The organism is Dysgonomonas sp. BGC7 (assembly GCF_001261735.1).
GTDB lineage: Bacteria > Bacteroidota > Bacteroidia > Bacteroidales > Dysgonomonadaceae > Dysgonomonas.
In genome coordinates, this window is record NZ_CVRP01000003.1 from 1 (window position 1) to 115,343 (window position 115,343).

Genomic DNA, 115,343 nt, shown 5'->3' on the forward strand with positions numbered 1-115,343 from the left:
GCTGGGTACTTAGCCTACATTGTTTCGACCCGTGTCCGCACCGATGGTTCGATAATCAGCGACAGCAAAAATTACGAACGTAGCAGAAAGATTACAGACCTTTTGGAGCAAGAATACGGTCTGCACTCCAAAGAGAAAAATCAAGGCGAGACATGGCAACTTAACCCAATAGACGTTAGCCAGGGGAACTTAAAGAAACAGGTGGCAAACGTCATAAAATCGCTCTCGGAGATGTATTGTTTTCAGACTTTGGGAGAATATCGTGCTTTACTCTCCTTATACAATATAGGAGTAGAGGAAATCAAAGGAGAAAACAAGGGTAAAGCATATCGGGGATTGGTCTATTCGGCATTGGACGGTGAGGGTAAGCGTGTTGGTACACCTTTAAAATCCTCTCTGTTTGGTAAGGATCACGGTTTAGGTAGATTAGAAAAACGATTTGACAAGTCAAAAGAAACAATCAAAGCCACAGGCATAGCCAAACAAACCCGTACTAATGTTTCTGCGTCCTTTGCAAATACCCGTACAGAGAATGAGTTCCGAGCGGATTTGCGGGAAAGAGGTATTGACCTTGTATTACGTCGTAACGATGAAGGACGCATCTATGGGGCTACGTTTATCGACCATAACCAACGGGTGGTTTTTAATGGTTCTCGTTTAGGTAAAGAATTTTCTGCAAATGTTCTCAACGAACGCTTTGCGGATAATTCACCTCATGAATATATACAAGCTCCAGTACCGAAACGTTCCGATAATCAGCAAACAACCTCCAATCAGCAACCACAATCAACACACTCCGAGACGAATGATCCGGTAGGGAGTTTATTCTCTGTCTTTACACCCGAAGTTGCGGGAACAGACAACAAACAGCCGACCTTAAAGCGTAAGAAAAAGAAGAAACGCAGGTACGGAAGGCAACAGTAAATTTAGAATTCTAACAATTAAAAAATAACAATTATGCAAAATGAGGATGATTTGAGAGGACTTGCCAAAGTCATGGAGTTTATGAGAGCCATAAGTATTTTATTCGTTCTGATGAATATTTATTGGTTCTGCTATCAGACAATACACGAGTGGGGAATCAATATAGGAGTGGTAGATAAAATTCTAATGAATTTTAATCGTACCGCAGGATTATTCAATTCAATCCTGTGGACGAAAATATTTTCTGTGATTTTTCTTGCTCTGTCCTGTCTGGGAACAAAGGGTGTAAAGGAAGAAAAAATCACATGGAATCATATCTACGTGTGTCTTGTATTGGGATTTGTGTTTTTCTTTTTGAACTGGTGGCTTCTTTATTTGCCACTTCCTAAAATAGCTAATGCAAGTTTTTACATTTTTACTATTTCGGTTGGCTATATTTTATTATTGATGGCGGGTACATGGCTGAGCCGTTTACTAAAAAACAACCTGATGGATGATCCGTTCAATTACGAAAACGAATCCTTTATGCAAGAAACCAAGCTGATGGTAAATGATTATTCGATAAATCTGCCAACGAAATTTTGGTACAAAAAGAAGCAATGGAAAGGATGGATAAATGTAGTGAATCCGTTTCGGGCAGCTATTGTGTTGGGTACTCCGGGTTCAGGTAAGAGTTATGCCGTTGTTAACCAATTCATCAAACAACAGATTGAGAAAGGTTATACAGGTTATATTTACGATTTTAAGTTTCCTGACCTTTCTACTATTGCCTATAACCATCTGTTAAACAATAGAGAAGGTTACGAGAAAGTGCCTACTTTTTATGTGATAAATTTTGATGATCCTTCCCGTTCGCATCGTTGCAATCCGATTAACCCTTCTTTTATGGATGACATCTCGGATGCTTATGAGAGTGCATACACGATAATGTTAAATTTGAACCGAACGTGGGTGCAAAAACAAGGAGACTTCTTTGTGGAATCTCCAATTATCTTATTCGCTGCAATTATCTGGTACTTGCGAATTTATAAGGATGGAAAGTATTGTACTTTTCCTCATGCCATAGAATTTTTGAACAAGAGCTATGAAGATATTTTCCCGATTTTGACTTCGTATCCAGACCTAGAAAATTACCTTTCGCCCTTTATGGATGCGTGGAAATCCGGAGCTGCCGATCAACTTCAGGGGCAGATTGCAAGTGCTAAAATACCGCTTTCTCGTATGATTAGTCCGCAATTATATTGGGTAATGTCGGGTGATGAATTTACATTGGATATTAACAACCCTGACGATCCTAAAATATTGGTAGTGGGTAACAATCCCGACCGTCAGAATATTTATGGAGCGGCATTGGGATTATATAACTCCCGAATCGTCAAATTGATTAATAAGAAGGGGCAACTCAAAAGTAGCGTTATAATTGATGAGCTACCGACAATCTATTTCAAAGGGCTTGACAACTTGATAGCTACTGCCCGAAGTAACAAAGTTGCAGTTCTACTTGGTTTTCAAGATTTTTCTCAGCTAAAGAGAGATTATGGTGATAAAGAAGCTGCTGTAGTAATGAATACCGTCGGTAATATCTTTTCGGGACAAGTGGTTGGCGACACAGCAAAAACTTTGTCTGAACGTTTTGGAAAAGTGTTGCAGAAACGCCAGTCTATGACCATAAACAGAAATGATAAATCAACTTCCATTTCTACGCAATTGGATAGTTTGATTCCTGCGTCGAAAATAAGTAACTTAACACAAGGGATGTTCGTGGGAGCGATAGCAGATAACTTCGATGAGCGAATAGAACAAAAGATTTTTCATAGTGAAATCGTTGTCGATAATGAGCGGGTAGCCACTGAAACGAAAGTGTACAAGAGAATACCTGTTATCACCAACTTTGTGGATGAGTACGGTGTAGATCGCATGAAGGAAATGATTAAGGAGAACTACGACCGTATCAAAGCTGAAGCCAAACAGATAGTCGTTGAAGAGTTACAACGTATAAAGGACGATCCGGAGCTTTGCCATTTGTTGCCGAAAGAGGAGTAAATGGTTAGAGCCGCATTTAATCTGCGGCTCTAACTATTATCTACGCCATTTTTTACGATATATTTTGACTGGATAGATAGACCTCTTTTTTCTATAATATATTGGTCGCTGCATATTTCGTTGTCTTTGTTTTTGCGTTTCTATATATTCTTGTTCCATTTCATCCATAAATGCAGTAACTCGCTCGCTCCACTTCCCATTTAGAACAGTCTTAACGAAGGCCCCTCGCGGTATTTCCGCATATACAGCATTATATTCGTCATGGCTAGGAAATAGGCAATAAAGGTTTCTACGAATAGGATCGGCACTGGCGACATTGTCGAGGCCTAGAAAGTCGAACACTACTGGAACCGAACTTTTCAGCCAGTTGCTAGGAAAAAACTCATATCCAAATTCGGCTTTTCTTATACCCGGTTTCAATTCTATTGAACCAAATTTTCCACCCTTAACAAAGCGTGGAAAGTCCCGTGATAGTCGTGTCCCATCGACAACCCACACCATCTTTTTATAGAATTCCTCTCGTGAAATACGTTCCTCCGGATTGATAAAGGAATGTTGAAACTCTATAACCAGTCCGTGTTCGGTTCGTACATCCGCTATATGTTTCTCTCCAGTTTGTTCATCGGGCAAGAAAATTTCCTGCCATTCTGCGGGAAATTTATTCTTCCATGTACGATGCCATTCGGTTTCAGTCTCCCACCAGCTATCGCACATTCTCATATTTTTATGCGCCCAATGATGTGTTTTTTGAATACCGCATTTTGCAATAACCGAAGCACCACATCCAGGACACACCGCATCCATAAGATCGGGCATAGCTTCCGTAGGTTTATCGTTTATCAGTGCAAAACGCATATAAATATCAATAATTATTAAAAATATCTTTTATCGGTCACTTTTTATCCATTTAAAGCAGTGCATATTACCTAAATCAATTCGCATAATATATTCGTCTTCGCCCATAAACTCATCTAAAAACCTTTCGGTAAATCCACAACCTCCAGAAGCCTTTGCTTTTTCTAAAACATTCACAAGGGGATAAAAAGAATACCTATACTGACCGGGACTTCTATGTTCGTCAATTTTTAGATTCTCTTTTGTATCACAGATTATTAAAGAGCCTTTTCCATCACTAAACCTTCTTGCACATTCCAATCGTCCTGTAAAACTTGCTATTTTACCATTCTTACTAAGTCTTTCGCACGCCCTAAATAAAAATGGTCGTGTTGTGGGCAAATAATTCTTTAACACAATATCCCACACGTCAAATAAGGCTTTTCCTTTTCCGGAAGCATCGGTACAACACCACTCAATAATAAACCCTCTGGTCAGTCCAATTATCTCCGAACCTTTCTGCAAAATATCAATTAGATTTTGGGCTATTTCATCTTTCTGATTTTTTGACAATCTATATTGGAATTTATCATTCATCTGTACTGACCTTTTTTATTTTACTCAAATCATTAATTGTAGCTTTTAATACCTGCCATGATATTTTAGCAGTATCTATGTCTGGATTGAATTGGCTACTCATTTGCTGGTAAGGATGAATATAATTTCTAAAATCTCTCAAAGAATGGCTAAATTTTTTCACATCCAATCCAAGAAATCCAATATTATGAGCAACATCTATAAGGTTGTTTAAAGTCCAATTCTGAAATTGCAAGACCTTTCCAGTTTCCTTATCCCTTGGACTTGAAGGCGATTGATTAAATTCTTTCATATTTTTCAATGCAACACCTAATAATAATCCTTCTAATACACTACCACACATGATTATAACAGAAAGAGAAGCTCCTGTCTTTATACTCTTTTCTATCTCAATTAATCTTTGATTTAGAACATCAAGTACTAAAGTATCTATGCTCAATTTTTCTAACGATATATTTTGATATTCTTTTTTCAAAAAATCTTTCTCGGCATCCACTGAATCTGCATCTACCGTTTTATCGGGCACTCCCCTCAAACGATTGGCTATTCTTAAGCAATCATTAAATAAAATAGCATCCGTTTTAGAATATTCTACTCCCTTGATTTTTTGGTGTGCTTTTCGATAAGCAAGTAATTCATTAATTAAAGTTCCAACGGCTTTATCCGATTCCAAATGCCAAAACGCTCTTAAACGATTCGCTTTAGAATCTCCGAACATTTCATATTTTGATGTATAAATATCAACATGACAAACATCAAAAATAAACTGTTGAAAAGACGGGTTTGAGAAATTCAACACATAACCACTACTCATTTCAAACAATGTTTCTAACATTAATTTTTCTGGTTGTTTTATGCTTGCCATTTTTTATCTTTATTAATTACTATATTCTCCCTCTTTTTTTTGCCAAATATGCGGATAAGGAGAGAGATAAACCAACCAACAACTCTACCTCATCAAAGTCAGGATCACCACCTTCTCTTAAATGCCGACCTTGCTCTGACGAAAATCCCCATATTTTTTCAATGACTATATCCAATGGCGAAGGCACAATAGCCCTGTTTTGCTTAATTAATTCACCCAATGTTTGCTTCCTATTCCCTACGATTTCCCTTGCAATACACTCTAAACAAGCTAATGAATGCTGAATAGCTCCTGTTTTATCTGGACTTGGTTTTTTTGATAGATCACTGATGGCTTCTGATATCTCATGCTTCGCAGTATCAAAGCCATTCTTGATTACTATTTCTTTTGATTCTTTCAATTTTTGTTCAAATTGATTATCGCCTCTAAAGACTATCTTTCCATCTTCAAGTTTCCATCCGATACCTCTTTCAAGGAAAAAGTCGTTTATTTCTGAATCAAAATCAGTTTGTTGAGATTGAAATTTTCGTGATAGTGCTTCAATAACATCATAAACTTTCCACCAATCACAGTTTGAAATCAGTTCTCTTATTTCCATATCAATATTGGGAAATTCACTCCAATTACCGTCGTCTGGAGAAACTCGTAAAACTTGACAAATAATAGGTCTTATTTGTTTGGGCGTAAACCCTAATGCGTATAAGGTTTGTATAACATAACTGCGAAGGGCATCAGGAGCATCTTCTCTAATTATAATTTCTACTTCTTTCCCAGAATATCCTTCTCTTTTTGAAAAACTGTTCATCTATTTTTAATAATTTATTTCTAAATCAAGTGGTGTATGCTTTTGCAATATCCTTAATTATTGCACTTTACAAAAGTAATAAATAATAAAATATCATATGAATCCTTCTGTTTTTGTTTTCTTTAATCTTGCAAATCAATCTGACTCTTCGCTTTCTCCTATCTTCATTTCAAGCAACTTTTTGTATAATGCTTTTTTTTCAATAGGGTCTTTCACATCCTTAGATAGATATTCCGCCATAAAACCATCAAAATATTTATTAAATCTTTTTACATAGTTTTCTGATCTTTGAGTTAACTCTGGATCGGTGTTATTTATTATTGTTCGTAATGCTAAATATATTCTATATAGCAAGTTAAAATTATTTTCCTCGAATGCTTTTTCGTAAAGCCATTCTATTTCGTTTGGCATTTGAAAAAAGCATTTTTGAATTGATTGTACAAAAGGTTCAATTACACCTTCGTGTCCACTAATTATAGAACCAACCCCATCTAAATCGAAGCTTTCCAATGCTTTTATGTTGTTTAACGATCTAACATCTGCTCTGCGAAGTAACTCTTTGCTTGAACCTACTTCATATAAGAGATGTAAATGAAAAGCATATATAGAGTATTCTTTATTATCAACTAACCCCAGTGGATATGCAGCTAGTTGAGATAGAATTACATAAGGTAAAAAATCAGCAATAAAACCTCCTTCGTTTATATCATCATCAAAGTTCATTTGAATATGTCCGACACCTTCTACATACATTAAAGTTTTTGTTCCTTTTTCAATCTTCTCTAATAGTGGCGGCATTTTTAATAATTCTTGAACTAAGTTGGAAAATAATTCAACTTCATTGGCTTTTGCTATTTCCAATAAAACTCCATTTGCAACAATATCGCAATAAGGGATTGATATAGTTGTATCAAGAAGTAATTTGCATAATTCAGTTGTCGATTTCTCCTTTTCTTGTATCATCATTTTAGTAATTAGAGATATTGAATGCACTGCGATTAATTCTTGAATCTTAGGGTAAATAATAGTCATTCCATTTCGGATTTCACGAAAAACAGCAATAGATGATTTTATTAAATCATTAAAATCATCTGGAAATTTTTTTTTGAAAATATCAGTTGTTATTGCTCCACTACCTGAAGCCATTATACTTAGATCAATGTCTTTTTTTCTCAACTCACTTTCTATAAAAAAGCAATACGTAATTTTTCTATATAAATCATGAATTTGTTTTGTATAGGTTTTGTTAGATGTGATCGCTTTTAGTAGATTCAAGTTTGGAACAGCATCAATTTTTGTAAATTGACCGTCTTTAATCCCTCCATGATAAAGAGAAACTAAATGTCGTAGAATACGAGGTTCACGATATTCTGGTGTATAGTGCCCTCCATGCTCAATTAACACCTTATACTTATCAAAAATTGAACTGTTTGTTATATCATATTCTTCATCGTTAAGTTCATCTAATTGGATTAATTTACTTTGGTCTCCAATAATTGTTTTATATTGTCTATTCTCAACAAAAGCAATTCTTTTATAATTAAACTCGTCTATGCTATATAATGTGTGATGATTTACTCCTTTAAAAATATCTATTAACTCTATAATTTCGCTCTTAATGGATTCAGGAATATCGTTGTTGAAATTATCTAATAGTAAGTAAAACTTACCATCAGGCAAATGAATTAATGAATTAATTAGCCATTCTCTGATTTTATCTTTTGTAATCAAAACTTTAGTGTTTTCGGTAAAGTGATTCGCCAATTGCTGAAAGATTGAATAATTATGGTCATTGCAATCTAAATAAAGTAAGAAGTTTTTTTCAGATTTTGTTTTGTTAAAAAACTGATACAATAAATTTGTTTTTCCAGTGAAAGCTGAACCAACAATCCCTATTAAAGCTGCCCCGTCGGTAAAAAGAGTTTGTATTTGTTTTAAACATTGTCTTTCAATTTGAAAGTCAATGCAAATCGGTTTTGTAAAGTCATTAACCGTTCCCAATAATCTTTCAAATTTCACTTCCGTTATTTGGTTAATTATTTTAGAGAATAGATCGGGTTCTTTATTTAGTAAAACACTAATTGCATCTTTAAAGTCATTTATTGCAAGTTGAAAAGAGTTATCAATTAGGTTCTGTATATACTCCAGATCAACATTCGTTTTGCTAATATTTTCTTTAGTGTATGTGTTGTAGAATAGATTGTCTTCGCCATTTGATATCAATGTTAGTGGAGGCATTGGATGAATCAACCTTGCATAAGATATACCCTGTGAAATATCTTCATCGGTAAGAGTTAATCCTTCTCTTTTTAATTCTAGAAGGATCGTATTTTTATCATCAACAGTTAAAAGAACATCAAAAATAGCTCTTGCTGGATTAACAGAAGGTTCTTTTAAATTAACAACAACATTGTGATGTCCAAATTTTATGCTGAATGACTTTTGATATTGAACATTAACCATTCTAAAGGTCGGAAAAACAGAGGTCAAGACTCCGTCAATTCTAGCTTCTAATGTTGCCTCATTTTTTGCCATTTGTTACTATTATTTTATTTAATGATGATGTGTAATGTATCCTTCGCTACTGAATTTCTCATTAATTTACCGTTCTCTACAGATTTTATAACAATATACAGACTTTTTCTTTTGCTCATTATCACGATCATATAAATTTCACAAAAAACAGATCTTTCCCGATAGAACAGTAAAGCGGGAAGTAAAAACACCCCAAATCTAAAACCCTCCCTAGACAACTCCAGACACAAGCTGCCATTCGTTTAAAACCTTGCAATCAGTCCATTACTTCGTTTTATATTCGCTCTGCATTAATAGTAATGCAGAATAAAACATCATTTATTATGGATCAAAACAAAGTAAAATCCGAAGAGCCTAAAGTCTTACTGACCCAAGGCGAAGATGGCAAACTAAAAGTCATCACAGGGGAGCAGGACGGTAAACTCAAAACCGTTGAACCCACCAAAGAAAATTCCGACCAGTTTTTGAAGGTTGACACCAACAGCAACTTTCTGGAAAACTTCTTCAAAAAGATGTCGGCACAGTTCAATCATCCCTCACATACCGGTGTTTATGCCGTCGGGATGTCAGCCGTAGATAAAATAGCGGCTTTCTTAGACAAACTTATTCGCATCGACCACACCGACAAAGCCCTCGATCCGTATCGCCTTAAATTTGATGGTAAGGTAAAGATACATATTGAGCTAACGGGCAAGTTCCAACCTTTGGATCTCAATAAGATCGATTGGAAAGAAAGTGAAAAGCTGGGACTCTCCGGTGAGAAATTACAGGATGCCCTCAAAGCGATGGTTTATGGACACAAGTCACCCGGTCTGGTGGATATCAAACCTACTATTGATGGAAATGAGTTTCCGATGCAAGCTCGTTTGTCATTAGAACCACAGAAAGATGGCAGTATCAAGTTAGTGACACACCCCAAGCAGGAACAACCCGATTTTGAGAAACCTTTTATGGGTGTGGTCTTTTCCGAACAGGATAAAGAACAACTCCAAAAGACAGGGCATGGGGCACGTGTATTTGAGCTTGAGATCAACGGAGAGAAAATACCTTCAGTTATCTCTCTCGATAAACTGACGAACCGCCTTGAAGCTGTACCACTCTCCGAAATCAATATTCCGCAGACGTTGAAGAATGCCCCTCTTTCTCCCGAACAACAACAGGGCTTGAAAGAAGGCAAAGCCGTATGGGTTGAAGGAATGGATAAAAAGGTGAAGTCGGGAGAAGAACCCCAGAAGATTGACCGCTTCGTACAATTCAATGCAGTCAACAAAAACTTCGATTTTAAGTTCAGTGACGAACAACGTCAGCAGCATAATCAGCAGCGACAAGCCAAACAAGGAGAAGGGCAAGAAAAACCACTTCCCAAAGCCCGCAAGATGGATGAGGTCTGGGTTTATTCCAAACAAGGAGGTGTACAACTTAGTAAAGAAGAATTTACCAAGCTATGTAACAAGGAACCGATTTTTGTAGAGGGTATGCAATCCCGTCCCAAACAACCACAACCCGATGCTTCGGGAGCACAAAAAGTAGAAGCTACCGATCAGAAAGGGCAAAAATACAATGCATGGGTATGGATTGATGAAGACAAGGGCAAAGTCCGCCATACCTCTAAACATCCCAACCAGATACGAGCCATCGAAGCAAAACAAGCGGCAAAAGATTCTCAGAAAGTGACTCCTGCTACCGAGAGTAAAACACAGGTGGCTGTCAATAACGAAGGCAAGACCAACGAAGCGACCAAACATTCTAAGGAGCCGCTAAAGCAAGGTCAGACACAACCTACCGCCAAACAAGTAGAGAAGAAAGAGCAGAAACAACAGGAACAAAAACAATCTCCTGCTGCTCCTAAAAAAAGCAAAGGACGTAAGATGTAGGAATATAAAATAATAAAAGGGTCTGAGACTCCACCACTAAAAAATCAACGTTAAAATGAAAATAATAATAGCAGAAAAACCATCTGTGGCTAAGAGTATAGCAGCCATAATTGGAGCGAATAATAAGAAAGACGGCTATATGGAAGGTAACGGATATGCCGTTACGTGGGCATTCGGGCATCTGGTAGGACTTGCCATGCCGGAGCATTACGGTATTGCAGGATTTCAGAAAGAGAACCTGCCGATACTTCCCCAAGAGTTTAAACTATTGCCCCGACAAGTCAAAGAGGGCAAAGAATATAAGAACGATCCCGGTGTGATGAAACAACTCAAAGTAATCAAGGAGTTGTTTTCTCAGGCTGATGGAGTTATTAATTGTGCTGATGCCGGACGTGAAGGGGAACTCATATTCCGCTATATATACCAATATATAGGATGCACCCTTCCGTTCGAAAGACTTTGGATCAGCTCTCTTACCGACAGAGCCATCAAAGATGGTTTCAAAACCCTTCGTCCCGGAGCAGATTATGACAATCTGTATGCTTCTGCAAAAGCCCGAAGTCAGGCAGACTGGCTCGTAGGGATTAATAGCAGTCAGGCACTCTCGATCTCCGCAGGTTATGGTGTTTGGTCACTAGGCAGGGTACAGACCCCAACACTGGCGATAATTTGTAGTAGATATTTAGAAAACAAAGATTTCAAGCCACAAACTTATTTTCGTTTGAAACTCCATACTGCTAAGGAATCTACAACATTTGCTGTTCATTCGACAGATAAATACGACAGTCGAACCCACGCACAAGAAGTTACGGCTAAGGTCAAAGCAGCGAGAACGATACTTGTTACAGCCGTGGAACGTAAGAAAGTCAAACAAGAACCACCATTATTGTATGACCTGACCACGCTTCAAAAGGAAGCCAATAGCAAACATGGTTTTTCAGCAGATAAAACTCTGACGATAGCTCAAAGTCTGTATGAAGCTAAGAAAATTTCCTATCCACGAACAGGTAGCCGTTATATTTCCGAAGATGTACTGGAGGAAATACCACACCTGATTGCTACACTTCGCTCGCATGCTTATTTTAGAGATTACATCGATGGACGATTTGATACCAAACTCAATACCCGTTCGGTCAATGATGCAAAAGTTACCGATCATCATGCTCTCATTATCACAGATGAGTCTGCAAGCAATCTATCCAAAGACGAACAACTTATCTACGATATGGTTGCCGGACGTATGTTGGAAGCCTTTGGCGAACCATGCATGAAAGAGAACACCACCGTATCATTTGATGCCGATGGTGTACACTTTTCATGCAAAGGAAGCGTTACACTCGTCCCCGGCTGGAGAGCGGTATTTGAAGCTAAAGACGAGTCAAACGATGAAGAGGATTCTATTGCTTTACCTGTTCTTTTGGAAGGAGATAAGCTTTCTGTTCGTGATTGCGAGATTCAGGAAAAGCAAACCAAACCTCGCCCACTACATACTGAAGCTAGCTTATTGAATTCGATGGAGTCAGCGGGCAAAGAAGTAGAAGATGAGCAACAGCGTGAAGCGATGAAAGAATGTGGAATAGGTACACCTGCTACCCGTGCATCCATTATTGAAACGCTCTTCTCCCGTGAGTATATTGTCCGAGAGAAAAAGTCTCTAGTTCCTACCAATAAAGGATTGGTGGTTTATCTGGCGGTCAAGGATAAGAAAATTGCCGATGTCGCTATGACAGGGCAATGGGAAGAAGCCCTCAATAAAATTGCTTTGGGTAAGATGGATGCCGCTACATTCCATAAAGGAATAAAAGTTTATGCTTCACAGATCACTACTGAGCTACTTTCTACTGCTATCGAACGCACGGATAACCGTAATACCTGTTCCTGCCCCAAATGTAAGAACGGGCAGATGGTATTTTACCCGAAGGTCGTAAAATGCAAAGATGAAAGTTGTGGACTGACCGTATTCCGTAGCATTGCTAAAAAAGAACTGACAGACGGACAACTGACTGACCTTTTAATGAATGGCAAAACCTCATTGATAAAAGGGTTCGTAAGTTCCAAGACTGGAAATACGTTCGATGCAGTTATTAAATTCGATGCGGATTACAAAACAGTTTTTGAGTTCCCGCCACGCAAAGGTGACAGCAAGAAGAAGCGATCGAAGTAGAACTATAGATCCAATTTCATATTGTAATTGTAATAACAGCCCTTCTTCAGTTGAATTTCACCTTCATCCAATTTTTGGAATCCTAATCGGGTATAAAAAGTGACGTTTTCCGGAAGTTGGGTTGTTAAACCAACAGTATGGCATATTCGATTTATAGATCTTAATTTTTGCAAGCAATTGTCGATCATATAAGAACCAATCCCTGAACCCTGATAGTTCGCTTTTACGGCAACCATTGACAAATAATAATATTCATTGGCTCCGATGGCATTGGTTAGAAGCTGTTTATTGAGAGCATCCATCTTAAGCATTGTGCGTAAAGCCGAGAATCCAAAACTCATAATAAATCGAGGTATTCCGATTTTGAGATAATCGCGAAATTCCGATTTTATTCCATTGGGAGGTAATAAGCTGAATACTCCTATTATTTCCATTGAGTTTTTCATTCTAACGACTTTTGTCACAGACTGTCTTCTGTTTATTAGAAATAGATTGGTCTTGAATAACCAGAACAACCCATCTCGCAATCTATCCTTGTTTACGAAGATTGAAGCATAAGCAAGATTCGATTCAAAAGCATCTACTAAAATAGTAGCGGCTTCATCATATTCAGATTCTTTCAAGTTATCTATTCGGACATCAGGTAATGACATGGCAATTGCTGTTTGATATTACGATTCAATGAATCATGCAAATTTAGATATAAGTGATCGGATACGCAATGACACCAAGCAAGAAGCGACCATTGAAATAATAATTTCACTATCTTTACCACTGAAAGGTCTTTGTTTTACGATTCGGAATAGTCGTTTAACATTGATTTTTTAGTGGTGGCATCCGGGGCTAAGCTCCGGATGCTTTTTTCTTTTCCGATTGTAAGCTTCATCCTTACAAAAGCAATAACAAAAGGGTCTTCGACCTCCACTAAAAAATCAATGATATGGCAACAAAACCAAATACGTCAGCCGTAAAATTCTCTTATTTTCGGCTATCCCTATTATCTTACCTACGAGATACCCACCCCGATAAAACTTCCGACTTCGATTTTATAGCTGTACGTGGCGATGCTGCGGCAGAGGCGTATAGCCAAGCTATAAAATCAGGTCATACCCACGACCAAGCAGAAGTAATCTCTTCACAAGTCCTGTATGAAGGTTTGCACTTCTCTACCTACCGAACCCTTGTGACTATTCTCTGGGAAGAATTTTCCGAAGAAGTAAATCCGGCACAAGCCGAAGGCATAGCAATAGAACTATTGTCTCGACTTATGGGTACAATTCAAAAATACACCTTGTCTGATGATTTTGCCGATACCCCGGAGTATAATCAGTTTTACACGGAACTGACTGGCGAAATACAAATCCTGCTCGAAAATGGCTTATAATAAGAAAGCCCATCTTCGGGACAATATCGAAGCGATCCGCATTGCATTTGCTCTCGATAGAGAAAAAAGACAGGCTACTGATGCAGAAAAAGAAAAGCTGGCAGCCTATTCTGGTTTTGGTGGGATAAAAGCCGTGTTGAATCCCGCCGCCAAACAGGAAGATATAGCCCATTGGAAAGCTTCAGAGCATGATCTGTTCCCTCTGGTAACTGAATTACATGAAGTGTTACGGGAGGCAGCTAAAGACGATGCCGAATATAAACGTTATGTCAGTTCGCTGAAAAATTCGGTGCTGACTGCTTTTTATACTCCAAAGCCTGTTGTAAATGCTTTGTCACTGGCTCTGAACAACAGTGGAATTAAACCTCTTCATTTTCTTGAACCTAGTGCCGGAGCCGGAGTATTTATGTCCTCATTCAAAGAAACCGTACCGGATGCTGAAGTTACAGCCTTTGAAAAAGACTTGTTGACAGGTAAAATTCTCTCACACCTGCATCCACAAGATAAAATACGGATTGAGGGTTACGAGAAAATGGAAGGACGATACGCACAACATTATGATGTGATAGCCTCTAACATTCCTTTCGGGGATGTCGCTGTATTTGACCCTTTGCTCTCCAAGCATGAGATACCCGCAGTTAGCCAATCGACAAAGGCAATCCACAATTACTTTTTTACCAAAAGCGTGATGGCTGCACGCGAGGGTGGATTAATAGCCTTTATCACTTCGCAGGGTGTTCTCAACTCGGAACAAAACAAACCAATTCGTGAACACCTGATGAATAGTTGCAATATCGTATCAGCTATCCGTTTACCTAACAATCTGTTTACAGAAGAAGCAGGAACGGAGGTCGGTAGTGATTTGATTATCCTGCAACGCAAGAATTTAACGATCTTGCCGACCCAAAGGCAGCAGGATTTTATCGAATCCCGCAAACTATCCAATGGCATATTCGTAAACAATCTCTTCAAAGACTTCGACAGGGTGGTACAAACGGATGTAAAAGTAGGTACAGACCCTTACGGTAAACCTGCAATGGAATTTACCCATTCCGGAGGAACGGAAGCTATTGCAGCTACACTGTATCGGATGCTGAATGAAGATTTTTCCAAACATCTCGATCTGGAGCATTACTTATCTCATGCTCCCCAAATACAAGAACAGCAGCCTATTGTAACTCCGATAGAGAAAATCTCTGTTTCGGATATGGTGGAGCAAAGTCCTAAGTCGGCTTATGAACCTACACTCGAAGATTTAGTCCATTTCTATCCTTTTGGAGAAGCCAGAAACCGAAAGGTATGGGCGGAACTGTCCGAGCAGGACAAGAAAGCTGTTGTGGAGCCACGTATTAACTCTCCAAAAGAAGAAACGAAAGTTATACCTGAAACAAAAAAAGATACAATCATCAAGGATAAAGCCAGTGGCTTGTTTGTAAATAAGGACACAGGAGAAGTAATAGAACAAAAGAAAGTATCGCCTCCTGATATCCAGCAACAGCCGATTGTAACCTTATACGACCTGTTTGGTTTTTCTGCCGAAGAACGTTCACAAATCAAACAACCCAAACATTCCCGTCGTCGTATGACTATGCCACAGCAAAAGGGAGTACAAGCTAAAAGTCCGTCAACAAGTAAACCGACCGAATCACCCGAACAACGCACTGAGCGATTGGAAAAAGAACGTGCAGAGCGATTGAAGCCCATTGCGATGCCTATACCCGAAAACGGATTGCCGAAACACTATAAAAATGGCTCATTGGTAACCGATACAGATAATCGTATAGGTTATTTGCGGGATATGGACGGACATCAACCGATGTTCCATCCTTTGGAACTGTCACCGAGCCAGCAAAAACAGGCATCGCTCTATATCGAAATACGTGACACCTATAATCATTTGTATAATAACGAAGCCGATACACTCAAAGAAAATCCCGCATTACGGCAGATGCTTAATCGCCTATACGACGATTTTACACAAAAGTTCGATAATCTGAACGATGCAAAGAATCTCGATCTCATCAAGATGGATACCGCAGGACGAGAAATACTTTCGTTGGAACGCTACCGAGAAGGTAAAGCGATCAAGGCTGATATTTTCGAACGTCCTGTAGCTTTTAATCCCGATGAGATTTCTAAAGTGGATAATGCCTATGAAGCTCTTGTCTCCAGTCTGAATAAATACGGAACGGTGAATTTAGATCACATGGTCTCTCTGACAAACAATACGCAAGAGGGCATACTTGATGAACTGAAAGGTAAGATCTATTTCAATCCGCTTGTCGGGAGCTATGAGGTAGCAGACAAGTTTGTATCGGGTAACGTTATTTCAAAAGCTGACGAAGTACAAAATTTTATCGACCGCAATCCTGACCATGAAGCTGCCAAAGATTCTCTGACCGCTCTACAGGATGCTATACCCAAACCGATAGCTTTCGACGATCTGGATTTCAATTTCGGGGAACGGTGGATACCTTCGGGTATCTATGCTGCTTTTGCATCCTACCTTTTTGAAACGGATGTAAATATACATTATGCCCCCAGCAGAGATGAGTTCAGTATAAATTCTGATACTAAAAATGCCAAAATCAAAGACCAATATGCTGTTAAAGGGGAGAGCCGTACCTTCGATGGCATTGCCCTGATGCGTCATGCCTTGCACGACACCACTCCCGATATTACAAAAACAATCCGGGTAGATGGTAAAGAGACAAAGGTACGTGATGGAGAAGCCATTCAGCTAGCCAACACCAAGATAGATGAAATGCGTAACGGCTTTTCGGAATGGCTCAGAGAGCAGACTCCCGAATTTAAGGACAGGCTTGCCGATATGTATAACCGCACGTTCAACTGTTTTGTGCGACCCGAATATGACGGTTCACACCAGACTTTTCCCGGACTCGATCTGAAAGGTTTAGGTATTCCTGACTTATATAATAGCCAGAAAGATGCTATCTGGATGCTTAAATTGAATGGAGGAGGGATCATTGACCATGAAGTGGGTGGCGGTAAAACGCTGATTATGTGCTGCGGTGCAATGGAAATGAAGCGGCTCGGATTGGTGAACAAACCCCTTATCACAGGGCTGAAAGCCAATGTTCACGAAATTGCACAGACCTTTTGTACGGCATACCCTGATGCAAAGGTACTCTATCCGGGTAAAGAGGATTTTACACCTCAGAACCGCAATCGTATTTTCAACGAAATGAAAAACAACAATTGGGATGCAGTGATTTTAACACATGAGCAGTTTGGAATGATTCCTCAATCTCCGGAGATACAACGAAGCATCTTACAGGCTGAGCTCGACAGTGTGGAGGAAAATCTCGATGTACTACGCTCGCAGGGTAAAGAGGTATCGAGAGGGATGCTCAAAGGTTGTGAGAAACGAAAAGCCAACCTTGAAACTAAATTGGAAGGAATAGCTCACCAGATTGAAAACCGTAAGGATAACATGTCGGATTTTCGAATGATTGGTATAGACCATTTGTTCGTAGATGAATCTCACAAATTTAAAAACCTGACTTTTACCACCCGCCACGATCGTGTGGCAGGCTTAGGCAATACCGAAGGTAGTCAACGGGCACTCAATATGCTTTTTGCTTTGCGTACCATACAAGAACGCATAGGCAAGGATTTAGGAGCTACTTACTCATCGGGAACAACGATTTCTAATTCATTGACAGAGCTATATCTTTTATTCAAATACCTTCGTCCCAAAGAATTGGAAAGACAAGGTATCAACACCTTCGATGCGTGGGCGGCTATTTTTGCTAAAAAAACCAAAGATTACGAGTTTTCGGTTACCAACCAGATTGTACAAAAAGAACGTTTCCGCTATTTTATCAAAGTACCGGAACTGGCTTCTTTCTATTCTGAGATTACTGACTATCGAACAGCACAGGATATTGGTATAGACCGTCCCGAAAAGAACGAAATTTTACACAACATACCACCTACACCCGACCAGCAGGAGTTTATCGGTAAGCTGATGGAGTTCGCTAAAACAGGAAATGCCACTCTTTTAGGGCGTGCACCGCTTTCGGAACGGGAAGAAAAAGCAAAAATGTTGATAGCAACCGACTATGCCCGAAAAATGTCGCTCGATATGCGGATGATAGACCCCGACAAATATGGCGATCATGTGGACAACAAAGCCAGCCATTGTGCGGCATCCATAGCTGACTATTACAAAAAATACGATGCACAGAAAGGAACACAATTTGTATTTTCGGATTTGGGAACCTATAAACCAAACCAATGGAGCCCATACACCGAAATAAAACGAAAATTGGTAGAGGATTACGGCATCCCTGCATCCGAGGTACGGTTTATTCAGGAGGCAGGCAGCGAGAAAGCACGCAAAGCGATGATCAAGGATATGAATGCGGGTAGAATTCGTGTTATGTTCGGCTCGACTGAAATGCTGGGAACAGGTGTAAATGCTCAGAAACGTGCGGTAGCGATTCATCATTTAGACACACCGTGGCGGCCGTCAGATCTGGAGCAACGCGATGGTAGGGCGATACGCAAAGGCAATGAAATAGCCAAACTGTATGCTGATAATAAGGTCGATGTGAAAATATACGCCGTAGAAAAATCATTAGATGCTTACAAGTTTGGCTTACTACACAACAAGCAATTATTTATCAAACAGCTTAAAAATAATAATCTGGGTAGTCGTACTATCGACGAGGGTAGTATGGATGAGAAAAGTGGCATGAACTTTTCTGAATATGTGGCTATCCTGTCGGGGAACACAGAATTGCTGGAGAAAGCAAGGATAGAAAAGAAGATAGCTGCTTTAGAGAGTGAAAGGCAAGCTTTTGTTCGTGGAAAATCATCGAGTCGATACAAGTTGGAAAACATCATGCAGACCGTAGATTCCAATAAAGGATATATTGATCGCATTTCCAAAGATGTGGAAGCCTTCAACAGCAAGGTACAGGTTGCTCCTGATGGGACACGGCTTAATCCTGTCAAATTAGATGGATTTCAAGCCACTGATCCTATTGCTATTGGAAAGAAGTTGAATGAAATAGCAGACAAAGCACGTACACATGGAGCCCACGAGAAAATCGGTTCGTTATATGGATTTAATTTATTGGTCAAATCAGAGACTACGAATAAAGACGGCTATGATTTGGTACAGAACCGATTTTTTGTGCGTGGAGAGGGGCAGATACTCTACAACTATAATTACGGGAGTTTGGCGGCAGATCCTAAAACTGCTTCGATGAATTTTCTGAATGCACTCGATTCTATGCCCAAACTCTTAGAAAAGTACCAACAGGATACTGACAAGCGGATGCAGGATGTACCCGTTCTAAGGCAGGTAGTGGAAGGTGTGTGGTCGAAAGAGAACGACCTGAGGGACTTGAAAACAGAACTCATAGCTTTAGAACGTAAGATAGAGCTTTCATTAAAACCTATCGAACAAAGCGAAGGACAAGAAAATGTTTCTGAAAAGAATCAGGCTCAATCTCAGAATAACCCAAAATCGACAGTGATTCAAGATGCCCTTATGCCAAATACTTTGCAAGGAGTGAAAGACGTTATGGGAGACAGATTTGTTATTGCATCGGTGGGTAGTAGTCATCCTAAGGAAGAGAAAAGAGGTATAAAGTTCTAAATGAAGATGACCGTAGAAAAATAATTCTGCGGTCTTTTTTTATTCTTTTTCTTCTGTGACCTCAGCCATGTTATCGTTATCTCTAAAATGATCCCGAATAAATTTTTCTACGTTTTTCTCTGTGTAAAATATCTTGTGATGGATCATTATATAGGTCAATTCTCCTGCCGAACGGTAACGCTGTAAGGTGCGTTTGCTTACGTTCAGCATCTGGCATAAGTCTTGATTGTCCAAAAGCCGTTCACCATTCAGTACGTTATGTCGTCCGCTCATTATATCCATAAATTTATCTAATCGGTCAAAGCGTCCCATGAATTGCTCGAACCATGCCTGCATCCAACTCGTCAGATCATTATTTTCCATGTCTCATTATATTTACTTGTTTATATTTTCTACAAGTTTATTCTGTTTTGAAATGGAAAAAGTGGTACCTACCACTACAAGTACCACCATTTATCTTATAATTTATTGAATATAAACCTTGTTTTATTTATAGAGTTTGTCTACTTCGTTCTTATAAACTGCCAGAAGTCGCTCCAACATGGAAGAGGAATTCTTTTTGCGCTCCATTGTGCGAGTCTTACGACTATAAATGTTTTTGGGAATCTTAACATTGAACAGAAGCTTTAAACCATGTATAATTTCGGTAAAACTAATTAGTTCACCGGATGCTTTACGAATCAGTTTGATGTTATAAATAGCGATTGCTAGTTCTATTAGATCTGCGATCGTTCCTCCCCAGATATATGCAATAGGAGATGATCCTATTTTGCTTTTTAGTGGTACAGGGTGTAGTTTAGTCCATTCTAAAGCAATGGAAAGAAATGATAAACTACGAGCGATGTAATTTAGTATAGGAACTTTTTTTTTCTAACCTTTTATTGTTGAATATAGCTTGTATTCTATACAATTCTAAACGAGTGTAATGAATGATAAAATAAGCAGGTATTTCTTCTGTCTGGGAAGTGCAAAGTGAAGTAACTGTGTATATAAAGTCATCATATACTAATGAAAACTCTTGTTCGCTGGGGTTAAACGTTCCATCTATTTTTTTTAATAAACAGAACAACTGCGTGTTTACTAATCTTTTCATGGCTTTTATTTTTAAGTTTAACTTAAGATAGAGAGTTACACCCTATTTGAATAGTTCTCTATCTTATCTTCATTGTAGATTATATTACTCATTATGCGTTTTACATTTGCTTACCTCTAATAAGGAATGTTGCCTTTTCTTAATTTCAAAATGACATTTTTCATTTGAGGCAAGAGAAGTAAAATAACTATTACGAGAATCACACCTATCAACATTAGATCATAATAATCCCGGGTAGCACGAGCCAATATTTGTTGACCTATCATTTGATTAAATGAGTCTGTCGATACGGATTTTGACATATATATATCGTTACCTGCATTCATATATTGGTTTTGGATATCCTGTAGAGTAACAGGTAATTGAGGGTTAGTCTCCGTCAGAGTCTCTCGAACTTTTTCCCTAACAGTTGATTTTGTAAATAGTTGAAGTTCATTACTAAAAGCCAAACTAGCTGTAAACCCTATGAATCTTGCAAATATTCCCATAAGTGATGCATTAAAAGCAATCTTTGGTGGTGCCGAGGAGACGGTGAATGAAACAATCGGAACAAATAAAACACCAGTTGCAATACCATAGATAAACATAGGAAGAACGAAGTCGATTGTTTGTCCCTGTACAGAAACAAAAAGTATCATATAGACATAGTATAATGCCATTAAACTAAACCCAACTATGATAATTCTTATTAGGTTAAATCCCATCAATATAAATCGGGAGGTAACAAACGTAGCTAGAGCAGTCCCCAAAATTACTGTAATCCATATTGGAATACAATTGAGAGGATCATTTCCTAAAATAACTTCAAGATAACCATAAGCAAGACCGGTACTTCCTTTGAATATATAAAACGTAAAAAGCAATAATAGCCCAATAACAAAATTCTTCTCCTTGAAAATATGCAAGTTGATTAAAGGCCTTTTACGCTTCAATTCTCTAATAACAAAAAGTATAAAGATGACTAAATTGCTTAAACTGAGCCGAACTATTAATGAACTATCCAACCATCCTAATTGTCGTCCATATACAAGTATGTATCCTAATATTAAAATAAAAGACACATAAAACAAATAGCCTATCCAATCCACCCTATATAGGGGTATTTTTTTTGTAAATCTAGCTTTACTATTCATTGTAAGTACTAAAAAGAATGTCAAGATGATTAGTATGATATTAAATCCGTAAAAAAGCCAGTTAAAGTCAAAAAAATGAGTCACTATACTAGTATATATGGAATAAAATGGAACAGCAATTTGTATACTACCGTAAAGAAGGCTGTAGGCAATAACACGCGCACGTACAGACTGTAATCGTGGAAAAATAAGCTGTAACACAATACCTGACATCAACGCACAGGTAATCCCTTGAAAAAACTGACAAATAACGAATAGAGTCCAGTCTTTGAAATGAAAACAAACGACTGAACATATAGTATTTACAGTCAGTGCTATTAATAAATATTTCCTTGGAACAAAGTACTTTACAATACGAAAATCCAGTGCTAAAAAAGCCACAGTTGAACCATAAATAACCACCATACCATACTGGACATCGGTAGCTTGTACGCCGTAAAAGCCCATTGCTGCAACGGGACTGCTGTAAAAAGCAAAATTGAATAGGGAGGTTATCAGAATGGCAAATATTACGGATATTGCGAGCCATTCAGATACCCATGGTTTGAAAACTGGGATTTTATGTGCTTGCATCTTTTAATCTTTTAAAACGTATACATTGGCATTCATTCCCGGAGAGAGTTTTTCTAATTTTTCAGGCGTATCTGTAAGTTTGATTCTGACAGGAATACGTTGGATAATTTTAACAAAATTACCTGTAGCATTATCTGGTGGAAGCAAGGAATAACGGGAACCTGTTGCTGGAGAAAGCGACTCTATAACTCCACTAAATTTTTCATATGGAAAAGCATCGACATCTATAGATACAGCCTGTCCAATCGTGAAGTTAGCGATCTGAGTCTCTTTGAAGTTGGCCATAACCCATTTTTCTTCGGATTTGTTTACTAAGAAAGCTAACGTTTGTCCTGCCTGTATCAATTGCCCTTCTTGGATAATCTTTTTACCAATTTGTCCATCAAAAGGAGCTGTGATCGTGGTATATCTAATATCTAGTTCCTGTCTTTCAAGTAATGCTTCTTTGATTTTGATTTCTGCCTCTATTGCATTACGCTGTGCTCTGAAATCATTTAGTTTAGATTCGGCTACGAGTAAAGAAGCTTCTGCCTGATCATTATCTGATTGTGCAATAGACAAAGACGCACTGATATTGTCGAATTTTTGTTGTGTAGTAGATTCATCTGCCAGAAGATTTTTATAGCGGTCAAACTCCCTTTGTTGCTGATTCAGCCTTGCTTTTACACTTCTTAATTGAGCCTTTATAACCTCAATATTCTTGATTTGCGTTTCTTCATTTGCTGCTAGAATAGGTAATTTAGCTTGCGAACTCATCAACTCTGCTAACGCGACATCTTTTTTAAGCCCGTATTCATCAAGTTCAATAACCACAAGTGTATCTCCTTTTTTAACCTGCTGATTGTCTTTGTAATAAATCTCACTTATATATCCGCCGACTTTTGCATTGACAGGAGACAAATATGCATCGATCTGTGCATCGTTAGTCTGTTCATAACGGTAACCTTTAAAAAAATATATAGCTCCCCAGATAATGATTCCTATAAATAAGGCTATTCCAAACCATTTAGTTAGGATTAATATCATTTTATCCGTTTTATTTTTGTTCATAATGTTTTTATTAAATAATTCCTACAATTGCTAGTAGTCGGATGTGACTAAGTTTTAAGTTTGTTTGTGCCGTAGTTAGATTAAACTTTGCCTCTAATAATGTATTTTCTGCTTCCAAAAGATCTGTTAGAAGAGATTCTTGATTTAGATAACTATTTCTAATAACTCGAACCGTTTCAGCCGTTCTCATAATATTTTTTTCGGCAGTCTCAATAGCCTCCCAAGCTAATTGCTGTTGTAAATAAGCTTCTTTTATTTGAAGGGTTATCTCGTCTTTTTTTATGTTCGCTTTTTCTTTTGCCAGATTATTCGCGACCTGAGCTCGTGCAATGGAGTGTCTTCCCTTGTATAAATTATCTATAGAAAACTGCACTTTGATCCCTATTTGACCAAATCCCCATAAATCATTTGAATACGGATAAAACGAAATCTGAGGATAAGTATAATTGTAATTGGAATATAAGGAAACTTTAGGTAACAGTGTTGACTTAATCTGTTTGATATTTAGTTCACTCCATTTGATTTCACTATTGACAATCTTATACTCAGGAGATTGATTGAGTGCGATATAGACATAATCAGTATAATTAGACTGAGGAATGTTGTTTATTTCAATAGCACTTTGATAGCTGATAGCTAATTCCGCTTCATTTTCACGCCCCATTAGAATATTAAGACGCTGTTTCGCTATTTCAATCTTCTTGTCAATATCTGAAAGGTTTAATTCTAATTGAGACAATTTCACCGAGATTCTCAGTACATCACTCTTTAGCACAGTGCCATTTTGATGTAAGCTTTCTATTAGTAACAACTGTTTCTTTTCTGTTTCAATTTCTGCATCAAGAAAATCATGGAAGTGCAAAAACTTATATAAATTGAAATAAGCAACCGCAACATGATATTTTACACAGTGTTTTTGCAGTTCAACGTCATATTGCTTTCGTGTCATTTCTTCCTTCTTCATCACAACATTTCTTTTGTCTTTTCCTCCATCGAAAAGATTAAAGTTTAAGTTGTATCCCACTCCATACCCATAGCCTTTTACTGATACATCTTGTGGAGAGGAAAATAGTCCATCATCATAGATCAGAAATTTGGAATTGAGTTTTATATTTCCACCTATCGAAAGTTCAGGGAGCAGAAGATCTTTGGCTTCGAGTACCTCTAAATTGCTTTGCTGAAGACTTAAACTCGATAATTTTAGTTGTCGATTATTAGCTTCGGAAACTTTCCAAATTTCCTCCAAACTAAAAATTTGGGCGTTTTTTGAGTTCTGAGTATAGAGTAATTGAATAAATAGTAGCAATAGTGCTCCCAAAAATAAGATTCTCTTGTATTGTTGTTTCAAAATGATGTAATTATTAATATGTACGGCAAAATTACTCGTGATAATAAATTACTCTTTGCATATAATTAGCCTAATATTTATTGCATTTGGCCAGATTGAGGTTCTTAACCTGTTTATAATATATATTATTTATCAAAATCCTGATTTAAATCAGCTATATGTTATTTTTTTATGAAAGGCTCATTTACTTGAAAATAGAAAAAAATGATATCCAAGTTCTGTCTAATTATTGTATGAAGATACCAGAAAAAGGTTGAAGACAACAGGTAATAAAATTCTATTAAAAAAGTGTTCTGGTAAATATCGAGTTTAAGAATATTCAAGGAAGCATTACTATAATATGCCATTCGCTAATTCAGGGACTAGCCTAATGTTGGGTAGTGCCTCTTATTATGTAAAGTAATAAATATATTATTAAACGAAGAGTTTTTCGCCCTTAACACTAAACAAGATTTTTTTAATATCTGGCTTTCAAAGAAACCATTATCTGAAAATCTTTTGGACGCATATTGGTCAATTGATGGAAAACATTGCTGAAAGCAGAAAGGCTAGAATAGCCAATGCTATAAGCTATTTCTGTAATATTCATATTAGAATCTCTCATTAATTCCATAGAACGTATCACTCGTAACATTTTTAAGTATTGAACAAATGATATATGAAGCTTCTGTTGGAATAGACGAGTCATACTGCGTACACTCAGTCCAAAAAAAAGAGAAACTTCCGGCAATGTCATTGATTCATGAATATTATCTCGTAGATATTGAATTATTTCCAATGTTTTTTTATCCGTTGTCGTTGGCAATTGAATTGAAAAGCGTTTCAGATTTTCGTTCGATAATAAATGTTTCATGGTTAGTAAGAGTTCATACTTCCAAGTGCCAGGAAAAGCATTACCATCCCAACCTATTGTAAAATGAAGCATTTCATGTAATAAGGGACTAACAGGGTATATACCTAATTTTTGATAAAAAGGGTGCTCTAAATCATTTTCATCAACAAAATATATATTTTGAATATGTAAATCCTTCGTATTAAACAAAATACGATGCGGCTGCAATTTAGGAATCCATATATAATGATGGGAAGGTATATAATAGTTTGTAGTATCTGTTTGCAAATAGGCAATTCCACCAAATACAAGCAATAGCTGTCCTCTTTCATGTGAATGAAGGGGAATTTCATTTTCAATTTGTTGATTCATAACGAAAATAGAAGCATCAAGACTATCGATATTTTCGGATAAATAATTCAAGTAATTCATGTGGCCAAAATTAGCTAAAAATAGGCTTATTTTCAAAATACAACTATTGTTTTCCTCTCTACTTTTGTCAAGAATCATTAAATATAGAAATTGATGAAATAATGGACTGTACTGTTTCTCTTAGATGTAGTAAAGCTCAATTGATAAAAGATCAAAACATGAAGGATAATTATATAATTAATATCGAACATCAATTCGGAAGTGGCGGTTGGCAGATAGGTAAAATTTTATCAAAGCGGTTAAACTTTCTGTTTTGTGATAGTAATAAGTTGATTTCATTAGCCTCACTGCAGAGTGGGTTATCAAAATATTTTTTTGAAAAGATAGATGAAAATCACCAATTTATATTCGATATTGGATTACATGTATTGGGAATTTCCTCTCCATACAATAATTTCATGAATAATTATTTAAGTGAAGAAAATCTTTTTAAAATTCAAAGCGATGTTATTTACGATTTAGGACAAGAAAAATCGTGTGTATTCATGGGACATTGTGCAGACTATATTTTCCGTAATTATCCTCATGTATTAAATGTATTTATTAGTGCAGAACAGAGTGATCGTATACAACTAGTCCAAAATCACTATCAGACAACTGAGAAAAATGCACTTAAGCTAATAAAGAAATATGATAAACGACGAGCGAGATATTACAATTACTACAGTAACAAAGAGTGGGGAGTAATTGAATCATATCACTTATGTATCAATGCTTCTGCACTTGGAATTGAAGCAACTGCTGACTTTATTCAGAATTTTTTTAACCAAAAACTACAACAGTCATAAAAGCTAAACATTTAGGCTGCCAGAAGCAAACAATATACCTATTTGTAAATGACATATTTTGGGGCTATCTCTATTTTGAACAAAAGATCTAATAACTATATATCAGAAAGTTAGTTATGAATTAATTAAATAGACATGAAGACTATATCGGTAAATGAACAAATTGGAAATCTGCAGTTTGTACAAGAAATGCAGAAGGAAATTATTTGTTTATTATGTAGATTAGATATTCCTTATGACGAACTGGAGGTTTTGTTACCGTTAATTCTAAATAAGAGTGATAACTCATCTATAAAGAGTTTATTTCAATTGTATGCTTTTGAAGAAAAGGACTGTTGGAAAACCTGTAAGGTTATTAAAGGAAAATATAAAAACTCAGATATTTGTCCAAGCATACATAAGCATTTAAAAAACCATTAACGAGCTCCCTTACTAAGTTAAGGCCTCCATTTTCAATAAATAAAAACATTAGAAATATGAATAATAAAATTAATATCAAAGATTTAATAACTATAGGTGTTTTTGCTGCGATTTACCTAACTCTGTACTTTTTTATAATCTTTCTTGTCGTTATACCTGTGTTGGTACTTACTTCTCCTGCTGTTGCAGCATTAATTACAGGCATACCTTTCATGCTTTTCCTTTCAAAAACTGAAAAATTTGGAATGGTAACTATTATGGGGACGATACTTGGATTTATCATGTTTGTTACTGGACATGGATGGCCTGTTTTTATTATGGGTATGATTTGTGGAGGCTTGTCTGATTTAATTTTCAAATCAGGTAGTTACAAAAACTGGAAGAGTCTTTTAGTTGGATATTGTGTTTTCAGTTCATGGACAATAGGTGCAATATTAAATATGTGGTTGTTGGGAGAAACTTATGTAAGGCAACATCTTGGAGAAAGCTTCGGTTCGTCAGGAGTAGATTCTTTGGTCTCTTTAATTTCTAATTACTGGACACTGGTTCTAGTCGTTATTTTCTTAGTTATAGGTGCAGTTGCCGGGGCTTATCTTGGAAAAGCTGCATTAAAGAAACATTTTAAAAGAGCTGGTATCGTTTAATTATGTCTAAAAAAATATTACAATACAATGTAGCCGATAGCTACTTGAGACTTGATCCCAGAACCAAGCTCCTTTTGATGTTATCAGTAAGCTTTATCATGATCCTAGGAGGGACAAGCGGCATTATGTTTTGTGTTCGATTAACTTTGATTATAATCATATTCATCTTATTATTTATCAGTCAAAGATCTAAATATGCTTTATCATATGGAAGTCTATATCTTATTGCCTGGTATGCCGAGATGTATTTTATTGGTAAAACAAGCGGATTCATAAACTATATAGCAACCTTGTTTTCAATAATTGTCTTAAGATATATGCCTTGTATACTAACCGGTTATTATTTAATATCAACTACTCGCGTAAGTGAATTTATAGCTGCTATGGAGCGGATGAAAATAAGCCAGAAGATAATAATTCCATTTGCTGTAATGTTTCGGTTTTTTCCGACCATATATGATGAATCGAATTCAATTAAAGATGCAATGCACATGAGAGGTATTGGCTACAAAAGTCTAATCACAAGTCCAATAGTTTTTTTTGAATATAGGGTGATTCCTCTTTTAATGTCTTTGGTTAAGATTGGAGACGAATTAACAGTCGCTGCAATTACAAGAGGTCTAGGAAGTCCTGTGAAACGTACAAATATACATAAAATAGGATTCGGTGTGTGGGATATGTTATTTATAACTATTTCAATTATAGCACTAATCTGCTTTATATTATCTCAAGGAGGAGTATTATGATAGATTTGAGGAATGTCTGCTTTTATTATCCGGAAAGCACTAAAAGCGCACTAAAAGATATTAATGTGAAGATAAATAAAGGGGAGGTCATTCTGATTTGTGGGGAGTCAGGTTGCGGAAAAACGACAATAACACGACTGATAAATGGTTTGATCCCTTACTTTTATAAAGGCACTTTTTCCGGAGAGGTACTTATAAATGGGGTGGATGTCTGCGAAAATTCTATTTATGAAACATCTAAAAAAGTAGGTTCTGTTTTTCAAAATCCCAGATCGCAATTCTTTAACTTAGACACAACAAGCGAATTAGCGTTCGGAGCTGAAAATATGGGCTTAGAGGCTGAAGAAATTAAACAACGTATAAATAAAACAATTTCCGATTTCCAAATATACGATCTAGTCGATCGAGATATTTTTCTCCTTTCAGGTGGAGAAAAACAGAAAATAGCTTGTGCTTCTGTTTCTGTTTTGAACCCGGATATAATAGTTTTAGATGAGCCTACATCTAACTTAGATGTTTTTGCCATTGACGATATACGTATACTTATTGAAAACTGGAAAAAGCTAGGGAAGACTGTTATCATAGCGGAACACCGATTGTATTTTTTAAGGGGCGTTGCAGATCGTATTTTGTATATGAACAAAGGATGTCTCGAAAAAATATACACAGCCTCTGAATTTGAAGTTTTATCTCAACAGGAAACTGAAAACATGGGGTTGCGAACACTTTCGTTTCAAAGACTGATAGCTAATACAAATTCTTTACGAATAAACAATTCTGAGATTATATTCACCGATTTTTATCATCGTTATAAGCGAAATAAAAATTTAGCCCTAAATATAAATCGTTTGGCAGTTCCCGAAGGGGCAATTATTGCTGTTTTTGGGCAAAATGGTGCAGGAAAATCAACATTCGCCAGATGTCTTTGCGGACTAGAAAAAAACTTTAAGGGTAAAATAAAATTTCAAAATAAAGAATTTAAGAATAGGCAAAGAATAGACAAATGCTACATGGTGATGCAAGATGTGAATCATCAATTATTCACTGAAAGCGTTATGGATGAAATTTCACTTAGCCAAAAACAATCAAACGAGGGACAAGTGGGGAAAATAATGAGAAGTCTAGATTTAGAGGATTTCAAAGATCTACATCCGATGTCTTTATCTGGCGGACAAAAACAAAGGGTCGCGATTGCAAGTGCAATTGCAAGCGAAAGAGATATAATTGTATTTGATGAACCGACAAGCGGGTTGGATCTACACCATATGTATCAAGTTGCAACCGATCTACAACAACTTTCTGATATGGGAAAAACCTTGTTTATCGTATCTCATGATTTGGAGTTTATTTTTAAGTGTTGCAATTATTATATTCATATAGAAAAAGGAGAAATCAGAGATAGCGGTTATTTAGATACATCTGGTTCAGAAAAAGTTCTTTCTTATTTCTCTTCTGCTTTAAAATTATAGGATGTATCTAGCTAATCATAAGGCTCTAATCACTAAAAAAAGGAAATATTGTTCATGAAAATCAATTATTTTAAAATAATCTCGAACTGAAACATCGGTAAATAATCTAAGAACACAAACCTTGCAAATAAAAATTATAAATTTCTATGAGAGGCAGATATTGAATACGAATATTTCCCAAATGGGCTTAAAGAGGATATTATTTGTGCAATCTCAGCAAAAACGAATAGACCGAATTGGAAGACACAGTACATTTATATTCATTTTGCTACTTGTGAAAAATGAAGGGTCGAGTTGGGTGAACATAAAATATAAAGCCGTATATTTTTTACAACTGCATTATGTCACTTCACCTCAAAAATATCTAAGCCTCAAAATCTGCAAGACGTTGATCTCAACTGCCTGATATATTTAGAAAAGTAAGAATTTCAGTTAGAGAACAAAAAAATATTAGCAAGAGTCGCTGTAGATATGGATGATACTCCAAGTTAATGTATTAGATCGTTGATTACTAAATTATATGTTGAAGCCAATCAAAAAAAATATATTAGAAATCTGAACAACGCAAGGATTATTTTCTACCTTTACAAAAGGTAAGTCGCTCTTTACATAGTTAGAAAATTAAGCATATCTAAGAACCAAGCTGGTTGCTAAATCGTTACCTGTTGCTGAAAACAAACTCATAAGATATTCATTTTCAGATTATAACAAAATCATATATGTCTTGCAACGTGAAATGTTAAATTTTTTCGGATATCACAGACTTCTGCTATTTCCTTCAGATATTCATTAGTCTTCTGATTGGTATATGTGCTAAATATTAAATCTGCATTTTGGGTGTTTAGATATTTTCCTATCAGTTGTATGGGGATGGGTAGTAACGGGATATAGGACATTACGTCGGTTTTCTTTCTTTTGATGAATATCCAGGAGCTGCCATCATTCATTTTTTGAATATTGTCTTTTCGTAGATGGCAAATCTCAGCAAATGATAAACCAGTGTAGCAAGAAAATATAAACAGGTCTCTAACCAAGGTTAAACGCGGTGTTTTAAACTGTTTCTGGCGGATACGGTCTATTTCCTCTTTGGTGAGAAAGACCGGCTGCTTTTTATCAAACTGGTATGTATAGAATACGAAAGGGTTGGATGAGATCACCTGCATTTTTTGTGCATAGATAAAAATAGCCTCCAACTTCTGCATGAATTTTTGTGCGGTATCATTCGAGCAACTATGCTCTTCTCGAAGGAACAGATAAAATTCCTCTAAAAATCGCAGATTGACCTTGCCTATCGGAATATCTGTCACTTTATATTTTTCTTCAATAAAATTTTGTAAACGTCGCCAAGTTAGTTCATATCTGTAATAGGTTTCTTTTGTTAAATTCTTCCCTATCCTCGATTTCAAATGTTTCAGATGATATTCGAACTGATGACCTAACAAGTCATGGTCTTCGGGTGTTAAGTATGCATTTTTGACCATTTGAGGAAAAATCCGATCATACTTCCCGGACAATTCTCTATAATGGCTATACAGTTCCATACGAATAGTAGTTAAACAGTCATTAATCTGAAATGCCGCAGCTGTGCGTCCAGAAGCTTTGCCGCTTTTCTGGTTCCAAAGATGAGGGAGGATTTCTTGTTGTGTACTAAACTGAAGATATTCTCCATCTATTGTTATTCGCACCATAATTGTGCAATATCCATTCTGTTTGACTTCATTTTTCTTAATAAAAAACAAAATACTGAATGTGCTCTTCATTCTTTATGCTGTATTTCATATGAATAACTAAAAAATCATACCTGAAAATTTCTAATTTCCTAAGTATGATTTCAGTATATTTAGCTTAAGTATATATCTATAATAATCTGTTAACAAGAAATCTACACATCTAAGGTTCTATCTTCATGAATATTACGGGTATTGGCTTAATTGACTGTTTATTAAATAAATAAAAGCAAAATGATCTTAATCCGTCATTTTGCTGTATTTTAGTTGTGGAGAATAACGGATTCGAACCGTTGACCCTCTTTTTGAAATTGTTAAAATACAGATGATATTTCTTTGATATGCCCTATTTTATATGAATATTAAGGCAAAGAATGTAGTAGTACAAAGATAGGTTCTGTTCTATATAAGAACAAATAATTTCACATCTTTTTTCTGATATTTAATATATTAGAAACTCATTATTATTTATATCCATTTTAGAAGGATTATTATATATATCAAATAGCATAAGGAAAAATATAAGAATCTTTAGATCATAGACTGTTACACTACAGCATTAATTTAAAGCATAAAAGATAAGTTAAGATCCCACATAAAACAGAACAGATAGCTCTGTTTATAAATCAAATAAATAACATAAACAAAATCTGGTATTTTTCTTAGATGCATTGAATCTATATATTTTATAAAACCAAGAGAAATTATTACCGTACAACAAAAGATGTCTAACATTCTATTTTGTATATTTGTTGAAATTCTGTTAGACTTTAAAGACTTCAATATATGCTAGAAACACTTCTACTCTTAATTGCATAAGGAATTACTACAGGTGCAACGTCTGAAGGTGGACAACACTCCTAGACAAACCGAAAGAACATTTAGCATTATTATCAAAAGACAATTATATTGAAGTTGTAGTGGCTCTTGAAGAGTTTATCGCGAAAAATATATTGATATTGAATCTCTAAGCTTCGCCATAAACAAGATTAAAGAACATTATAAAGAGAAAAAAGCTAAAGAACATACATTTAAAGAAGCTTTAGCTATTTATGATATAGAAATAAATTGACTTTAATATGAATAAACAATTTAAAATAATAGCGATTAAACCCCTAGAAGGTTGTGCCTCGTATATTTTAAAAAGATTACAAAGAAATCGACTTTATTATTTATGCAATGGGTATGAAATATCTGAGCATGATATTAAAATCGTAGGAAAAGATATACTAGATAATAATTTTTTTCAGATAGAAGAAGGTAAGCCTTATATTAATATCTCTGCCATTGTTGGGAAAAATGGAGATGGTAAAAGTTCTCTTATTGAATTAATGATAAGAATTCTGAACAATATCGGAAAACTTTTAGATTTTGAGAATAAAAATGAAACTCTCTCATATGTAAGGGGAGTCTGTGGAGAAGTGTATTATTCTATTTTGGAGAATGACAAAGAATATACCTATCGAATCAATTCTACTTCAAAGAATGGTATTAATATATTAAAAATAAAAGATTATAGTACATCTAAAGAATTAACAGTATATGTTGATGATGAAGGAAAACCTATACTAAATGATTCTGTTAGTAGGCAACAATATGAATATCTTTTAGAGAAAATGAAGGCATCTTTTTTCTATACTATTGTTTCAAATTATTCTCTATATTCCTATAATGTGAATGAATTATCTCCTAAAGAAGGAGAGTGGATAAAGAATGTTTTTCACAAGAATGATAGTTATCAAACACCAATAGTGCTACATCCTTATAGGAACAACGGAAATATTGATGTCAATAACGAATATTACTTGTCATTGCAAAGGCTTCTTTACTTATTTTCCAAATATGAATCCTTTCGCTCTATAGGGAATCAAAAAGTAGAACTATTAGCTTTAAAAAGAGTTACACAATCAAAGCTTCTGAGTGATACTTTTAAGAGATATTTCGAGAGTATAAAATCCAAGAATCTACTAAATAAAGAAATCGAATTAATAAAAGGACTTGATAAACAGTCAAGAGATGAATATTTAGAAGGTATACTTAAAATTTTAGATAATGATATCTTCATCAAAGTTGAAGAGTTAACTCTAAAAGGAGAAGGTGTAACCTATAAAAATAGTATATCTGATATAGAGATATTACTTAATAATTTAAACTATAGAGGTAATATCCCGATAAAATTAAATGTGGCTCAATATCAGAGAATAATACTTGTTCAAGAATTAAGTGATTTACTATTAAAAAAATCATTGAATAGTTACACAGACTTTAAATATCAAGATTTTCATTATTGGCAGAACAACAATAATCCAAAACCTAAGTCTGAAAGACAATTGACCTGTGAATATATTTTATATAAAATAATTCACATTTTCGAAAGATATCCAGAATATAAAGGCATTCTTGATATGTATGAAAACCAATGTTTTTTTCTTTATCAACCAGATAACGTACTGCAATACCGAAAAAATGAATTAGAACGTGGCTTGCTATTAGTAGAAAAAGGTATTAGAGAAAAATCACATATAACACTCAAACTTAGACAAGCGATTAATTACCTTAAAAATATAGATAAAGAAATTACTTATTTTGATTTGGAAGAAGAAACAAAGAAATCGCTATCAGAATTTGAAATTATTAAAAAGAAAACCATAGGTTCGGATTCTGAATATTTAATTTCATTAGATATATTGAAAGATTACTTAGAGCTTGAAATTGAAACTACAGATAGGCTGGAATTATTACCTCCTCGTATATTTGATACTGAGATTTATATAAAACAGCAAAAAGACAATGAATATACACCTCTATCTCTTATCAGTTCTGGTGAAAGACAGATGTTATATGTTATCAGTTCCATTATCTATCACTTACAGAATCTAAACTCTGTCTCCGGTGACTTAATCAAATATAACAATGTAAATATTGTATTAGAAGAGGTTGAATTATATTTTCATCCTGAATATCAAAGACAATTTATAAAATATCTGATTGATACTATAAATAAATCGAATCTCAGTCATGAAACTTGCATAAACCTGACTTTTGTTACCCATTCTCCATTTATACTTTCAGATATACCTAAACAAAATGTCCTATTCTTAAAAGATGGTATACCGAATTATGATATGCAAGAGAATACCTTTGGGGCTAATATATACGATCTTCTACATTGCAGTTTTTTTCTCGAAGAATATAGCGGAGACCTTGCTCTTATAAAGATTAAGAATTTAATTGATGAGATAAATTCTATCCAAAATAATGCTTCAAAGTTTAAAGTTGAAAATATTGAACAAAAAATAAAATTAGTGGGCGAACCTTTTATAAGAACTCAGTTATATCGTACATTGTATGAAATAGTTGGAGACAAAGATAAATTTAAGATTATAGAGTTAAGAACAGAATTGGAAGAACTCGAAAAAAGAATAAAAAATGATTAATATACCATATAACGATATTCTAGCAGAGAATCATTGGGAGAAAATAAAGGATCACCTTGTGAACCGAATAAAAGAGGTATTAAAACAAGGTTATACCAATAAAAGGAAATATAAGGTTCGAACACAATGTAGATCTTTTTTAAATAACTTATTGAAAGAAGACCCTGTAAATTCAGCAAATTATCCAAATTTAAGAGAATTAGTGATTTCACACCCTAACAGACTGAGAGATATTATTATACAATATAAAAATGATTATCCAAATCTTTTTATTGGAAATAAAAAACAACCCTGGAGTAGCTTTAAAAGGATCATTTATAACATTTTCATTGATAGCTGCTATGATAATGCAATTTTCTCGAAAAAAGATTTCATCAAGAATATTGATATAAATACTTGTACTTATTGTAATAGGGGATATATCTACAGTGTTCATTCTCATAGTGGGGATGTTAAGCCTCAAATTGACCATTTTTATACTAAAAGTATTTATCCTTTCTTGGGAATATCATACTACAATTTAATACCATCATGTTCTGTTTGTAATGGTTTTGGAGCAAAAGAAGAACATGACCCACTACTCTTTACAGGAAGAGACGTAAATGCTAATTTATCCTATCAAGAGCAATTAATAAATCCCTATGAAATAGCTACAGATGATATTAAATTTACATTTAATTTATTGACACCTAATTTATTTGGCAATTTCATTAATATAAATATACAAACGCCAACAAAAGGATATAATAAATTTCTAAAATTAAAACAGTTTTATAATGGACACACCGATCATGTTGAAGAATTAATTTTTAAATCAAAAATTAAATATCCAAAATCATATAGAAATACAATTGAAGAATTATTTCGGAAAGAAGGACATGCCATAAGTACTAGTTTCTTTTATAGAATTCTAATCAATAATTATGTGTTTAAAGAAGAACTCCATAAAAGACCCCTATCAAAATTATATAGAGATATAGCTTTGCAATTAAGAATTATTACCCCGGAAGATATAACACCATAACCAAACAGCCAATATTACATTCTTGAGGTATCATAAATTATAATAGCAAAGACTTAATCTGGCCGTGCTTTTTTATGATTCTCAGGTTTCTATTATAAGTTTACACCTTCCTCAATAACCTTTTAATAAACTGATAAAAAACACTAACTAATCATTCTCAATTTCATCAATAGAAATATAGAAGCCGTTTTCGAAACATTATGAGCAAAAAATGAAAGCTTGCTTTTTTGTATATTCTCTAATTTTCCCGTTGTATTTTCAATCAGATTACATAATATTTAGACAAAATCAAGAAATGAAGTTATGTTACAGAATATTACATTATCAAGACTTAATATTTATATTTTGCAATCATTCAGATTATAACTCAAACAAGTAGAAACGCTCGAATTTTTAATATTAATATATAAGTCAATCAAACCTTATACTATCCTGAGCTTTCTCCATATCTCTCATTATACTGCTATCAAGAATTTGAGCATAATGGCGTGTCATTTTAGTATCCGAATGCCCCAACATTTTAGCAACATTCTCTATCGACACACCATTGGCAAGCATCAGGGTCGCAAATGTGTGCCGGGCTGTGTGCGTCGAGACTTGCTTATTAATTTCGCACAAGTCAGCAATCTCCTTGATGTAAGCATTCATCTTCTGATTACATAACACAGGGAGCAAAACATTCTTCTCCTGACATCGAGTATGGCTCTTGTATTTTTCTATTATTTCTAAAGGAATTTCCAGCAAAGGAATATTACACATATTCTTTGTTTTTTGCCGTTGTTTTCGAATCCATTTATTGCCGTTAGTATCAATAGAAATATGATCGTGTGTCAATTGTTTGACATCCGAAAATGCAAGACCGCTGAAACAACAAAACAGAAACACATCCCGTACTTGTACCAAGCGCTCAATAGTGAATTCCTTATTATAGATCTTTTCAATTTCATGCTTTTCCAGAAAATCTCGCTCAACAGGTTGTAATGAAAATTTGATATCTATAAACGGATCTTTTTTTAGCCATTCCTTCTGAATTGCAATCCTTGTTATCTTCTTAAAATTTTTCAGATATTTTGTAGTAGAGTTATGATTGCATTTTCGAACAGTTTTCAAATACAATTCATAATCCTCTATGAATTGTCTATTCATTTCATCGAGATAGATATCATCCTTTTTATAGGTCTGCTGTATAAATTCTTGAGTATGTTTAAAACTGGTTTCATAACGGTCAACTGTTGCTGGTGACATGTCTATACCGGCAAGCTTGTGGCACTTTTCATTGTGTTCACGAAAGACCTCAAGCAAAGTATGCCGTTCCGGTTTATCTTTTCCTAAAAAACGATTAATTACCGCCTCAGCAGTAATACGTTCAGTATCGTCTTGTTCGAAGTCCCGGTGAATCCGAATAAACTTCGCCCGAATTGAATCGAGGTACATATTCAACTCTTTCGCAAGAAGAGAACGCTCGTACGCCTTACCCTTAGCGGAATCCCATAGTTTTGGATTAATTGTTTTCTTAGCAGTTGTATCCCCTCTGATTCCATCTACGGTGACTCTAATAACTATCGCAGCTTCGCCATGTTTGTTAAGTCTTGTACGACGAATATAAAATGCTACGCTGAAAGTGGATCTTTTTTGTGTCATTTCTGAATGCTTTTATTAATTACAAAGTTACAGTATCTAGGTGAAACTAAAACCATGCAAAACATTGAATAACAGCGGAAAAGAATCCAATCTGTGGGCAATTTTAGAAAATATTTTCTGCCCACCAGATAACCCACAGATATACTTCTGTATTATGCACTTTTCTTCTTTCGATAAAAAAGAAAAATCGCTGTAAGTGTGCAACTTACAGCGATTCAACTTCTTTTTCTATGCTACTTGGCGGAGAGAGAGGGATTCGAACCCCCGGAACCTCGCAGTTCAACGGTTTTCAAGACCGCCGCAATCGACCACTCTGCCATCTCTCCAGTACTATTTAGTACAGCGCTTTCCTTCAAAAGCGTTGCAAATGTAGGCCTTTTTTTTGTTTCTACAAACAAAATCCGATGTTTTTATTCACATTTTTCACAATAGCCTATAAATCAATTAATTTATTTTATTACACGATATATCTACCCAAATCACTATTAGGATCTAAAACTGTAAAATCAAGCCCATACTCAATCATTCGTGCAATCAGCCCATTATAATCATCAATAGTCTCCAGCTCAATCCCCACAAGAGCAGGACCATTTTCTTTTTCATTCTTCTTCATATACTCGAACCGCACAACATCATCATGCTCTCCCAATACCTTATTCACAAAATCCTTCAAAGCATTTGCCCTCTGAGGAAAACGAATAATGAAATAATGCTTCAAGCGCTCGAAAATCAAAGATCGCTCCTTTATTTCCTGCATACGGTCTATATCATTATTACTTCCACTTACAATACAAACTACATTCTTTCCTCTTATCTCCGAAGCGTAATGATTCAGAGCCGAAATACTTAAAGCTCCCGCAGGCTCAACCACGATGGCATTTTCGTTATAAAGCTTCAATATCGTACTACAAGCCTCTCCCTCGGGGACTAAACAAACATCATCCACCACTTCCGAACAAATAGAATAAGTTATATCCCCTACTCTTTTCACAGCAGCACCATCCACGAATTTGTCTATATTCGCCAAAGACACCGGATGACCTGCTTGCAGAGCAGCTTTGAGGCAAGGAGCTCCCTCTGGTTCTACAGCTATAACTTTAGTGTTTGGAGAATGCTCTTTCAGGTATGCTCCTACTCCTGAGCACAAACCGCCACCACCTACCGGTATAAAAATATAGTCAATATTGATATGGGGGGCCTGTTTGAGTATTTCCATCCCGATTGTACCCTGACCTTCGATAATACGAAAATCATCGAAAGGAGGAATAAAAGTCATACCGTTTTCTTCTGTATATTGTATTGCTGCCTGTGCACAATCGTCGAAAGTATCACCCGTAAGAACGATCTCAATATATCCATTACCAAACATTTTCGTCTGCTTTATCTTTTGTTTCGGAGTTATTTTAGGCATAAAAACAACACCTTTCACTCCCAACTCGTTGCAACTATAAGCAAAACCCTGAGCATGATTCCCCGCACTCGCACAAGCAACACCTTTGTTCAACACACTTCTGTCAAGGCTGCTTATCATATTATAAGCCCCTCTGAGTTTATAAGAACGTACAACTTGTAGATCCTCGCGTTTCAAGTAAATATTTGCCTCAAAAAACTTAGATAAAGAATTAATATACTGTAAAGGAGTTTCCTTAACCACTCCTTTTATCCTATCTTTTGCACTATCAAAATCTAAACCAAACGATTTCATCAAAGCTCCCTTCCTGTTATTTTCTAATAATGAATAATAAAAGTGCAAAAGTAGGAAAATAATAAAGCCTCCAACTATAATTTTAACTAAAACCTGACAAACTTATACAGATATTTGCAAAAAAAACGAAAACAAATCCTTACTGCACTGAAACATATACTAAACCAAAGATAAAGATATCAGCATTTTCTCTTAAAAAATTCTTTATTTCTACGTTGCACAAATAGAGAATAACAATAAAACCATTCATATCTTTTTCGTATATTTGCGCTCTAATTTGGGGTAGTATATCTATTCCTTTTTTAATACGATAAAAGAAGATATTATTATAGGATGAATAAAATACGAAATTTTTGCATTATTGCACATATCGATCATGGTAAGAGTACACTTGCAGACAGGCTTTTGGAATACACAAAAACCGTTGAAGGCAAAGACCTGCAAGCACAGGTACTCGACAATATGGATCTCGAAAGGGAGCGGGGCATTACCATCAAAAGCCACGCCATACAGATGGAATATGTGTATAAAGGTGAAAAATTTATACTCAATCTTATAGATACTCCCGGACACGTCGATTTTTCATACGAAGTATCACGCTCCATAGCCGCCTGCGAAGGAGCTCTCCTTATTGTAGATGCAGCACAGGGAATACAAGCTCAGACTATTTCGAATTTGTATATGGCTATTGAGAATGATCTGGAAATAATTCCTATACTCAACAAAATAGACCTACCCAGTGCGATGCCCGACGAAGTAGAAGATCAAATCATAGAATTATTGGGCGTAAAACGAGAAGAAATAATACGTGCCAGTGGGAAAACAGGAGAAGGAGTATATGATATACTAGATGCTATAATAGAACGTATACCTGAGCCAAAAGGAGATCCGGAAGCCCCATTACAGGCTTTGATCTTCGACTCGGTTTTCAACTCATTCCGTGGCATCATAGCCTACTTTAAAGTTGTAAATGGCTCTATAAAAAAAGGAGACATGGTAAAATTCTTTGCCACAGGTAAAGAATACGATGCTGATGAAGTAGGAGTACTTAAGCTAACAATGTCTCCACGCGATGAAATTACTTGTGGAGACGTAGGTTATATAATATCAGGTATAAAAACCTCGAAAGAGGTAAAGGTAGGAGATACCATCACACATCTAAAAAATCCATGTAAAGAAGCGATTGATGGATTTGAAGAAGTAAAACCGATGGTGTTTGCCGGAGTATATCCGATAGAAAGTGAAGACTTTGAAGATCTGCGAGCCTCATTAGAAAAGCTACAGCTAAATGACGCATCACTGACCTTTCAGCCCGAATCGTCTGTTGCTCTTGGCTTTGGATTCCGTTGCGGATTCTTAGGGTTGTTGCACATGGAAATCATTCAGGAACGGCTCGACAGAGAGTTCAACATGGATGTGATCACCACTGTACCCAACGTGTCTTATATAGTTCATGACAAGAAAGGCAATACGAAAGAAGTACACAATCCGGCCGGACTACCCGATCAGACATTAATCGACTACATAGAAGAACCTTACATACGTGCATCTGTGATAACAAACACAACGTATATAGGCCCTATAATGACTCTATGTCTGGGTAAGCGAGGCATTCTTATCAAACAAGAATATATATCGGGAGACCGTGTCGAAATCATCTATGATATCCCTCTCGGAGAGATCGTTATAGACTTCTACGACAAGCTGAAAAGTATATCGAAAGGTTATGCTTCGTTCGACTATCACATGCACGATTATCGAGAAGCCCGCCTTGTAAAACTGGACATATTGCTCAATGGAGAATCTGTCGATGCTCTATCTACACTTACACATATCGACAATGCCGTCAACTTTGGACGACGGATGTGTGAGAAACTAAAGGAACTGATACCTCGTCAGCAATTCGACATTGCTATACAAGCCGCTATCGGCGCTAAAATTATTGCCCGTGAAACAATAAAAGCTGTTCGCAAAGACGTTACAGCAAAATGTTACGGAGGCGATATTTCACGTAAACGTAAGCTGCTAGAAAAACAAAAAGAAGGTAAGAAACGTATGAAACAAGTGGGTAACGTAGAGGTACCACAAAAAGCCTTCTTAGCAGTATTAAAATTGGATTAAATAAGAGATGACACAATTTAAAGAAATAAATATAAAAGACTTTACGCCCGATTCATTTGGTCTGAAAAACAAATGGATGCTGGTTACAGCAGCTAAACCTGATGGTACCGTAAATACTATGACTGCCAGTTGGGGAGGCTTTGGAGTAATGTGGAACAAAGAAGTCGCATTTGTAGTAATACGACCTCAGAGATATACACGTGAGTTTGTAGAAAGTACAGAATCATTTTCTCTTACTTTCTTCGACAAAAAATATCTTAAAGACCTGAGCTATCTGGGCAAAGTTTCGGGCAGAGACGAAGATAAAATAAGTAAATCGGGACTAACCGTATTGAAGGACGAAAATATTCCCTATTTCGGAGAAGCTCAAATTGCAATATTTGCAAAAAAACTTTTTGTGCAGCGTATAGAAGAGTCTGCTTTTCTCGACCAAGAAATTGTAGATCACTGGTATCCTCAAAAAGATTTTCATTACTTATACATAGCCGAAATCACTAAGATATTGGAACAATGAAAAAGGAAGAAGAAGTTACATTAGAAAAATTTACCGTAGCAGGTATCTCCGTGCGCACTACGAACCAAAATCATCAGTCGCAGGAAGATATTACAAAACTGTGGGAAGCTTTTTTCAGAAATGCTTACATACAGCAAATGCTACCCAACAAGGTATCTGACGACATCTATTGTATCTACACTGATTATGAGAGTGACTATACAGGCCCTTATACAACAATACTGGGCTATAAGGTATCTACTGCTGAAGGGATACCCACCAACCTCAGTCTCATTATCAGGGATATTCCCTCGAGCAAATATTGCAAATATATATCGGAAGGAGAGCTGCCATATGCTGTTGGCAAAACATGGGCACATATATGGCAATCGAATATAGACAGGCGTTATCTTGCCGATTTCGATGTTTACGGAGCAGAATCCAAAGACCCGAAAAACGCGAAGATAACTACCTTTTTATCCATTAAATAATTTATTACTTTACAAGAAAGAATGAGAAAATGGCGCGTCGAAGACTCATCGGAACTGTATAACATACAGGGATGGGGTATTAATTACTTTTCTGTCAACGAGAAAGGTAACGTAGTCGTAACTCCGCGAAAAGACGGAGTAGCTGTTGATTTGAAAGAACTGATGGACGAACTGCAACTTCGTGATGTATCAGCACCTGTATTAATCCGCTTTCCGGATATCTTGGACAATCGTATCGAGAAGATATCCACATGCTTTAAACAGGCTGCCGAAGAATACGAATACAAGGCACAGAATCATATTATATATCCTATCAAGGTGAATCAAATGCGCCCTGTTGTAGAGGAGCTTATAAGCCATGGTAAGAAATTTAACATAGGACTCGAAGCCGGATCGAAGCCGGAGCTTCATGCAGTGATAGCGATCAACACCGAGTCTGATTCTCTTATCATCTGTAATGGGTACAAAGACGAGAGCTATATCGAACTGGCGCTTCTGGCTCAGAAGATGGGCAAGCAGATATTTATTGTAGTGGAGAAACTAAACGAACTGTCTCTCATTACCAAAGTTGCCAAAAGATTGAAAATAGTTCCTAATATAGGTATCCGTATCAAACTGGCAAGTTCGGGCAGTGGTAAATGGGAAGAATCGGGTGGCGATGGAAGCAAGTTTGGACTCAACTCGAGTGAACTGCTTGAAGCCCTTGCTTTTCTCGAAAAAGCAAACATGCAAAACTCGCTTCGTCTTATCCATTTCCATATAGGAAGCCAAATAACAAAAATACGCCGTATAAAAACAGCTTTGCGCGAAGCTTCACAGTTTTATGTACAGTTGCATAGTATGGGATTCAATGTAGAATTTGTCGATATAGGTGGAGGACTTGGCGTGGACTACGATGGCACACGCTCTTCGTATAACGAAAGTAGTGTAAATTATTCTATTCAGGAATATGTAAACGACTCTATAGCAACTATGGTGGATGCTGCCGATAAGAACAATATCCCCCACCCCAATATAATTACCGAATCGGGAAGATCTTTGACTGCACACCATTCGATACTCGTATTCGAAGTATTGGAAACTGCTACACTACCCGAATGGGACGAAGATGCAAATATCTCGGAAGACGATCACGAATTGGTGAAAGAGTTATACGAAATATGGGATAATGTATCTCAGAGCCGCATGCTCGAAGCATGGCACGATGCCCAGCAGATAAGAGAAGAAGCATTAGACTTGTTTAGCTTGGGCTTACTAACCCTAAAAACAAGAGCTCAGGTAGAACGCCTGTATTTCTCTATAGCCCGCGAAATATTTCAGATAGCAGGACGGGCAAAACATGCTCCGGAAGAACTGAAGCAGCTATCGAAATTGTTGCCGGATAAATATTTCTGTAACTTCTCTCTGTTCCAGTCTCTACCCGACTCGTGGGCTATCGACCAGGTATTCCCTATCATCCCTATCCATAGACTAGACGAGAAACCAGACCGTACAGCAACTTTGCAGGATGTGACTTGCGACTCGGACGGAAAAATAGATAATTTTATATCTAACGGCAACCAATCGTCATACCTGCCTGTTCACTCAAAGAAAAGAAACGAACCTTACTATCTGGGAGTCTTTCTTGTGGGCGCATATCAGGAAATATTGGGAGATCTACACAACCTATTTGGCGACACAAATGCCGTGCATATATCTGTAGACAAAGAAAGTTATAAAATAGAGCAAATGATAGATGGAGAAACTGTAGCTGAGGTTCTTGACTATGCTCAATACAATGCTAAAAAGCTTGTAAGAACTGTTGAAACATGGGTAACAAGCAGCGTAAAACAAGGAACAATAACAGTAGAAGAAGGTAAAGAATTCCTTTCCAATTACCGTTCCGGTTTGTATGGATATACTTACTTAGAGTAACATAAAATCAAAAGCCCCTTTAGCTAAAAAGCTAAAGGGGCTTTTTTAATTTTAATCAATACCTTTTTATAAATTCAGAAATTCCTTTACTGTTTCTGATAGGTTTCATCCTAAACCCACAATTATCGATTTCACCTATACCATATTCACGAAATCGATAACAATCATTTATAAAAAACACCTATCAGTAAATAAGCACATTACAAAAACATCCTCGAGGCTCTCGAGAAGCAAACCAATTTATTTTTATATTTTTTATAAAAAAGAGACAAACAAATGTGTACAATTGTTTGTAGAGAATCAAATATGATATACTTTTGCCCCACATAATAGACAGAAGACAAATATAAAAAACTAAAACATTTTTTGTTTTTTAATACTCAAAAAGAAGACAACACATAATAATTTTATTTTAACAATAATATCTGAAGACAAAGTATTAATTCAAACATCTTTTATACGATTTCTATTAATTGTAATTCATTGAATTTCTCTGAATAGAATTCTACAGTTCCCTATGCGATACAATTTAATAAAGACCCATTAAATGTATCATAAACTTTATTGCAATATTAGAACTACTTAACTTTATAAAAATGAAAAAAAATTATTGTATCAAAACTACAATCTTTCTACTATTCCTCAACTTGATCCTAGCTTTGCCCATACAAGCACAAGTAACAATAGGAAATAATGAGAAACCTGAGAAATATTCTTTACTACAAATTAAAGACAAAGCGGCTGTAGAGGGAGAACAACCCGATGCTGCCACAGCTGTGACGGGAGGGTTGTTACTACCTCGTGTAGAGCTGGAGAAAAAAACAGAATTGCTTCCATTCGTAACACCAGAAGTTGTTGCTGCAAACGATGCAGAATATCAAAAAAAAAAACTACTACATACCGGACTGATCGTTTACAATCTTATAGAAAATCAGGAAGAAGATCTGTGCAGAGGTGTCAACCAATGGACAGGTAAAGAATGGGAATGTTTTCAGATAAAGAAAGGACAGGCAATATTTACAATAAATAACTGTAGCACCGATATTAAAGTATTTGGTGAATACGGAAATGGAGTTGCGCTCACAGGGAGCAATTATGTTGCCATAAAAGTAAATGTAGAAAAAATAGGAACATATTCTATTTCGGCTACTGTGACCGATTCGCAAAATGATAACGGCTATTTCTTTCTGGCATCGGGCGAATTTATGTCGCTTGGCGAGTATACTATTATATTGCTGGGCATGGGGACTCCTGCCAACTTTCAGACAGATGAGTTTACCGTTGCTATAAACGGAGTACGTCTGAACGGAGAAAATTCTCCTTGCACATTTAATATTCAGGTAAAAGATACTTCTATCAGGCCTAAATATACAATGAATTGTTCCCTTACTCAAGTACAGGGAGAATATTATGAAGAAAAGGTACTAGATGCCACAAACTATATTGAAGTAACACTCACAGTAGACCCAAGCTCTTTTACTGCACCATACGAGATAGAAACAAACGAAGTAGATGGTATAAAGTTTAAAGGAAGCGGAATACTTACTTCTTCGCCTCAGATAGTGAGACTATATGGAGAGGGAGTACCATTCGATCAGCGGGATAAGAAATTTTATATAAAAACAAATAGCGAATCCAGCACTGCCACTTGTATCGCAGAAGTATTTATTATTATACCTCCCAAAAGACTGATGGCGATAGGATATACTGCAACACGGTATGGCTATAACTGGGCACAAGTGGGAGGAACATCCAGTAATACGACTGTAGGTAAAATAACAAAATCGAACTGGATGATTACCGACCCTATGAATTTTGGACCACTAAAGACAAGTATTGTAAGATACAGCGGTTTTACCAATAAGGGAACTGCAGAGTTTGCTAATGGAATTGCAACTATAAATAACACTGATAACCTATACCTGAGGAGACAGGGGTATTATTCAGGAGCATCAATGAATACACAGTTCGAAAGAGATGTGTTAGGCTATAATGATATTAAGGGGATGGATATCGTAGTTATAGGATGGACAGAACAGGCGGGTTGGAATATGACTGATGCCCAAGCTGATGTTTTGAGACGATTCTGTCAACAAGGAGGTATTCTTCTCGTATTTAACGAGTCTACAGCTTTAAATACAACTTTGCTTAGAACCTTTTTCCAAAAGTCTGATATAACGACCGTATCCGGAGCAGCTAATCCTGCCGGATCTCTATATCGTTTTGCCAACAATCCTACTGACCCTGTGCTTAACGGGCCATTTGGAAATATATCAGGACTTTTATGGGGCGAAGATGCTTCAACGACTCGTTATGCGACAAACTTACCGCTCGAAGAAGTAGAACTATATTCTTCAAATAAAAACATATTATCATCAGCATCTGTCGAAGTGGAAAATGCGGCAACAGCCTTTCGGCATAGGGAGCTACCTTTCATATGGGTTGGTGATGGCGGGTTTACATCCGGATCAATCGATCTGATAGGTGTAACCAGTCTTACAATATGCCCTTTTTTGATAGGCGACAAAGTAATAAATGGTGTGACATACCAAAACTACCCTTTACCAAAAGTCTTTGGCTCATCGACAAACAAAGCGTACAATTCTGTTTTCGCAGCTAATGCCTTTGCTTGGTGTATCAAAAAAGCAGAAGAGCTCAAACGCTCACTTGGTAATTGATTATAATAGGATATAAATAAAAAGGCTGGAAATTCTTTTCCAGCCTTTTTATTTATACATAAGCAGCAAAATCTGCAATAGCTTTATCTAAGAGTTTTTTCATAGAACTACTCTGCTCCGAGAAGCATGCCACTTCGCTTACTATTTTATTCTTTTTCACCACCCGATTCCATATACCTATTATTTCTCCATTGTAGAAAACGGCAGGCTTAAAAACTCCATTACTTACTATTACTTTCTTGTGATGCTCTTTTGCTACTATTTCTTTACGATCCTTGTAGCTAACAAAGAGTTCGTCGAAGGCAGGCATAAGATGTATTATATCCTCATCGAAAACATGAGGTAAAGAAGAATTATGAAATATGTATATCTGATCATTCACCGGTTCGAAGATAAATTCTGAACGAATTAGTTCAAGACTTCTTTTTGCATCCGAAGTTGTGAGCCCCGACCACCAGATAAAGTCTTGTAAAGTTGCAGGGCCATGACTGCCGAAATATTTATTTGCCAACCTGTATAGAGCTTCGTCTTTCGACAGAGACTCTTTTTGCGGAGCTATTTCTTCCAAAAGCCGGTAGGTCTGTTTCTTTTCTTTTACTATACCACTGCATACAATACCATCAAGTTCGGCATGATACATAATATGGTTGAGATGGTGAGTATCTACATCTATATTATGCTCCTTAAGCCTGACACCAAGTTCTTGACGGGTAAGGTTAGATTCTTTTTCGAGGATTTTACTTATCAGTAAATTTGTTTTCACTACAATTTCATCTGTAAGCCCTGTGTACTTGTCGTAGGAGCGAACCGCTATTTTCACTCTCGGGGTACTCAATCCCATTATCCAACGTATATCGTCGCGGGAAACGAAATGCCATGTAGGCCTCATTATATGGGTTCTTATGATGTCTCCTTTGTTTACAGCCTCTTCCACTTGCAGGTCTTTTATTCCGGGAATACGTACTCCTATAGCCCATTTAGCCATATTGAAATCCTGAGCCTGCATAGCTCCCATATATGATACAATGTCTTTAGGAGTAGTAAACCTTGTAGATATTAACTGTTGATTTGCAAGACGAAGTGTAAGCAATGTAGCTTTGTCCATAATTAGATAAAAGAAAGTGGTTAATTAGTATCTGAGACCTTCGTACTATCAGATTTTATTTATAATCGAGAGCAATCAGAGCATCGGCTACTACAAAATTACTACCTCCTATAAAAATAAAATCGTTAGGCGCAGCCCAGTCTTTTGCAGCCTTCACTGCTTCGGCAACAGTAGGATAAGAGTATCCCATGAGTCCGTTTTTCTGCCCTAGTCTTTGCAACTCCCTCTCATTTATAGCACGGGGAATGGATGCTCTCGAAAAATAGTAAATAGCCTTCTTGGGAAGCATAGACAAAACGGACGATATATCTTTATCATTCACCATACCCAAAACAATGTGAAGTGTATTATACTTTTCTGCTGCAAGCTGCTCTACAATATATTTTATACCTGCTACATTGTGCCCTGTATCGCAAACTATTTTAGGGCTTATCTCCTGTATAATCTGCCAACGTCCCATCAGTCCTGTTAGTTCCGTAACATAAGCAAAACCACTATAAACAGCTTTGGATGGTATAATATAGCCTAATTGCTGTAATTGGTGTATGGCACATAATACGGTTGCTGCATTTTTTATCTGGGCATACCCTGATAACTGATCTTTGAGGTGCGAATAGTACTTAGTATCGAGTAGCCATCCACTGGCTGTTTTTAGTTTCGATGATATAATTTTTTCGTCTTCGGCAAATATAATGGGTGCCCCTACTCTACTTGCCGTATCTTCAAATACCTGTCTTACTTCACCTTCGGCTTCTCCTATTACGGTCGGTATTCCGGTCTTTATTATTCCGGCTTTCTCTCCTGCTATTTTTTCCAGTGTATTTCCTAGAAACTGAACATGATCTAAGCTGATATTTGTAATAATACTTAGGTCGGGCGTAATAATATTGGTACTATCCAGGCGTCCGCCAAGACCAACTTCGATCACTGCTACATCGACATCCATATCGGCGAAATACTGAAAAGCCATAGTCATGGTCAATTCAAAAAATGAGGGGTGTATGGGTTCGAAAGTATCTTTATGATTGGCTACAAAACCGACAACATAATCCTGAGATATTTTCTCTCCGTTGATGCGTATACGTTCTCTGAAATCGATAAGATGGGGAGATGTATAAAGTCCGACCTTGTAACCGGCTTCTTGTAATATGGCTGCTGTAAGATGCGAAACAGAGCCCTTTCCGTTAGTGCCCGCCACATGTATTGTCTTATATTTTCGGTGCGGATGACCAAAGTAGTTATCTAATGCCAAACTATTGTCCAACCCTTCTTTATATGCCGATCCACCTACTTTCTGATATACAGGTAGCTGGTTGAATAAGTATTCTATTGTTTCCTGATAAGTCATTACTTTAATTTTCTATTTCGCATGAGTAAATGAAACTTTGCAGTTCGTCTATAAACTTTGCAACATGCAGCCCATCCATCAGAGCATGATTGACGGTTATCGACACAGGCAGCATTATTTTATGCTCGTAATTGAAATATTTACCAGTCGATATTTTAGGTATTCCCCTATTATTGCCAAAAGACATTGCATGTTTCATGTCTGTAAACTGAATAAAAGGTACAGGAGAATAATGAATTACATCGGCACGGTCGGTATCGGGAGTTACTCCTATGCCCGATGTCGATTTCACCTTCGCTATAGCTTCGGTTCCATTGCCGACAAATATATCTAAATCGTGATTATATTCAAAGAAAGAAAAGCTGAATGTGCCATCGGCTCTGCCTATTGTAGATGTAGGATGAATTACATCATAGCAAACGACAGACTCATCTTCTATTCTGTAACGAAACTCTTCCACACTATTCACTGCTTGCATTATTTTGTACAGAGAATACAGAAAGAACGACGCATTGTTTTGTTTTGCCAGTTTATAGACATTCGAAAAGTCAATATTCACAGTCACACCGAAAAACGGATCGTCCAACGTCCTGAAAAGACTATAATGCTCTTTTCTGTTCCACGATTCTATATCTATTGTTCTTTTCATTTCTATATATCTGTTAAAAATAATTATCCGAAAAGCTGCCTGAATGCCTCTTCTACTTTTCGCACCTGTACTATTTCGATATTAACCTTCGAGGTAAAGCCCTTCAGATTGTTCTGAGGAACAAGTATTTTTGAAAAGCCAAGCTTTTCAGCCTCCAGAATACGCTGTTCTATTCTATTTACAGGACGTATCTCGCCCGACAAACCCACTTCTCCGGTCATACATACATGTTTCTCGATAGAAATATCGAGGCTTGACGACAGCACAGCACTTATTACAGCCAAGTCCATTGCCGGATCGTTTACTTTAAGTCCTCCTGCAATATTGAGAAATACATCTTTTTGTATAAGCTTAAATCCTGCACGCTTTTCGAGTACTGCCAGCAACATATTCATACGGCGAAGGTCGAAACCTGTCGCAGAGCGTTGCGGTGTGCCATAAGCGGCTGTACTCACAAGAGCCTGCGTTTCTATAAGGAACGGACGAACCCCTTCTATAGCAGCAGCAATAGAAACACCACTAAGTCCTTCGTGGTTTTGGGTAAGAAGCAGTTCGGACGGGTTACTTACTTCACGCAGTCCATTCTGACGCATTTCGTAAATACCAAGTTCGGCCGTACTACCAAAGCGATTTTTTATACTTCGCAATATACGATACATGTAGTGCTGATCTCCTTCGAACTGTAGCACTGTATCTACTATATGCTCCAACACTTTAGGACCGGCTATACTTCCTTCCTTATTGATGTGCCCGATAAGGACTACAGGTGTGTTTGTCTCTTTTGCAAATTTGAGTATCGCCGCCGAACATTCACGCACCTGCGATACACTTCCCGGTGAAGATTCCACCACATCGGTAAAGATGGTCTGAATAGAATCTATAATAACAAATTCGGGCTTTAGATTTTGTATGTGAACGAATATCTGCTCCAGATTTGTTTCGCAAACTATAAAGCAATTCTCACTATTAGAGTTTATGCGGTCGGCTCTCAACTTTAGTTGACGGGCACTTTCTTCTCCCGATATATATAGCGTTTTCAAGCTGTTAAGCCCAAGTACAGTTTGTAGAATAAGAGTAGATTTTCCGATACCGGGCTCTCCTCCGATGAGAACCAATGAACCTGGCACCAACCCACCTCCCAAAACACGGTTAAACTCAGCATCGTGTAAGTTGATACGAGGTTCCTCAGCAGTTTCTACATCTTTGAGAAGCAAAGGTTTTGCCTTCGATGTTTCGAACGGATGCAAACCACCTTTGGCAGGAGACTTATCTTTACTTATTATTTCCTCTACATATGTATTCCATTCGCCGCAAACAGGGCACTTACCCAACCACTTGGGAGAATCGTTGCCACAGTTGCTGCAAACATATACTGATTTTAATTTCGCCATAATATTTTTTCTGTTCTCGAAACGCCCTTCTTTGTTTTTATCTGCACAATGTAAACCCCGCTTTTGAAATATTCCATACCTACGGAATAGGTCTTTAGGTTTACATTCTTCTCGTTGCGTAGAACATCTGCATCTAAATTAATCAATCTTATCTGATCTATAGCGTCTTCTTCATTATAAGCTGTTACAACAAGATTTTTCCCCACCAGATCCATTACTATATCTACCGGCTGAGTCACTACCGTTACATAGATATCTATAGATTTATCTTTACTATCGGTTACGGTTATTGTAGCGTTTCCTTTTCCTGTCGCTGTTATCGTTATCAGGTTGTTGGCTACACTTGCCTGAATAATAGACAAATCTGAAGAAGATACAATATAACTACCTTCGTCACCTATAATTCTCACCGAAGTTGTTGTATTAGGCATCATGGATATTCTGGTCTTTTCCAATCCGAAACTATACAATCCTTCAAGCTTTTTAGCGCCTGTATTTGAAGGATCCAAATAGGTTTTCAGATGAGTATCTACTCCGGTAAATTCAGGAGCTCCCGTATATTTATCCCAATTATAGTAAAATCCGCCATAAGAATCGACTTTATTTTTATCGGCAGAATTACACAAAAAATTCTCTCCACCAGTAAGAGTTCCTACAATCAGCCCATTGTTGTTGAATAACGGAGCACCTGACGAACCACCTTCTGTGACTCCATCGGTATATTTTATATCCCAATAGCAATATGCAGCCCCGCCTTTCCAGTTTGTCTTTGTTGGAGAATCTTTGTACAGCGATATTTTTTTCACATCGCCCAATGGATGATGTATTACTGTTCCATTCTTTATGTTCGCAGAATTGTCCTCAACGTCCCACCCGTTGAAGTAAACATCCCAATCGTCGGGTATAGATTCGGACAACTCCAATAATGCACCATCTCCACCCTTGCCAATCGGATTGAGAACTTTGACATCCGAACCTTTTAGAAATTTGTACTCGGGTGCTTTCTCTGTATTTTCGCAAGATGGGGTTTCGTACCCGAAATAGAAGTATGTATTATTCTTTATCTGTTCGGGCGTCATATTTTCTACACAATGGTATGCAGTAAGCACATAAGGTTTTTTATCATTACTTGTATTATTGATAAGAGTACCCGAGCATAAATAAAAAGTATTTGCTTTTTTCAGTCTTATCTGAACCACACCTTTTTTTTGCTTCTGCCACAATTCGCCTTCGGTACAGTTTACATTTATCATACAGCTACCCGATTCTTCGTACTCGTGGAGAACTTCCGAGTATTTATAGCCTATGTACGACAATGTAAATTTAGGTTTTTCGCCATCCTCTCCCGACACATATTCCAAGACAACATTGTCTCCCTTAAGCCCGTCTATAGAATAAGCACCTCCACGGGGATTATCCTTGTGACTAAACACAACTGCATCTTTCAGCTCATTCTTATTATAAACATATAATTGTGCATCTTCGGGAAGGTAAAATTCATCGAAGTTCACAAAAAAGGCTTTTGCATCGGGTACATCTATTACCAGCTTCCATACATTTTCCGAAGAAGGAAGCTTTGTCCATGTACCAACAGTATCGGCGTTTATGTTCAAAGCATATGCCTTTGCCTCTTTTAATGCCCTACCCTGTTTTCGGCCGACAATATCTGCAACAGTATATTTTGTCTGTTTGGTATCTACAATAAGCGATATTTGTGATTTATCTTTATTCAGTGTGTATTGCGCCGTTTGAGACATCGCAGGAGCAACAGCAAACAGTGATACCGCTAAAAGATATAAATATGTAAACAGTTGCTTTTTCATAATACATTTATCAATTGCTTAATATAGCGATCTATATCATCTCTGTTTATTAACTCTTCTGTTTCGAATATTACACCTGCCTGCGAATAGAAAGGCTCTCTTTTATCGAGGCTCTCTAATATGAAAGCGTATAATTCCTCTTCATTCTTATCTCTTATAAGAGGACGCTTCTCCTTACATGTATTCAGTCTTGCCGATAAGGCCTCAGGCGTGGCTTTGAGGTATATGGTGGTTCCTGTACTATTCATATAAGCCATATTGTCGAAAAAGCAAGGAGTACCTCCTCCTGTAGAAATAACGACATCTTCAAATTCACCTACTTCTTTCAGCATATTACTTTCTATATTACGAAACTCATTCTCGCCCAGCTCACTGAATAACTGGCTTACTGTTTTCTGGAATCTCGTTTGTATAAAGTGGTCAAGGTCGATAAAATCAAGATTCAACTCTTTCGCAAGTTCTCGTCCGGCGGTAGTTTTTCCGGCTCCCATATATCCAATCAGAAATATTCTTTTCATTCTATAGCATCCGTCTTTGCATTTATACAAAAATAGAAATAAAATATATAAGGTCGATTATAGCCTGCAATATAATTACTTCTATTTTTAGATTTATTGTCTAAAAACATAGACAACAAATTTTGTCGTCTAGTTTTTTAGACATACATTTGCTGTGTACTAAATATTAAAAGATATGCAATTGACAAAAGCCGAAGAACAAATAATGCACATATTGTGGGATATAGAAAAAGGTTCGGTACAAGATATTCTGAAAGAGTTTAAAGATTCTAAACCAGCCAGAACCACCATTGCCACAGTGCTCGGAATTCTCGAAAACAAAGGATTTGTTGCTCACAGCAATGAAGGACGTGTAAACATTTATACTCCATTGATGGCTAAAGATGAGTATTCGAAGAAGCAACTCTTTGGTTTTATGAAGAATTACTTTGATGGTTCTTTTTCTTCCATGGTTTCTTTTTTTGCCAAAGAGTCGAATATGAGCATAGAGGAAATGGATAAAATAATGGAAGAGACAAGAAAAGCTCTTGAAAAAGAAAACGACCTAAATAAATAAGGCATGGAAGAATTTATGACCTATCTCGTAAAAGTAGGAGTATCTCTGGGAGTATTTCTATTTATTTACTTCTTGTTTTTTCGTTCAGCCACATTTTTCCGGTTCAATCGAATCTTTCTTCTAGCCGGAATTGTATTTTCTTTTGTAGTTCCCACTATCAAAAACTCATATAATGTTTTAATAACCATTCCGCAAATTCAATTTATTGAAGATAGTAATATTGTGGAAGAAGCATATAAAGATCAGTCGTCAGCAATAAATATCTGGAGTATTTTGTTCATTATCTATGTCACAGGTATCGTACTTTTGCTGATGAAAAACATAAAGATGTATCATAAAATATATAAGCTTGCCCGCAAAGGGAAAAAGAGTATAGAAAACGATACAAGAATAATTGAAAACAAGTCTGTAACATCTCCTTTTACATTCTTCAATTATGTATTCATAAACTCAGATAAGCTAAACGACACAGAAAGAAATTTGATATTAAAGCATGAAATTACTCATATAAATCAAAAACACTGGATAGATCTTTTGTGCGGAGAATGCATGCTCCTGCTGCAATGGTTCAATCCGTTAGTTTGGGTTTACATACACTTTTTAAAAGAGAATCACGAGTTTTTGGCAGACAAGTCGGTGATAGATTCCGGAACTTCACCCGCTTTGTATCAAGCTGTATTACTCAATCAAGAATTTCAAATTCCTGTATTTAAATTCTCCAGTTCGTTCAATTATTTAAAACCACTTAATCGACTAAACATGATGAAAAAAGAAAAGAGTGCATCGTGGAAAAGAATATCCGCATTGCTTATTGTTCCGGCATTTGGAGTTTTATTGTGGGCTTCGGCCGAACCCAACTATGTTTATATTACAGAGGAGACAGAGAAAGAATACGTTGTGCAAGATACTGTACCTCTCAACGGCAAACCTATAAATATAACAGTAAACAGGACTTCATTCAACAATGATTCTCTCAAGGTCGTTATTGTAGGAAATAAATCGGATGAAAATAAATCCGATAAGAAAACACTCATAATACAGGTTGCCAATGATACTGCGCAAAGAGAAAAAATAACGAGCAGTAATATGAACTTTATGAAAGATCTATTAATTATTTTGGATGGACAAAGAACTGATAAGTTTAACATTCAAGATATTGCCCCCGAAAGTATAGATAATATTAGTGTACTGAAAGATAAATCTGCAACAGATATTTATGGCGAAGAAGGAAAGAACGGGGTTGTTATAATTCAGACCAAAGAATACATAAGAAATAATCCTGATAAGAAACTGAAAAGGCTGGATTTTAACATCAAAGTAAATAATGCAAAAGAGCTCTCTAATAATTTAAAGAATCCTCTACTTATAATTGATGGCAAAGAAGAACTAGCTACAAGCATAGATCTGATAAAGATAGATCCTAACTCAATAGAATCTATTAAAGTATATAAAGGAGAAGAAGCCATAGAGGAATATGGAGAAAAAGGGAAAAACGGAGTAATAGTAGTCACATCGAAAAAATAAAAAGAATAAAGAAGGGGTTTGAATAAATCCCTTCTCTATTTTAACTTGCTATTTATATCTGAATATATTAATTTTTCTTGCAACGAACTGATAAATAAGCATTACGACCATAACCATAATTTGCTATACCCGGATCATCATTATAAAAAACTCTATCGTAGGCGCTATATGGCTCCGCATTGGCAGAACTGCTGGTCCAATAAACTCCGGCCTGTCGTTGTTCCGATATTACTTCATTTACCACATATCCGCAAAATAATATATTAAAGCCACCTTCATCGAGCCTTCTGGATACACCTTGTGCCCCATCTACGAACTCTTCGCATGTGTTTACCATTGCGGCTCCATGATGCCCTCTGTACCCTTCAGTAAAGAAATAGCTGAGTAGGTCGGTAGGCTTAGTATATATATCTTTAGACACCAATGCGTATTTTGTTGTATTTTTTATTATTTCATTTTCCAGCATTGTCCATTCCCTATCGCTGGGCAAATGCCATCCGTTGGGACAGATACCCTGTATGGGAGAAGAAGCAAGCCCTCTCTCGTCGGTGTGAATATTATTTTTGACTGTTGCTGTTGCCGCAGCAAAATTATATAGAAAACCCATATCGGGATTAGTATTATAATACAACGGACTGGTAGGATCTCCTCCATCCACATTTGGATAAGCCCAATAGGGATTGTAATAGCTCTTTATATAAGTCGGGTTTCCTAAAGCAGCAGAAGATATATTCGAATCATACTGTTTAGCACCCAAATTTGTAGTCATCCATCGTCCGGCATCACCAAAATCGGCTGATACAAATTCATTGTATACTCCATTCTTAGCCAGATGACGTACAACTTTTGTTCCCCAGATATTTGCACCCGAAGTAACATCAGGTGTGGCTGTTTCTGTTATCTTACTTGCATCCTGACTACCTTGACACTGAACCACCCTAACCTCAACATCCAACGCTTTATTATCCGGATCGGCAAATTTGATTGTCGCATATTTGTAACGGTTACCGGGACTACCCTCTGCACCCAATAGCAAAAAAGGCGAAGATACTTTTTCGTTATTAGACAGTACTGCACCATTCTCTGTTTGTGTATAAGAGGTCAATATATTACTCAGACTACCTTCTGTAACACTAGCCTTTGCTTGCCAAAGACTATTGCTGTTAACTGTTAATGTCTTTGATACATCCCCTTCTTTTATTGTTATAAGTGATACCGGATATTGGTTCTTCTTATCTTTTATATCTATTATATAATTGGTCTGATTCAATTTTACTTCTTTGAAAGACCCGCTACCGCACGAATTGGCAGGTAGATAAATTGTTATTGAAGACTCTTTTGTTTTCCACGGAATGGAAAGAATCTCTCCACTTGTAAAAGCATTGGCTGTTACAGATAACTCAGCCGAGCCCGAATCCCATTCTTTAGGATTGTCCGGTACAATCTGTAGTTGACTCAACCCTCCACCTATGCCCGATATGGGACCCGACCATGTAGCTTTGTCGGAAGAGGTAAAACCAAATGAGGCAACCACAGGAGCGAATGCACGCTTATCCGTACCACTAGGTATATGCAACACATTGGGCAAAGATTGTAGAGACGCCGATGGAGTAGCAATAGGTAGCGATGTGTTTATCCCTCTCCAGTCCTCACCTGTCCATATGTATACGCCTTTGCCGAAAGGGGCGCATTCATTCATATTGAAGACTATTAAGCCTTTATGCCAAACATCCTGATTGTTTTTTTTAGCTTCTGTATCGTACTCTTGCACAGGAGTACCTTCAGTTCCTAACTCTTCAAACATAGGGTACAAATTATTCAGGCTGCTCAGGTTGACCCGGGGCAACAACAAGCCTCGCTTCGAATTTGAATTATCTACAAGACTACTACCTTCTTTCAGATCAAGCAACGCTCCCGATGTAGGAGGTATATTTGAACCAATTGTTACTTGTGAATAGGAAAAGGTAGGAATAGCAAACAAAAAAAAGAAGATACAAAGTATCAATAAGAAAAGTAAATGCAATTTCATCTCAATCTCTAAAATTAAAAAGTTTGTAAGTTGTAGTTTTTATTATACGCTGATAAACAGCTCGCTCTATTATTGTAAAGGATAATATCAGTTTAATATGATACACTGAAACAATGATGAATTATCCGTTGTGCCTAACAGAGGCAAAACAGAGGAAAGACATTCACCTTTTGTGATAAAACCGGAGGAATCAGTTTTAACAGTATCCTTATTTTCTCTAAAATTGAAATAGTTTTTTGCAAAAGTGCGAACTAGATAATCTTCACGCAAACCCTTTAGGCCTTTGTTAGTATAATCTTATCAAAATTACACATATACACCTGTAATAAAACAACTTACAAAATACATCAAAGTATAATTGTTAGGTTTTTACAATATAAAAGTAGATTTAAAAAGTGTTTTGAAATAGAAATAAGAGAGCTAAAGTATTAAGGAAAGTAGAATTGAGCCGATATAATTATATTCTGTATTTATACATTAAACAAAAAAGAGAGTATATCAATAAATTGACATACTCCCTCTTGGTTGTATCTTTTTCTGAACTGTTAAAAAGCTTTCAGACTCAAATCAATATTTGGCGCTGCATATATTATAGCTCCCGAAGAGATATAGTCAACACCTGTTTTAGCAATATCGTGCACGGTCTCCTTAGTTATTCCTCCCGAGGCTTCTACTTTTGCCCTGCCACCTATCAGTTCCACTGCGGCAGCCATTTCGAAAAGCGACATATTGTCAAGCATTATTATATCTACAGCATTGGTTGCCAAGGCTTCTTTTACTTCGTCTAGATTGCGGGTTTCCACCTCTATCTTCAGGTTCTTATCTTTTTCTTTCAGATATCTGACAGTAGCTTCTACTGACTTGGTTATGCTTCCCGCATAGTCATTATGATTGTCTTTGAGCATTATCATATCGAACAATCCGTATCTGTGATTTTGTCCGCCACCGATATATACAGCCCATTTTTCGCACATTCGGAATATGGGTGAAGTCTTGCGTGTATCTAGTATTCTGGTGTTAGTATCTGCCAGCAATTCTACCATCTCATGCGTATAGGTGGCAATACCACTCATACGTTGCATACAGTTAAGCACCAGTCGTTCCATAGTTAGGATAGAACGAGCCGATCCTGTGACAATGAAAGCAATATCTCCTTCCTTCACTGTATCTCCATCGCTTTTGAACGATTCTATTTTAAGATCTTTATCGTAATAATAGAATATTTCTTTCGCCAAATCGACTCCGGCCAATATACAATCATGTTTTATCAGCAAGCGGGCTCTCTGTTGCAAGCCTTCGGGCACACTGGCCAGAGTGGAATGATCTCCATCTCCTACATCTTCTTTTATGGCTTCGTCTATGAAGTGATATAGTCTTTCGTCGGTGACATAAGAAGGTCTATTTTTTTTCATCTAAGTCTTTATTATAAAATGTACCTTTATTTTCGGTTTGCTCTATACTTTGTCCTATGATAAGAAATGCGATACTAACCAGATTACGCAATTCCGACAACTGAGGGGAAAGAATCGAGAAATTATATATCTCTTTTACCGAACGGTATATTTCGTCCTCTTTTTGTTTTGCAAGTTTCAATCGGCGATTGCTGCGCACTATGCCCACAAGGTCGCTCATCAGGGTTTGCAGCTCTTTACGAAGATAGTTTAACAACACCATCTCTTCATTTACCTTCATCCCTTCCTGATTCCATTCGGGTATCTTGTGCAGTTGATCGTAATTGAAATTATCACCAGTTAGCCGTTCTACTGTTTTCAGTGCTGCTCGGTGAGCAAAAACCAAAGCTTCTAGCAGGGAATTAGAAGCCAAACGATTTGCTCCGTGAAGCCCGGTATTAGAGCATTCTCCTACAGCAAACATATTCTTTATTGTACTCTGCCCAAACAAGTCTACGTCTATTCCTCCACACAAGTAGTGGCTGGCTGGTACCACCGGTATCAGGTCTGTGAACATATCCAACCCGGCATCTTTACACTGTTTGTATATATTGGGAAAATGTTCTAAGAACTTTCTCTGATCGAGATGGCGACAGTCGAGACAAACATAATCATCGCCACGCAGCTTCATCTCACTGTCTATGGCCCGGGCAACTATATCGCGTGAGGCAAGTTCTTCTCTATCGTCATACTTATACATAAAAGGTTCGCCCGAAGCTGTACACAACTTTGCTCCAAAGCCTCTCACCGCTTCTGAAATAAGGGGTAATTGACCGGTTATAGGACTATAGAAAGCTGTAGGGTGAAACTGGATGTACTGCATATTGCTGATCTTGGCTTTTGCTCTGTGTGCCAATCCAATACCATCCCCTGTTGCAATAATAGGATTAGTCGTATTTTTATATACATGCCCACAACCGCCTGTTGCCATCAGCGTTATCTTTGCCGACATCTTAATTATGCGCTGTGCTTTCATATCTAGCACGTAGGCGCCATAACAGTTGAGATTATATTTGTCGAAAGATTCTTCTGGTATGTGGTGTTCTGTAATCAGGTCTATTACATAATGATGGTTGAGCAGTTGTATATTTTGCAGGTGCTTGACCGCATCGAGCAATGCTCTTTCTATTTCGGCTCCGGTAATGTCTTTGTAGTGTACTACCCGATTTTCTGTATGTCCGCCTTCTCGTCCCAGATCGTAAGACTGAGAATCGTCCTTATCGAAGTTTGCCCCCCACTCTGCTATTTCACGTATGCGTTCAGGGCCTTCTTTTACTACCACTTCTACAGTCTCTCTCTTGCAAAGCCCATCGCCGGCACGCAATGTGTCTTCGATATGTTTATCGAAACTATCTTTCGAAAAGTCCGTGACTACAGCGACGCCACCCTGAGCGTATTTGGTGTTAGACTCTTCATCATCCGACTTGGTAATGATGGTTATTCTTGTATCAGGCTGTTGCTTTGCAATCTTTAGCGCATATGACAAGCCCGAAATCCCCGAACCAATCACCAATACATCTGTATATATCATCCTTCTGGCTGTTAGCTATCAGCATGTAACCTTTAGCTTTTTTGCAATTATTTTGTTTATATAATTATATCATTCTACTTGATAGACTTAGACAGCTCAAGCATTTTATTAATCGGCTTGAGGGCTTTTAGCCGTATTTCTTCGTCCATCAATATTTCCGGCTGCTCGTATTTCATACACAGATACAATTTCTGCATTGTGTTCAATTTCATAAAATGACATTCGCTACAGTTGCAGCTGTCATCGTTAGTCAGTGCGGGTATCAATACCTTTGAAGGAGCTCTTTTCTTCATCTCGTGCAAAATTCCCTCTTCGGTGGCTACAATAAACTCTTTACTGTCGTCTTCTACTACAAAATCGAGCAGATTAGCTGTAGATCCTACAAAATGGGCAACCTGCAAAACAGGCTTCTGAGCTTCGGGATGCGCAATCAGTTTTGCTTTAGGATGTTCGAGCATTTGTTGCGCGATTCTCTCGAGAGAGAAAGCCTCATGCACAATACATGCTCCGTCCCAAAGTATCATATCGCGTCCTGTTACCTGATTTATATATCTACCCAGATTCTTATCGGGTGCAAAGATTATCTCCTGATCTTTTGGCAACGAATCTATTATATGACGGGCATTGGAAGATGTTACTATTATGTCGCTCTCTGCTTTTACAGACGAATCGCAATTTATATAACTTACCACTATTGCGTTAGGGTGCTTCTTCCTCAACTCGCGCAACCCCTCACCCGAACAAGAGTCGGCAAGAGAGCAGCCTGCAAGCAAATCGGGTAAAACTACTTTTTTGGTAGGGTTCAGTATTTTTGCAGTTTCTGCCATAAAATGGACTCCACAAAACACGATAAGATCTGCATCCGTTTTTTCGGCAGCACGTGCCAGCTGCAAGCTGTCTCCCAAAAAGTCGGCTATATCCTGAATGTCTCCCGTCTGATAATAATGCGCCAATATAATCGCATTTTTCTCTTTACGCATCCGGTTTATTTCCTCAACGAGATTTATCCCTTTAGGTATTTCCATGTTCAGGTAGCCTTTTGCAGATAGTGCAGCCACAGCATTTTTTAGTTCTGTCATATTTAATTCTGTAAAATAAAGCTTCACATAATCAGATGGCAAAAATACTTATAAAATGTGATTAAAACCACTTTGGAGGCTATAATTTCATAGTTTCGAAAACTTGTACTACATTGCATACTGAATAAGAAATAGTGAATAGATGAAAAAGATTATAGTACTCCTTTTCCTAACGATGTGTTACTCAACTTTTTTTGCCCAAGACAAGTTGACAGAAGAGTTAAAATCTTTAGCCGAGAACAATCGTTACGGACAGATAGTTAAAGATTATACTCAGCATACTAACGACTATCCGGCCAAAGCTCTGTATTATATAGGGCTGGCATATTATATGACCGAGGATGACAATAACGCTCTTAAATACATTGACCGTTCTATAGAAAAAGATGCGTCTGATGCTACTCCTTATTATATAAAAGGATGTATACTGAACTATATGAAAAAATATACCGATGCAGTCACTAATTTCGAAAAAGCAATAACACTGGATGCAATCAATCCAAAAGTTTACAGTGCATTGGGAGATTCTTTTTACAGTCAGCAACAATATGCAAATGCACTGGATGCTTACCGAAAAGCAACTGCACAACAAGAACCCGACAGCAGAGCCTACTATATGATAGCTAAAATATATTCGGAGACAGGGGACAAACAGAATACACTAAAGGCTTTCTACAAAGCAAAAGAAAACATATCGCCCGAAACATCACTATATGCAAACGTATTGTACAACATAGGACTGATGGAGTTTCTTAATGAAAATATGGATAAAGCCGAACTCGCCTTTATAGACCTTATACAAGTATCACCCGAAGACTATCAGGCTTATGCTAAACTGACACAGGTTTATTATCATCAAAGAGAATATGAAAAAGCACAACCATATAAGGATGCCATATACAAAGCTCACGAAGCCGGGAAGCTGAAAGGTACTAATTTGCAAGATATGTTTTGTTTCGACCAGTTTCTATGGAATAATAAGTTTGTACAGGCTTTTGAACGTTACGAAAGCGGGAAGAAAGACGACATCTACAATAAACATCTTTTTTATCTGACTAATGATAAAGGAGATATCGAATGTCGTATTCAGACAGAATATTCTCCCATTTCCGATTCGCTGGGAAGTAGTAAATATTTGTTAGGCATGAACAAAAATGGAGTACATTCTACTTTCAATATAGGATTCGACGATGATTTTGCATACGACAATCTTAAAAATACGGTTGTAAATATACTCGAAGGTAAAATACAGCCTACCACCAGCCTTGTACCCTCACAGAAATAAAGATAGATACTGAAATAAAATAAAGAGGCTCGGAGTTATTATCCGAACCTCTTTAATATATACTATTAATCAACCGTTTAAGACAATGCGGCTATAGCAGAACCTATAAGGTTGGCATTCTCCATTTTGGCGACATGCACCTTCACACCCTCAAGACCTAGCTCGGCAAGGAGAACATCAAGTTCTTCCATCACCATATCTTTATAGTTCTTTCCTTTTCTGTATTCACTCCAGAAGAGGCTGCCTTCGGCTACCAAACGAATTTTCTTGATCGACGGATTATGATCTACCATAACAGCCACAAGACCCGCCAAAGATGCAGCTACAAGTTGAGCCGAACGTTTATAGATCCAGCCGGCTACATCTACATATTTCTTTTTGTGAATGTCGGGATAGTTCATTATGCTGGTCAACTTCTGAGCATCGAATCTTTCTTCAAATTCGTCGCAAGGGAAAACCGATTTAAGAATTTCTCCCAGATACATTCCCGATATAGCTTTTTCGAAACGTTGAGCACCTTTTGCGTCCGAGCAGGCATCGACCTTTTCGTCTACAACTGTAAGATACGGAGGATTGAAATTACCCGATTCCAGATTGATAGGCACAAGTCCTTTCACTTTACTGTCTTTGCCCAATTTCTTTATTTTTTCGGCAGGTACAAAAGTTGCCATATTGGTTCCTGTACCTACTATCAAGCCTATGTAACCATCATAGCTACTATCGGAAAGTCCGGCAAACAGACTGGCAACAGTATCATTGATTACCTTTATGCCTGTAAATTTTGGTTTATTTTTCTTGTTCAGATATTTTAATAAAGGCTCTCCTACGGGTTGTCCTACCATTTCTTTTATATCCACCCCTTTTGTCCAGCGAAGCAATTTTGCATCTCCGTTAGGCATCGACTCGGCAGGATAAGAGAAACAATAGCCGATAGGCATTTCCTTGTCTCGCTTGATCTCAGCAATAGGGTCTCCTTGTTCCTGAAACAATTTATCTTGAGTAAATCCGGCCGACTTCATTACAGATAAGTCTTTCTTCCAGCCGTTTTCGGGATGAATGGTTGCTTTGCCTTTCACAAAGTCCACAACAGCAACCCTATAGTTTGTTCCGCCTAAGTCAAGTACCGTAGCCGAACCATTTATAGCTGTAGTTTTGGGTGTAATAAAAGTAGGAATACACTGTACCTCTGTATCATCTTTCTTTAGGCCGTTTTCTACTTTAGTCTGAAGAGACTGGGCTATTTCTACCAGTTGTTTCTTCTTTAAACGAAAAATATTCTTCTTCATATGGTATTTATAAAATAACAAATAGGTTTCTCTTATTATACAAAGTTATAAATCTATATCAAATATTTGCATTTTGTGTATTTTATCTGATTGGCAAATAACTATTTTTATAACTTCATTTGCTAACATTAACGATCATCCTCCACCCTCTCGTGTTAACATATATTTATCAATGCAAATAAAATCTAAAAACGAGTAGTGAGATTAAACCCTCAACCATATAGCATATCACATATCTGGTAACATTATGTACCTGATCTAAAAGTCCATCATATTATGAATAGAAAGACAAAAATTGCCCTTATTGTCGTTATTGTACTGTTTATTGCCGGAATGGCATTGTATCCAAAAGTGAAAGAATATCTGTCTTCGGAAGAAGAAACTACAGAAACACCGGATGTTAAAGTAAATAACGGAGGAAAAGGAAGAACCACATTAAATGTAAATGCACAAATATTGAAACCGGAAGTGTTGAACGATTATTTTCGGAATAAAGGATTACTGCTACCCGACGAAGAGGTCGATTTGTCTTTCGAAACTTCGGGCAAGATAACAGAAATACATTTTAAAGAGGGCTCGAATGTAAGAAAAGGGCAACTGCTGGCAAAGGTTAATGACAAGCCTTTGCAAGCCGAGCTGAAGAAATTGGAAGCACAGATCCCTTTGGCACAAGATCGTGTTTTTCGTCAAAAATCACTACTTGCAAAAGATGCCGTAAGTCAGGAAGCCTACGAGTCGGTAAACACAGAGCTGGAGAAGCTTATGGCAGATATAGAACTTGTAAAATCACGTATTGCACAAACTGAACTGCGTGCACCTTTTGATGGTGTTATCGGCCTGCGACAAGTAAGCGAAGGCACATACGCCTCTCCATCGACAATAATAACTCATCTCACAAAAATATCTCCTCTCAAAATAGAGTTTTCGGTAAACGAATCCCAAATCAACAATATAAAAGCAGGTACTTCACTCACCTTTACGCTGGATAACGATATGAATAAATACCATGCTACGGTATATGCTGTAGAGTCTAATCTGGACAGACAGACATTGACTCTCAAAGCACGTGCAATGTATCCCAATCCCGGAGGACATCTCAAACCCGGGCTGTCTACCAATGTAGAAATAAAATCGAGAGAAATAAGAAACGCTCTTGTTGTTCCCAGCCTATCGGTTATTGCCGAAATGGGACGTGATATAGTATATGTGTACAAAGAGGGGAAAGCTCATCAGGTAGTTATAAAAAAAGGTATGCGTACAGCTTCTTCAATACAAATACTGAGTGGATTGAATGCAGGAGATACAATTTTGACGACAGGCGTTATGCAATTACGAGACGGACTACCTGTACAAATAGACAGAATAGAAGAGCGCAGCACAGAGAATTGATAAGGAAAACAAAAGAGAAAAATCGATACAATGACCATATCCGAATTAAGTATAAAGCGCCCGGTACTTTCCACCGTATTTACTCTGATCATCTTCCTGCTTGGAATGATCGGGTACACATATCTGGGAGTACGTGAATATCCGAATATAGACAATCCCATTATTTCTGTCAATGTAACATATCCGGGAGCAAATGCCGAGATCATAGAAAACCAGATTACAGAACCATTGGAGCAGAATATCAATGGAATACCGGGTATCAGGTCGCTGACAAGTAGCAGTAGCCAGGGGCAATGCCGCATCACCGTAGAGTTTGAACTGTCTGTCGACCTCGAAACAGCAGCAAATGATGTACGAGACAAGGTTTCTCGTGCACAACGTTATTTACCACGCGATTGTGATCCGCCTACAGTGTCGAAAGCTGATGCCGATGCCAACCCGATTATACAGATCAGTATTCAGAGTGAGAAGCGTTCGCTGCTAGAACTGAGCGAAATAGCAGAACTTACCGTTAAAGAGCGCCTACAAACCATACCAAACGTAAGTGCAGTAGAAATATGGGGACAAAACCGCTACTCGATGCGCCTTTGGCTCGATCCTACACGAATGGCTTCGTATGGCATTACTCCTATGGACGTAAAAAATGCAGTAGACCGGGAAAACGTAGAGCTACCTTCGGGCAGTATAGAAGGCGACGACCTGGAACTTACAATACGAACGCTGGGACTTATGCAGACTCCCGAAGAGTTCAACAATATGATAATAAAAGAAGACAATTATAACATTGTACGCTTCAAAGATGTAGGGACAGCCGAACTGGGTACAGAAAATTATCGCAGCTTTATGCGACGAAACGGAGTGCCTGCCGTTAGTACGGTAATAATACCTCAGCCGGGAGCTAATCAGATAGAAATATCGGACGAAGCAATGGTACGTCTCGAACAACTAAAAAAAGACCTTCCCGAAGATGTTTTCATCGACGTGGCATTTGACAATACCAAATTTATACGAGCATCTATAGCCGAAGTAGAAGAAACGGTGTACATAGCATTTGCATTGGTAGTAATTATTATCTTCCTTTTTCTTCGCGACTGGCGTGTCACACTTATTCCATGCGTAGTGATTCCTGTTTCACTGGTAGGAGCATTCTTTGTTATGTACGTAGCGGGCTTTTCTATCAATGTACTTTCCATGCTGGCTGTAGTCCTTGCCGTAGGTTTGGTAGTAGATGACGCTATTGTGGTCACCGAGAACATATACCTCAAAATAGAGGGGGGAATGACACCACGCGAAGCAGGGATAGAGGGATCGAAAGAAATATTCTTTGCAGTAGTATCTACTACAGTTACTGTCGTTGCAGTATTTTTTCCAATCGTATTTCTCGAAGGTATGACCGGGCGCCTTTTCCGCGAATTTAGTATTGTAGTCGCAGGTGCTGTTCTTATTTCGGCTTTTGTCGCCTTAACGTTCACCCCTATGCTTGCTACCAAGCTATTGAAAAAGAGAGACAGCAACGGATGGTTTTATAACAAGACCGAACCGTTCTTTCGCTGGCTTACAAACAGCTATCATCATGGCCTTGAGCGATTTCTTAAAATAAAACTTATAATCTGGCCTATTATAATCGTTACTCTTTTGGGCATTGGATATCTTGTTTCTGTTATTCCTGCCGAAATGGCTCCTCTCGAAGACCGGTCGCAGGTTACAATACGTACCAGTGGCCCCGAAGGTGCAACCTATGAGTTCAATCGGAATTATACCGAGAAGATAGCACGTATAGCAGACTCCGTTGCTCCCGAAAGACTTATAAACACAATGCGTATATGGACAGGCGGAGGAATGGTTAATCTGAATCTGCCCGATATTAAAGACAGAGAAAGAAGCCAGATGGAAATAGCCAATGCTCTGACCAAAGCCGTAAGAAGTGAGACGGAAGCACGGGCATTTGTTCAGCAGCAGTCTACATTTGGAGGTCGCCGTTCGAGTATGCCCATACAGTACGTGCTGCAAGCCCCTAATATAGGTAAGCTCGAAGAATTCATACCTCAGTTTATGAAAAAAGTACAGGAAAGCCCTCTCTTTCAGATGGCAGATGTAAATCTGAAATTTACAAAACCCGAAACCCGAATAATTATAGACAGGGACAAGGCTGCTTTGCTTGGTGTAAGTACCCGCGATATAGGACAAACCCTGCAATATGCACTTAGCGGACAACGGATGGGCTATTTCTATATGAATGGTAAACAATATCAGATACTCGGCGAAATAAACCGCCAGCAAAGAAATACCCCTTTAGATCTGAAATCAATTTATCTGAAAAACCTGTCGGGAGAAATGATTCAGATGGACAACCTTGTACGCCTCGAAGAAAGTGTTGCTCCTCCTCAGCTATATAGATATAATCGTTTCAACTCGGCTACCATATCCGCAGGTCTGTCTCCGGGAGTAACCATAGGTGCAGGATTGGACGAAATGGATCGCATAGCCAAAGAAACTTTGGACGAAACCTTCCGTACAGCATTGTCGGGAGACTCTAAGGACTTTAGAGAAAGCTCTTCCAGCCTTATGTTTGCTTTTGTGCTTGCTGTACTATTAATCTTTCTCATTCTGGCTGCACAATTCGAAAGCTTCAAAGATCCTTTTGTTATCATGCTCACCGTACCTCTTGCCATAGCCGGAGCTTTACTCTTTATGCACATAAAAGATGTCACGATGAATATATTTAGCCAGATCGGAATTATTATGCTCATCGGACTTGTAGCAAAAAATGGTATTCTTATTGTCGAATTTGCCAATCAAAGGCAAGATGCCGGAATGAGTAAGCTGGAAGCCATACAGGGTGCTGCCGTACAACGTTTGCGACCTATACTTATGACCAGCTTCTCTACCGTTTTGGGCTTATTGCCTCTCATATTGGCAAGTGCCGAAGGAGCTAACGGGCGTACGGCAATGGGTGTGGCTGTGATAGGAGGAATGATGGTTTCTACTCTATTGACAATTTTTATTGTCCCTGCCATGTATCTTTACATTTCCACCGACAGAGGAAAGAACGCTTTACATCCATTCGAAAACTAATATTAAACGCAATTATATGAAAAAATATATACCTCTCCTCTTATTATTCATCCTGCCACTTACAGCATACACGCAAGTGCTTCTCGATCTAAAAAACTGTATAGAAACTGGATTGAAGCAAAACTATGACATCAGGATAACCAGAAACAAGCAGGAAATATCTGACAATAACCTGACCATAGGCAATGCAGGTTATTTGCCCAATCTTGGCCTGAGTGCAGGCTATTCCGGTGCGGGAAATAATACGACACAGCATTTGGAAAATGGAGAAACTTATAAGAATAACGGTATTCTCAATCAGACTTTAAACGCGGGACTCAATCTTAATTGGACTATATTCGACGGCTTCAATATTCAGACTAACTACAAGCGATTAAAAGAACTACAACAGATGGGCGAATTGAACACCCGCCTCACGATAGAAAATTTTATAGCTAATCTTACATCCGAATATTATAACTATATACAGCAAAATATACGGTTAAAGAATCTGCAATCGGCAGTAAAACTCTCTAAAGAGCGGCTTCGTATAGTAGAAGCCCGCTACGAAATAGGTGCAGGTTCGCGACTGGATATGCAGCAGGCAAAAGTCGATTTCAACAGTGATAGTTCCCGTCTTATAAAGCAATACGAAGTACTTTATACGTCTCGTATTGCACTAAATCAAATGATGGCAACAGATAATATCGAACAGTTTATATTCACATCAGATTCTACCATTGCAATAGACGAATCACTTAGCCGAAGCGATATCTGGCAAAAAACTCTGGCTGCAAATACATTCCTTTTGCTCTCCGACAAAAACAAAACATTGGGTTTACTTGACCTGAAAACAGCCCAAAGCGAAAATTATCCTTATCTGCGACTCAATGCGGGTTATGGCTATACGAAAAACATGTACAATACGGGTACAGTCGATCATCAAAACAGTCTAGGTTTCAGCTACGGACTGACTTTAGGCTTCAATCTGTTCGATGGGTTCAACCGAAAAAGAAAACAAAAAAATGCCAGAATAGAAATTGAAAACCGTCAGTTGGAATACGAGCAAACGACCCTATCGCTTAAAGCTGATCTCTCCAACATGTGGATGGCATATAATAATAACATAAAGCTGACCAATCTGGAAAAAGAAAATGTAGGGACTGCACGAGAAAATCATGAAATTGCCATAGAAAGATACAAACTAGGAGATTTGTCGGGAATAGAACTGCGTGAAGCACAGAATAGTTTGCTCGAAGCAGAAGAACGTCTTGTGCAGGCAGAATATAGCACTAAACTCTGCGAAATATCGTTGATGCAGATTAGTGGACAGATATTGTCTTATTCCGAATAAAAAAGTACTGTATCTACTGTTTTTCGGTAAGGTATTTCCAAAACCGCTTAGGCATATGCTGGCGTTGTAGTTTCAGGTTGATACGTTCCTTTATAGTCATCGATTTGAAATAACCTTTCCATAGTTCCTGAAACATTTTTTCGTCTTCAGCCATCAGATTCTCGTCAAGTTTGCCGCCGAGTAGATGCTCATCACTGTCGAGAGTCATTTCTACCATCGTGTGCAGATCATAGTAATATCCGTACCTGCGTTTTATATCATATATTACCCACTTCTGATCGGCAAAACGATCTTTGAAATGCTCAATAGCTATAGGCAAAGCATTGTAGCGTGGCGAAACAGGCGAGAAGAAAATATCATCGGCCGCTTTCTGAAAACGTACAAATTGCCTCAGATATTGAGCCTCATGTGCCACACGTTTTGCCAGTTGATGAAGTTTCAGTACATCATCGTCAGCAAAGTTTGTTTCTATCGAGATTTTACTGTCTATCGTTTTGCGAATATACCGAAACAACAACTCATCACTCCCCTCCTCTTCCGACAGCCAAGCATAAGACAACATATTGCAAGCAAGTTTACTCATCTTTTTCTCCAAAGCTGCCCATACTCGTGCCGATCTGTCTTCTTGTGTAATAACAGTGTAACTCTCCTGCATAAACAATGGCGGAATGTCTTCCTCTCCCAGCAATTTGTCGGGAAATACTTTACGGCTATATGCGTCGAATACGGCTGTAAGCAGACCTTCGAATGTTTTATCGTAGAAGAAAACTATCATCTATCGGGGAAGATAATGGACAACTGCCTGTCGTCAACCTTTTTCTTTTTAGGCTCGGTCAGTATTTTGCGTACATATTCGGGAGTGGCCTCATTGACAGTGTACATAGGCAATTCGTTGCAAGTGATAAAGTACTGAGCTTTTTTCATTACCACTCCTATTTTCTTGAGATGCGAGGCATTGAGTCGTCCGTGCCTGCGTGAGGTTACAATAAATTGTGCCGACTTAACTCCTATGCCCGGTACCCGCAATATCATCGCATAATCGGCCTTATTGATGTCGACCGGAAAACTCTCAGGGTGGCGCAATGCCCACGATAATTTCGGATCTATCTCCAGATCGAGATCGGGGTACGAATCATCTACAATTTCATCGGCACGGTACTGATAGAAACGCATCAGCCAGTCTGCCTGATACAAGCGGTTTTCGCGTACCAAAGGTGCTTGCTTAAGAACAGGCAAACGCTTGTCGTAACTGTTTACAGGTATAAAACCCGAGTAATATACTCTGCGCATCTGCGTTTGCTGATAGAGAATAGACGAAACCCGAAGTATATCTTTATCACGCTCGTTGGTCGCTCCCACTATCATTTGTGTGCTTTGTCCTGCCGGCACAAAGCGGGGAGCTTTCTTAAACTTGCGGCGATCTTCTATACTTTGCATCATACCCTGCTGTATATATCGCATAGGCTTGTACACACTTCTGTGGTCTTTTTCGGGTGCAAGGAGCTTGAGATTAGCCTCAGTTGGTATTTCCAGATTCACACTCATACGATCGGCATATAGTCCGGCTTCGTTTACCAGTTCCTGACTACAACCCGGAATACTTTTCATATGTATGTAGCCGTTGAAACGATGGACTGTACGCAAATCTTTTACGACTCTCACCATACGCTCCATAGTATAGTCCGGATTGTTTATCACACCCGAGCTAAGGAAAAGCCCTTCTATATAGTTGCGCCGATAAAATTCGATAGTGAGATCTACCAACTCTTGTACCGTAAATGTAGCTCGCCGAATATCGTTACTACGGCGATTGATACAATAAGCACAATCGTATATACAGAAATTGGTGAGCATAATTTTAAGGAGCGAAACACAACGTCCGTCTTCCGTAAAACTATGGCAGATACCCATTCCACCCACAGTATTGCCAAGCTCTCCGGCCTTGCCTTTGCGGATAGTTCCACTGGAGGAACAGGAAACATCGTACTTTGCCGATTCAGCCAGTGTTTTGAGTTTTTCGAGCACAATTTCGTTCATACTATTACAAAGAAAGACATTTCCACCGATAGTCTAAAACAAAATATATTAAAAGAAGTATTCTTGTTGAAAACTCAACACAACAAACCATATAAACCTAATAATCAAACAAATGAAAGCTAAATTAAATTATAGATTGCCAGAAATCACAACTTTTATTTACATTTGTATTTCGATCATATCAATTACAATTTATGATACTTATTGCAGATGGTGGTGCGACGAAGGTGGAATGGAGCCTTGCACACAGAGGGAAGGAGATAAAACGCGTTTTTACCAAAGGTGCAAGCCCTTATTTTAGTACAAAAGAAGAAATAAGCAGCGAGATAAAGAATGTGCTCTTGCCTCAGCTAGAAGAGTATAAGATAGATGGTGTATATTTCTTTGGAGCCGGATGCAACTCTGCGCAAAAAAATAGAGTGATAGAAGACGCAATTAAAGAAAACATCGATACCCAAACGATAGAAATACAGAGTGACTTGTTTGGTGCGGCTAGAGGGCTGTGCGGAAATCAAGAAGGTATTGCCTGCATTCTGGGTACAGGTTCCAATTCGTGCCATTACAACGGTAAGGAGATAGCAGACCACATACAGTCGCTAGGCTATATATTAGGCGATGAGGGCAGTGGCGCAGTTTTGGGACGAATGTTTATAAATATATGCTTAAAGAATTTACTGCCTCAGCATATTAAAGAAGAGTTTCTGACAGAATACGGACTGGACACAATACTTATCCTCGACAAAGTGTACAGGCAACCTATGGCAAACCGTTTTCTGGCAAGCCTTTCTCCTTTCATTTTGCGGCATGCCGATGACGCAACCGTCCACAGCCTTATTACTCAAACATTCAAAGAGTTTTTCACTAAGAACGTGATGCAATATAAGTATGATTACACAAATAGGCCTGTACACTTTACAGGATCTGTCGCATACTATTATCGGGAAATACTTGCCCGGACAGCTAAAGATCTCAATATTTGTATAGGACAAATAACCCGTTCGCCTATGGACGGACTTATTACCTATTATTCGTAAAAATAAAGTATAGATTATGACATTTATAAAAATAACAGAACAAGCCTCTTTATATAATAATTTGGAAGACAAGCCTATATCCGAAATACTTACCGATATAAACAACGAGGATAAGAAAGTAGCTTTGGCTGTAGAAATGGCTATACCTCAGATAGAAAAGTTAGTCTCACAGATCGTTCCACGTATGCAGCAAGGCGGACGTATCTTCTATTTGGGTGCAGGCACAAGTGGGCGTCTGGGGGTATTGGACGCTTCGGAAATACCACCCACATTCGGTATGCCCGACACGTTGGTAATCGGTTTGATAGCCGGAGGAGAAAAAGCCCTGCGCAACCCTGTAGAGAAAGCTGAGGATAACATGACCGCCGGATGGGAAGAACTGGAAGCGCATAATGTGAATAGCAAAGATACGGTGATAGGTATCGCTGCTTCGGGTACTACACCCTATGTGATTGGAGCATTGCGCGAAGCACGTAAAAAAGGCATACTTACAGCCTCTATTTCGAGCAACCCAGACTCCCCCATAGCACAAGAAGCCGAAATAGCCATCGAAATGATTGTAGGCCCGGAATATGTAACAGGCAGCTCGCGCATGAAGTCGGGCACAGGACAGAAGATGATTCTGAATATGATAACCACCTCTGTGATGATAAAACTAGGGCGGGTAAAAGGAAACAGAATGGTAAACATGCAATTGTCGAATGCAAAGCTGGTAGACAGAGGTACTCGTATGATTGTCGACGAACTGGGTTTGGAATATACACAAGCCGAACGGCTGTTACTGCTTCACGGCTCGGTAAAAAAAGCAATCGAAACTTATAAAAAAGAAAATAAAACGTAATTGTGCAAAATAATACTAAAACTATAAAAAATTATAACAAGCTCTTTCGTAAGGGCTTTTTTTCTATCTTTACGAAAGAGTTTTTTATTTATAAACCTAAAATCAATATGAAATTAATCACTAAAAATTTTACGGCAAAAGGATTGCTGGTATCCGGCCTTATTCTGGCAGCATCCTTAACTTCTTGCGGTGGTGAAAAACAAAATGCCCTAACCGAACAGGAAAAAGCAGAAGGCTGGCAATTACTATTTGACGGAACAACAATGACAGGTTGGCGCGACTACAACGGTACATCTCTTACCGAACCCTGGCACGTAGTAGATGGTTGCATACAAGCCAAGGGAGACGGCAGCGATTCTAACGGATATATTGTTACGGACAAGGAATATGAGAACTTCGAACTTTCGTGGGATTGGAAACTGTCGAAAGGTGGCAATAGCGGTATGCTTTACCATGTTGTAGAACGTCCTCAATATAAAGTTCCATACGTAACAGGCCCCGAATATCAGCTGATAGACGAGCCTAACTTCCCTGAGCCGCTGGAGCCTTGGCAACGACTGGGTGTAGACTATGCAATGTACTTACCGGATACTACCAAAATGAAAGTAAATCCGCAAGGTGAATGGAACAACTCGAAAATAGTATTCGACAACGGACATGTAGAGCATTGGCTCAATGGTGTAAAGATTCTGGAATTTGAAGCATGGACAGATGACTGGTACGCAAGAAAGCATAGCGGTAAATGGACAAATGCTCCTGAATATGGTTTAGCAAAAAAAGGAGTTCTTTGTTTGCAAGATCATGGCTATCCTGCATCTTTCCGCAATATAAAGGTAAAAGAGCTTCCGCGCAAAAACAGCGAAATCAGCCTGTTTAACGGAACAGACCTTCACGGATGGGATGTTTACGGAACAGAAAAATGGTATGTAAAAGACGGACTGCTGATTTGTGAAAGCGGACCAGACAAAAAATATGGCTATCTAGCCACACGTGAATACTATAACGACTTCGACCTTACAGTAGAATTTAAGCAAGAAGCCGATGGTAATTCAGGAGTATTTATCCGCTCGTTTATCGAAGAAGACGTTAAAGTTAACGGATGGCAGGTAGAAGTTGCTCCAAAAGGACATGGCACAGGCGGCATATATGAGTCGTACGGACGTGGATGGCTGATAGAAGTACCGAAAGAAAAAGAAGAGTTTCTGAAAGTAGGAGACTGGAATACTATGCGTATTTTGGTTCAGGGCAATAAAGTTACCACATGGCTCAATGGCAATCAGATGGTAGAGCTAGATGACGAACAAATAGGTAAAGGACAAGGACGCATAGCTTTGCAAATCCATGATGGGGGAGGCATTAAAGTTTTATGGCGCAACCTTAATCTGAAAACACTATAATAATTTAGAATTCCATTATAAACAAAGAGGTTACCAACGATTATTGGTAACCTCTTTGTTTATATATAAATCACTGCTTACTTTTTTACACTCTCTTACATTATAAAATATTTTAAATGCGAATAATTTGCATTTGAGAGTAATTTGTATTTACTTTATAGAAAATATAAGAGACAGATGGACGTAACCAACATAATAAAGAATGCCGGACTAAAAATAACTCCACAACGTAGAATCGTTTATGAGGTAATGACAAAATTAGGGCATGGTACAATAGATGAAGTAATATCGGAAGTACAAAAACAAAATCCTAACATTACAATATCTACAGTCTACCGTATATTAGACTCTTTTTGCGAAGTAAAATTATTATCCCGAGTCAACCACCCTAACGGTAAGTGTTATATAGATATAACACCATCAGATCATCACCACATATTTACAGACGAAGAGTTGATAGACTACACAGACCCGGAACTAACCGAATTAATCAAGAGGTATTTGGACGAGAAACTATGTAAGAAATTAGATATTGATAAAATATCTGTACAAATAATTGCAAACCTAAAAAAATCGAATGATCATGGAAAAGAAGAAGAAAATGACAACAGCTTCGGGACGTCCTGTAGCTGACAATCAAAATGTTCAGACAGCCGGTCAGAGAGGTCCTGTCCTCTTGCAGGATCCCTGGTATTTAGAAAAGCTTGCACACTTCGATCGCGAAGTAATACCTGAACGGCGTATGCATGCTAAAGGATCGGGAGCATACGGTACATTCACCGTAACCCACGACATCACAAGGTTTACCCGTGCTTCTATATTTGCAGAAGTGGGTAAAAAGACAGAATGCTTCTTACGCTTTTCAACCGTAGCGGGAGAACGGGGTGCTGCCGATGCAGAACGCGATATACGAGGTTTTGCCATGAAATTTTATACTGATGCCGGCAACTGGGATCTTGTAGGCAATAATACGCCTGTATTCTTTTTGCGCGACCCTCTGAAATTTCCTGACTTAAACCATGTTGTAAAACGAGATCCTCGTACCAATCTGCACAGTGCAAACAGTAATTGGGATTTTTGGACTCTTTTGCCGGAAGCGCTCCATCAAGTTACCATAACAATGAGTGATCGGGGAATACCATATTCTTATCGCCATATGCACGGATTCGGAAGCCATACATTTAGCTTTATCAATAAAGATAATGTAAGAACTTGGGTAAAGTTCCATCTTAAAACATTGCAGGGGATCAAAAATCTGACCGATGAAGAATCCGCAGCCATTATAGCCAAAGACAGAGAATCGCACCAACGGGATTTATATTATGCCATAGAGAACGGAGACTATCCTCGCTGGGAATTCAAAATACAGGTTATGACCGAAGAGCAAGCCGACAATTATAGAATCAATCCTTTCGACCTCACAAAGGTATGGTCTCATAAAGAATTCCCTCTGATCGATGTCGGTATATTAGAACTCAACAGAAATCCTGAGAACTATTTTGCAGAAGTAGAACAATCTGCTTTCAATCCGATGAACGTGGTTGATGGCATTGGTTTTTCTCCCGACAAAATGTTGCAAGGACGTTTGTTCTCGTACAGAGATGCACAAAACTATCGGTTGGGAGTAAATCATTCTCAAATTCCGGTAAACCAACCCCGCTGTCCTTTCCACTCCTATCATCGAGACGGAGCAATGCGTGTAGATGGCAATCATGGTTCTACACTCGGGTATGAACCAAACAGCTATGGAGAATGGCAGGACAACCCTGAGCTGAAAGAGCCACCGTTGAAGATACATGGCGATGCTTTCAACTACAACGAAAGAGAGTACGACGATGACTACTACAGTCAACCGGGAGATTTATTCCGCCTGATGTCATCACAGCAACAACAAGTTCTTTTCAAAAACACAGCCGCAAATATGGGCGACTCGGAACTGTTTATAAAGCAGCGTCATGTAAGAAACTGCTACAAGGCTGATCCTGCTTACGGAAAAGGTGTTGCCGATGCACTAGGGATTTCACTCGAAGATGCGTTAAAGTCGACAAGATGACAATAGAATAGTCAGAATAGTGTAAAAAAAAGAGGATACCCACAATGGATATCCTCTTTTCTATTTATAGACTTCAGGCTATTTACTTAGCCTTTTTGTCGTCTTCTTTTTTATTGTCAGCCAAAGGTATAGTTATATTATTATCTTTTTCGGCCTCGCCTTTAAGGAAAGAAGGAAGGTTCATTCCTGCCATGTTGAACAAGTCGTTCAATGGAGGAACAGACTTCATCAGTCCCGACACAAAATTGGCTGTAGTAGTATTACCATTTGCAGCACCGCCTGCCGAATCCCATACTGTAACCTTATCAATTTTGATATTTTTGATTGCTTCCACCTGAGTTTTCACCAGTTCAGGAAGTTTCTCTATCAATAGTAATTGATATGCAGCTACAGGATCACCATTTGCAGCATTAACCACTCCTTTGTAACCATCAGCCTGTTTAGATAGTATTTCGAACAAACCACGGGCCTCTGCATCCATTTTTGCAAATATTGCATCAGCTTCCCCTCGGGCTTGCTCTCTCATGCGCTCGGCTACAGCCTGAGCTTCGATAATTACTTTTTGCTTTTCTATTTCGGCAGGTACAACCACGTTTGCTATCTGAGTAGAACGTTCTCTTTCAGAACGGGCAAGCTCGGCTTTTTGCTCTGCCTGATATGCTTCTTCGAGAGCTTTTGCCTGTTGCACTTTTTCTGCTGCAACAGCTATACGAGCTGCTTCCGCTTCTTTCTCACGGCGAAGAGCATCTGATCCTGCAATTTCGATTTTTGCACCATTCTCTCCTTTTACGGCTATGGCGTTGGCTTCGGCAGTCTTCACACGGGTATCTCTGCTTGCTTCCGCCTTACCGATAGATTCGTCACGGAAAGCTCCGGCTATGCTTACTTCTTTATCCTTTTGGGCTATGGCTACCTGCACATCACGATCACGATGAGTTTCTGCAATTCTCACATCACGATCTCTGTCGGCAGATGCTTTACCTGTTTCCCCCATTTTTTCTTGTTCGGCAACACTAACTTTGGCTTCGTTGATCGCCTTTGCAGCCGCTTCTTTACCTAAAGCATCGATATATCCAGACTCATCGTTGATATCCGTTACGTTTACGTTTATCAGTTTCAAGCCAATTTTACGAAGTTCTGTATCAACGTTTTTCGCGATATTATCTAAGAATTTGTCACGGTCAGAGTTGATCTCTTCAATCATCATAGTAGCAATAACCAGACGCAACTGTCCGAACAATATATCATTAGCCACTTCTTTTATTTGTGCTGTAGTAAGTCCAAGAAGTCTTTCTGCCGCATTGTTCATGTTCTCTTTCTCGGTAGAAATCGCAATAGTAAAGCGACAAGGAACATCGACACGGATATTTTGTTTACTCAACGCACTTGTCAGATTGGCCTCGATAGATATCGGTTTCAGATCAAGATATGCATAATCCTGAACTACCGGCCAAATGAATGCGCCACCACCATGTATACACTTGGCAGATGCACCTCCGGTTCGTCCATATACTACCAAAATTTTGTCTGACGGGCATCGTTTGTATCTCGACGTCATGGCCAAGACTACGACGATTACCACTACGACAAGAACCACGACAATTGTAGCTCCTCCTCCTAATAATCCTTCAATCATAGTTTTAATTTAAATTTATGTAAGACAATTAATTTTTTATTCATTTATCGGAGCAACGACCAATATACCGCCTTCTACAGCCTGTATTTTGACCAAAGTTCCACTTTTCAAATCTTTGTCGCCTGCTGTCATTGCAGGAAGCTCGTGAGTAGAGCCTTTTACACTAACAAAGATTTTACCTTTCCCCGCTTTAGATGCAGGAATATTCATATACACATCGGCAGTCTTGCCAACAGTATCTTCTATATCGAATGTATTATCTTCCGAAAGCCTCATCAATATCCTCATCAGAAAGAAAAAGACTGCAATAAACAATAATCCAACCAGAAGGGCAACTATTCCCAAAAAGACTTTATTACTGATCACAGGATACAATGATGCTCCTGTCCAGCCAAATCCGAGTAAGAAATTGATGAGATTCCTCAACGAAAATAACTGAAAAGGATGATCTCCTCCATCCAGATTACCATCAAAATCAGCATCGACTCCCGTATCGGTATCGGCACCGATAAAAGTCATAATAGTCTGTATGATGAAAATGACACTTGCACCAATGGCTATATACCAATAAAATTGCTGCCCGCTGTCCATACTTTCGAAAAACTCTTTCATGATAGTATTTTGTTAGTTTATAAATATCATATTATATTTCTGGGTTTGCCTATACAAAAATAAGTTTTTTTTCCATTTGACCAAATGTTTATTTGCATACAACACGATTTATTTTTCACTTTCACAATATTTATAATTTGTAAAAATACTTGATAGGGAATAGACTTGTCTCTACCCTCTAATTGCGAATAACCACGAGGTGTCCTTAATAGATACAGACTCTAAATATTATCGCCTACTTAAATATCTTACAGCAGATAAGACTTAACTCGCAACTATTTTGTATTTTTGACGAACTTTTTCTGGAAAAATATAAAACATATAATATAAAATGAATATTTCTTACAATTGGTTGAAAGAATACCTTGATTTTGACTTAACACCGCAAGAAACATCCGATGCTCTTACTTCGTTAGGACTGGAGACAGGAGGCGTAGAAGAAGTAGAAACAATAAAAGGAGGGCTCGAAGGGCTCGTTATCGGGGAAGTACTCACTTGTACAGATCATCCCGACTCAGACCATCTGCACATCACTACTGTAAATGTAGGTGAAGGCGAGCCGCTTCAGATTGTATGCGGAGCGCCAAACGTAGCAGCCGGACAAAAAGTTGTTGTTGCTCTTGTAGGTACTAAGTTATATTCAGGAGAAGAATCTTTCACCATAAAGAGATCGAAGATAAGAGGAACAGAATCTTTTGGGATGATATGTGCCGAAGATGAAATCGGACTCAGTACAAATCATGCCGGCATCATAGTGTTACCATCCGAAGCCAGAGTGGGTACACCTGCCAAAGAATATTACAATGTAAAGAGCGAATATATACTCGAAGTAGACATTACGCCCAACCGCATAGACGGAGCATCTCACTTCGGTGTGGCAAGAGACCTTGCTGCCTACCTGAAACAAAATAATCTGAAAGGAACCTTAACTCTGCCATCGGTAGAGAAATTTAAGATAGACGAACCGGCCGGAGGCGTAAAAGTTAAAGTAGAAAATACAGAGGCTTGTCCACGATATGCAGGAGTAACCATAAAAGGAGTAAAAGTAGCAGAAAGCCCCGAATGGCTTAAGAATAAGCTTACTCTCATAGGCTTGCGCCCGATCAATAATATAGTAGATATAACAAACTTTGTTCTACACGGACTAGGGCATCCGCTTCACGCATTCGACGTAGCACAAATTGCAGGAGGTGAGGTCGTAGTGAAAACTCTGCCCGAAGGTACTAAATTCGTTACCCTCGATGAGCAAGAACGCACCCTTAGCAACAGAGACCTTATGATATGCAACACCCAAGAGGGAATGTGTATAGGAGGTGTATTCGGTGGACTAAAATCGGGAGTAACAGAGTCTACCACAGAAGTATTCCTTGAATGTGCCTACTTCAACCCTACATGGGTTCGCAAGACTGCCCGCCGTCATGGATTGAACACCGATTCTTCGTTCCGCTTCGAGCGAGGTTGCGATCCTAACGACACGCTTTATGTGTTAAAGTACACTGCATTGCTCATACAAGAGTTAGCCGGAGGAAAAATAACAGGCGAAATAGAAGACGTATATCCCAACAAAATAGAGAAGCCGATAGTAGAGCTTACTTACAACAAGGTAAACACCCTTATAGGAAAAGAAATAGAACCTGCTGTAGTAAAATCTATACTTGCCAGCCTCGAAGTTGAAATAGTAAAAGAAACCGCCGAAGGTTTGACACTGGCTATACCTACATACCGTGTAGACGTTTTGCGCGATGTGGATGTAATAGAAGATATCCTTCGTGTATACGGGTACAACAATATAGAAATAGGCGAAGTGGTGAAATCGAACTTATCTTACGAAACACCGACCGATAAGAGCTACGATTTGCAGAACCTGATTTCGGAGCAGCTTACAGGGGGCGGATTCAATGAGATATTTAACAATTCGCTTACCAAAGAATCATATTATACCGATTCGCAAATATATCCTATTGCCAACTGCGTGCACCTTATCAATCCCCTCAGCACAGATCTCAGCGTTATGCGTCAGACACTGCTGTATGGCGGGCTGGAAAGTATTGCTTATAACCGTAATCGACAGAATTCGGATATCCGTTTCTACGAGTTTGGTAATTGCTATTTCTTCGATGCCGACAAAAAGGTTGAAGGAGAAACCCTTAAAGAATATAGCGAAGAGCTTCACTTAGGGCTTTGGCTTAGCGGAAACAGCGTGGACAACAGTTGGGCTGCTGCTGACGAGAAATCGACAGTATTTCAGTTGAAAGCCCATGTAGAAAATATACTCACACGTCTGGGTATTTCAGCAGCCAGATATGAATATACACAGTTCTCGGACGAAATATTCAGTACTGCCATCGAAATCGGCGCCAAAGGAAAAGGCAAACGCCTCGGAGTACTTGGTATCGTAAGCAAGAAAACACTTAAATCGCAAGATATCAATGCAGAGGTATTTTTCGCAGAGCTCAACTGGGATGCTTTGATGAAAGAAATAAAGAAGCATACGATTACTTACAGCGAAATTTCTAAATTCCCTGCGGTAAAACGCGATTTAGCTCTATTGCTAGATAAAAACATATTGTTCGACCAGATAGAAAAGATTGCCTACAAAGCCGAACGTAAGCTTCTTAAAGAAGTTACGCTTTTCGATGTGTATGAAGGAAAGAATCTTCCGGAAAGCAAAAAATCATATGCTGTCAACTTCATACTTCAAGATGAAGAAAAAACACTCAACGACAAGCAGATAGATGGAGTAATGCAGAAGATACAGCAATCGCTCGAAAAAGAACTGGGCGCACAGTTGCGTTAACTGTGTTTCAAATCAGATAAAGAATGCAGAAACAGATACCATTTGTTTCTGCATTTGTTCTTTATATTATATATTTTTGTACAAATCTATAATTTACGCACACTATAAAAAACAAGAATGAAAAGACTTCTTCCTTTCGAAAACGTTACTTACAAAACAGAACTGTCGCCAACAGAAATTGCAAATCAGTTACGATCCAGTACCCAATACACAACCTTAGGAAAGAGTATTAGTGAAAAAGGTTTCACGATAAAGCGTATTATCAATTATAGAAATTCTTTTCTGCCTATAGTAACAGGTACTATCACCGAAGAGGAAAAGGAAAAGGAAAAGGAAAACGAAACGACAGTAAACGTGAAAATGAAGATGAACATTCTTGTAATCATTTTTATGACTTTTTGGTTTGCTATGGTATTTCTCGCTTGTTTTGCTACGATAGCAATCTCCTATTCTTCCGGATTCGAAGTTTTTTATTTAATTCCTTTCGGCATGCTGATATTCGGAGTTCTATTGGTAGTTGGCGGGTTTAAAGCCGAAAGCAGTAAGACAAAGAAAGATTTACAGAAAATATTGCAAGCTCAAATCGTTTCATGCAAAAAAGAAAGCTATTAAACTACTTCTATTTCTACTCCTATTTCTTGACGACACAATACTTCCTTATATGTAATATTTTTTATACTTTTGCGTAGCAAAAAATAAACTGATAAAAAATACAGACATATATTATGGGAAGAGCGTTTGAATACCGTAAAGCAACAAAGCTTAAACGTTGGGGAAATATGGCCCGTGTGTTTACTAAACTGGGACGGCAAATTACTATAGCGGCAAAAGAGGGAGGCCCTGAAGCCGATACCAACCCACGTCTTCGTGTACTTATACAGCAGGCTAAGAAAGAAAACATGCCTAAGGAAAATGTAGAACGTGCCATAAAAAAAGCCATATCTAAAGACGAAGCTGACTACAAAGAGATGAACTATGAAGGCTATGGCCCATATGGAATCGCTATTTTTGTAGAAACAGCTACCGACAACCCCACCCGTACAGTTGCTAATGTACGCAGTTACTTCAACAAGCATAACGGATCGCTGGGTACATCGGGAAGTCTGGAGTTCCTTTTCGACCATAAATGTGTATTTAAAATTTCGGCAAAAGAAGGTGTTTCGCTCGAAGATCTTGAACTTGAACTTATCGACTACGGTGTAGACGAAATGGATCAGGAAGGTGATGAGATAATACTATACGGTGAGTTTAAATCGTATTCGGAAATACAAAAATATCTCGAAGAAAATGGATTTGAGATACATAGTGCCGAGTTTGAGCGTATACCAAACGATATGAAAGAACTGACCAAAGAGCAACAGGAGCAAATACAAAAACTATTGGATAAGTTTGAGGACGACGACGATGTTCAGAACGTTTTCCACAATATGAAAGAAGATATAGAAGAATAAGATTCCGACAAAAGGACCTTACTATATAAATATTTGGTTACAGGAAGGTAATCTGACCTACTGTAACCATTTTACCTAAAAGACAAAAATCATGAAAGCTAAACTCCAATTTTATTTTCTGCTAATTTTCGCCATGTCTTCTTTTATCGTATCGTGTAGCAGCGATGATGATCAACCGGAAGTCACTGAGGCAGAAAAAGCAGCCTTCATTAAAGCAATCTCCGGTTACTGGGAATTGGAAGATGGAGAAGAATACAGTAGTATCGAATTTTTATCGAACGGAGGATATACCCTTCAAAGCAAAACCGAAGAGGTTGTCAAGACAGGTCAATATACTGTAAATTACAATCCTCGAAGAATCGTGCTTAGCAATGTAGGAGAAATGTCAGGCATAACTGTTACAGAAAAAGAGTTGAAGTTTAGTCTGAATTATTATAACTATAAGGGGAAACGTAAATCTACCAATCCTGCTTTATAATAGTCTTGCATAAAGAGCTCTTGTAGCCTCAACTATTTAGATATAAAACTGCATGGTGAAAGCCTTGCAGTTTTTTTATTACATTTGCCATATACTTAACTGATATTGATATGATGAAGATAAAGCTGCTCGTACTATTACTATCCATATCTGCTATGCTGTCGGCTCAGGCATACCGCACTACACCCATATCGTCCGACATGCACACGATACAGGTGAATGCTAATGGCAATCAGGGAACTACACCTGTTATAAAGCTAGGGGGAGGCGACTATATACATATATCGTTCGACCGCATCTCGGACAATTCGTTCGACAGGCTGAGATACAGGCTTGTGCACTGCGATGCTTTCTGGTGGAAGACTAAGACTATATCGGAAATAGATTACCTGAAGGGATTCAACGATAATTTTATCGACGATTATGCTCCTTCCATAAATACGACTGTAGAGTACACCCACTTCAATCTCGATATACCAAACAGGGATATGGACATAAAAATATCAGGAAATTACACTGTAGAAGTATATGAAGAAAATGCACCCGACAAGGTTCTGCTCACAGCATGTTTCTCGGTAATAGATCCATTGATTAGTATAGGATCTACCGTATCATCGAATACTGATATAGATTTCAATAAAAGTCATCAGCAATTATCTTTCACAGTGCATCATCAAGGGTTGAATATCCGCGATCCGCGTACAGAGCTGTTTGTTTTTGCACTGCAAAACAACAGGCTTGACAGCGAACGCAGCAAACTAATGCCTACCTATATCAACCCCGGAAAGCTGATTTACGAACACAATAAAGATCTGATATTTGAAGCGGGGAATGAATACCGCCGTTTCGAGACTTCCAGCTACAGGTACAATGGTATGAATGTGGCACATATAAAATACGTCCGTCCCGAATATGTAATGGAAATAGTAACCGACAAGGTGAGAGCCGGAAGGTCGTACAGCTACGATCAGGATCAGAACGGAAGAGTATATATACGCAGCAACGAAAGCGACTATGAGAATACCGAAGCCGATTATTTTACGACTAATTTTACACTGGCTATGGACGAACCTCTGAATAGGGATGTATATATAAACGGAAATTTTACATACAACACTTTTTCGGACAAATACAAGATGAAATATGACCTCAACGACCGCGTATATCGCCTGTCGCTACCTCTCAAGCAGGGATTGTACAATTATCAGTATCTGACCAGAGATGGCGATAAATTTTCCACAGCACAGACAGAAGGAAATTATTTCGAAACCGAAAATGAATATACAGTATATGTCTATTATCGGCCTTCGGGACAAAGATACGATAGCCTTATAGGTATACAGACAATACAGTCGAGAGAGAAGTAAATCACACTTTCCGACAAATAATCAACACTTTCTTTTCGTCCGATAGTGTGGTGGCAAATATATACATGTCTCCGCCATCCTTCAAGCCGGTTCTTTTTCTTATCTCATCCACCGAAAGAGGAAAGTTGCGCACAGTAATATTAGCTTGCTTCGTATCGGAAAGATATTCTTTTATCTCTCGCTTGTTGAGAGAGCAAATGTTTTCGACCTTGAACTTTCTGCCCGGAAAATCATCATACAAAATGTCTGATGTATATAAATGACTACTACTATGCAGTTTTTCGAGAGAGAATGCTTTTGCAATAGTTTTATATGCTCCCGCCTTCATTATGGAAGAATTTGGCTCGTACAGATAAGTGTTAAGATGCGAAGTGTAATCGACACAAACAGCGTCCTCCTCTTCTTTGTAAAAAGGGAAATGATCTATACCTGTTTTGGATAGATTTACACAATGAAACATAGTGCGTGAACACTCTTTTTGCATAATAAAAAGAAGTTCTTTAACTTCATTATTCACACTGACGATATGTATATCCGTTATATCTTTAAGCGTTTTCAGAGCCAGTGTAATATCGAGCATCGGTGACAATTTAATCATTGTCACATTACTTTTTTCTTTCAGCAATGGAGCTATCTCCACCACATTAGGAGTACAATCTTCAATGAAAACAGTTTTTCGTCCGGCTTTATCCCTACGGGCAGGATCGAGATAAATGAAATCGGAAAAAGGCATTCCCTTTAAATACTCTACACCATCTTCGTTTCGAACCGAAACATTAGTCGCACCCAATGTCTTGAAATTATGCTGGGCTATATCCGTCAGTTCTGTCTGAAGCTCTACATATGTTGCTTTTTCAAATTTCTGAGACAGAAAGAAAAAATCAATACCAAAACCTCCTGTAAGATCAGCCATAGAACCAGCCTTGGCACACAAAGATGATTTATATAGGGCTGTTTGCTCCGAAGAACTTTGCTCTAAAGACAAGTGAACAGGATAAATAATATCTTCGTTGGCATACCACGCAGGCACTTTATCTTTCATCACCTTTCGTCCAGCTATCTGGCGTATAGCCAGTTCCATATTTACAGTAGGATATTTGGCTGCCTGTAGAGCCAGTGAGTGAATATCGTCCGATTCATGTTCTCTTACGAAATCTTTTATAGAAGCGTCTAAAATCATTTCTTCCTCATTCTGATAAAGTTACTCAACGCACTACCTTTTTTTGTAGAATCGGGTTTAACAGGAACTACGGTGTCGATACGAGGCAAGATTCTTACCTTTCGTCCTCTGAACAGATCTTTAAGATCATCGAAATCTTTCTTATAAACGAGACCGATTCCCTGTGTATTAGGAGACTTATCAGATTGTGTATAATAATATTTCTCGTTGTAATGATTGTATGCCTTTATGCGCCATGTGCCGGCATTGTTAAGCAGATATTCTATATCTACATCCGTAACCATAGCCTCTTTATTTATATCAAGATTGTTACGATATCCGAAGTTTCCGTTTATAATCAACCTATCATTAAGTAGTTGACTAGACAGAATTAGTTCAGCTTCGGTGTAGGTCATTTCTGCATCGCTGTAGCGAATATTAGTACCCAGCTGCCACCTGTCGTCTATTTGGCTTACTATTTTAGTGAGCTGATTAGATAATGTTGCCGAAGCTACAGCAGCAAAGTCTGAAGTCTGAGTTCCCGGATTAGAGTAATTAGGTGCTTTAAATTTGGAAAGAATAAGTAAATAAGCAACTTGTTTATTTATCTCATCTTCCGTATTTATAAGGCTTTTCACTTGTCTTTCTACCTCAGGGTCTGCCGAAGGGAACTTTATATCGAGCCCTATATTCGGGTGTTTCAATGGCCCTGTCAAATTCAATACACAATTAACAGGAACTGTAGTCTGCCCGGTTTCCAAAGCTAACTGTTTGTCAAGATCACTAAGACTGGCATTTATTTTATATATCGCAGCTACATCCAGAATGGCTTCGAATGGATCGCCTCTGAATTGCACATTGCTTCCATCTTGTATTACAAAACGGCGCTCCATCAAACGCTGAAAAGTAAAGTTATAACTACCCCGTGCTATATTATATGTTCCATAGAGACGCGGGGAAGTTTTAGTGCTCCACGTAAATTGCATGGCTCCACTACCCGACCCTCTCAGCACATCTCCTCCTACAGGATCCATTATTATTTCCACAACTGCATCGGGAGTAGCATCTATATAAAAATTCATGTTTATTTCCATCCCCGACTCCGTCTTTATCGGAGGAGGATCGCTCGCAGCAACATTTACCGAATCTTTATTATTCTTCGATTTGTAATTGATGAACGAATAAGCGTTTACATACTCATCCATAAAGTTCATCCGTATGGCAGTCTTATCCTCCGTACGCATTCTTATATCAATATCGACAGCACTTTCATCGCCTGCAATAGTTCCGTTTCCACTACCAAACACCTTACCGTAAAACAATGGATTCTGCACTTGGGTAGCATTATACAATAGGAAATTCTCTGCTTTGAGATCTACAAGATACATGAAATCGTGGAAGAAATCGTGAGTAACCTTTCCACTTGCTTGCGCCCTGTTTCCGTACTGGTCGGTAAGGGTTATATCATTAAAGTATATGAGATCTTTTTTTAGATATACGGTATCACTAAACGAGTAACGCGTATTGAGGAAATTAATCCCCAAACTGGCATCCTTTATAAAGGCTTTACCCTCTACTGTAACATCCGAAAAATTACCAAAAAGATGTACATGTCCACTACCTCTGCCGGATATATTCTGAAATACAGATTCTGCATACTTATTGAGGAAACCTATATTGATACTATCAGCATCGAAGTTTATAGACAGGCTTTGTTTTACAGGATCCAAAACACCCTTCACCTTCGTCTCTTTATTTTCTTTACTCACTATCAACCCATCGAGACCAACTACATTGGTTTCATCATCCAACTCACTAAATATATCGAGATTGCCAAGCTCCGCACCATTAAATTTGAAGTCGGATATGTGCAGACGCGTATTTGCATATGGTTTATTCTCTATTGTAGACACAAACAGATTCCCTGTGGCAGCTCCACCAAACTGCAAAGCATCTATGGCTAATGTCTGAAAAATATATTCCAGATTGATATTCTTTAGCTCGGCTTTCAATATATCGTTGGAATTCTTTGGCGAGTATTTTCCATTGACCTTTATTTCCTGACTACCATTTTCGTTATACACCGAAAAATTATTGACCGCATAAGTTCCTCCTTTTATCTGAATGTGAGATTTATCCATCTTCCATACAGCATTATTAAGTAGAAGCTCGCTAGGTAATACATCTACATCTACCGACAGAGGTTCACCATCAGCTTTGGCAAATAATGTGGATATGGAAAAATCTCCTTTTGCCTTCTGTTGCCCTGTATTTACCAGAGAAATATTTGTATTTATAAGATTGTTGTCGATGGTCGACTTTATCACAATATCGTTCATCGTCTCTTTCTTTCCTATGATGAGGGCATTTATCTGCGACTCGATAATATTATCCGGATTTCTCAACAACACATATCCCGACTTGATATTCATTCCACCGGCTTTGATGGAAGGGGTGAATACCTCAACCTTAAATTTGTCCTGTATATTGTTGTAGAAACCGACAATCTTTGCAGGACTCAGTACCGTAACCGGCAAATTGAGTATGCTGCTCAGGCTTTCTGTATTGTTTATCTGCAAATTGAAATTGAGTACATTATTTTTATCCTCCGGATTCTTTTTTTCATTTTGTTTGATAAGAGCAGGCAGATAAGGATGTAACGTTTGCTGTACGCTGTTTATCATAGACGAAAACGAATACATTCCCTTTATATCTCCGTTGACGATATCTGAGGAAATTTTCAGGTCTTTATTGTCTTCACCTCCCGAGACTTCTACTAGAAGTTTATTCATCTGGAAAGATTTATCTTCTCTGATAAAATCTAAAGAGTCTATTCGTATATAACCCTCCGCATTGTCTATATTTTTACCTGTAAAATCGGCATCTATATTCAGCGAAATATAAGAGTGTTTTAAATTATCGGCCAAATTCAGATTATCGAGCTGCACATTTTTAACCTTCGCCTTAAAGATAAGTTCGGGATTGTCTTTGTCCGATAAGTCGAACAATCCATTAACAGTAAGTAAGCCATTAGGGTCTGTTACTGCCAACTTGCCGTCTACCCGCATGCCATCATAGTCTACATCGAGAGCTACATCTTTGTAAGTATAACCCTTGAAGTCGGTATCGTATATATTCCCCGCAGCAGTACCTTTTATCTTGCCATATTTCGGTTTTATAAGGTCTACCGATAAGTTTAAAGAAGTCTTGCCTAAATCTTTATTCCCTAGCATTTCGCCTAATTTAAAGCCTGAGGTATAAACCTTTCCTTTAACAAATGAGCTTATACCCTGACGAGGCTTGAAGCCAAACAGTACATCTGTTTTTATAATACCTAAATCAGTTTCGAGACTACCAAAAGCTGTTAACTGGTGCAAATAGCCCGAAATATCGCCTTCGAAAGAGATAGTACCCAATTTTTTTAGTTCTTGGGGCAAATGTATTTTATTCTTCGAAAGGTTATTTACTATACCTTCCACTTCATTGCTGCTCACTATTAGTTTGTCTACACTTCCCAATATATACATATTTTCAGGATCGCGAATATCCTTTATTTCAGTATTTGAAATCAGATGAAGCTTTTCTCCATAATCGAGAGTAAGATTGTTTATATTTAGGTTATCTACCGAACCGGAAATATTAGCACGAAACGAGACTACATCTTTAAAATATTGGAGAGATGGTGTGAATGCGGCAATATCTTTTGGGGCAATATAAGACTCCGCTATTCGGCAATCGAGGGTGGCATAGTCCAGTATTTTAGCTGTATCGCTACTTGGTGTAAGATCCAGCTCACACTTTTCGAGTTCGAGGTACGAAGAAGGCAGATTGAGTTCAAACCCTCTGACCGATACCTTTTTGCCTTGGGTAATAAGCCTGAACACCAGATCGGATATTTCCAGTCCACTTTGTTCCTTAAGGCTAATTTTCTTTACCTGAATATTTAGAGAGTCGGAAGCCAGAGATTTCAGAGCCAGTTTGGCATGTAGATCCGAAACATGAATATGATTAGGATCGAACAGGTTAACTTTATGCCCTTTATCTTTTACATCGTAGAAGAAATTACCGTTGACGATATTTATCGAATTTATCACAAAATTTATCGCCGATTTCGGCTTGTCATCTTTCGACTTGAATGCGTCAATAACATACTGAATATTCAACGGAGCATCGCTCGTCTCCTTCGACAAACGGACTTCGAAGTCGGAAAGCCATGCAGAAGTAACAGCAATTCGGCCATTAACCAAAGACAATAAATCTATTCCTGCCGAAAGCCTGTCTACCATCAATGCTCTTTCGCCCGACTGATCGTAAAGATATACACTGTCTAAACGAACAGTATTGAAAAGTTGAAAATGAAGTTTTCCTATTCCCAGTTCTGTTCCCAGTTTCAGCTTTAGTTCTTCTACTACACGCTCTTTTGCATACTCCTGAACAGCCGGCATATTTAACAGACCAAACAAGAGGGTAATCAATCCAACGATTACACCTAATATGGAAAGGAATATTTGTTTAAACCGTTTTATAGTTTTCCGTTTTTAAATAAAAGCAAATTTCGTTATCTGTATTCTTTATTCTCGACTTCCTATTGCTTTTATACAGCCAGTGGGACAATAATCTTACAGAGTGCAAAATTACCAAAAAAAAGCAGTTATTCCTTATCCCAAACAGGTTATCTCAATAGTTTATTTTACTATTAAGATTATTTATAGAAAATATGTAAATCTGCTACCCGAAACAAAAGATTATCATACATTTATGCGATGTGCCAACTTACTGATACTAAGCCCCTGCACAATAATAGAGAAAATAACCACGAAGTATGTGGCCGCTATAATGGCTTCTTTGTACGGGCCATTTGCTATAGATAAGGCAAGAGCAATTGACACACCACCACGAAGCCCGCCCCATACCAATATGGTAATTGTTCCCTTTGTAAATTTCTCATTGAACGGTATCAGCATTGTAGGAATGCGTATAGATATATATCTGGCAAACAGAACTACGACTATACAAGTTACACCCAATACCCAATAGTGCCCGATGTCGGGGATCAGCAATAGTTCGAATCCTATGAATAAGAAAAGAACAGCATTCAGTATTTCATCTATCAGCTCCCAGAATATCCCCAGATACCCTCTTTCTCCGGGAGTTTTACTCAATATCTTACGGCGCGAATCTCCTATTATCAGCCCTGCCGAAACCATAGTCAACGGACCTGATATCCCCATAGCCTGCGAAACGATATATCCGCCCATTACTATAGACAAGGTGATAAGCACCGATAATTTATAATTCTTGGCTGTTCGCATGGCATAGCTACCCAGTTGCCCCAGCAAAAGGCCGACAATAATACCTCCGGCAGTCTCTTTGACCAAAAGCCACGACACACTGAAAAATGTGAGATCGGCCATAGTCTCCTGCCCCATAGCAATATTGTATATGATACTGAATGTAACGACAGCAACCCCATCGTTGAACAGCGATTCGCCCGCCACCTTCGTTTCCAATGGTTTAGACACTTTTATTTCTTTCAGGATACCCAATGCGGCGACTGCATCGGTAGGAGAAATAAGTGCTCCAAACAGCAAGCAGTATATCAATGGCATCTTATGATGAATATGTATAAGAGGCAACAACAGGCCGAGAATGTAATAAAGAGCAAAACCAATAACAAATGTAGATATAATAACACTCAGAGAAGAAAATACGATAACAGGCAGCTTCTCTTCTTTCAGATCTTTCAGATTGATATTAATAGCACCGGCAAACAGCAGGAAGTTGAGCATACCACCCATCAGCATCTGTGTGAAATCTATATGGCTTATCAGCACCGACAAATCGTGCAGAGGACGAGTAGTTGTCAGCCTGCTCACGATAACGACTCCTAACGACACCAATATGGCAATCACCATAACACCGATGGTGGAAGGCAACTTCAGAAAACGAACATTTATGTACGAAAATACAGTAGCAATTATAATAAGTACGGAAAGCGAATAGTAAAAATCCATATATTAACTACAGAAGGTGATAACAGGCATCAAAATTACAAATATTTTCTCATTTATAAATCTCTCATTTATTCTAAAATCCGAATATTCCCAATTGGTTAAAATAGGTTTAAGAAGAAGATATTGCATCCGATACATTCAAAAAGTTACTATCTTTACGCACCTTTTTGGGGATAGAAACAGAATATGAATCAAAAATATCCATCAGTATTACTGGAAAATGCAGTAAACGAATTTGCCCGCCTGCCGGGTATCGGACGTAAAACTGCATTGAGGCTTATATTACATCTTTTGCGACAAGACGATACACTTGTTGATAGTTTTGCTCAGGCACTTGTTACACTCAAGCACGAAGTAAAATATTGCAGCGTATGCCACAATATATGTGATGACGAAGTGTGTCCTATCTGCAAAGACAAATCACGAGACAGATCGACCGTATGTGTTGTAGAAAACATAAAAGAAGTGATGGCCATAGAAAACACCATGCAATACAAAGGGCTGTATCATGTACTGGGAGGCATTATCTCTCCCATAGATGGCATAGGACCCGCCGATCTGGAAATAAACAGCTTGGTAGAACGAGTATCGCAAGGTAATATCAACGAGGTTATCCTAGCCCTTAGTACTACGATGGAAGGAGATACAACAAACTTTTATATATATAAAAAACTAGCTCCCTACGATGTTAAGACTTCAATGATTGCCCGTGGAATATCTATTGGCGACGAAATAGAATATGCCGATGAAGTCACTCTGGGAAGATCTATACTTAACAGAACCTTGTTTAATGAATCGTATCGTATCTGATTTCATTACACAACTTATTATATACATAATACGAAACAATCACAATAGAAATACATTAATACATAAAATATGATTATTGCAGTAGATTTTGACGGAACGGTAGTAGAACACGAATACCCACGCATAGGACGCCCAATTCCTTTTGCCATCGAAACCTTACTACAACTTCAAAAAGACGGACATACCCTGTTGATGTGGAGTGTGCGCAAAGGAAGCCTGCTTCAGGAAGCTGTAGATTATTGCGAAAGCAAAGGTTTGAAATTTTATGCAGCAAACAAGAATCACCCCGACGAAGACGTCAGCACTGCTTCCCGAAAGCTGGATGCAGACTTGTTTATCGACGATCGCAATTTGGGAGGACTGCCCGACTGGGGAGTAATCTACCATGCCATAAGAGCAATGGAAAAAGGAGAAACATCGTTCGAAAAAATAATGATGTCGTCAGGAGAAAATCAACGTGTACGCCGACGCAAGAAAAACTTCTTCATAAGACTGGGCGAAATGTTTGAAAAAGACAAATATTAAGCAGTAATTTTATATATTGCATGTCTTAAATCAAAAATTTATGACAAATACACTTCTTAGTAATTCTCAGATAAGTCTTCGTGCTGTAGAACCCGAAGATTTAGACATCCTTTACGGATGGGAAAACAGTACCGCACTGTGGATACATGGCAATACACTTGCTCCCTATTCGAAGCTTGTACTTCGTCAATACATAAACGACGCTTTGGAAATGGATATCTATCAGAGCAAGCAGTTGCGCCTGATGATAGACCTTCCTGCCGAAGATGCTACTGTGGGGACAATAGACCTATACGATATAGATGCTCACAACAGCAGAGCAGGTATAGGCATACTCGTAGACGAGGCATATCGCCAACGCAAGTTTGCATCGCAGGCTCTAAGTCTGATGAGTGAGTATGCTTTCAAATTTCTCCATCTTCATCAACTGTATGCTTACATATCGGAGAGCAATACTAAAAGTATCAGTCTTTTCGAAAAGTCGGGTTATAAAGAATCGGGTGTACTGAAAGATTGGGTGCAACGTAGCGAAACATTCGGAAATGTAAAACTTTTTCAGCTACTCAACAATAAATGAAAGAAGATATAAAAAAAGCATTCGATGTGCTTGTAGCCGGAGGGCTGATACTCTACCCCACCGACACCATTTGGGGAATCGGGTGTGACGCCACCAACGAGGAGGCTGTAAGACGTGTGTATGAACTAAAAAAACGTGTAGATAGCAAAGCTCTCATCACACTTGTAGACAATCCTGTGAAGCTGGACTTCTACATAGACGGAGTGCCTGATGTAGCATGGGACTTGATAGAGTTGTCAGACAAACCGCTGACCATAATATACGACAATGCCCGCAATGTAGCTCCCAATATGGTAGCCGAAGACGGCAGCCTTGCCATAAGGGTGACCAAAGAGGAGTTTTCGCATGAGCTTTGCAAACGCTTCCGCAAGGCGCTGGTATCTACATCAGCCAATATAAGCGGAGAACCTGCTCCTGCCAATTTTGACGAAATAAGCGAGGATATAAAAAAAGGCGTAGATTATATAGTCTCGTACAGACAAGACGACAGAAGCAAATCGAAGGCATCCAGCATCATAAAACTGGGTAAAGGCGGAGAGGTGAAAATAATCAGGGAATAATGGCTATATACGAAGACAAGCATTTCGAAAATCTGATATATACCACAGAGCAAACTCAGGAGGTATTTGAAAATTGCACATTTTCGAAATGTGATTTTTCCAATCAGAGGTTATATTCGTGTCAATTCAACGATTGCTCGTTCTCGGATTGCAATCTGTCTATGACCGACCTTAGTCAATCGACAATGAATAATGTTCGCTTCAAAAACTGTAAAATATTGGGTGTTAAATTCAATCACTGTCACGACTTTATCTTCGAAGTGAGTTTCGACAACTGCATGCTAGACTATAGTTCGTTCGAAAAAAGGAAAATGAGCAAGACTACATTCAAAAACTCATCGCTAAAGGGTGTTGACTTTGGTAGTACCGACATCAGACAGTCTAAATTTATAGGCTGCGATCTGAGTGAAGCTATTTTTTACAACACAAACATACAGGGAGCTGATTTTTCAAGCTCTCACAATTATATAATCGACCTCAACGAAAATCAGGTAAAGAAAGCCCGCTTCTCAAAAGATGGCTTAGCAGGCCTTTTACAACAATTCGATATTGTTATAGAGCATTGATTTTTTTATTTGACTTATTATAAAGAAAGAGGCTTATACATCCAAGTATAAGCCTCTTTTTATTATCAATAATTATAATCTTAGATTATATTGCTTTCTTTAAGCACTGCATTTGTTTTGTGAACCGCAGCAGCAGAAGCTTCGAACTTTTCTTTTTCGTCGGCAGTCAGTTTCAGGTCGATGATCTTTTCCCAACCATTTTTGCCCAATACTACAGGAACACCAATGCAAATGTCATTCTGACCATATTCTCCTTCAAGAGGCACACAGCAAGGGATAACTTTCTTTTGGTTGTGAATTATAGATTCCACTACATAAGCTCCCGCAGCACCCGGTGCGTACCAAGCAGATGTACCAAGCAGACCTGTCAGAGTAGCTCCGCCAACCATAGTGTCAGCCACTACTTTATCCAACGCTTCTTTCGATAGCAAATCAGATACAGGTATACCTTTATATGTAGCAAGACGTGTAACAGGGATCATTGTAGTATCGCCATGTCCGCCTATTACCATACCTTCTACTTCATTAGCATTGCAGCCAAGAGCCTGGCTCAGATAGTATTTGAAACGAGAGCTGTCCAAAGCTCCGCCCATACCGACAATACGATGTTTTGGCAATCCGGTAACTTTAGAAGCCAGATATGTCATAGTATCCATAGGGTTGGAGATGATAACAAGAATAGCATTTGGCGAATACTTAAGGATGTTTTCAGCTACGCTTTTCACAATACCTGCATTTACACCTATCAGCTCTTCTCTTGTCATTCCGGGTTTGCGAGGAATACCGGATGTAATAACTACAACATCTGAATTTGCTGTTGCTGCATAATCATTGGTTACTCCCTTTAGACATGTATCAAATCCCAACAACTGGGCGGTCTGATTCATATCCATAGCTTTACCTTCCGAAACGCCTTCTTTTACATCAAGCATTATCACTTCATCCGCCACTTCGTTAAATGCAAGTACATTTGCACACGTAGCACCTACATTACCGGCACCTACAACTGTTACTTTCGACATAATAATTTTGTTTTAATATATTTAATTAAGTTGTTCTTATCCCCTTGTATTTCATATTGTAAGCATCAACACCCAAAGGTGTGCTCAATCTGAATAAAAGCCTAACAAATGTACATGCTTATTCTGAAATAAAGAAGATTTTGAGAAGTAAAAATTATTTCATTTATTAAAAAAAGCGAAACAATCCTATCCTTTTGTTCAATATATTTAAAACGTTTATATTTGTAGTCGCTTTGAAATAATATTCATATGAGTACAGAAACTAAGAATAATTCGAAAATACTAATTGCTGTAATTGTTATACTGATTGTAGGAATCGGAATAGCCGGATATTTTATATTCAATCAGAAAACACAGATAGAGGACTTGCAGGAAGAAAGCAGCCTGAACAAACAGCAGCTCGAAGACGAATACGAAAGCCTCTCTATGCAGTATGAAGGCTTTAAGATGAATATTAAAAACGACTCCCTGTTACAGAAATTGACTAACGAGCAAACTAAAGTACAACGCTTGTTGGATGAGTTGAAAACCGTAAAAGCAGAAAATAAAGCAGAAATAAGCAGACTGAACAAAGAGCTATCCAGTTTGCGCAAGATTCTGAAATCATACATTATACAGATAGATTCCCTCAACAGAGCCAATGCACAGCTAAGGCAGGAAAAGCAAGAGATTACCAACAAATATCAGGAGGCTAGTAGGAATCTGAATGCTGTTTCGCAGCAAAAGGACAGCCTCAACCATAAGGTAACTTTGGCTTCCAAGCTCGATGCAACCGGCATAAGCGTACAGGCTACAAATAGTAAGGGAAAAGTACAGAAAAAAATAAGCAAAATAGAACAGTTGATTGTCAACTTCACTGTAACAAAGAACATAACCGCTCAACCCGGAGAACGGACTATATATATAAGGATAATGAAACCCGACAATGACGTTCTATCCAAAAGCCGCACCAATGTATTTGCATACGAAAACAGAGACATCAACTATTCGATGCGCAAAATAATAGAGTATGGTGGCGAAGAAACAGGCGTAACGATGTATTGGGCTGTAGAAGAATATCTGATGCCGGGTACATACCGCATTGATATATTTGCCGATGGCAACCGCATAGGATCTAAATCTTTCACGCTGGAAAACTAATGAATATAGTTGAAGCAAACAAAGAGCATATTTTTATAATAAAGCTGCTTTCCGATCAGATATGGCCTCACACGTTTAAGGATATCTTAAGCCCCGACCAAATAAGCTATATGATGGAAATGATGTATAGCCAAAGCTCGCTCGAAGATCAGATGAGCAAAGGACACCATTATCTTCTGGCAAACGAAGACGGAGAATATCTTGGCTATGTATCATACGAACTCAACTATAAAAACTCTGATACAACAAAAATACATAAGATATATGTATTGCCATCCACACAGGGCAAAGGCGTAGGACGCTTCTTTATCGACTCGGTGGCAGATATAGCAAAAGCCAACGGAAACAAGGTGTTGTCGCTGAATGTAAACCGCTTTAATAAAGCTATAGACTTTTACAAACGAATAGGCTTTGAGGTTGCCGGAAGCGAAAACATAGACATTGGCGATGGTTTCCTGATGGAAGACTTTATAATGAATAAGAAACTTAAATAAAAATCATCCCTGAAAATTTCGGGATGATTTTTTCTTTTATATCCTCCAATAAAATTTTGTAATTAAACAAAGGCTATAGACACGACTCTAAAAGACCGAACACAATCCCTCTTCTAAACATCCTGTAAATAAAGTATATACACTTTCCTGCTGATACGTTATCATAAGTTAACGTCCGAGCTACTCATTTCATACTTGTTGCTATTTCTTATTATTCTCAAAAATATTTCACCAATAGCGCTTTTTTATTTCCGAAATGACGTATATTTGTTTCGTTTTATTTCGAATAAAAGAATACAAAAGTTTTGATTCAAAATAAAAATCTAAGAAAAACAGAAATATAGAAATAGGAAAAATTACATTTTTTAGCAATTATGTTACGCTACATATTGCTTTTACATTTTATAATTATATTTTTATGAAAAATAAACTTTAATTAATAAACCTAATGCCGCATACCTATCTGCTATTTTCATTTCTTAAAACAACAATAGACTGTTATGATTGAATAATTTTTCATTAAATATTTCCTTTACTTAATAACTAACCTATGAAAAAAATTTCTACCCTTTTGCTTATGCTGCTACCTTTAAGCCTTATGGCCAGTGAAGCAGACTTAAAAGTACCTGATCTGGGAAATGGTTACAACCTTTTGCTGTGGGGGCTTTTAATTTTGCTGCTCGGCATTGCGTTTGGCTTGGTACAGTATTTTCACATCAAGAAATTGCCTGTACATCAGTCGATGCTTAACGTTTCAAAGACGATATACGAAACGTGTAAAACCTATCTTCTACAACAAGGCAGGTTTCTTTTTTATCTGTTGCTCATTATCTCGGTAGTAATGGTCATATACTTCGGATTTTTATCCAATCCTGAAGTTGTAGCTACAGGAGAGACCAGCAGAGCGGTGTTTCTTATCTCTGTTCTTTTCTGGACTGTGTTAGGCATAGCCGGATCTTATGGTGTGGCATGGTACGGAATCCGCATCAACACGCTGGCCAATTCACGGACATCGTTCGCCTCGTTGCGCAAGCGTCCTTGGGAAGTGGTAAGCATTCCTCTCAAAGCAGGTATGAGCGTTGGGGTGATGCTTATCACTGTAGAACTGATAATGATGCTTGTGATTCTGCTCTTTGTTCCCGGTGATATGGCGGGCGCATGTCTTATCGGGTTTGCCATAGGCGAATCGCTCGGAGCTTCGGCGCTGCGTATAGCAGGAGGTATATTTACCAAGATAGCCGATATAGGAGCCGACCTGATGAAAATTGTATTCAACATAAAAGAAGATGATCCTCGCAATCCGGGTGTTATTGCCGATTGCACAGGCGACAACGCAGGCGACAGTGTAGGCCCTACAGCCGACGGATTTGAAACATACGGTGTAACGGGCGTTGCCCTCATATCCTTTATCGTACTTGCTGTACTTAATGTAGAATATCAGGCTCAGTTTATAGTATGGATATTTGTTATGCGCCTGTTGATGCTATTTACCTCTATCCTATCTTACTATATCAATCAAGGAATAGCAACCATGAAGTATGGAAATTCTCAGAAATTTAACTTCGAGATACCTCTTACTGCTCTTATCTGGATCACATCTGTAGTTTCTATCGTAGCAACATATATTGCCAGCTACTTCTTACTCAACGATATGCCTAACGGATTGTGGTGGAAACTGGCTTCTATTATCAGTTGTGGGACATTTGCCGCTGCTCTGATCCCTGAAATCACTAAGGCATTTACCAGTTCATCGTCCCGCCATGTAAAAGAGGTGGTGACAGCATCGCGCGAAGGTGGTGCATCGCTAAATATATTGTCAGGAATGGTTGCGGGCAATTTCAGTGCATTCTGGAAAGGCCTGATTATTGCCCTGCTGATGGCTGTAGCCTATTTTATATCCTTACAGGAATTGAAAGACATCATGCTGCATCCTTCCATTTTCGCATTCGGACTTGTAGCATTCGGACTATTGGGTATGGGACCCGTAACTATCGCAGTAGACAGCTATGGCCCTGTTACAGACAATGCTCAGTCGGTATTTGAACTATCCAGAATAGAGCATCTCCCTAACATATCGGAAGAAATAAAGAAAGACTTCGGGTTCGAGCCCGACTTTGAAAAAGGAAAAGAATATCTTGAAGAAAATGATTCGGCGGGTAATACGTTCAAAGCCACAGCCAAACCCGTATTGATAGGCACTGCCGTAATAGGGGCCACCACTATGATATTCTCTATAATCTTGGTACTCGAAAAACTTGGTATTTTAAATATAGACCTTATTGCAGCACCTGTACTTTTAGGTTTCATCTGCGGAGGATCTGTTGTTTACTGGTTTTCGGGAGCATCTATGCAAGCCGTTACCACAGGTGCGTATCGTGCAGTAGAGTATATAAAAGAGCATATTAACCTCAACAAAGAAGAGGCCGACATCAAAGATTCGAAAGCGGTAGTACGCATTTGTACCAAATATGCACAGGTGGGTATGTGGAATATATTCCTTGCATTGCTGTTCATCACGCTGGCTTTTGCGTTTATCGACCCCAACTTTTTTGTAGCCTATCTGATTTCCATCGCCGTATTCGGCTTGTTTCAGGCTATATATATGGCAAATGCCGGTGGAGCATGGGACAATGCAAAGAAAATAGTAGAAGTAGAACTGAAAGAACGCAACACAGACCTTCATGCCGCTACAGTGGTAGGAGATACAGTGGGAGACCCTTACAAAGATACTTCATCCGTATCGCTCAATCCTATTATCAAGTTTTCTACACTATTCGGACTATTGGCTGTTGAAATTGCAATAGAACTGCCGGATACCTATAAGTGGATTGCCGGACTTATATTTCTTACTGTAGCTTTGGTATTTGTTTACCGTTCGTTCTACAGTATGCGTATAGTGAAAAAATAGAAGAAACGCTGATAAAAAAAGTAGGCTGTCTAAGATAGACAGCCTACTTTTTTTATTCTGCATTATTTTTCAACCACTCCAACCGCCGTTGATCGGGTAAATGTTTCACCGAAAAATTATCGAATCGTGCATTAAACCCGTTCCCATCGGGACAAGCACCCATCAGCCCAACCATAACAGGACGATTGTCTTGCAACCATGCGTTTCGCATCATTACATATTCCTTGTCGTCGAACGAATAAAACACCTCTACAGCATCTAATCGTCTTACGGCCTTTATCCAAACATACTGAACAGGCTTTTCGAGAGTTATCACACTCCAGTCACTCGTTTTGTGCGTTACCACTGTGCTCAGATTGTATTTACCATCGACAAATTCAATCCCCGCCTTGATATAGTTTTCGTGATCTATACGCAGCATCAGTCCCGATTGGTCGAACCTCACTTTGTAATCGCCCGATATCTTCACCTTCACTTCAAATTCGCCGCCATAGGTAGTGTACAAAAATGGAGCATCATCGACCGTAAAGCCATAATGAGAGATACGCCAATAATCGCTCTGAGGAGTCACCGACATAGACAAGCTATTATTTTTAATTTCCCACTTTTCCGGTTCGTTAAACCATTGCATCTTTTCAAGACTCTGAGCCATTGCACTGCCCGAAATCAGAATTGAAGCAATAAAAAACACAATTTTTCTCATATCATATAAGTATTATATTATTAAATAAATTACAATTAATTACCTGACAGGTATATTCTTTCTATAACATAAACAAAGAATAACCATATAAAAAACTATCTTTACAAAGATAATTCCCTGTTATAGAATAGGCAATACTGATTAATAACCATTTTATGATAAAACAAAACGTAGCTTCTATTTTGAATGATGAACTGCTGAAACAACCGTTTTCGATAGATAAGGTAGAGTCAGCAATACTTTCCGAATATCAACAAATTGCATACGGATACTCTAAGATAGAAAATTCGATAGCAGTTCTCAGCGACTTGAAGTCAGACAAGAGCTATATCTATAATGGTGGATTTGCTGAGATATTGGGTGTAGCCGAGAAAAATAGTAGCAAAATAATAGATTCGATATGGGAAGAGGATATATTTAGCCGAATTCATCCTGATGATCTTGCAAAAAAGCACTTACTCGAACTACAGTTCTTTCATTTACTAAAAACAATCCCTGTAGATGAGCGATCTGATTATCAAATAGTAAGTAAAATGCAAATGAAAGACCAATCCGGTAAATACATTTCCACACAACACCGAATGTTTTATGTCAGTAGTTGTCCTTCGGGCAATTTGTGGCTGGCTTTGTGTCTATATAATTATTCATACGAGCATCCCGATTATGAAGTTTCGAACGGAACGATTATAAATTCGGCAACAGGCAATACTATCGAAGCAGACAGGAATAATTGCGACAATATTCTATCATCGAGAGAAAAAGAAATATTACTATTGATAGAAAAAGGACGAATGAGCAAAGATATTGCTACCGCATTGTCGATAAGTATAAATACAGTGAACAGGCATCGTCAGAATATTTTAGAAAAGTTGCGGGTAAAGAATTCGCTAGAAGCGTGTAGAGTGGCAAAACTAATGAAGTTGTTCTGAAAACTCGTCCAATATCAAATCATTCAAGTAGCGGCAAATCGGATTCTCTAATTTTAGGATACAAAAAAAAGCTCCGATAATTACTTATCAGAGCTTTCATTTATGCTGTATATTAATTATTCAGCACTTTTTTCTTCTTCTGTTGCTGGAGCTTCTGCTACAGGAGCTTCTTCAACCACCTCTGCTACTTCTTCGGCAGGAGCGGCGGCTTCGGCTTCAGCCTCAGCTTGTGCTGCATTTTCTTCTGCTTTCTTCTGAGCTACTGCGTCAGCTTTTGCTTTGTTTGCTGCTTTTTCAGCATCTAAACGAGCTTTTGCATCAGCCTGAGCTTTTGTTTGGTTCTTATTGATAACAGCCTGAGTACCTTTTTCCTTATCAGCTTTCCATGCTTCAAATTTCTTATCAGCTTCTGCTTCGCTAAACGCACCTTTAGCAACACCACCTAGAAGGTGTTTCTTCAATAAAACTCCTTGTTCAGAAAGTATGTTACGAGTAGTGTCGGTAGGTTGAGCACCAACTTGCAACCAGTACAAAGCCCTGTCGAAATTCATAGTTATTGTAGCAGGATTGGTGTTAGGATTGTAAGAACCAACCTTTTCAATAAATTTTCCATCACGTGGAGCTCTGCTATCAGCAATGACGATGTGGTAAAAAGGATAACCTTTACGTCCTCGTCTTTGTAAACGGATCTTTGTAGCCATTTCTTTCTTTAGTTAATTTTAATTATACATAATTGTTATTAGCGGGTGCAAAGATAAGAATAAGTTTTTGTAATTCAATACAATATTCACTAATCTTTGCGTATATTTAAACAAAAAGAAGCTGAACTCTCTAAAGAATCCAGCCTTTTATATATAAATTTTATATTAGGTAGCTAATTATAGCGCGTGAACGTGAGCAGCTAATTTAGACTTCAAGTTACCGGCTTTGTTTTTATGTATAACATTTTTCTTAGCCAGTCTATCCAACATTGAGCATACAGACGGATATTGTTTTTGAGCTTCTTCCTTATCTGTAAGAGTACGGAATTTTCTAACTGCGTTACGAGTTGTCTTAGCTACATATCTGTTTCTCAAGCGTCTTGCGTCTGCTTGTCTGATTCTTTTTTCTGCTGATTTATGATTTGCCATTTTGACTAATCCTTTATTTTTTTTTATTTATTCGTTATATTTGTAGCCCATAGGGGAGTCGAACCCCTCTTTCAAGAATGAAAATCTTGCGTCCTAACCGATAGACGAATGGGCCATCTTAGGTGGAGTATTCTGTTTTCACAGCTCGTTTCTCCCTCGATTGCGGATGCAAAGGTAATTCAATTTTGATTACATGCAAACATTTCACTACATTTTTTTGAAAATAATTTACCAATTTACACTACTACATTGATTTTCAATATGGTTTACAGACATATTTTTTCACACTTTTTTGTACTATAAAGAGTAACAGCAAACATTCAGAAGAAATAAAAACAAATAGGGAAATATACCCTCCCTTTTCAGAATGTTAACCAATCGGTATCCACTATCCATTGTACAGGTTACTAAAATAATTTATTTTTGCAAGAATATAAAATAAGACAAATGAAAAAACTACTCGCTCTCCTATTTTCCATATATACATTCGGAGTATTTGCTCAGACACAACAAGAATATCGTTCACCTCTCGACATACCTCTTATTCTCAGCGCCAATTTCGGCGAGTTGCGCCCCAATCATTTTCATTCGGGAATAGATTTGAAAACAGAAGGAGTTATAAACAAACCCGTATATTCTATTGCCGATGGGTATATATCGCGCATATCGGTTTCACCTTCGGGCTATGGACTGGCTATTTACGTTACACACGTTACAGGACAAACAAGCGTTTGCGGGCATATAAATAAATTTGCACCAAAAGTTGCCGAATATGTAAAAAACAAACAATACCAACAAGAGAGCTACAGTGTAGACTTGAGTCTCAACCCTGAAGAACTGCCTGTAAAAAAAGGAGACCTGATAGCATACAGCGGCAATACAGGCTCGTCGGGAGGCCCGCATGTACATTTCGAAATACGCAACACTGCCGACCAAACAGCCCTCGACCCACTCGAGTATTATAAGAATAGCATAACAGACACCAAGCCTCCGCTTATAAAAGGTATTGCCATCTATCCTATAAACGAAGAAGGAGCAGTCGAATTCAGTCGTTTTCCTTACAGGGCAAACGTATCTGTGCTCAAAAATGGAAGCTATGCCCCAATTAAAGATGACGTAGAAGCATGGGGTAAAATAGGAATAGGTGTACGTACAAACGATCGTATGGATGGTACGACAAATATATACGGAGTAAGGAAAGTAAGACTTTTTTGCGATAGTGTCGAAATATTTTCTTCTGATCTGTCTATTATAGATTTCAGCAAAACGAGAATGATAAACAGTATGACCGACTTTGACTACTGGAGCAAAAGAAAAGTTTTCTACGAAAAATCATTTATCGAGCCGGGCAATAAACTCCCTATCTACAAGGCTGTAAACAATGGTTATATAAATATAAAGGAGAATCGCATTTACAATTTCAGATACGAACTCGAAGACCTGTACGGCAATCAGACATCTTATTCTTTCTCGGTAAAAGGTAAAGAGCAAACAATCCCTCAAAAACGTAAATGTACCTTGCGAATGAGCTGGGACAAAGACAATAATTATTCGGCAGACGGGCTTTCTTTAAATATTCCGAACGGATATTTATACGACAATTTGTGCTTCATGTTGAAAAAGACCACAGATGCGAGCTACTTGTCCGATACATATCAAGTAAACGACACCCACGTTCCTCTGCATGGCTACTGCAATATGTCTGTAGCATTGACAAAAGATACAGCGACAAACAAGGCTCAATACGGCATTGTCCGCATAGCCGGAACAAGAGAAAGCTGGGTAGGAGGAAAATACGAAAACGGGAAGATAACCGCACAAATACGAGAACTGGGACACGCTTATGCCGTAAGCACCGACACCAAAGCTCCTGAAATAAGTCCGATACAGCCTGTGAAATGGATTAAAAACGGAGTTATAAAAATACGTGTTACGGACAACAAAAGCGGTCTGAAATCGTGTAAAGGAACTATTGATGGTAAGTTTGCCCTCTTCGAAAACGATGTAAAGTCACCGATTTACTCATACACCATCGACCCTAAGCGAGTAGAAAAAGGAAAAACGCATAAACTTATTTTCACAGCTACAGACGGGTGCGGCAATACAAGCACATACGAATACGAATTTAAATACTGAAAATAAAAGATGATTACATCACGAGCTCATCAATAAGGTCTTTACTGTTCATAGCCTCCACGCCATATTTTGCAGCAGCCTTGTCTCCCGCCAGCCCGTGTATATAAACTCCCATAATGGCGGCCTCACGACTATCATATCCTCTGGCGATCAGCCCTGTAATATATCCGGTAAGCACATCACCGCTTCCTCCCTTTGCCATACCACTATTGCCTGTAGAGTTGAAGTAGCAATTTCCATCGGGCAAACAAATCATCGTATGAGCTCCTTTGACAATAACGACTACCTGCAAAGATGAAGCCAGATGCTTTACTTGCTCTATTTTTTCTTTCTCGCTTTGCCATTCGCCTATCAGCCGTTTCAGTTCGCCCGGATGCGGTGTCAATACCGATCCTGCGGGAATATGCTGCCTCAACCTATAATTGTCCGATATTATGTTCAGCGCATCGGCATCTATGACCATAGGTCTCATTACATAATTGAGCAAACTCTTAAAAGCTTCTACAGTCCGGTGAGACTGACCTAACCCGCAACCAATACCTATTGCCGTATATTTATCTGCATTTTGCGGTAATTGCGAAAAACAAGCATCATCGTCGAGGCTCAGCATAGCCGAAGGATAGGTAGCCTGTACGGCAAATCTTTCGGCATGAGGCAGATGCAGGGTAACAAGCCCACAACTCGAACGCAGTGCAGCACCTGTCGACAGTATTGCCGCGCCCGACATGCCACGCGAACCACATATAAGCAAAGCATGACCGTATGTACCTTTGTGAGCAAATTTATCTCTTTTCTTCACAATGCTTTTCACCACATCGGGAGTTATATAGTGGTATGGAGAATTGGCGTTATCTATATATTTTGCACTAAGGCCAATATCCAAAACCTTTATGTCCCCGCATTGCTCGCCCGATTCGGGAAGTAGCATTGCCAGTTTGGGAAACTGTAAAGTAAGAGTAATGTCCGCTTTCAGTATTTTCTGGTGTTCATAGCCAAATTCGGTTACCATTCCCGACGGTATGTCGATAGCTATTTTTGCATTGCTAAGCTTGTTTATTTCATCGATAAGCGTATATAGAGGTTCTTTTATTTCACCTTCGACGCCTGTACCCAGCAAAGCGTCAATAATTATTGCATCGGATGTTATATCCGAAAGCGAAGCAACCTTTACGCCTTGAGGTAATTGCTCTAAATTGTAGCGGCATTCTGAGGTCATCCGTTCTTTGTCAAATGGCAGATATACCCGACAAGAATATCCTGCATGATGCAGCATACGTGCTACAGCTAACCCATCGCCACCGTTGTTGCCTTTACCAACAAGGAAGAATAAGGGCGATTCTGATTTTACATTACTACATATCCACTGAGCAATAGTATTGGATGCTCTTTCCATAAGGAGGAGGGAAGATATCGGCTCGTCTTGTATTGTATACAGGTCGGCCTCTTTTATTTGCGTTCCTGTCAGTATCTTCATAGCTGTATGATGGTAATATTCTAGTAATAAACTATTTCTACATCTTTGGCATTCATATATCTGCCCAGCAAAGAGTGCATATACTCTACAGCCTGAGGCAATGCGTCTTTTCCGCTGTATCCGTTTATCAACGCAAGAAAGGAAGTTGTTTGCAATGAGATCTTTGTGCGCTCGTGGTCGCTGGTCGGAGTGCCTATTCCCCCTACTCTATCACGATAGACAGGTAAACCTTCTATATTGAGAATTCCTTTACCTATTCCCTCGTATGGCTCTCCTGCTTTACCTATTCCCAACGTGAGGCAATCGCCCTCTATCTTTCCGGCATCGAATCCGCCGATAGAGTAGCCCGTGCGTAGCGAAACAAGATTAACAAGGTCTACCAGCGTATCAATTTCGTAGAGTGGCAGATCTCTTAGAATACGTCTGCGCAAAGCCTCTGCCGATGGACGGTAACGATTGGGCTCTTTCCCAAACTTCTTGTACGCCTCCCGTGTGGCAGCTATGGCTGCGTTTGTTTTTATATCTTCTATTTCATGAGTTGCCTTATAGTCTGCCGAAAAAGCATTTATCTCGTTCCACAAGGCTTCGTTATGAGGATTGTTCTCCACTTTGGCAAAGAGAGCTACTCCCGCAAAGTGAGGCCAAAGTGTTCTTATTTCTTCCGATATATTTATTGTTATCATCTCTTTTGTGCAAACCAAAAATCGTTATTCCTTTCAAAGGTACAATATTATTTTTTACCTTTGTTTTTCATCAGTTCAGAATATTTATGAATATATACATAGTACGCCATACAGCCGTAGACGTCGTAAACACCTGTTACGGACACACAGACGTTCCTCTCAAAAAAACATTCGAAGCAGAAGCAGAAGCCGTAAAGCAAAAACTGAAAGACATCCCCTACGATGCCGTATATTCCAGTCCACTGGGTAGAGCCAAGAAGCTTGCCGAATATTGCGGATATACCGACATACAGCTCTACGACCGACTAAAAGAGATGTTTATGGGCGATTGGGAAATGAAACAATGGGACGAAATAGACCTGACCCGTTGGGAAAAAGACGCAGTAAACACTCCTGCGCCTAACGGAGAATCCATAAAACAGTTATACAACAGAGTAGCATCTTTTCTGGAAGAGCTGAAAAGCACCGGACACTCGTCCGTTATCATATTTGCTCACGGAGGGGTTATAAACTGCGTTCGTGCCTATTTCGGACAAGCCGACCTCAACGACTTGTTTGAAGATATGCCCCAATACGGAGAAGTGCTTAATTTTCAATTATAAGAAGACTGTATATCGTTGATAGCAATGATAAGCCGAGCCTCTACGAAAATACGATAACTAATACATAAACAAACGACACAAACAGGATAATTCTCTTCTAGATTATCCTGTTTTTTTTAATGCCAGATATTTGGATATATGAATCTTTATAGTTTATTTTATGATATCATTTTAATATCATAATAAAATCGAATATGAAAACACTTGAGAAAAATTTTGAAGGAGTAAAAATTTCCGGGTTTGTTGTCTTGTTTATACTTATAGCCATTTTAGCGGTAAGCATATGGTTTTTCACGACAGAGCACCTTGCATTATTTGTGATTGGGTTTATCAGCATTATAGCTGCATCTCTTTCAACTATGGGCTTTATGGTCGTAGAGCCTAACAATGTCAGAGTTATGATATTCTTCGGAAAATACAAAGGAACTATTACAGACAATGGGTTCTTTTGGGTAAACCCGTTCTACAATAAAAAGAAACTGACTACACGTGCCCGAAATCTGGATGTGGCTCCTATCAAGGTGAATGATAAAGTGGGAAACCCCATCATGATAGGTGCAGTATTGGTATGGAAAGTAAAAGACACTTATAAGGCGATGTTCGATATAGACACATCCTCCATATCGGGGATAGTACCGGGAACACAAAACAATTATATACAGTTTTCGAACAGGATGCAATCGTACGAAAACTTTGTACAAATACAAAGTGATGCTGCCGTACGTCAGGTGGCAGGAATGTATGCGTACGACAGTAATGAAAGCAAAGACAGCCAAGTCACTCTCAGGTCTGACAATGGCGAAATCAATCAGAAACTAGAAGATGAGCTAAATATTCGGCTCGAAATTGCCGGCATCGAAGTAATAGAAGCCCGTATCAATTACCTTGCCTATGCAGCAGAAATAGCGAGTGTCATGCTTCGCCGCCAGCAAGCCGATGCAATCATAGCTGCACGTGAAAAAATAGTAGAAGGTGCAGTAAGTATGGTACAACTGGCTCTCGACAAATTACAAAAAGAAGAAATAGTAGAGCTGGATGAAGAGAAAAAGGCTGCAATGGTTAGCAATCTGTTAGTGGTGTTATGTGCCGATGAAGCTGCACAGCCAATAGTAAATACAGGAACATTGTATCACTAGCCCACAAGCCTGTGTGTAAAATATACGAGTTTCGGTGTTAATAGAATATTGACACCGAAACTCAAAACCGTTTAGAATCGTGGCAAAAAAAGAGAAAGATCAAAATATAAAAAGCTTTGCATTACGCATCGATCAGGAAATGATGGAGGCTATAGAAAGATGGGCTGCTGACGAGTTTCGCAGTACCAACGGACAAATACAATACATCCTCGATCAGGCTCTACGCAAATCGGGCAGGATGAAAAAATAAACGGAACTACCTTTCCCCTCACAGCACCAACTCGACATATAGTCTTTCGAATGTTTCGTCCAGATTGTCAGAGAAACCCGAGCGGGCAACCGATGTCTGTATAGATGTGCTGCGGGTAGCGGTCAGCCAGCGAAAGCGGTCGGGAATGTCGAATGTGGCAATATGGCCACCATCTTTAGCTCCCGAACATATCTTGTCGAATGCACCAAGATTGGTATATAAAGAAGTCATATCCAACTCGGTGTCGAACAACCGCAACTTATCCTCATTCACCGTATAACGGGCTTTTATATACTTCGCCCTCTTAGAGAACATAACCAAGCCTATATTTATAAATTCTTCGCGCTCTACCCTCGGCACAACACGAATAACGGCATACTCATAGAAGTGCTTTCCTTGCATCTTGTGCTTCTTTTACGAAGATTGACGAATTATTTATCCTCTCGTTCAGAAAGCCAATGTACACTTTCCTTATATCGCCGGGCGACTCCTCTTCCCCGCCCCAATGCAACCAGTCGTCGGGTAAGAGTTCTACTATCTCGACAATCTTTGCAGGAGTGAGTATCTTCTTAAACTCAGCATCTACCTCTTCGAGCCGATCGGCATAGGGCAGCATCACATGATCTTTCACCTGCGAGAAAGGACTCAACGCATACTTTTGCCAGCCCGTCCACGAATGATGAAAATAGAGCGATGCACCATGATCTATAAGCCACAGCTCTTTGTGCCACATCAGCATATTGGTATTCTTCACCGTACGGTCTACATTAGTGAGTAAAGCATCCATCCACAATATTTGCGAAGCGGTGCGAGTATCAACCTCGTTTACCACAGGGTCGAACGTAAGCGCACCCGAAAGAAAGTGCAGCCCCATATTCAGCCCCCGACTATTTTGCAGAAGGTCTTGTATTTCCTCATCGCCTTCGGTACGTCCAAAAGCCTCATCGAGATTGATGAAAACTATTTCAGGGATACGGAATCCCAAGGTATGAGCCACTGCTCCACCAATAAGCTCACTCACCAGCATCTTTGTGCCATGCCCTGCTCCTCTGAATTTAACAACGTATTTAAACCCATCATCAGCTTCGGCAAGTGCGGGCAAAGAACCTCCCTCACGCAAGGGGGTTATATATCGTGTTACGTTTACTGTACGTAGTTCCATACTTTTATTTTATAGTCAGACAAAGATAAGAAGGTTTGTCCGGATTTGTATTATCGGGACAAGTGTAATAGCGCCTGTCAATACAGGTTCTTTTTATTCAGCCAGCTTTCTATTACATTATATACTTCGGTACGGGCAGCCCTAGCCGACAAAACAAGATCGTGCAGACCTCCCGGTATTGCTGTTATCTGCACATCACTTTCTATATTGCATGCAATACGTTTTATGTCCTCTACATCAAGGATGGCATCACGTGATGTTACCTGTAACGGATCGGACAGATCGCCTACCGACTTAAGCGAATGCAGGACAAGTACGGGCTTTGCTATCTCAAAATCATTATTGAGTTCTCTTTGCCCCTCATATATGGCTCTCAGCCACCCTATGTTTATTTTAGGAGCCACATTGGGCTTCCACAAGAGATTGTATTCCCACTCTCCACCATAATCTTTATGAATGCTTTCTCCGTATTTCTCACTGAATCCTCCCGATATTTTTATTTTCGGAAAATATTTACCCAGCCATGCTATAACGGGTAAAAAAAACTTAACGGGCTTACTGAGATTGAAATCAAAAAACGGACTATTCAGTACAACCCCATCATAGAGCAAACTTTGAGGATTGTCTTTTGCATATAGTGTGACTATAAGGCCTCCTGTAGAATGCCCCATAAGAACAGTTTCTTTATTACCTTCGCTACGGATGAGACTGAGTGCAGCAGTTATTTCTTCATAGTAATCTTTCAGATTGCGAATATCATTAAACTTCTGGTGCGACATATAAGCACGCCCATACTTACGAAGGTCGATGGCATAGAAATTAAAGCCATTACGATTGAACCAATGCGCCATCTCGGACTGAAAGAAATAATCGTTAAATCCATGAATATACAGTATGGCTTTATCCTGTTGCTGCCCATCGCACAACCGACGCACAAGTGCAGCTACGGCCTCGCCTTCATAGTCAGCCCTCAGCTCTATAGCTCGTTGTTCGAAACCATTGCCTAATATGTCTTCTCGATAAAAATCGACCATTGCTTCTTATATTTACCGAATATATTCGTTATCTGCCCATTGCACAAATTCAGCAACAATATTGTGTGGATTTCCTCTTTTAGTCCAGCTTACAGGCAAGTCGTAATATTCGAGTTCGTGAATAACAATTGGAATATGTACACCGAATTTCTTTTCTAGATGTCCCTCTTTATGCAATCGTGTACAAATATCTATCACAACATCCATAAACAACACTTGCATCTTCTCGTCCATATTGAGGAGTTCAGTCCATCGTTTATCTCCGATTTCAACAAATTTATGCTCTTCATCAGAATAGAAAAGATCTTCGTGTTTAAACCATTTCACCAGATCTCTATCGCCTGCGCCTCCTATAGTAAGCAATTCATTTTGCAGCCAGAAAGCAAAATTCCATTTAGCCTCATCTCTACTAGAAGCGTGATTGGCCTCAAAGTCTAAGTTTGCGTATGTATTATATCCTATAGCTATTCGGGGATAACGCGGATCGTTTTCAGAATTATCTTTCCAAAAAGAAATTGCATATATATCATTTACGTTTTCGAGAGACCAGATAAGCTCCACTACACGTATGTAGTTCTTTTTCAGATAATCTTGTTTGTCTATCATACAAATAGCTGATTAGTTTTATCTTAATAGGGCAATAAAGCAAATATATAGATAAATATGCAACAAATAATATTTTAAACAAAAAAAGAGACAGACAAATCTATCTCTTCAATTTTATACTATCTAACAGTGAGGAAGCACTATCTCTATTAGAATACCTTACGCAAATGTTTGATATATTCGTTCTTGTTATTCTCTATACTCTCGTCTGTAACTGCCTTTTCCATTTCGTGAAAATGGAAGCTTTCCAGTCTCTCAAGTCCTGTAAACTGATTCAATTTGTGAACGCCTATCAAAACCTGATCTTCATCATTCTGTTCAAAAAATTCACCTTTCACAGTAAATGCCTCAATAGGTGCGTTCCACGAACTTGTCAGCATATATTTTCTTCCTTGCAGCAGGCCTCCTGTACCATAATGCAGCTTAGGATTGTCGCTGTGGCGGCTTCTGCCATCACTTTTATAAATACCATTATTGTGTCCTGCGGTAAATACCTGATCTATATATTCTTTCAGACGAAAAGGAAGATGAAACCACCAAACAGGAAAATGATAGATTACGACATCTGCCCATACATATTTGCGAATTTCTTCTTCAGCATCGTACTCGTCATTTATATCGGTGACTTTAACTTCTGCATTCTTTTCTTTCTCAAAAAAATTGACTGTCCATTCTGTCAATGTTTTGTTGAACCTGCCTCCTGAATGGGCAAAATGCTGCCCTCCGTTTATTATAAATACTTTCATATAACTCTATTCATTGGTTGGTTAATAAATTTTCATGTAGAAAGAACAATGCAAATACAAAAATGGAACAGAAAACTTCTCATTTTTATAAAACATTAATACTTACTTGCCGGACATAATGTTGGGCGTATGTCTTATTTTTCGGGCAAATATTTGTTCAATAACTTCTTGTAACGTTTATCGCGGCGAATATTGTTAAGATCCTCGTCCGAGTCCATTTTCTTACGGGTAAAGTCGAGCATCTTGGCAGAATATGAATTATCTTTTATAATTGACTTTTCGAGCCATTTAAAAGATTCATCTTTTTCGTTTATCAACGAATAATAGCATGCCAGATTGTAAGCTGACGACTGACTACCCAGTTGCTCGGCTCTGAAATACGATTCTTCGAGCTGCTCTCTGTATTTAGGAAAATTCTTTTCGTAGCGTCCTATACTCAGATATGCGTATCCTTTGTCGCGCCATGCAGGCATCGAGTTGGGATCG

At 38.3% G+C, this 115,343-nt stretch carries 90 protein-coding genes and 2 tRNA genes (1 of these 92 running past the window's edge); 46 read left to right on the top strand and 46 right to left on the bottom strand.

Going from position 1 to position 115,343, the window contains the following annotated elements:
- Both BGC7_RS01775 and mobC read left to right on the top strand, forming a co-directional pair.
- The coding region (locus BGC7_RS01775) for a hypothetical protein (RefSeq protein ID WP_050699849.1) at positions 1–924 on the top strand (924 nt) is incomplete at its 5' end.
- Positions 925–957: 33 nt separating this feature from the next.
- On the top strand, positions 958–2,967 hold the full coding sequence (mobC, locus tag BGC7_RS01780) for a conjugal transfer protein MobC (RefSeq protein WP_050699850.1): 2,010 nt from the start codon (positions 958–960) through the stop codon (positions 2,965–2,967).
- A gap of 36 nt (positions 2,968–3,003) precedes the next feature.
- Here mobC and BGC7_RS01785 read toward each other — a convergent pair whose 3' ends face one another.
- The 5 genes from BGC7_RS01785 to BGC7_RS01805 all read right to left on the bottom strand — a co-directional run bounded on the left by BGC7_RS01785 (position 3,004) and on the right by BGC7_RS01805 (position 8,603).
- On the bottom strand, positions 3,004–3,822 hold the full coding sequence (locus tag BGC7_RS01785) for a competence protein CoiA (protein WP_050699851.1): 819 nt from the start codon (positions 3,820–3,822) through the stop codon (positions 3,004–3,006).
- A 30-nt stretch (positions 3,823–3,852) separates the two neighbouring features.
- On the bottom strand, positions 3,853–4,398 hold the full coding sequence (locus BGC7_RS01790; RefSeq protein ID WP_087880031.1) for a hypothetical protein: 546 nt from the start codon (positions 4,396–4,398) through the stop codon (positions 3,853–3,855).
- Entirely contained in the window at positions 4,391–5,263 is an 873-nt protein-coding gene (locus BGC7_RS01795) for a hypothetical protein (protein ID WP_050699852.1), read from the bottom strand. The genes BGC7_RS01790 and BGC7_RS01795 overlap by 8 nt, the downstream gene beginning before the upstream one ends.
- A 19-nt stretch (positions 5,264–5,282) precedes the next feature.
- Positions 5,283–6,068 carry an AbiJ-NTD4 domain-containing protein gene (locus BGC7_RS01800; protein WP_050699853.1) on the bottom strand — a complete coding sequence of 262 codons (786 nt, stop codon included), beginning with the start codon at positions 6,066–6,068 and terminating at the stop codon, positions 5,283–5,285.
- 135 nt (positions 6,069–6,203) lie between these two features.
- On the bottom strand, positions 6,204–8,603 hold the full coding sequence (locus BGC7_RS01805; RefSeq protein ID WP_050699854.1) for a hypothetical protein: 2,400 nt from the start codon (positions 8,601–8,603) through the stop codon (positions 6,204–6,206).
- A 323-nt stretch (positions 8,604–8,926) separates the two neighbouring features.
- On the opposite strand from BGC7_RS01805, the gene BGC7_RS01810 reads away from it, so the two are divergent.
- Positions 8,927–10,477, top strand: coding sequence for a DUF3945 domain-containing protein (locus tag BGC7_RS01810; protein ID WP_050700013.1), 1,551 nt, complete (start codon positions 8,927–8,929; stop codon positions 10,475–10,477).
- A gap of 55 nt (positions 10,478–10,532) precedes the next feature.
- The gene (locus BGC7_RS01815; protein WP_050699855.1) at positions 10,533–12,641 is read left to right on the top strand and encodes a type IA DNA topoisomerase; all 2,109 of its coding nucleotides are present in this window, start codon (positions 10,533–10,535) and stop codon (positions 12,639–12,641) included.
- 2 nt (positions 12,642–12,643) lie between these two features.
- Here BGC7_RS01815 and BGC7_RS01820 read toward each other — a convergent pair whose 3' ends face one another.
- Positions 12,644–13,294: a GNAT family N-acetyltransferase gene (locus BGC7_RS01820; protein ID WP_050699856.1), complete on the bottom strand. Its 651-nt coding sequence runs from the start codon at positions 13,292–13,294 to the stop codon at positions 12,644–12,646.
- A 287-nt stretch (positions 13,295–13,581) separates the two neighbouring features.
- On the opposite strand from BGC7_RS01820, the gene BGC7_RS01825 reads away from it, so the two are divergent.
- Both BGC7_RS01825 and BGC7_RS01830 read left to right on the top strand, forming a co-directional pair.
- Positions 13,582–14,025, top strand: coding sequence for a DUF1896 family protein (locus BGC7_RS01825; protein WP_050699857.1), 444 nt, complete (start codon positions 13,582–13,584; stop codon positions 14,023–14,025).
- On the top strand, positions 14,015–19,657 hold the full coding sequence (locus BGC7_RS01830; RefSeq protein ID WP_050699858.1) for an N-6 DNA methylase: 5,643 nt from the start codon (positions 14,015–14,017) through the stop codon (positions 19,655–19,657). The genes BGC7_RS01825 and BGC7_RS01830 overlap by 11 nt, the downstream gene beginning before the upstream one ends.
- Before the next feature lie 39 nt (positions 19,658–19,696).
- Here the strand turns inward: BGC7_RS01830 and BGC7_RS01835 are convergent, their stop codons facing one another.
- From BGC7_RS01835 to BGC7_RS01855, 5 genes are all read right to left on the bottom strand, one after another.
- A complete protein-coding gene (locus BGC7_RS01835; RefSeq protein WP_050699859.1) occupies positions 19,697–20,020 on the bottom strand; it encodes a helix-turn-helix domain-containing protein in 324 nt (107 codons plus the stop codon).
- An 846-nt stretch (positions 20,021–20,866) separates the two neighbouring features.
- Entirely contained in the window at positions 20,867–22,456 is a 1,590-nt protein-coding gene (locus BGC7_RS01840; RefSeq protein ID WP_050699860.1) for an MFS transporter, read from the bottom strand.
- A 3-nt stretch (positions 22,457–22,459) separates the two neighbouring features.
- On the bottom strand, positions 22,460–23,482 hold the full coding sequence (locus BGC7_RS01845) for an HlyD family secretion protein (protein ID WP_199318962.1): 1,023 nt from the start codon (positions 23,480–23,482) through the stop codon (positions 22,460–22,462).
- Positions 23,483–23,516: 34 nt separating this feature from the next.
- The gene (locus tag BGC7_RS01850; RefSeq protein WP_050699862.1) at positions 23,517–24,854 is read right to left on the bottom strand and encodes a TolC family protein; all 1,338 of its coding nucleotides are present in this window, start codon (positions 24,852–24,854) and stop codon (positions 23,517–23,519) included.
- A 457-nt stretch (positions 24,855–25,311) separates the two neighbouring features.
- On the bottom strand, positions 25,312–26,196 hold the full coding sequence (locus tag BGC7_RS01855) for an AraC family transcriptional regulator (RefSeq protein ID WP_199318961.1): 885 nt from the start codon (positions 26,194–26,196) through the stop codon (positions 25,312–25,314).
- An 80-nt stretch (positions 26,197–26,276) separates the two neighbouring features.
- On the opposite strand from BGC7_RS01855, the gene BGC7_RS01860 reads away from it, so the two are divergent.
- From BGC7_RS01860 to BGC7_RS01880, 4 genes are all read left to right on the top strand, one after another.
- Complete coding sequence (locus BGC7_RS01860) at positions 26,277–26,906, top strand: cytidylate kinase-like family protein (protein ID WP_050700014.1); 630 nt, start codon at positions 26,277–26,279, stop codon at positions 26,904–26,906.
- A gap of 476 nt (positions 26,907–27,382) precedes the next feature.
- Complete coding sequence (locus tag BGC7_RS01870) at positions 27,383–27,970, top strand: MptD family putative ECF transporter S component (protein WP_050699865.1); 588 nt, start codon at positions 27,383–27,385, stop codon at positions 27,968–27,970.
- Between the two features lie 2 nt (positions 27,971–27,972).
- On the top strand, positions 27,973–28,716 hold the full coding sequence (locus BGC7_RS01875) for an energy-coupling factor transporter transmembrane component T (protein WP_050699866.1): 744 nt from the start codon (positions 27,973–27,975) through the stop codon (positions 28,714–28,716).
- Complete coding sequence (locus BGC7_RS01880; RefSeq protein ID WP_050699867.1) at positions 28,713–30,185, top strand: ABC transporter ATP-binding protein; 1,473 nt, start codon at positions 28,713–28,715, stop codon at positions 30,183–30,185. Before BGC7_RS01875 ends, BGC7_RS01880 begins: the two co-directional genes overlap by 4 nt.
- 713 nt (positions 30,186–30,898) lie before the next feature.
- Here BGC7_RS01880 and BGC7_RS01885 read toward each other — a convergent pair.
- Positions 30,899–31,945 carry a site-specific integrase gene (locus BGC7_RS01885; protein ID WP_050699868.1) on the bottom strand — a complete coding sequence of 349 codons (1,047 nt, stop codon included), beginning with the start codon at positions 31,943–31,945 and terminating at the stop codon, positions 30,899–30,901.
- A 1,046-nt stretch (positions 31,946–32,991) separates the two neighbouring features.
- Here BGC7_RS01885 and BGC7_RS01890 point away from each other — a divergent pair.
- Together BGC7_RS01890 and BGC7_RS01895 are read left to right on the top strand one after the other, a co-directional pair.
- The gene (locus tag BGC7_RS01890; RefSeq protein ID WP_050699869.1) at positions 32,992–35,349 is read left to right on the top strand and encodes an AAA family ATPase; all 2,358 of its coding nucleotides are present in this window, start codon (positions 32,992–32,994) and stop codon (positions 35,347–35,349) included.
- A complete protein-coding gene (locus BGC7_RS01895) occupies positions 35,342–36,373 on the top strand; it encodes a hypothetical protein (RefSeq protein WP_050699870.1) in 1,032 nt (343 codons plus the stop codon). The genes BGC7_RS01890 and BGC7_RS01895 overlap by 8 nt, the downstream gene beginning before the upstream one ends.
- Before the next feature lie 411 nt (positions 36,374–36,784).
- On the opposite strand, the gene BGC7_RS01900 is transcribed toward BGC7_RS01895, so the two are convergent.
- The 3 genes from BGC7_RS01900 to ilvA form a co-directional block, all read right to left on the bottom strand.
- Entirely contained in the window at positions 36,785–38,014 is a 1,230-nt protein-coding gene (locus tag BGC7_RS01900) for a site-specific integrase (RefSeq protein ID WP_050699871.1), read from the bottom strand.
- A 238-nt stretch (positions 38,015–38,252) separates the two neighbouring features.
- Positions 38,253–38,340: transfer RNA gene (locus tag BGC7_RS01905), tRNA-Ser, on the bottom strand.
- Positions 38,341–38,471: 131 nt separating this feature from the next.
- On the bottom strand, positions 38,472–39,719 hold the full coding sequence (ilvA, locus tag BGC7_RS01910) for a threonine ammonia-lyase IlvA (RefSeq protein ID WP_050700015.1): 1,248 nt from the start codon (positions 39,717–39,719) through the stop codon (positions 38,472–38,474).
- Positions 39,720–40,052: 333 nt separating this feature from the next.
- Between ilvA and lepA the strand changes: the two genes are divergently transcribed.
- The 5 genes from lepA (at position 40,053) to BGC7_RS01935 (ending at position 47,416) form a co-directional block, all read left to right on the top strand.
- A complete protein-coding gene (lepA, locus tag BGC7_RS01915; RefSeq protein WP_050699872.1) occupies positions 40,053–41,840 on the top strand; it encodes a translation elongation factor 4 in 1,788 nt (595 codons plus the stop codon).
- Positions 41,841–41,847: 7 nt separating this feature from the next.
- Entirely contained in the window at positions 41,848–42,354 is a 507-nt protein-coding gene (locus BGC7_RS01920; RefSeq protein ID WP_050699873.1) for a flavin reductase family protein, read from the top strand.
- Positions 42,351–42,824: a GyrI-like domain-containing protein gene (locus tag BGC7_RS01925; protein WP_050699874.1), complete on the top strand. Its 474-nt coding sequence runs from the start codon at positions 42,351–42,353 to the stop codon at positions 42,822–42,824. Before BGC7_RS01920 ends, BGC7_RS01925 begins: the two co-directional genes overlap by 4 nt.
- A gap of 21 nt (positions 42,825–42,845) precedes the next feature.
- Positions 42,846–44,738: a biosynthetic arginine decarboxylase gene (gene speA / locus BGC7_RS01930; protein WP_050699875.1), complete on the top strand. Its 1,893-nt coding sequence runs from the start codon at positions 42,846–42,848 to the stop codon at positions 44,736–44,738.
- A gap of 596 nt (positions 44,739–45,334) precedes the next feature.
- Positions 45,335–47,416 (top strand): hypothetical protein, encoded by a 2,082-nt coding sequence (locus BGC7_RS01935; RefSeq protein WP_050699876.1) that lies wholly within the window; start codon positions 45,335–45,337, stop codon positions 47,414–47,416.
- A gap of 52 nt (positions 47,417–47,468) precedes the next feature.
- Here BGC7_RS01935 and BGC7_RS01940 read toward each other — a convergent pair whose 3' ends face one another.
- Genes BGC7_RS01940 through BGC7_RS01965 form a run of 6 tightly spaced genes read right to left on the bottom strand, consistent with a single transcriptional unit; the run spans position 47,469 to position 54,250 of the window.
- Complete coding sequence (locus BGC7_RS01940) at positions 47,469–48,521, bottom strand: winged helix DNA-binding domain-containing protein (protein WP_050699877.1); 1,053 nt, start codon at positions 48,519–48,521, stop codon at positions 47,469–47,471.
- Positions 48,522–48,576: 55 nt separating this feature from the next.
- A complete protein-coding gene (locus tag BGC7_RS01945) occupies positions 48,577–49,869 on the bottom strand; it encodes a bifunctional folylpolyglutamate synthase/dihydrofolate synthase (RefSeq protein ID WP_050699878.1) in 1,293 nt (430 codons plus the stop codon).
- A gap of 4 nt (positions 49,870–49,873) precedes the next feature.
- Positions 49,874–50,518 (bottom strand): chloramphenicol acetyltransferase, encoded by a 645-nt coding sequence (locus tag BGC7_RS01950; RefSeq protein WP_050699879.1) that lies wholly within the window; start codon positions 50,516–50,518, stop codon positions 49,874–49,876.
- A gap of 23 nt (positions 50,519–50,541) precedes the next feature.
- A complete protein-coding gene (gene radA, locus BGC7_RS01955; protein WP_050699880.1) occupies positions 50,542–51,909 on the bottom strand; it encodes a DNA repair protein RadA in 1,368 nt (455 codons plus the stop codon).
- Entirely contained in the window at positions 51,897–53,732 is a 1,836-nt protein-coding gene (locus tag BGC7_RS01960; RefSeq protein ID WP_050699881.1) for a trypsin-like serine peptidase, read from the bottom strand. Before BGC7_RS01960 ends, radA begins: the two co-directional genes overlap by 13 nt.
- On the bottom strand, positions 53,729–54,250 hold the full coding sequence (locus BGC7_RS01965; RefSeq protein ID WP_050699882.1) for a shikimate kinase: 522 nt from the start codon (positions 54,248–54,250) through the stop codon (positions 53,729–53,731). Before BGC7_RS01965 ends, BGC7_RS01960 begins: the two co-directional genes overlap by 4 nt.
- Positions 54,251–54,425: 175 nt before the next feature.
- Here BGC7_RS01965 and BGC7_RS01970 point away from each other — a divergent pair, with 175 nt between their 5' ends.
- Complete coding sequence (locus tag BGC7_RS01970) at positions 54,426–54,806, top strand: BlaI/MecI/CopY family transcriptional regulator (protein ID WP_050699883.1); 381 nt, start codon at positions 54,426–54,428, stop codon at positions 54,804–54,806.
- A 3-nt stretch (positions 54,807–54,809) separates the two neighbouring features.
- Positions 54,810–56,330 (top strand): M56 family metallopeptidase, encoded by a 1,521-nt coding sequence (locus tag BGC7_RS01975; protein ID WP_050699884.1) that lies wholly within the window; start codon positions 54,810–54,812, stop codon positions 56,328–56,330.
- Positions 56,331–56,397: 67 nt separating this feature from the next.
- Here the strand turns inward: BGC7_RS01975 and BGC7_RS01980 are convergent, their stop codons facing one another.
- From BGC7_RS01980 to nadA, 4 genes are all read right to left on the bottom strand, one after another.
- Positions 56,398–58,359: an FISUMP domain-containing protein gene (locus BGC7_RS01980; protein ID WP_082206424.1), complete on the bottom strand. Its 1,962-nt coding sequence runs from the start codon at positions 58,357–58,359 to the stop codon at positions 56,398–56,400.
- A 545-nt stretch (positions 58,360–58,904) separates the two neighbouring features.
- Complete coding sequence (gene nadC / locus BGC7_RS01985) at positions 58,905–59,771, bottom strand: carboxylating nicotinate-nucleotide diphosphorylase (protein ID WP_050699886.1); 867 nt, start codon at positions 59,769–59,771, stop codon at positions 58,905–58,907.
- Positions 59,758–61,341, bottom strand: a complete 1,584-nt coding sequence (gene nadB, locus BGC7_RS01990) for an L-aspartate oxidase (RefSeq protein WP_050699887.1) — start codon at positions 61,339–61,341, stop codon at positions 59,758–59,760. Before nadB ends, nadC begins: the two co-directional genes overlap by 14 nt.
- A gap of 74 nt (positions 61,342–61,415) precedes the next feature.
- Positions 61,416–62,420: a quinolinate synthase NadA gene (nadA, locus tag BGC7_RS01995; protein WP_050699888.1), complete on the bottom strand. Its 1,005-nt coding sequence runs from the start codon at positions 62,418–62,420 to the stop codon at positions 61,416–61,418.
- Positions 62,421–62,562: 142 nt separating this feature from the next.
- Here nadA and BGC7_RS02000 point away from each other — a divergent pair, with 142 nt between their 5' ends.
- Positions 62,563–63,705 (top strand): tetratricopeptide repeat protein, encoded by a 1,143-nt coding sequence (locus BGC7_RS02000; protein WP_082206425.1) that lies wholly within the window; start codon positions 62,563–62,565, stop codon positions 63,703–63,705.
- Between the two features lie 77 nt (positions 63,706–63,782).
- Here BGC7_RS02000 and BGC7_RS02005 read toward each other — a convergent pair whose 3' ends face one another.
- Positions 63,783–64,991 carry a hexokinase family protein gene (locus BGC7_RS02005; protein WP_050699890.1) on the bottom strand — a complete coding sequence of 403 codons (1,209 nt, stop codon included), beginning with the start codon at positions 64,989–64,991 and terminating at the stop codon, positions 63,783–63,785.
- Between the two features lie 276 nt (positions 64,992–65,267).
- Here BGC7_RS02005 and BGC7_RS02010 point away from each other — a divergent pair, with 276 nt between their 5' ends.
- Genes BGC7_RS02010 through BGC7_RS02020 form a run of 3 tightly spaced genes read left to right on the top strand, consistent with a single transcriptional unit; the run spans position 65,268 to position 70,788 of the window.
- Complete coding sequence (locus BGC7_RS02010; protein WP_050699891.1) at positions 65,268–66,380, top strand: efflux RND transporter periplasmic adaptor subunit; 1,113 nt, start codon at positions 65,268–65,270, stop codon at positions 66,378–66,380.
- Positions 66,381–66,410: 30 nt separating this feature from the next.
- Entirely contained in the window at positions 66,411–69,455 is a 3,045-nt protein-coding gene (locus tag BGC7_RS02015) for an efflux RND transporter permease subunit (RefSeq protein ID WP_050699892.1), read from the top strand.
- A gap of 16 nt (positions 69,456–69,471) precedes the next feature.
- Positions 69,472–70,788, top strand: a complete 1,317-nt coding sequence (locus BGC7_RS02020) for a TolC family protein (RefSeq protein ID WP_050699893.1) — start codon at positions 69,472–69,474, stop codon at positions 70,786–70,788.
- Positions 70,789–70,801: 13 nt separating this feature from the next.
- On the opposite strand, the gene BGC7_RS02025 is transcribed toward BGC7_RS02020, so the two are convergent.
- Both BGC7_RS02025 and BGC7_RS02030 read right to left on the bottom strand, forming a co-directional pair.
- The gene (locus tag BGC7_RS02025) at positions 70,802–71,563 is read right to left on the bottom strand and encodes a TIGR03915 family putative DNA repair protein (protein WP_050699894.1); all 762 of its coding nucleotides are present in this window, start codon (positions 71,561–71,563) and stop codon (positions 70,802–70,804) included.
- Positions 71,560–72,825 (bottom strand): putative DNA modification/repair radical SAM protein, encoded by a 1,266-nt coding sequence (locus BGC7_RS02030; RefSeq protein WP_050699895.1) that lies wholly within the window; start codon positions 72,823–72,825, stop codon positions 71,560–71,562. The genes BGC7_RS02025 and BGC7_RS02030 overlap by 4 nt, the downstream gene beginning before the upstream one ends.
- Before the next feature lie 194 nt (positions 72,826–73,019).
- Between BGC7_RS02030 and BGC7_RS02035 the strand changes: the two genes are divergently transcribed.
- The 5 genes from BGC7_RS02035 (at position 73,020) to BGC7_RS02055 (ending at position 78,150) form a co-directional block, all read left to right on the top strand.
- Positions 73,020–73,859, top strand: coding sequence for a BadF/BadG/BcrA/BcrD ATPase family protein (locus tag BGC7_RS02035; protein WP_050699896.1), 840 nt, complete (start codon positions 73,020–73,022; stop codon positions 73,857–73,859).
- Positions 73,860–73,875: 16 nt separating this feature from the next.
- Entirely contained in the window at positions 73,876–74,700 is an 825-nt protein-coding gene (gene murQ / locus BGC7_RS02040) for an N-acetylmuramic acid 6-phosphate etherase (RefSeq protein WP_050699897.1), read from the top strand.
- A gap of 107 nt (positions 74,701–74,807) precedes the next feature.
- Positions 74,808–76,097: a 3-keto-disaccharide hydrolase gene (locus BGC7_RS02045; protein WP_050700016.1), complete on the top strand. Its 1,290-nt coding sequence runs from the start codon at positions 74,808–74,810 to the stop codon at positions 76,095–76,097.
- Positions 76,098–76,274: 177 nt separating this feature from the next.
- Positions 76,275–76,730: a Fur family transcriptional regulator gene (locus BGC7_RS02050; protein ID WP_050699898.1), complete on the top strand. Its 456-nt coding sequence runs from the start codon at positions 76,275–76,277 to the stop codon at positions 76,728–76,730.
- Positions 76,681–78,150 carry a catalase gene (locus BGC7_RS02055; protein WP_185112937.1) on the top strand — a complete coding sequence of 490 codons (1,470 nt, stop codon included), beginning with the start codon at positions 76,681–76,683 and terminating at the stop codon, positions 78,148–78,150. The genes BGC7_RS02050 and BGC7_RS02055 overlap by 50 nt, the downstream gene beginning before the upstream one ends.
- An 82-nt stretch (positions 78,151–78,232) precedes the next feature.
- Here BGC7_RS02055 and BGC7_RS02060 read toward each other — a convergent pair whose 3' ends face one another.
- Positions 78,233–79,786, bottom strand: a complete 1,554-nt coding sequence (locus BGC7_RS02060; protein WP_185112938.1) for a flotillin family protein — start codon at positions 79,784–79,786, stop codon at positions 78,233–78,235.
- 36 nt (positions 79,787–79,822) lie between these two features.
- Positions 79,823–80,398, bottom strand: coding sequence for an NfeD family protein (locus BGC7_RS02065; protein WP_050699900.1), 576 nt, complete (start codon positions 80,396–80,398; stop codon positions 79,823–79,825).
- Between the two features lie 331 nt (positions 80,399–80,729).
- On the opposite strand from BGC7_RS02065, the gene pheT reads away from it, so the two are divergent.
- The 5 genes from pheT to BGC7_RS02090 all read left to right on the top strand — a co-directional run bounded on the left by pheT (position 80,730) and on the right by BGC7_RS02090 (position 86,491).
- The gene (gene pheT / locus BGC7_RS02070) at positions 80,730–83,195 is read left to right on the top strand and encodes a phenylalanine--tRNA ligase subunit beta (RefSeq protein WP_050699901.1); all 2,466 of its coding nucleotides are present in this window, start codon (positions 80,730–80,732) and stop codon (positions 83,193–83,195) included.
- Between the two features lie 117 nt (positions 83,196–83,312).
- Positions 83,313–83,807, top strand: coding sequence for a hypothetical protein (locus BGC7_RS02075; protein ID WP_050699902.1), 495 nt, complete (start codon positions 83,313–83,315; stop codon positions 83,805–83,807).
- 113 nt (positions 83,808–83,920) lie between these two features.
- Positions 83,921–84,646, top strand: a complete 726-nt coding sequence (locus BGC7_RS02080; protein WP_050699903.1) for a YebC/PmpR family DNA-binding transcriptional regulator — start codon at positions 83,921–83,923, stop codon at positions 84,644–84,646.
- Positions 84,647–84,737: 91 nt separating this feature from the next.
- Entirely contained in the window at positions 84,738–85,124 is a 387-nt protein-coding gene (locus tag BGC7_RS02085; RefSeq protein ID WP_157258622.1) for a hypothetical protein, read from the top strand.
- 110 nt (positions 85,125–85,234) lie between these two features.
- Complete coding sequence (locus BGC7_RS02090; protein ID WP_087880033.1) at positions 85,235–86,491, top strand: type IX secretion system plug protein; 1,257 nt, start codon at positions 85,235–85,237, stop codon at positions 86,489–86,491.
- 1 nt (position 86,492) lies between these two features.
- Here BGC7_RS02090 and BGC7_RS02095 read toward each other — a convergent pair whose 3' ends face one another.
- The 3 genes from BGC7_RS02095 to BGC7_RS02105 all read right to left on the bottom strand — a co-directional run bounded on the left by BGC7_RS02095 (position 86,493) and on the right by BGC7_RS02105 (position 93,664).
- The gene (locus tag BGC7_RS02095; protein WP_087880034.1) at positions 86,493–87,671 is read right to left on the bottom strand and encodes a class I SAM-dependent methyltransferase; all 1,179 of its coding nucleotides are present in this window, start codon (positions 87,669–87,671) and stop codon (positions 86,493–86,495) included.
- Positions 87,668–92,095: a translocation/assembly module TamB domain-containing protein gene (locus BGC7_RS02100; protein ID WP_050699906.1), complete on the bottom strand. Its 4,428-nt coding sequence runs from the start codon at positions 92,093–92,095 to the stop codon at positions 87,668–87,670. The genes BGC7_RS02095 and BGC7_RS02100 overlap by 4 nt, the downstream gene beginning before the upstream one ends.
- Positions 92,096–92,398: 303 nt before the next feature.
- Complete coding sequence (locus tag BGC7_RS02105; RefSeq protein WP_050699907.1) at positions 92,399–93,664, bottom strand: cation:proton antiporter; 1,266 nt, start codon at positions 93,662–93,664, stop codon at positions 92,399–92,401.
- Positions 93,665–93,850: 186 nt separating this feature from the next.
- On the opposite strand from BGC7_RS02105, the gene recR reads away from it, so the two are divergent.
- The 5 genes from recR (at position 93,851) to BGC7_RS02130 (ending at position 96,702) form a co-directional block, all read left to right on the top strand.
- Positions 93,851–94,474 carry a recombination mediator RecR gene (gene recR / locus BGC7_RS02110; RefSeq protein ID WP_050699908.1) on the top strand — a complete coding sequence of 208 codons (624 nt, stop codon included), beginning with the start codon at positions 93,851–93,853 and terminating at the stop codon, positions 94,472–94,474.
- Between the two features lie 69 nt (positions 94,475–94,543).
- A complete protein-coding gene (locus BGC7_RS02115) occupies positions 94,544–94,999 on the top strand; it encodes a BT0820 family HAD-type phosphatase (RefSeq protein WP_050699909.1) in 456 nt (151 codons plus the stop codon).
- Positions 95,000–95,039: 40 nt separating this feature from the next.
- Positions 95,040–95,576, top strand: coding sequence for a GNAT family N-acetyltransferase (locus tag BGC7_RS02120; protein ID WP_050699910.1), 537 nt, complete (start codon positions 95,040–95,042; stop codon positions 95,574–95,576).
- Entirely contained in the window at positions 95,573–96,136 is a 564-nt protein-coding gene (locus BGC7_RS02125; protein ID WP_050699911.1) for an L-threonylcarbamoyladenylate synthase, read from the top strand. The genes BGC7_RS02120 and BGC7_RS02125 overlap by 4 nt, the downstream gene beginning before the upstream one ends.
- The gene (locus BGC7_RS02130) at positions 96,136–96,702 is read left to right on the top strand and encodes a pentapeptide repeat-containing protein (RefSeq protein ID WP_050699912.1); all 567 of its coding nucleotides are present in this window, start codon (positions 96,136–96,138) and stop codon (positions 96,700–96,702) included. The genes BGC7_RS02125 and BGC7_RS02130 overlap by 1 nt, the downstream gene beginning before the upstream one ends.
- An 80-nt stretch (positions 96,703–96,782) precedes the next feature.
- Here the strand turns inward: BGC7_RS02130 and mdh are convergent, their stop codons facing one another.
- Positions 96,783–97,724 (bottom strand): malate dehydrogenase, encoded by a 942-nt coding sequence (gene mdh, locus BGC7_RS02135; RefSeq protein WP_050699913.1) that lies wholly within the window; start codon positions 97,722–97,724, stop codon positions 96,783–96,785.
- Between the two features lie 249 nt (positions 97,725–97,973).
- Here mdh and BGC7_RS02140 point away from each other — a divergent pair, with 249 nt between their 5' ends.
- From BGC7_RS02140 to BGC7_RS02150, 3 genes are all read left to right on the top strand, one after another.
- Entirely contained in the window at positions 97,974–98,864 is an 891-nt protein-coding gene (locus BGC7_RS02140; protein ID WP_050699914.1) for a GumC domain-containing protein, read from the top strand.
- On the top strand, positions 98,864–99,358 hold the full coding sequence (locus BGC7_RS02145; protein WP_050699915.1) for a GNAT family N-acetyltransferase: 495 nt from the start codon (positions 98,864–98,866) through the stop codon (positions 99,356–99,358). The genes BGC7_RS02140 and BGC7_RS02145 overlap by 1 nt, the downstream gene beginning before the upstream one ends.
- Before the next feature lie 550 nt (positions 99,359–99,908).
- A complete protein-coding gene (locus BGC7_RS02150; RefSeq protein ID WP_050699916.1) occupies positions 99,909–102,266 on the top strand; it encodes a sodium-translocating pyrophosphatase in 2,358 nt (785 codons plus the stop codon).
- 52 nt (positions 102,267–102,318) lie between these two features.
- Here BGC7_RS02150 and BGC7_RS02155 read toward each other — a convergent pair whose 3' ends face one another.
- Positions 102,319–102,969: a DUF1349 domain-containing protein gene (locus tag BGC7_RS02155; RefSeq protein WP_050699917.1), complete on the bottom strand. Its 651-nt coding sequence runs from the start codon at positions 102,967–102,969 to the stop codon at positions 102,319–102,321.
- A 155-nt stretch (positions 102,970–103,124) separates the two neighbouring features.
- Here BGC7_RS02155 and BGC7_RS02160 point away from each other — a divergent pair, with 155 nt between their 5' ends.
- Positions 103,125–103,898 (top strand): response regulator transcription factor, encoded by a 774-nt coding sequence (locus BGC7_RS02160; RefSeq protein ID WP_050699918.1) that lies wholly within the window; start codon positions 103,125–103,127, stop codon positions 103,896–103,898.
- 116 nt (positions 103,899–104,014) lie between these two features.
- Here BGC7_RS02160 and BGC7_RS02165 read toward each other — a convergent pair whose 3' ends face one another.
- The 3 genes from BGC7_RS02165 to BGC7_RS02175 form a co-directional block, all read right to left on the bottom strand.
- Positions 104,015–104,599, bottom strand: coding sequence for a 30S ribosomal protein S16 (locus BGC7_RS02165; RefSeq protein ID WP_050699919.1), 585 nt, complete (start codon positions 104,597–104,599; stop codon positions 104,015–104,017).
- A gap of 177 nt (positions 104,600–104,776) precedes the next feature.
- Positions 104,777–105,028 (bottom strand): 30S ribosomal protein S20, encoded by a 252-nt coding sequence (gene rpsT / locus BGC7_RS02170; protein WP_050699920.1) that lies wholly within the window; start codon positions 105,026–105,028, stop codon positions 104,777–104,779.
- A 43-nt stretch (positions 105,029–105,071) separates the two neighbouring features.
- Positions 105,072–105,143, bottom strand: a tRNA-Glu gene (locus BGC7_RS02175).
- Positions 105,144–105,475: 332 nt separating this feature from the next.
- Between BGC7_RS02175 and BGC7_RS02180 the strand changes: the two genes are divergently transcribed.
- Positions 105,476–107,164 carry a M23 family metallopeptidase gene (locus BGC7_RS02180; protein ID WP_050699921.1) on the top strand — a complete coding sequence of 563 codons (1,689 nt, stop codon included), beginning with the start codon at positions 105,476–105,478 and terminating at the stop codon, positions 107,162–107,164.
- Between the two features lie 13 nt (positions 107,165–107,177).
- Here BGC7_RS02180 and BGC7_RS02185 read toward each other — a convergent pair whose 3' ends face one another.
- Both BGC7_RS02185 and BGC7_RS02190 read right to left on the bottom strand, forming a co-directional pair.
- The gene (locus tag BGC7_RS02185) at positions 107,178–108,638 is read right to left on the bottom strand and encodes a bifunctional ADP-dependent NAD(P)H-hydrate dehydratase/NAD(P)H-hydrate epimerase (RefSeq protein WP_050699922.1); all 1,461 of its coding nucleotides are present in this window, start codon (positions 108,636–108,638) and stop codon (positions 107,178–107,180) included.
- A 20-nt stretch (positions 108,639–108,658) separates the two neighbouring features.
- Entirely contained in the window at positions 108,659–109,321 is a 663-nt protein-coding gene (locus tag BGC7_RS02190) for a B3/B4 domain-containing protein (protein ID WP_050699923.1), read from the bottom strand.
- A gap of 86 nt (positions 109,322–109,407) precedes the next feature.
- On the opposite strand from BGC7_RS02190, the gene cobC reads away from it, so the two are divergent.
- The 3 genes from cobC to BGC7_RS17560 all read left to right on the top strand — a co-directional run bounded on the left by cobC (position 109,408) and on the right by BGC7_RS17560 (position 111,309).
- Complete coding sequence (gene cobC / locus BGC7_RS02195; RefSeq protein ID WP_050699924.1) at positions 109,408–109,923, top strand: alpha-ribazole phosphatase; 516 nt, start codon at positions 109,408–109,410, stop codon at positions 109,921–109,923.
- A 194-nt stretch (positions 109,924–110,117) separates the two neighbouring features.
- A complete protein-coding gene (locus BGC7_RS02200; protein WP_050699925.1) occupies positions 110,118–111,059 on the top strand; it encodes an SPFH domain-containing protein in 942 nt (313 codons plus the stop codon).
- Positions 111,060–111,138: 79 nt separating this feature from the next.
- Positions 111,139–111,309 (top strand): type II toxin-antitoxin system antitoxin, encoded by a 171-nt coding sequence (locus BGC7_RS17560; protein ID WP_082206426.1) that lies wholly within the window; start codon positions 111,139–111,141, stop codon positions 111,307–111,309.
- An 18-nt stretch (positions 111,310–111,327) separates the two neighbouring features.
- Here the strand turns inward: BGC7_RS17560 and BGC7_RS02205 are convergent, their stop codons facing one another.
- The 6 genes from BGC7_RS02205 to BGC7_RS02230 all read right to left on the bottom strand — a co-directional run.
- On the bottom strand, positions 111,328–111,711 hold the full coding sequence (locus BGC7_RS02205; RefSeq protein ID WP_050699926.1) for a DUF3037 domain-containing protein: 384 nt from the start codon (positions 111,709–111,711) through the stop codon (positions 111,328–111,330).
- Positions 111,689–112,471, bottom strand: a complete 783-nt coding sequence (locus BGC7_RS02210; protein WP_050699927.1) for a HipA family kinase — start codon at positions 112,469–112,471, stop codon at positions 111,689–111,691. Before BGC7_RS02210 ends, BGC7_RS02205 begins: the two co-directional genes overlap by 23 nt.
- A gap of 77 nt (positions 112,472–112,548) precedes the next feature.
- The gene (locus BGC7_RS02215; protein ID WP_050699928.1) at positions 112,549–113,505 is read right to left on the bottom strand and encodes an alpha/beta hydrolase; all 957 of its coding nucleotides are present in this window, start codon (positions 113,503–113,505) and stop codon (positions 112,549–112,551) included.
- A gap of 12 nt (positions 113,506–113,517) precedes the next feature.
- Positions 113,518–114,111, bottom strand: coding sequence for a hypothetical protein (locus tag BGC7_RS02220; protein WP_050699929.1), 594 nt, complete (start codon positions 114,109–114,111; stop codon positions 113,518–113,520).
- A 149-nt stretch (positions 114,112–114,260) separates the two neighbouring features.
- Positions 114,261–114,857, bottom strand: a complete 597-nt coding sequence (locus BGC7_RS02225) for an NAD(P)H-dependent oxidoreductase (RefSeq protein ID WP_050699930.1) — start codon at positions 114,855–114,857, stop codon at positions 114,261–114,263.
- A gap of 134 nt (positions 114,858–114,991) precedes the next feature.
- On the bottom strand, positions 114,992–115,343 hold the end of the coding sequence (locus BGC7_RS02230) for a tetratricopeptide repeat protein (RefSeq protein WP_157258624.1). The gene runs 539 nt beyond the window's last position; only the last 352 of its 891 coding nucleotides appear in the window; its start codon lies beyond the right edge, outside the window — the gene reads right to left on this strand; it ends in the stop codon at positions 114,992–114,994.

Bases quoted from the DNA above. Each gene is read 5' to 3' on its own strand.
- mobC (WP_050699850.1), top strand. From the start codon at position 958: ATGCAAAATGAGGATGATTTGAGAGGACTTGCCAAAGTCATGGAGTTT.
- BGC7_RS01785 (WP_050699851.1), bottom strand. From the start codon at position 3,822: ATGCGTTTTGCACTGATAAACGATAAACCTACGGAAGCTATGCCCGAT.
- BGC7_RS01790 (WP_087880031.1), bottom strand. From the start codon at position 4,398: ATGAATGATAAATTCCAATATAGATTGTCAAAAAATCAGAAAGATGAA.
- BGC7_RS01795 (WP_050699852.1), bottom strand. From the start codon at position 5,263: ATGGCAAGCATAAAACAACCAGAAAAATTAATGTTAGAAACATTGTTT.
- BGC7_RS01800 (WP_050699853.1), bottom strand. From the start codon at position 6,068: ATGAACAGTTTTTCAAAAAGAGAAGGATATTCTGGGAAAGAAGTAGAA.
- BGC7_RS01805 (WP_050699854.1), bottom strand. From the start codon at position 8,603: ATGGCAAAAAATGAGGCAACATTAGAAGCTAGAATTGACGGAGTCTTG.
- BGC7_RS01810 (WP_050700013.1), top strand. From the start codon at position 8,927: ATGGATCAAAACAAAGTAAAATCCGAAGAGCCTAAAGTCTTACTGACC.
- BGC7_RS01815 (WP_050699855.1), top strand. From the start codon at position 10,533: ATGAAAATAATAATAGCAGAAAAACCATCTGTGGCTAAGAGTATAGCA.
- BGC7_RS01820 (WP_050699856.1), bottom strand. From the start codon at position 13,294: ATGTCATTACCTGATGTCCGAATAGATAACTTGAAAGAATCTGAATAT.
- BGC7_RS01825 (WP_050699857.1), top strand. From the start codon at position 13,582: ATGGCAACAAAACCAAATACGTCAGCCGTAAAATTCTCTTATTTTCGG.
- BGC7_RS01830 (WP_050699858.1), top strand. From the start codon at position 14,015: ATGGCTTATAATAAGAAAGCCCATCTTCGGGACAATATCGAAGCGATC.
- BGC7_RS01835 (WP_050699859.1), bottom strand. From the start codon at position 20,020: ATGGAAAATAATGATCTGACGAGTTGGATGCAGGCATGGTTCGAGCAA.
- BGC7_RS01840 (WP_050699860.1), bottom strand. From the start codon at position 22,456: ATGCAAGCACATAAAATCCCAGTTTTCAAACCATGGGTATCTGAATGG.
- BGC7_RS01845 (WP_199318962.1), bottom strand. From the start codon at position 23,482: ATGATATTAATCCTAACTAAATGGTTTGGAATAGCCTTATTTATAGGA.
- BGC7_RS01855 (WP_199318961.1), bottom strand. From the start codon at position 26,196: ATGATTCTTGACAAAAGTAGAGAGGAAAACAATAGTTGTATTTTGAAA.
- BGC7_RS01860 (WP_050700014.1), top strand. From the start codon at position 26,277: ATGAAGGATAATTATATAATTAATATCGAACATCAATTCGGAAGTGGC.
- BGC7_RS01870 (WP_050699865.1), top strand. From the start codon at position 27,383: ATGAATAATAAAATTAATATCAAAGATTTAATAACTATAGGTGTTTTT.
- BGC7_RS01875 (WP_050699866.1), top strand. From the start codon at position 27,973: ATGTCTAAAAAAATATTACAATACAATGTAGCCGATAGCTACTTGAGA.
- BGC7_RS01880 (WP_050699867.1), top strand. From the start codon at position 28,713: ATGATAGATTTGAGGAATGTCTGCTTTTATTATCCGGAAAGCACTAAA.
- BGC7_RS01885 (WP_050699868.1), bottom strand. From the start codon at position 31,945: ATGAAGAGCACATTCAGTATTTTGTTTTTTATTAAGAAAAATGAAGTC.
- BGC7_RS01890 (WP_050699869.1), top strand. From the start codon at position 32,992: ATGAATAAACAATTTAAAATAATAGCGATTAAACCCCTAGAAGGTTGT.
- BGC7_RS01895 (WP_050699870.1), top strand. From the start codon at position 35,342: ATGATTAATATACCATATAACGATATTCTAGCAGAGAATCATTGGGAG.
- BGC7_RS01900 (WP_050699871.1), bottom strand. From the start codon at position 38,014: ATGACACAAAAAAGATCCACTTTCAGCGTAGCATTTTATATTCGTCGT.
- ilvA (WP_050700015.1), bottom strand. From the start codon at position 39,719: ATGAAATCGTTTGGTTTAGATTTTGATAGTGCAAAAGATAGGATAAAA.
- lepA (WP_050699872.1), top strand. From the start codon at position 40,053: ATGAATAAAATACGAAATTTTTGCATTATTGCACATATCGATCATGGT.
- BGC7_RS01920 (WP_050699873.1), top strand. From the start codon at position 41,848: ATGACACAATTTAAAGAAATAAATATAAAAGACTTTACGCCCGATTCA.
- BGC7_RS01925 (WP_050699874.1), top strand. From the start codon at position 42,351: ATGAAAAAGGAAGAAGAAGTTACATTAGAAAAATTTACCGTAGCAGGT.
- speA (WP_050699875.1), top strand. From the start codon at position 42,846: ATGAGAAAATGGCGCGTCGAAGACTCATCGGAACTGTATAACATACAG.
- BGC7_RS01935 (WP_050699876.1), top strand. From the start codon at position 45,335: ATGAAAAAAAATTATTGTATCAAAACTACAATCTTTCTACTATTCCTC.
- BGC7_RS01940 (WP_050699877.1), bottom strand. From the start codon at position 48,521: ATGGACAAAGCTACATTGCTTACACTTCGTCTTGCAAATCAACAGTTA.
- BGC7_RS01945 (WP_050699878.1), bottom strand. From the start codon at position 49,869: ATGACTTATCAGGAAACAATAGAATACTTATTCAACCAGCTACCTGTA.
- BGC7_RS01950 (WP_050699879.1), bottom strand. From the start codon at position 50,518: ATGAAAAGAACAATAGATATAGAATCGTGGAACAGAAAAGAGCATTAT.
- radA (WP_050699880.1), bottom strand. From the start codon at position 51,909: ATGGCGAAATTAAAATCAGTATATGTTTGCAGCAACTGTGGCAACGAT.
- BGC7_RS01960 (WP_050699881.1), bottom strand. From the start codon at position 53,732: ATGAAAAAGCAACTGTTTACATATTTATATCTTTTAGCGGTATCACTG.
- BGC7_RS01965 (WP_050699882.1), bottom strand. From the start codon at position 54,250: ATGAAAAGAATATTTCTGATTGGATATATGGGAGCCGGAAAAACTACC.
- BGC7_RS01970 (WP_050699883.1), top strand. From the start codon at position 54,426: ATGCAATTGACAAAAGCCGAAGAACAAATAATGCACATATTGTGGGAT.
- BGC7_RS01975 (WP_050699884.1), top strand. From the start codon at position 54,810: ATGGAAGAATTTATGACCTATCTCGTAAAAGTAGGAGTATCTCTGGGA.
- BGC7_RS01980 (WP_082206424.1), bottom strand. From the start codon at position 58,359: ATGAAATTGCATTTACTTTTCTTATTGATACTTTGTATCTTCTTTTTT.
- nadC (WP_050699886.1), bottom strand. From the start codon at position 59,771: ATGAAAAAAAATAGACCTTCTTATGTCACCGACGAAAGACTATATCAC.
- nadB (WP_050699887.1), bottom strand. From the start codon at position 61,341: ATGATATATACAGATGTATTGGTGATTGGTTCGGGGATTTCGGGCTTG.
- nadA (WP_050699888.1), bottom strand. From the start codon at position 62,420: ATGACAGAACTAAAAAATGCTGTGGCTGCACTATCTGCAAAAGGCTAC.
- BGC7_RS02000 (WP_082206425.1), top strand. From the start codon at position 62,563: ATGAAAAAGATTATAGTACTCCTTTTCCTAACGATGTGTTACTCAACT.
- BGC7_RS02005 (WP_050699890.1), bottom strand. From the start codon at position 64,991: ATGAAGAAGAATATTTTTCGTTTAAAGAAGAAACAACTGGTAGAAATA.
- BGC7_RS02010 (WP_050699891.1), top strand. From the start codon at position 65,268: ATGAATAGAAAGACAAAAATTGCCCTTATTGTCGTTATTGTACTGTTT.
- BGC7_RS02015 (WP_050699892.1), top strand. From the start codon at position 66,411: ATGACCATATCCGAATTAAGTATAAAGCGCCCGGTACTTTCCACCGTA.
- BGC7_RS02020 (WP_050699893.1), top strand. From the start codon at position 69,472: ATGAAAAAATATATACCTCTCCTCTTATTATTCATCCTGCCACTTACA.
- BGC7_RS02025 (WP_050699894.1), bottom strand. From the start codon at position 71,563: ATGATAGTTTTCTTCTACGATAAAACATTCGAAGGTCTGCTTACAGCC.
- BGC7_RS02030 (WP_050699895.1), bottom strand. From the start codon at position 72,825: ATGAACGAAATTGTGCTCGAAAAACTCAAAACACTGGCTGAATCGGCA.
- BGC7_RS02035 (WP_050699896.1), top strand. From the start codon at position 73,020: ATGATACTTATTGCAGATGGTGGTGCGACGAAGGTGGAATGGAGCCTT.
- murQ (WP_050699897.1), top strand. From the start codon at position 73,876: ATGACATTTATAAAAATAACAGAACAAGCCTCTTTATATAATAATTTG.
- BGC7_RS02045 (WP_050700016.1), top strand. From the start codon at position 74,808: ATGAAATTAATCACTAAAAATTTTACGGCAAAAGGATTGCTGGTATCC.
- BGC7_RS02050 (WP_050699898.1), top strand. From the start codon at position 76,275: ATGGACGTAACCAACATAATAAAGAATGCCGGACTAAAAATAACTCCA.
- BGC7_RS02055 (WP_185112937.1), top strand. From the start codon at position 76,681: ATGGAAAAGAAGAAGAAAATGACAACAGCTTCGGGACGTCCTGTAGCT.
- BGC7_RS02060 (WP_185112938.1), bottom strand. From the start codon at position 79,786: ATGATTGAAGGATTATTAGGAGGAGGAGCTACAATTGTCGTGGTTCTT.
- BGC7_RS02065 (WP_050699900.1), bottom strand. From the start codon at position 80,398: ATGAAAGAGTTTTTCGAAAGTATGGACAGCGGGCAGCAATTTTATTGG.
- pheT (WP_050699901.1), top strand. From the start codon at position 80,730: ATGAATATTTCTTACAATTGGTTGAAAGAATACCTTGATTTTGACTTA.
- BGC7_RS02075 (WP_050699902.1), top strand. From the start codon at position 83,313: ATGAAAAGACTTCTTCCTTTCGAAAACGTTACTTACAAAACAGAACTG.
- BGC7_RS02080 (WP_050699903.1), top strand. From the start codon at position 83,921: ATGGGAAGAGCGTTTGAATACCGTAAAGCAACAAAGCTTAAACGTTGG.
- BGC7_RS02085 (WP_157258622.1), top strand. From the start codon at position 84,738: ATGAAAGCTAAACTCCAATTTTATTTTCTGCTAATTTTCGCCATGTCT.
- BGC7_RS02090 (WP_087880033.1), top strand. From the start codon at position 85,235: ATGATGAAGATAAAGCTGCTCGTACTATTACTATCCATATCTGCTATG.
- BGC7_RS02095 (WP_087880034.1), bottom strand. From the start codon at position 87,671: ATGATTTTAGACGCTTCTATAAAAGATTTCGTAAGAGAACATGAATCG.
- BGC7_RS02100 (WP_050699906.1), bottom strand. From the start codon at position 92,095: ATGCCGGCTGTTCAGGAGTATGCAAAAGAGCGTGTAGTAGAAGAACTA.
- BGC7_RS02105 (WP_050699907.1), bottom strand. From the start codon at position 93,664: ATGGATTTTTACTATTCGCTTTCCGTACTTATTATAATTGCTACTGTA.
- recR (WP_050699908.1), top strand. From the start codon at position 93,851: ATGAATCAAAAATATCCATCAGTATTACTGGAAAATGCAGTAAACGAA.
- BGC7_RS02115 (WP_050699909.1), top strand. From the start codon at position 94,544: ATGATTATTGCAGTAGATTTTGACGGAACGGTAGTAGAACACGAATAC.
- BGC7_RS02120 (WP_050699910.1), top strand. From the start codon at position 95,040: ATGACAAATACACTTCTTAGTAATTCTCAGATAAGTCTTCGTGCTGTA.
- BGC7_RS02125 (WP_050699911.1), top strand. From the start codon at position 95,573: ATGAAAGAAGATATAAAAAAAGCATTCGATGTGCTTGTAGCCGGAGGG.
- BGC7_RS02130 (WP_050699912.1), top strand. From the start codon at position 96,136: ATGGCTATATACGAAGACAAGCATTTCGAAAATCTGATATATACCACA.
- mdh (WP_050699913.1), bottom strand. From the start codon at position 97,724: ATGTCGAAAGTAACAGTTGTAGGTGCCGGTAATGTAGGTGCTACGTGT.
- BGC7_RS02140 (WP_050699914.1), top strand. From the start codon at position 97,974: ATGAGTACAGAAACTAAGAATAATTCGAAAATACTAATTGCTGTAATT.
- BGC7_RS02145 (WP_050699915.1), top strand. From the start codon at position 98,864: ATGAATATAGTTGAAGCAAACAAAGAGCATATTTTTATAATAAAGCTG.
- BGC7_RS02150 (WP_050699916.1), top strand. From the start codon at position 99,909: ATGAAAAAAATTTCTACCCTTTTGCTTATGCTGCTACCTTTAAGCCTT.
- BGC7_RS02155 (WP_050699917.1), bottom strand. From the start codon at position 102,969: ATGAGAAAAATTGTGTTTTTTATTGCTTCAATTCTGATTTCGGGCAGT.
- BGC7_RS02160 (WP_050699918.1), top strand. From the start codon at position 103,125: ATGATAAAACAAAACGTAGCTTCTATTTTGAATGATGAACTGCTGAAA.
- BGC7_RS02165 (WP_050699919.1), bottom strand. From the start codon at position 104,599: ATGGCTACAAAGATCCGTTTACAAAGACGAGGACGTAAAGGTTATCCT.
- rpsT (WP_050699920.1), bottom strand. From the start codon at position 105,028: ATGGCAAATCATAAATCAGCAGAAAAAAGAATCAGACAAGCAGACGCA.
- BGC7_RS02180 (WP_050699921.1), top strand. From the start codon at position 105,476: ATGAAAAAACTACTCGCTCTCCTATTTTCCATATATACATTCGGAGTA.
- BGC7_RS02185 (WP_050699922.1), bottom strand. From the start codon at position 108,638: ATGAAGATACTGACAGGAACGCAAATAAAAGAGGCCGACCTGTATACA.
- BGC7_RS02190 (WP_050699923.1), bottom strand. From the start codon at position 109,321: ATGATAACAATAAATATATCGGAAGAAATAAGAACACTTTGGCCTCAC.
- cobC (WP_050699924.1), top strand. From the start codon at position 109,408: ATGAATATATACATAGTACGCCATACAGCCGTAGACGTCGTAAACACC.
- BGC7_RS02200 (WP_050699925.1), top strand. From the start codon at position 110,118: ATGAAAACACTTGAGAAAAATTTTGAAGGAGTAAAAATTTCCGGGTTT.
- BGC7_RS02205 (WP_050699926.1), bottom strand. From the start codon at position 111,711: ATGCAAGGAAAGCACTTCTATGAGTATGCCGTTATTCGTGTTGTGCCG.
- BGC7_RS02210 (WP_050699927.1), bottom strand. From the start codon at position 112,471: ATGGAACTACGTACAGTAAACGTAACACGATATATAACCCCCTTGCGT.
- BGC7_RS02215 (WP_050699928.1), bottom strand. From the start codon at position 113,505: ATGGTCGATTTTTATCGAGAAGACATATTAGGCAATGGTTTCGAACAA.
- BGC7_RS02220 (WP_050699929.1), bottom strand. From the start codon at position 114,111: ATGATAGACAAACAAGATTATCTGAAAAAGAACTACATACGTGTAGTG.
- BGC7_RS02225 (WP_050699930.1), bottom strand. From the start codon at position 114,857: ATGAAAGTATTTATAATAAACGGAGGGCAGCATTTTGCCCATTCAGGA.